The sequence below is a fragment of the Streptomyces sp. NPDC058274 genome, from assembly GCF_042881375.1.
Taxonomy (GTDB): Bacteria; Actinomycetota; Actinomycetes; order Streptomycetales; family Streptomycetaceae; genus Streptomyces.
Genome location: NZ_JBHVXW010000016.1, coordinates 55866 through 166763 on the forward strand (window position 1 = coordinate 55866; position 110898 = coordinate 166763).

Annotated in this window: 113 protein-coding genes, 1 tRNA gene and 1 riboswitch (2 of these 115 running past the window's edge); of the genes, 65 read left to right on the forward strand and 49 right to left on the reverse strand. The window is 71.1% G+C overall.

Features of this window, described 5'->3' with window-relative positions:
* Positions 1–360, reverse strand: the 5' end (the start) of a protein-coding gene (locus ACFVYF_RS26995) for a LacI family DNA-binding transcriptional regulator (protein ID WP_389459426.1). It extends 663 nt beyond the left edge of the window; the window shows 360 of its 1023 coding nt (coding positions 1–360); the start codon lies at positions 358–360; the stop codon falls past the left edge of the window.
* A gap of 23 nt (positions 361–383) precedes the next feature.
* Complete coding sequence (locus ACFVYF_RS27000; protein WP_389459427.1) at positions 384–1202, reverse strand: response regulator transcription factor; 819 nt, start codon at positions 1200–1202, stop codon at positions 384–386.
* A gap of 247 nt (positions 1203–1449) precedes the next feature.
* Here ACFVYF_RS27000 and ACFVYF_RS27005 point away from each other — a divergent pair, with 247 nt between their 5' ends.
* From ACFVYF_RS27005 to ACFVYF_RS27040, 8 genes are all read left to right on the forward strand, one after another.
* Positions 1450–2301, forward strand: coding sequence for an alpha/beta hydrolase (locus tag ACFVYF_RS27005; protein ID WP_389459429.1), 852 nt, complete (start codon positions 1450–1452; stop codon positions 2299–2301).
* Positions 2302–2340: 39 nt separating this feature from the next.
* A complete protein-coding gene (locus ACFVYF_RS27010) occupies positions 2341–2595 on the forward strand; it encodes a MoaD/ThiS family protein (protein ID WP_389459431.1) in 255 nt (84 codons plus the stop codon).
* Between the two features lie 9 nt (positions 2596–2604).
* The gene (locus tag ACFVYF_RS27015; protein WP_389459433.1) at positions 2605–3816 is read left to right on the forward strand and encodes a hypothetical protein; all 1212 of its coding nucleotides are present in this window, start codon (positions 2605–2607) and stop codon (positions 3814–3816) included.
* Between the two features lie 172 nt (positions 3817–3988).
* Complete coding sequence (locus tag ACFVYF_RS27020) at positions 3989–4750, forward strand: DUF2993 domain-containing protein (RefSeq protein WP_389459434.1); 762 nt, start codon at positions 3989–3991, stop codon at positions 4748–4750.
* Between the two features lie 231 nt (positions 4751–4981).
* Positions 4982–5062, forward strand: a complete 81-nt coding sequence (locus ACFVYF_RS27025; protein WP_350310325.1) for a putative leader peptide — start codon at positions 4982–4984, stop codon at positions 5060–5062.
* Between the two features lie 155 nt (positions 5063–5217).
* Positions 5218–6057 carry a sulfurtransferase gene (locus ACFVYF_RS27030; protein WP_383276719.1) on the forward strand — a complete coding sequence of 280 codons (840 nt, stop codon included), beginning with the start codon at positions 5218–5220 and terminating at the stop codon, positions 6055–6057.
* A gap of 43 nt (positions 6058–6100) precedes the next feature.
* Positions 6101–6388, forward strand: coding sequence for a DUF1416 domain-containing protein (locus ACFVYF_RS27035; RefSeq protein WP_054232391.1), 288 nt, complete (start codon positions 6101–6103; stop codon positions 6386–6388).
* Between the two features lie 156 nt (positions 6389–6544).
* Positions 6545–6802, forward strand: a complete 258-nt coding sequence (locus tag ACFVYF_RS27040) for a DUF3099 domain-containing protein (protein ID WP_383276723.1) — start codon at positions 6545–6547, stop codon at positions 6800–6802.
* A 44-nt stretch (positions 6803–6846) separates the two neighbouring features.
* Here ACFVYF_RS27040 and ACFVYF_RS27045 read toward each other — a convergent pair whose 3' ends face one another.
* Complete coding sequence (locus ACFVYF_RS27045) at positions 6847–7209, reverse strand: DsrE family protein (protein WP_389459436.1); 363 nt, start codon at positions 7207–7209, stop codon at positions 6847–6849.
* Positions 7210–7380: 171 nt separating this feature from the next.
* Here ACFVYF_RS27045 and ACFVYF_RS27050 point away from each other — a divergent pair, with 171 nt between their 5' ends.
* The 6 genes from ACFVYF_RS27050 (at position 7381) to ACFVYF_RS27075 (ending at position 12295) form a co-directional block, all read left to right on the forward strand.
* Complete coding sequence (locus ACFVYF_RS27050) at positions 7381–8148, forward strand: hypothetical protein (RefSeq protein ID WP_389459437.1); 768 nt, start codon at positions 7381–7383, stop codon at positions 8146–8148.
* An 86-nt stretch (positions 8149–8234) separates the two neighbouring features.
* The gene (locus ACFVYF_RS27055; RefSeq protein WP_389459439.1) at positions 8235–9080 is read left to right on the forward strand and encodes a hypothetical protein; all 846 of its coding nucleotides are present in this window, start codon (positions 8235–8237) and stop codon (positions 9078–9080) included.
* A complete protein-coding gene (locus ACFVYF_RS27060) occupies positions 9077–10009 on the forward strand; it encodes a hypothetical protein (RefSeq protein ID WP_389459440.1) in 933 nt (310 codons plus the stop codon). Before ACFVYF_RS27055 ends, ACFVYF_RS27060 begins: the two co-directional genes overlap by 4 nt.
* 262 nt (positions 10010–10271) lie before the next feature.
* The gene (locus tag ACFVYF_RS27065; RefSeq protein ID WP_389459442.1) at positions 10272–10847 is read left to right on the forward strand and encodes an FABP family protein; all 576 of its coding nucleotides are present in this window, start codon (positions 10272–10274) and stop codon (positions 10845–10847) included.
* Positions 10848–10863: 16 nt separating this feature from the next.
* A complete protein-coding gene (locus ACFVYF_RS27070) occupies positions 10864–11310 on the forward strand; it encodes a Fur family transcriptional regulator (protein WP_389459443.1) in 447 nt (148 codons plus the stop codon).
* Between the two features lie 10 nt (positions 11311–11320).
* Entirely contained in the window at positions 11321–12295 is a 975-nt protein-coding gene (locus ACFVYF_RS27075) for a YgfZ/GcvT domain-containing protein (protein WP_389459446.1), read from the forward strand.
* A gap of 19 nt (positions 12296–12314) precedes the next feature.
* On the opposite strand, the gene dtd is transcribed toward ACFVYF_RS27075, so the two are convergent.
* Positions 12315–12740 (reverse strand): D-aminoacyl-tRNA deacylase, encoded by a 426-nt coding sequence (gene dtd / locus ACFVYF_RS27080; protein ID WP_383276746.1) that lies wholly within the window; start codon positions 12738–12740, stop codon positions 12315–12317.
* 171 nt (positions 12741–12911) lie between these two features.
* Between dtd and ACFVYF_RS27085 the strand changes: the two genes are divergently transcribed.
* Both ACFVYF_RS27085 and ACFVYF_RS27090 read left to right on the forward strand, forming a co-directional pair.
* Positions 12912–13565 (forward strand): AmfC protein, encoded by a 654-nt coding sequence (locus ACFVYF_RS27085; RefSeq protein WP_389459447.1) that lies wholly within the window; start codon positions 12912–12914, stop codon positions 13563–13565.
* A 220-nt stretch (positions 13566–13785) separates the two neighbouring features.
* Positions 13786–15042: a GNAT family N-acetyltransferase gene (locus ACFVYF_RS27090; protein WP_389459449.1), complete on the forward strand. Its 1257-nt coding sequence runs from the start codon at positions 13786–13788 to the stop codon at positions 15040–15042.
* 228 nt (positions 15043–15270) lie between these two features.
* On the opposite strand, the gene ACFVYF_RS27095 is transcribed toward ACFVYF_RS27090, so the two are convergent.
* Complete coding sequence (locus tag ACFVYF_RS27095; RefSeq protein WP_388884309.1) at positions 15271–15456, reverse strand: hypothetical protein; 186 nt, start codon at positions 15454–15456, stop codon at positions 15271–15273.
* Between the two features lie 233 nt (positions 15457–15689).
* Between ACFVYF_RS27095 and ACFVYF_RS27100 the strand changes: the two genes are divergently transcribed.
* The gene (locus ACFVYF_RS27100; RefSeq protein ID WP_389459451.1) at positions 15690–16598 is read left to right on the forward strand and encodes a GntR family transcriptional regulator; all 909 of its coding nucleotides are present in this window, start codon (positions 15690–15692) and stop codon (positions 16596–16598) included.
* A 58-nt stretch (positions 16599–16656) separates the two neighbouring features.
* Here ACFVYF_RS27100 and ACFVYF_RS27105 read toward each other — a convergent pair whose 3' ends face one another.
* Complete coding sequence (locus ACFVYF_RS27105) at positions 16657–16845, reverse strand: hypothetical protein (protein WP_383276761.1); 189 nt, start codon at positions 16843–16845, stop codon at positions 16657–16659.
* Between the two features lie 211 nt (positions 16846–17056).
* On the opposite strand from ACFVYF_RS27105, the gene ACFVYF_RS27110 reads away from it, so the two are divergent.
* From ACFVYF_RS27110 to ACFVYF_RS27120, 3 genes are all read left to right on the forward strand, one after another.
* Positions 17057–17941, forward strand: a complete 885-nt coding sequence (locus ACFVYF_RS27110; protein WP_389459453.1) for a GntR family transcriptional regulator — start codon at positions 17057–17059, stop codon at positions 17939–17941.
* A 32-nt stretch (positions 17942–17973) separates the two neighbouring features.
* Positions 17974–18675, forward strand: coding sequence for an HAD family hydrolase (locus tag ACFVYF_RS27115; RefSeq protein ID WP_389459454.1), 702 nt, complete (start codon positions 17974–17976; stop codon positions 18673–18675).
* Between the two features lie 430 nt (positions 18676–19105).
* A complete protein-coding gene (locus ACFVYF_RS27120) occupies positions 19106–21367 on the forward strand; it encodes a phosphotransferase (RefSeq protein WP_389459456.1) in 2262 nt (753 codons plus the stop codon).
* A 144-nt stretch (positions 21368–21511) separates the two neighbouring features.
* Here ACFVYF_RS27120 and ACFVYF_RS27125 read toward each other — a convergent pair whose 3' ends face one another.
* Positions 21512–22483: a zinc-binding dehydrogenase gene (locus ACFVYF_RS27125; protein ID WP_389459458.1), complete on the reverse strand. Its 972-nt coding sequence runs from the start codon at positions 22481–22483 to the stop codon at positions 21512–21514.
* Positions 22484–22673: 190 nt separating this feature from the next.
* Between ACFVYF_RS27125 and ACFVYF_RS27130 the strand changes: the two genes are divergently transcribed.
* Positions 22674–23285, forward strand: coding sequence for a TetR family transcriptional regulator (locus ACFVYF_RS27130; RefSeq protein WP_389459459.1), 612 nt, complete (start codon positions 22674–22676; stop codon positions 23283–23285).
* A gap of 155 nt (positions 23286–23440) precedes the next feature.
* Positions 23441–25483, forward strand: coding sequence for a HelD family protein (locus tag ACFVYF_RS27135; RefSeq protein WP_389459461.1), 2043 nt, complete (start codon positions 23441–23443; stop codon positions 25481–25483).
* Positions 25484–25893: 410 nt separating this feature from the next.
* On the opposite strand, the gene ACFVYF_RS27140 is transcribed toward ACFVYF_RS27135, so the two are convergent.
* From ACFVYF_RS27140 to ACFVYF_RS27150, 3 genes are all read right to left on the reverse strand, one after another.
* Positions 25894–26754 (reverse strand): nitroreductase/quinone reductase family protein, encoded by an 861-nt coding sequence (locus tag ACFVYF_RS27140; protein WP_389459463.1) that lies wholly within the window; start codon positions 26752–26754, stop codon positions 25894–25896.
* Positions 26755–27244: 490 nt separating this feature from the next.
* Positions 27245–28225 carry a GNAT family N-acetyltransferase gene (locus ACFVYF_RS27145; RefSeq protein WP_389459464.1) on the reverse strand — a complete coding sequence of 327 codons (981 nt, stop codon included), beginning with the start codon at positions 28223–28225 and terminating at the stop codon, positions 27245–27247.
* A gap of 203 nt (positions 28226–28428) precedes the next feature.
* On the reverse strand, positions 28429–29121 hold the full coding sequence (locus ACFVYF_RS27150) for a TetR/AcrR family transcriptional regulator (protein ID WP_389459466.1): 693 nt from the start codon (positions 29119–29121) through the stop codon (positions 28429–28431).
* Between the two features lie 53 nt (positions 29122–29174).
* Between ACFVYF_RS27150 and ACFVYF_RS27155 the strand changes: the two genes are divergently transcribed.
* From ACFVYF_RS27155 to ACFVYF_RS27165, 3 genes are all read left to right on the forward strand, one after another.
* On the forward strand, positions 29175–30299 hold the full coding sequence (locus ACFVYF_RS27155) for an FAD-dependent oxidoreductase (RefSeq protein ID WP_389459468.1): 1125 nt from the start codon (positions 29175–29177) through the stop codon (positions 30297–30299).
* Between the two features lie 354 nt (positions 30300–30653).
* The gene (locus ACFVYF_RS27160; protein ID WP_389459471.1) at positions 30654–31511 is read left to right on the forward strand and encodes an acyl-CoA thioester hydrolase/BAAT C-terminal domain-containing protein; all 858 of its coding nucleotides are present in this window, start codon (positions 30654–30656) and stop codon (positions 31509–31511) included.
* A gap of 243 nt (positions 31512–31754) precedes the next feature.
* Complete coding sequence (locus ACFVYF_RS27165) at positions 31755–32186, forward strand: DUF4240 domain-containing protein (RefSeq protein ID WP_389459631.1); 432 nt, start codon at positions 31755–31757, stop codon at positions 32184–32186.
* Between the two features lie 115 nt (positions 32187–32301).
* Here the strand turns inward: ACFVYF_RS27165 and ACFVYF_RS27170 are convergent, their stop codons facing one another.
* Genes ACFVYF_RS27170 through ACFVYF_RS27190 form a run of 5 tightly spaced genes read right to left on the reverse strand, consistent with a single transcriptional unit; the run spans position 32302 to position 35152 of the window.
* Positions 32302–32835 (reverse strand): SMI1/KNR4 family protein, encoded by a 534-nt coding sequence (locus ACFVYF_RS27170; RefSeq protein WP_389459473.1) that lies wholly within the window; start codon positions 32833–32835, stop codon positions 32302–32304.
* Between the two features lie 25 nt (positions 32836–32860).
* Complete coding sequence (locus ACFVYF_RS27175; RefSeq protein WP_389459475.1) at positions 32861–33061, reverse strand: hypothetical protein; 201 nt, start codon at positions 33059–33061, stop codon at positions 32861–32863.
* Positions 33033–34448 (reverse strand): Mu transposase C-terminal domain-containing protein, encoded by a 1416-nt coding sequence (locus tag ACFVYF_RS27180; RefSeq protein ID WP_389459477.1) that lies wholly within the window; start codon positions 34446–34448, stop codon positions 33033–33035. The genes ACFVYF_RS27175 and ACFVYF_RS27180 overlap by 29 nt, the downstream gene beginning before the upstream one ends.
* Positions 34449–34592 carry a hypothetical protein gene (locus ACFVYF_RS27185; RefSeq protein ID WP_389459478.1) on the reverse strand — a complete coding sequence of 48 codons (144 nt, stop codon included), beginning with the start codon at positions 34590–34592 and terminating at the stop codon, positions 34449–34451.
* Positions 34589–35152 carry a hypothetical protein gene (locus ACFVYF_RS27190; RefSeq protein WP_389459480.1) on the reverse strand — a complete coding sequence of 188 codons (564 nt, stop codon included), beginning with the start codon at positions 35150–35152 and terminating at the stop codon, positions 34589–34591. Before ACFVYF_RS27190 ends, ACFVYF_RS27185 begins: the two co-directional genes overlap by 4 nt.
* A gap of 255 nt (positions 35153–35407) precedes the next feature.
* On the opposite strand from ACFVYF_RS27190, the gene ACFVYF_RS27195 reads away from it, so the two are divergent.
* The 3 genes from ACFVYF_RS27195 (at position 35408) to ACFVYF_RS27205 (ending at position 37173) form a co-directional block, all read left to right on the forward strand.
* Positions 35408–36022, forward strand: a complete 615-nt coding sequence (locus tag ACFVYF_RS27195; protein ID WP_389459482.1) for a helix-turn-helix domain-containing protein — start codon at positions 35408–35410, stop codon at positions 36020–36022.
* 75 nt (positions 36023–36097) lie between these two features.
* A complete protein-coding gene (locus ACFVYF_RS27200) occupies positions 36098–36694 on the forward strand; it encodes a hypothetical protein (RefSeq protein WP_389459483.1) in 597 nt (198 codons plus the stop codon).
* Positions 36695–36825: 131 nt separating this feature from the next.
* Positions 36826–37173, forward strand: coding sequence for a DUF2516 family protein (locus tag ACFVYF_RS27205; protein ID WP_389459632.1), 348 nt, complete (start codon positions 36826–36828; stop codon positions 37171–37173).
* Between the two features lie 229 nt (positions 37174–37402).
* On the opposite strand, the gene ACFVYF_RS27210 is transcribed toward ACFVYF_RS27205, so the two are convergent.
* From ACFVYF_RS27210 to ACFVYF_RS27220, 3 genes are all read right to left on the reverse strand, one after another.
* The gene (locus ACFVYF_RS27210) at positions 37403–38722 is read right to left on the reverse strand and encodes a PP2C family protein-serine/threonine phosphatase (RefSeq protein ID WP_389459485.1); all 1320 of its coding nucleotides are present in this window, start codon (positions 38720–38722) and stop codon (positions 37403–37405) included.
* Positions 38723–39222: 500 nt separating this feature from the next.
* A complete protein-coding gene (locus tag ACFVYF_RS27215; protein ID WP_389459486.1) occupies positions 39223–40305 on the reverse strand; it encodes an NlpC/P60 family protein in 1083 nt (360 codons plus the stop codon).
* Positions 40306–40542: 237 nt separating this feature from the next.
* Positions 40543–41328: a class I SAM-dependent methyltransferase gene (locus ACFVYF_RS27220; RefSeq protein ID WP_389459634.1), complete on the reverse strand. Its 786-nt coding sequence runs from the start codon at positions 41326–41328 to the stop codon at positions 40543–40545.
* A 308-nt stretch (positions 41329–41636) separates the two neighbouring features.
* Between ACFVYF_RS27220 and mshA the strand changes: the two genes are divergently transcribed.
* The 3 genes from mshA (at position 41637) to ACFVYF_RS27235 (ending at position 45560) form a co-directional block, all read left to right on the forward strand.
* The gene (gene mshA, locus ACFVYF_RS27225; protein WP_389459488.1) at positions 41637–42974 is read left to right on the forward strand and encodes a D-inositol-3-phosphate glycosyltransferase; all 1338 of its coding nucleotides are present in this window, start codon (positions 41637–41639) and stop codon (positions 42972–42974) included.
* Positions 42975–43222: 248 nt separating this feature from the next.
* Positions 43223–43714 (forward strand): YbjN domain-containing protein, encoded by a 492-nt coding sequence (locus tag ACFVYF_RS27230; protein WP_389459489.1) that lies wholly within the window; start codon positions 43223–43225, stop codon positions 43712–43714.
* A 118-nt stretch (positions 43715–43832) separates the two neighbouring features.
* Positions 43833–45560 carry a glycosyl hydrolase family 28-related protein gene (locus ACFVYF_RS27235; protein WP_389459491.1) on the forward strand — a complete coding sequence of 576 codons (1728 nt, stop codon included), beginning with the start codon at positions 43833–43835 and terminating at the stop codon, positions 45558–45560.
* Here the strand turns inward: ACFVYF_RS27235 and ACFVYF_RS27240 are convergent.
* A complete protein-coding gene (locus tag ACFVYF_RS27240) occupies positions 45539–46336 on the reverse strand; it encodes an AraC family transcriptional regulator (protein ID WP_389459493.1) in 798 nt (265 codons plus the stop codon). The genes ACFVYF_RS27235 and ACFVYF_RS27240 overlap by 22 nt on opposite strands.
* On the opposite strand from ACFVYF_RS27240, the gene ACFVYF_RS27245 reads away from it, so the two are divergent.
* Positions 46335–46874 (forward strand): DUF2000 family protein, encoded by a 540-nt coding sequence (locus ACFVYF_RS27245; protein WP_389459495.1) that lies wholly within the window; start codon positions 46335–46337, stop codon positions 46872–46874. The genes ACFVYF_RS27240 and ACFVYF_RS27245 overlap by 2 nt on opposite strands.
* 41 nt (positions 46875–46915) lie before the next feature.
* Here the strand turns inward: ACFVYF_RS27245 and ACFVYF_RS27250 are convergent, their stop codons facing one another.
* Positions 46916–48172: an MDR family MFS transporter gene (locus tag ACFVYF_RS27250; RefSeq protein WP_389459496.1), complete on the reverse strand. Its 1257-nt coding sequence runs from the start codon at positions 48170–48172 to the stop codon at positions 46916–46918.
* A 174-nt stretch (positions 48173–48346) separates the two neighbouring features.
* Between ACFVYF_RS27250 and ACFVYF_RS27255 the strand changes: the two genes are divergently transcribed.
* Positions 48347–49108 (forward strand): phosphoglyceromutase, encoded by a 762-nt coding sequence (locus ACFVYF_RS27255; RefSeq protein ID WP_389459498.1) that lies wholly within the window; start codon positions 48347–48349, stop codon positions 49106–49108.
* A 198-nt stretch (positions 49109–49306) separates the two neighbouring features.
* A complete protein-coding gene (locus ACFVYF_RS27260; RefSeq protein WP_389459500.1) occupies positions 49307–49579 on the forward strand; it encodes a hypothetical protein in 273 nt (90 codons plus the stop codon).
* 97 nt (positions 49580–49676) lie between these two features.
* On the opposite strand, the gene ACFVYF_RS27265 is transcribed toward ACFVYF_RS27260, so the two are convergent.
* Both ACFVYF_RS27265 and phoU read right to left on the reverse strand, forming a co-directional pair.
* The gene (locus tag ACFVYF_RS27265; protein ID WP_383276853.1) at positions 49677–49829 is read right to left on the reverse strand and encodes a hypothetical protein; all 153 of its coding nucleotides are present in this window, start codon (positions 49827–49829) and stop codon (positions 49677–49679) included.
* Between the two features lie 210 nt (positions 49830–50039).
* Positions 50040–50729: a phosphate signaling complex protein PhoU gene (gene phoU / locus ACFVYF_RS27270; protein WP_389459502.1), complete on the reverse strand. Its 690-nt coding sequence runs from the start codon at positions 50727–50729 to the stop codon at positions 50040–50042.
* 225 nt (positions 50730–50954) lie between these two features.
* On the opposite strand from phoU, the gene ACFVYF_RS27275 reads away from it, so the two are divergent.
* Positions 50955–52232, forward strand: a complete 1278-nt coding sequence (locus ACFVYF_RS27275; protein ID WP_389459504.1) for a sensor histidine kinase — start codon at positions 50955–50957, stop codon at positions 52230–52232.
* Positions 52229–52909, forward strand: a complete 681-nt coding sequence (locus ACFVYF_RS27280) for a response regulator (RefSeq protein WP_389459506.1) — start codon at positions 52229–52231, stop codon at positions 52907–52909. The genes ACFVYF_RS27275 and ACFVYF_RS27280 overlap by 4 nt, the downstream gene beginning before the upstream one ends.
* A gap of 108 nt (positions 52910–53017) precedes the next feature.
* Here ACFVYF_RS27280 and ACFVYF_RS27285 read toward each other — a convergent pair whose 3' ends face one another.
* Positions 53018–53695, reverse strand: coding sequence for a DUF461 domain-containing protein (locus ACFVYF_RS27285; RefSeq protein WP_389459508.1), 678 nt, complete (start codon positions 53693–53695; stop codon positions 53018–53020).
* Positions 53696–54336: 641 nt separating this feature from the next.
* Here ACFVYF_RS27285 and ACFVYF_RS27290 point away from each other — a divergent pair.
* The 6 genes from ACFVYF_RS27290 to ACFVYF_RS27315 all read left to right on the forward strand — a co-directional run bounded on the left by ACFVYF_RS27290 (position 54337) and on the right by ACFVYF_RS27315 (position 60896).
* A complete protein-coding gene (locus tag ACFVYF_RS27290; protein WP_003953493.1) occupies positions 54337–54819 on the forward strand; it encodes a CarD family transcriptional regulator in 483 nt (160 codons plus the stop codon).
* 360 nt (positions 54820–55179) lie between these two features.
* A complete protein-coding gene (gene ispD / locus ACFVYF_RS27295; RefSeq protein ID WP_389459509.1) occupies positions 55180–55968 on the forward strand; it encodes a 2-C-methyl-D-erythritol 4-phosphate cytidylyltransferase in 789 nt (262 codons plus the stop codon).
* Positions 55958–56512 carry a 2-C-methyl-D-erythritol 2,4-cyclodiphosphate synthase gene (gene ispF / locus ACFVYF_RS27300; RefSeq protein ID WP_389459511.1) on the forward strand — a complete coding sequence of 185 codons (555 nt, stop codon included), beginning with the start codon at positions 55958–55960 and terminating at the stop codon, positions 56510–56512. Before ispD ends, ispF begins: the two co-directional genes overlap by 11 nt.
* Positions 56513–56662: 150 nt before the next feature.
* Positions 56663–58063: a cysteine--tRNA ligase gene (cysS, locus tag ACFVYF_RS27305; RefSeq protein ID WP_389459513.1), complete on the forward strand. Its 1401-nt coding sequence runs from the start codon at positions 56663–56665 to the stop codon at positions 58061–58063.
* An 88-nt stretch (positions 58064–58151) separates the two neighbouring features.
* Positions 58152–59093, forward strand: coding sequence for a 23S rRNA (guanosine(2251)-2'-O)-methyltransferase RlmB (rlmB, locus tag ACFVYF_RS27310; protein ID WP_389459514.1), 942 nt, complete (start codon positions 58152–58154; stop codon positions 59091–59093).
* A gap of 132 nt (positions 59094–59225) precedes the next feature.
* Positions 59226–60896 (forward strand): DoxX family protein, encoded by a 1671-nt coding sequence (locus tag ACFVYF_RS27315; protein ID WP_389459635.1) that lies wholly within the window; start codon positions 59226–59228, stop codon positions 60894–60896.
* Positions 60897–61162: 266 nt separating this feature from the next.
* Here ACFVYF_RS27315 and ACFVYF_RS27320 read toward each other — a convergent pair whose 3' ends face one another.
* The 3 genes from ACFVYF_RS27320 to ACFVYF_RS27330 form a co-directional block, all read right to left on the reverse strand.
* Complete coding sequence (locus ACFVYF_RS27320; protein ID WP_389459516.1) at positions 61163–61894, reverse strand: NDP-sugar synthase; 732 nt, start codon at positions 61892–61894, stop codon at positions 61163–61165.
* 84 nt (positions 61895–61978) lie between these two features.
* The gene (locus ACFVYF_RS27325) at positions 61979–62440 is read right to left on the reverse strand and encodes a hypothetical protein (protein ID WP_389459517.1); all 462 of its coding nucleotides are present in this window, start codon (positions 62438–62440) and stop codon (positions 61979–61981) included.
* A gap of 224 nt (positions 62441–62664) precedes the next feature.
* Positions 62665–63801, reverse strand: coding sequence for an ABC transporter ATP-binding protein (locus tag ACFVYF_RS27330; protein ID WP_389459519.1), 1137 nt, complete (start codon positions 63799–63801; stop codon positions 62665–62667).
* 236 nt (positions 63802–64037) lie between these two features.
* On the opposite strand from ACFVYF_RS27330, the gene ACFVYF_RS27335 reads away from it, so the two are divergent.
* Positions 64038–64111, forward strand: a tRNA-Thr gene (locus ACFVYF_RS27335).
* Positions 64112–64185: 74 nt separating this feature from the next.
* On the opposite strand, the gene ACFVYF_RS27340 is transcribed toward ACFVYF_RS27335, so the two are convergent.
* From ACFVYF_RS27340 to ACFVYF_RS27350, 3 genes are all read right to left on the reverse strand, one after another.
* Positions 64186–67422, reverse strand: coding sequence for a Tat pathway signal protein (locus ACFVYF_RS27340; protein WP_389459521.1), 3237 nt, complete (start codon positions 67420–67422; stop codon positions 64186–64188).
* Between the two features lie 98 nt (positions 67423–67520).
* On the reverse strand, positions 67521–68936 hold the full coding sequence (locus tag ACFVYF_RS27345; RefSeq protein WP_389459523.1) for an NAD(P)/FAD-dependent oxidoreductase: 1416 nt from the start codon (positions 68934–68936) through the stop codon (positions 67521–67523).
* Positions 68937–68945: 9 nt separating this feature from the next.
* The gene (locus ACFVYF_RS27350) at positions 68946–69593 is read right to left on the reverse strand and encodes a rhomboid-like protein (RefSeq protein ID WP_389459525.1); all 648 of its coding nucleotides are present in this window, start codon (positions 69591–69593) and stop codon (positions 68946–68948) included.
* A gap of 3 nt (positions 69594–69596) precedes the next feature.
* Between ACFVYF_RS27350 and ACFVYF_RS27355 the strand changes: the two genes are divergently transcribed.
* Both ACFVYF_RS27355 and ACFVYF_RS27360 read left to right on the forward strand, forming a co-directional pair.
* Positions 69597–70442, forward strand: coding sequence for an aminoglycoside phosphotransferase family protein (locus ACFVYF_RS27355; RefSeq protein ID WP_389459527.1), 846 nt, complete (start codon positions 69597–69599; stop codon positions 70440–70442).
* A 102-nt stretch (positions 70443–70544) separates the two neighbouring features.
* Positions 70545–71021 (forward strand): GNAT family N-acetyltransferase, encoded by a 477-nt coding sequence (locus ACFVYF_RS27360; RefSeq protein ID WP_389459529.1) that lies wholly within the window; start codon positions 70545–70547, stop codon positions 71019–71021.
* Positions 71022–71043: 22 nt separating this feature from the next.
* Here the strand turns inward: ACFVYF_RS27360 and ACFVYF_RS27365 are convergent, their stop codons facing one another.
* From ACFVYF_RS27365 to ACFVYF_RS27375, 3 genes are all read right to left on the reverse strand, one after another.
* Positions 71044–72534 (reverse strand): MFS transporter, encoded by a 1491-nt coding sequence (locus ACFVYF_RS27365; protein ID WP_389459531.1) that lies wholly within the window; start codon positions 72532–72534, stop codon positions 71044–71046.
* Between the two features lie 286 nt (positions 72535–72820).
* Complete coding sequence (locus ACFVYF_RS27370; RefSeq protein ID WP_389459533.1) at positions 72821–73801, reverse strand: zinc-binding dehydrogenase; 981 nt, start codon at positions 73799–73801, stop codon at positions 72821–72823.
* 41 nt (positions 73802–73842) lie between these two features.
* On the reverse strand, positions 73843–75009 hold the full coding sequence (locus ACFVYF_RS27375) for an FAD-dependent oxidoreductase (protein WP_389459535.1): 1167 nt from the start codon (positions 75007–75009) through the stop codon (positions 73843–73845).
* 279 nt (positions 75010–75288) lie between these two features.
* On the opposite strand from ACFVYF_RS27375, the gene ACFVYF_RS27380 reads away from it, so the two are divergent.
* The gene (locus ACFVYF_RS27380) at positions 75289–76011 is read left to right on the forward strand and encodes a pentapeptide repeat-containing protein (RefSeq protein WP_389459536.1); all 723 of its coding nucleotides are present in this window, start codon (positions 75289–75291) and stop codon (positions 76009–76011) included.
* A 265-nt stretch (positions 76012–76276) separates the two neighbouring features.
* On the opposite strand, the gene ACFVYF_RS27385 is transcribed toward ACFVYF_RS27380, so the two are convergent.
* The gene (locus ACFVYF_RS27385) at positions 76277–76810 is read right to left on the reverse strand and encodes a hypothetical protein (RefSeq protein ID WP_389459537.1); all 534 of its coding nucleotides are present in this window, start codon (positions 76808–76810) and stop codon (positions 76277–76279) included.
* On the opposite strand from ACFVYF_RS27385, the gene ACFVYF_RS27390 reads away from it, so the two are divergent.
* Positions 76809–78218 carry a M1 family metallopeptidase gene (locus ACFVYF_RS27390; protein WP_389459539.1) on the forward strand — a complete coding sequence of 470 codons (1410 nt, stop codon included), beginning with the start codon at positions 76809–76811 and terminating at the stop codon, positions 78216–78218. The two genes, ACFVYF_RS27385 and ACFVYF_RS27390, sit on opposite strands and share 2 nt — an antisense overlap.
* 147 nt (positions 78219–78365) lie before the next feature.
* On the opposite strand, the gene ACFVYF_RS27395 is transcribed toward ACFVYF_RS27390, so the two are convergent.
* Complete coding sequence (locus ACFVYF_RS27395; protein ID WP_389459540.1) at positions 78366–78878, reverse strand: GNAT family N-acetyltransferase; 513 nt, start codon at positions 78876–78878, stop codon at positions 78366–78368.
* A gap of 241 nt (positions 78879–79119) precedes the next feature.
* On the opposite strand from ACFVYF_RS27395, the gene ACFVYF_RS27400 reads away from it, so the two are divergent.
* Entirely contained in the window at positions 79120–79260 is a 141-nt protein-coding gene (locus tag ACFVYF_RS27400) for a DUF397 domain-containing protein (protein ID WP_389459541.1), read from the forward strand.
* A 203-nt stretch (positions 79261–79463) separates the two neighbouring features.
* Here ACFVYF_RS27400 and ACFVYF_RS27405 read toward each other — a convergent pair whose 3' ends face one another.
* The gene (locus ACFVYF_RS27405) at positions 79464–80039 is read right to left on the reverse strand and encodes a TerD family protein (protein ID WP_389459542.1); all 576 of its coding nucleotides are present in this window, start codon (positions 80037–80039) and stop codon (positions 79464–79466) included.
* A gap of 176 nt (positions 80040–80215) precedes the next feature.
* Between ACFVYF_RS27405 and arfB the strand changes: the two genes are divergently transcribed.
* The 3 genes from arfB to ACFVYF_RS27420 all read left to right on the forward strand — a co-directional run bounded on the left by arfB (position 80216) and on the right by ACFVYF_RS27420 (position 82200).
* Entirely contained in the window at positions 80216–80644 is a 429-nt protein-coding gene (gene arfB / locus ACFVYF_RS27410) for an alternative ribosome rescue aminoacyl-tRNA hydrolase ArfB (protein WP_389459544.1), read from the forward strand.
* Between the two features lie 186 nt (positions 80645–80830).
* Positions 80831–81817 (forward strand): sigma-70 family RNA polymerase sigma factor, encoded by a 987-nt coding sequence (locus ACFVYF_RS27415; RefSeq protein WP_389459545.1) that lies wholly within the window; start codon positions 80831–80833, stop codon positions 81815–81817.
* A gap of 107 nt (positions 81818–81924) precedes the next feature.
* On the forward strand, positions 81925–82200 hold the full coding sequence (locus tag ACFVYF_RS27420; protein ID WP_383276941.1) for a DUF1876 domain-containing protein: 276 nt from the start codon (positions 81925–81927) through the stop codon (positions 82198–82200).
* A 39-nt stretch (positions 82201–82239) separates the two neighbouring features.
* Here the strand turns inward: ACFVYF_RS27420 and ACFVYF_RS27425 are convergent, their stop codons facing one another.
* Positions 82240–82797: a flavin reductase family protein gene (locus ACFVYF_RS27425; protein ID WP_389459637.1), complete on the reverse strand. Its 558-nt coding sequence runs from the start codon at positions 82795–82797 to the stop codon at positions 82240–82242.
* 493 nt (positions 82798–83290) lie between these two features.
* On the opposite strand from ACFVYF_RS27425, the gene cdgB reads away from it, so the two are divergent.
* Together cdgB and ACFVYF_RS27435 are read left to right on the forward strand one after the other, a co-directional pair.
* Positions 83291–84976, forward strand: a complete 1686-nt coding sequence (gene cdgB, locus ACFVYF_RS27430; RefSeq protein WP_389459546.1) for a diguanylate cyclase CdgB — start codon at positions 83291–83293, stop codon at positions 84974–84976.
* Between the two features lie 119 nt (positions 84977–85095).
* Positions 85096–86064, forward strand: a complete 969-nt coding sequence (locus ACFVYF_RS27435) for a carbohydrate-binding protein (RefSeq protein WP_389459548.1) — start codon at positions 85096–85098, stop codon at positions 86062–86064.
* A 62-nt stretch (positions 86065–86126) separates the two neighbouring features.
* Here ACFVYF_RS27435 and ACFVYF_RS27440 read toward each other — a convergent pair whose 3' ends face one another.
* The 4 genes from ACFVYF_RS27440 to ACFVYF_RS27455 all read right to left on the reverse strand — a co-directional run bounded on the left by ACFVYF_RS27440 (position 86127) and on the right by ACFVYF_RS27455 (position 89821).
* A complete protein-coding gene (locus ACFVYF_RS27440; protein ID WP_389459549.1) occupies positions 86127–86417 on the reverse strand; it encodes a hypothetical protein in 291 nt (96 codons plus the stop codon).
* Positions 86418–86650: 233 nt separating this feature from the next.
* Positions 86651–87580, reverse strand: a complete 930-nt coding sequence (locus ACFVYF_RS27445) for a 1-phosphofructokinase family hexose kinase (protein ID WP_389459551.1) — start codon at positions 87578–87580, stop codon at positions 86651–86653.
* Between the two features lie 145 nt (positions 87581–87725).
* A complete protein-coding gene (gene nagA / locus ACFVYF_RS27450; RefSeq protein WP_389459552.1) occupies positions 87726–88871 on the reverse strand; it encodes an N-acetylglucosamine-6-phosphate deacetylase in 1146 nt (381 codons plus the stop codon).
* On the reverse strand, positions 88871–89821 hold the full coding sequence (locus ACFVYF_RS27455; RefSeq protein ID WP_389459554.1) for an ROK family protein: 951 nt from the start codon (positions 89819–89821) through the stop codon (positions 88871–88873). Before ACFVYF_RS27455 ends, nagA begins: the two co-directional genes overlap by 1 nt.
* Before the next feature lie 197 nt (positions 89822–90018).
* Between ACFVYF_RS27455 and ACFVYF_RS27460 the strand changes: the two genes are divergently transcribed.
* The 3 genes from ACFVYF_RS27460 (at position 90019) to otsB (ending at position 92557) form a co-directional block, all read left to right on the forward strand.
* Positions 90019–91236, forward strand: a complete 1218-nt coding sequence (locus tag ACFVYF_RS27460; protein WP_389459639.1) for an ABC transporter substrate-binding protein — start codon at positions 90019–90021, stop codon at positions 91234–91236.
* A gap of 66 nt (positions 91237–91302) precedes the next feature.
* Positions 91303–91530 carry a DUF3263 domain-containing protein gene (locus tag ACFVYF_RS27465; RefSeq protein ID WP_383276962.1) on the forward strand — a complete coding sequence of 76 codons (228 nt, stop codon included), beginning with the start codon at positions 91303–91305 and terminating at the stop codon, positions 91528–91530.
* 172 nt (positions 91531–91702) lie between these two features.
* Positions 91703–92557, forward strand: coding sequence for a trehalose-phosphatase (gene otsB, locus ACFVYF_RS27470; RefSeq protein ID WP_389459555.1), 855 nt, complete (start codon positions 91703–91705; stop codon positions 92555–92557).
* Positions 92558–92863: 306 nt separating this feature from the next.
* On the opposite strand, the gene ACFVYF_RS27475 is transcribed toward otsB, so the two are convergent.
* Both ACFVYF_RS27475 and ACFVYF_RS27480 read right to left on the reverse strand, forming a co-directional pair.
* Complete coding sequence (locus ACFVYF_RS27475; protein ID WP_389459557.1) at positions 92864–94267, reverse strand: trehalose-6-phosphate synthase; 1404 nt, start codon at positions 94265–94267, stop codon at positions 92864–92866.
* A 106-nt stretch (positions 94268–94373) separates the two neighbouring features.
* On the reverse strand, positions 94374–95318 hold the full coding sequence (locus tag ACFVYF_RS27480; protein ID WP_389459558.1) for a glucosyl-3-phosphoglycerate synthase: 945 nt from the start codon (positions 95316–95318) through the stop codon (positions 94374–94376).
* 171 nt (positions 95319–95489) lie between these two features.
* A riboswitch (SAM riboswitch) is annotated at positions 95490–95649 on the forward strand.
* Positions 95650–95666: 17 nt separating this feature from the next.
* On the opposite strand from ACFVYF_RS27480, the gene thrC reads away from it, so the two are divergent.
* The 5 genes from thrC (at position 95667) to ACFVYF_RS27505 (ending at position 101485) form a co-directional block, all read left to right on the forward strand.
* Positions 95667–96968, forward strand: coding sequence for a threonine synthase (gene thrC, locus ACFVYF_RS27485; protein ID WP_389459559.1), 1302 nt, complete (start codon positions 95667–95669; stop codon positions 96966–96968).
* Positions 96969–97083: 115 nt separating this feature from the next.
* Positions 97084–97362, forward strand: coding sequence for a MoaD/ThiS family protein (locus ACFVYF_RS27490; protein WP_389459561.1), 279 nt, complete (start codon positions 97084–97086; stop codon positions 97360–97362).
* Between the two features lie 449 nt (positions 97363–97811).
* Complete coding sequence (locus ACFVYF_RS27495; protein ID WP_005315736.1) at positions 97812–98015, forward strand: cold-shock protein; 204 nt, start codon at positions 97812–97814, stop codon at positions 98013–98015.
* Positions 98016–98426: 411 nt separating this feature from the next.
* Positions 98427–100052, forward strand: coding sequence for a chaperonin GroEL (groL, locus tag ACFVYF_RS27500; protein WP_389459562.1), 1626 nt, complete (start codon positions 98427–98429; stop codon positions 100050–100052).
* 299 nt (positions 100053–100351) lie between these two features.
* Positions 100352–101485, forward strand: coding sequence for an NADH:flavin oxidoreductase (locus ACFVYF_RS27505; protein ID WP_389459564.1), 1134 nt, complete (start codon positions 100352–100354; stop codon positions 101483–101485).
* 3 nt (positions 101486–101488) lie between these two features.
* Here ACFVYF_RS27505 and ACFVYF_RS27510 read toward each other — a convergent pair whose 3' ends face one another.
* From ACFVYF_RS27510 to ACFVYF_RS27525, 4 genes are all read right to left on the reverse strand, one after another.
* Positions 101489–102076, reverse strand: a complete 588-nt coding sequence (locus ACFVYF_RS27510; protein ID WP_389459566.1) for a hypothetical protein — start codon at positions 102074–102076, stop codon at positions 101489–101491.
* Positions 102073–103524 carry a PTS transporter subunit EIIC gene (locus ACFVYF_RS27515; RefSeq protein ID WP_389459567.1) on the reverse strand — a complete coding sequence of 484 codons (1452 nt, stop codon included), beginning with the start codon at positions 103522–103524 and terminating at the stop codon, positions 102073–102075. The genes ACFVYF_RS27510 and ACFVYF_RS27515 overlap by 4 nt, the downstream gene beginning before the upstream one ends.
* A 15-nt stretch (positions 103525–103539) precedes the next feature.
* Complete coding sequence (gene murQ / locus ACFVYF_RS27520) at positions 103540–104535, reverse strand: N-acetylmuramic acid 6-phosphate etherase (protein ID WP_389459568.1); 996 nt, start codon at positions 104533–104535, stop codon at positions 103540–103542.
* Between the two features lie 97 nt (positions 104536–104632).
* Complete coding sequence (locus ACFVYF_RS27525) at positions 104633–105559, reverse strand: MurR/RpiR family transcriptional regulator (RefSeq protein ID WP_389459570.1); 927 nt, start codon at positions 105557–105559, stop codon at positions 104633–104635.
* A 55-nt stretch (positions 105560–105614) separates the two neighbouring features.
* On the opposite strand from ACFVYF_RS27525, the gene ACFVYF_RS27530 reads away from it, so the two are divergent.
* Both ACFVYF_RS27530 and ACFVYF_RS27535 read left to right on the forward strand, forming a co-directional pair.
* The gene (locus ACFVYF_RS27530; RefSeq protein ID WP_389459571.1) at positions 105615–105998 is read left to right on the forward strand and encodes a hypothetical protein; all 384 of its coding nucleotides are present in this window, start codon (positions 105615–105617) and stop codon (positions 105996–105998) included.
* The gene (locus ACFVYF_RS27535) at positions 105995–106267 is read left to right on the forward strand and encodes a DUF4031 domain-containing protein (protein WP_389459573.1); all 273 of its coding nucleotides are present in this window, start codon (positions 105995–105997) and stop codon (positions 106265–106267) included. Before ACFVYF_RS27530 ends, ACFVYF_RS27535 begins: the two co-directional genes overlap by 4 nt.
* 66 nt (positions 106268–106333) lie before the next feature.
* Here the strand turns inward: ACFVYF_RS27535 and ACFVYF_RS27540 are convergent, their stop codons facing one another.
* Positions 106334–107437 carry a GNAT family N-acetyltransferase gene (locus ACFVYF_RS27540; RefSeq protein WP_389459575.1) on the reverse strand — a complete coding sequence of 368 codons (1104 nt, stop codon included), beginning with the start codon at positions 107435–107437 and terminating at the stop codon, positions 106334–106336.
* A gap of 89 nt (positions 107438–107526) precedes the next feature.
* The gene (locus ACFVYF_RS27545; RefSeq protein ID WP_389459641.1) at positions 107527–108240 is read right to left on the reverse strand and encodes a hypothetical protein; all 714 of its coding nucleotides are present in this window, start codon (positions 108238–108240) and stop codon (positions 107527–107529) included.
* Positions 108241–108481: 241 nt separating this feature from the next.
* Between ACFVYF_RS27545 and ACFVYF_RS27550 the strand changes: the two genes are divergently transcribed.
* Both ACFVYF_RS27550 and ACFVYF_RS27555 read left to right on the forward strand, forming a co-directional pair.
* A complete protein-coding gene (locus ACFVYF_RS27550; RefSeq protein WP_389459577.1) occupies positions 108482–109165 on the forward strand; it encodes a maleylpyruvate isomerase family mycothiol-dependent enzyme in 684 nt (227 codons plus the stop codon).
* A 96-nt stretch (positions 109166–109261) separates the two neighbouring features.
* Positions 109262–109960: a copper homeostasis protein CutC gene (locus tag ACFVYF_RS27555; protein WP_389459579.1), complete on the forward strand. Its 699-nt coding sequence runs from the start codon at positions 109262–109264 to the stop codon at positions 109958–109960.
* Between the two features lie 156 nt (positions 109961–110116).
* Here the strand turns inward: ACFVYF_RS27555 and ACFVYF_RS27560 are convergent, their stop codons facing one another.
* Positions 110117–110898 carry the 3' portion of an MFS transporter gene (locus ACFVYF_RS27560; protein ID WP_389459581.1) on the reverse strand. It continues 397 nt past the right edge of the window, so 782 of the gene's 1179 nt are visible here — the last part of the coding sequence; the start codon falls outside the window, past its right edge; it ends in the stop codon at positions 110117–110119.

A 110898-nucleotide genomic window follows, 5' to 3' on the forward strand; every position in this document is an offset into this window, starting at 1 on the left:
GGAGACCCGCATGCCGAGGAAGGCCCGCAGATAGTGGACCTCGCGCTCCGCGACGTAGTCGGAGTTGCCGACCAGCACCATTTTCCCGCGCTCGGCGGCGGCCTGTTCGACCGCGTGCGCCATCTCCCCGAAGAAGGGCTGGCGTGCGTCCGGCACGATCAGGCCTATCAGCTCGGTCTTGCGCGAGGCCATGGCCTGGGCGACCCGGTCGGGCCGGTACCCCAGCTCCTTGATCGCGGCGAGAACGCGCTCGCGCGTGGCCGGGGCGACCGGCCTCGGTCCGTTGTTGATGACATAGCTGACGACGGCGGTGGACGTACCCGCCAGTCGCGCCACATCATCCCTAGTCACCTTGGCCACGCGCGGAGTCTACGCGGATGGACCTACCTCTGGGCAGGGCGTACGGCGGCTTCCTGGGCCTCCGCCGCGACCCCCGCGGTGTCGACCGCGTCCAGGTGCGCCGTCTCGTCCGCATCCTCCGGCTTTGGCTGGGCGGCCTGGGCCTTCGCGCCCTCCGCGCCGCGGTCCACCTTCTCCGGAGTAACGAATCGATAACCGACGTTCCGGACGGTGCCGATGAGCGACTCGTGCTCGGGTCCGAGCTTCGCGCGCAGCCGTCGTACGTGGACGTCGACCGTGCGCGTACCGCCGAAGTAGTCGTAGCCCCAGACCTCCTGGAGCAGCTGGGCGCGGGTGAAGACCCGGCCCGGGTGCTGTGCGAGGTACTTCAGGAGCTCGAACTCCTTGAAGGTCAGGTCGAGGACCCGGCCCTTGAGCTTGGCGCTGTAGGTCGCCTCGTCCACCGACAGATCGCCGTTGCGGATCTCCATGGGGGAGTCGTCGTTGACGATCTGCTGGCGGCCCATGGCGAGCCGGAGCCGGGCCTCGACCTCGGCGGGCCCCGCCGTGTCGAGGAGGACGTCGTCGATGCCCCAGTCGGCGGTGACGGCCGCGAGGCCGCCCTCGGTGACGACGAGGATCAGCGGACAGCCCGGTCCCGTGGAGCGGAGCAGCTGACAGAGACTGCGGACCTGCGGGAGGTCACGGCGCCCGTCGATGAGGATGACGTCGGCGCCGGGGGTGTCGACGAGTGCGGGTCCCTCCGCCGGGGCCACACGCACGTTGTGGAGCAGCAGGCCGAGGGCAGGAAGCACCTCCGTCGACGGCTGAAGGGCATTGGTCAGGAGCAGCAGAGAACTCATCGCGCCCCACCTGCCTGGGTCGTCACAAGGTCGTGCACGGTTCGCTTGCCCATAACGTCGGTTCCTCCTCGGTCCCTGCGAGGACGTTTGCGGCACTGCTTTCGTACTGCGTGCGGGTCCCGCGCCCTGGGAACCGCTGTGCCGGCTCCGAACCTTCGTATACCGGTTTCGTATACAACGCTCCGAGAAGCACAAAAGGACCCGGGGGCTACGCTGCCCGAGTCCTCTGCCCAGCAGAATAGCCCACATGAGCTCAGGTACGGCAGGTCATGTGACGCGATCTTCCATTCGTCCACTGGGTGAGACGGACGGGCGCACCCCGGTGCGGACGTTTCTGCGCACGGTCGACGGGATCACGATCGACGCGGAGTACATCCCCGGAACGGGTCGGTCCGGCGACCTGGTGACCGTCCTCGCGCACGGCTTCACCGGCGATCTGGACCGCCCGCACGTCCGCCGGGCGGCGGCCGTCTTCGCGCAGTACGGGGCCGTGGTGACGTTCTCCTTCCGGGGCCACGGCCGTTCCGGGGGCCGCTCCACGGTCGGCGACCGGGAGGTCCTCGACCTGGCGGCCGCGGTGGCCTGGGCGCGTGAACTCGGGCACACCCGGGTGGCCACCGTCGGCTTCTCGATGGGCGGTTCGGTGGTGCTGCGCCATGCCGCGCTGCCGGGGTCGCCGGGCGCGGAGCACGAGGGGCGCACGGAAGCGCGTCCGGACGCCGTGGTGGCCGTGAGCGCACCGGCTCGCTGGTACTACCGCGGTACGGCCCCTATGCGGCGGCTGCACTGGCTGGTAACCCGCCCGGTGGGGCGCGCCGTCGGCCGCTACGGCCTGCGCACCCGGATCCATCACCGCGAGTGGGACCCCGTTCCGGCGTCCCCGGTCGAGTCGGTCCCGCTGATCGCTCCCACCCCACTGCTGATCGTGCACGGCGACCGGGACGGCTACTTCCCGGTCGACCACCCGCGGATGCTGGCCGCGGCGGCCGGCGGCCACGGCGAACTGTGGCTGGAGCACGGCATGGGCCACGCGGAGAACGCGGCGGACGACGAACTGCTGGGCCGTATCGCGGACTGGGCCGCCTCGGCCGCGGGCTAGCCTGGCCGTGTTCACGCAGACCAATCATTGAGGAACGAGATGGCAAAGGGCACGGTGCGGTACTGGGCCGCCGCCAAGGCCGCGGCCGGTGTCGCCGAGGAGCCGTACGACGCGTCCACGCTCGCCGACGCGCTCGACGCGGCACGCGCGCGACACCCCGGCGAACTCGTCCGCGTCCTGCGGCGATGCTCGTTCCTCATCGACGGTGACCCCGTGGGGACCCGTGGACATGAGACGGTACGGCTTGCCGAGGGCGGCACGGTCGAGGTGCTCCCGCCGTTCGCAGGAGGGTGACCGGAGAGCATGAGCAACCAGCCCTACGAGCCGTACGAGCCTCCCTACGAGGGGTACGACCCGTATCAGCAGCAGCCTCAGCAGCAGCCCGAGTGGCAGCAGCAGTACACCCAGCAGTGGGAGGGGCAGACCTGGGAGACCCAGGCGCAGCAGCCCGTCTCCGCGGCGGACACGGCGTACCTGCCGCCCCAGGGATACAACGAGCCGCCCCAGGCGTACAACGAGCCGTCCCAGGCGTACGGCGAGGCACCCCAGGCGTACGGCGCGTCGGCCCCGTACGGCAACGCGGGCCGGCCGCTGCCGCCGGAGACGGCGGCGGCCGAGTGGAGCGCCGGGTACGAGCCCGCCGCCTACCCGGCACCCGGCGCCGACGGCTCTCAGGCCGCGGCCGTCCCCGCCGGCAGCGGCGGCAGTGACGAAGGCGCCGCCGGCTACGGCCCGCCGACCGTCACCGGCAACCCCCGTGTCAGCGACGCCCAGCGCGCCCGCGCGGAAGGCCGCTCCCCGATCATCGAGCCGGGGATGCAGCCGGCGGCGCTGACCGCCCTGCTCGGGCTGCTCCTCTCCGGGGCTGCGGCGATCGGCCCGTACGCACTCGTCGTACCCCTGGTGCTGCTGCAGGCCGTCACGGCGGCCGGCTGGTTCCGGCTGAACGGCATGTGGCCGGCCCGGCAGGGCATCGCGCTGGCCTTCGCGGGAGCCCTGGTCGCGGACGCGGCGCTGCTCGCCGCGGGCCGGGAGAACGCGCCCGCGGCGATCCTCGGCACCCTCGGGGTGTGGGTGCTGCTCACGCTGGTGCTCCAGCTGCGCAGCCACGCGGACCCGGACACCCGGATCTCCGGGCTGATGGCGACCGTCGCCTCGGCGGCCCTCGCGATCATCGCGACCGGGCACCTCGCGGCCGAGCCCGACGCCGTCACGGTCGGCGCCGCCGCGGTCGCCGTGGCGATCCTCGCGCGGGCGCTGCCGCTGCCCACCGCGGCGTCGGTGGTGGTGGCGCTGCTGGCCGCCGCGGGTGCCGGTATCGCGGTCGGCGGACTCACCGGCTACGGGAGCCAGGGCGCCTTCCTGGGCCTGGGCGCCGGGGTCTGCGCGCTGATCGGCCACCGGGTCGCCAGCTACGACTACCCCTCCCGCTTCGTCCACTTCACCGCGGGCGTCGCCCTGCCGCTGGCCGCCGCGGCCCCGGCCGTCTACCTCCTGGGCCGCGCCCTGAGCTGAACGCCGGACGGGGCTCGGGCCCCGTTCCGGCCGGGCTGCGGGGCGCCGGCTGATCGTCACAGCTGATCCACAACTCCGCTGGACCCCGGAATTCCGGGGTCCAGCGGGATTAGGCTCGCGCGCAACGGCCACTCAGGTCGTTGCACGGCCGCTGAGTGGGGGAACACCGAGCATGCGCGCACTGCGAATACTTCTGATCGTCGTCGTGATCCTGGGCGGCCTCTTCGTGATCGCGGACCGCGTGGCCGTCGGTTTCGCCGAGGACAAGGCGGCCGAGAAGATCAAGACCAGCGAGGGGCTGACCAACACCCCCGACGTCTCCATCGAGGGCTTCCCCTTCCTCACCCAGGTCGCCGGCGGCGAGCTGGACGACGTGAAGATCGGCATCAAGGACTACGAGGCGTCGACCGGCGGCACCGCCGCGGCCACCGACAAGATCCGCATCGACGATCTGAGCGCCGAGATGCACGGCGTCGTCTTCAGCGGCGACTACAGCTCCGCGACCGCCAACAGCGCCACCGGCACGGCGACCATCGCGTACGACGAGCTGCTGAAGACCGCCAAGTCCGAGCCCATCGACCTCGGACTCGGCGTCACCGCCGAGGTGACCGGCCTGTCGGACGGCGGCAACGGCAAGATCAAGGTCGCGGTCGAGATCAGCAGGGGCGGCACGAAGCTGCCGAAGCCTGTCTACGTGCTGAGCTCGGTCACGGTCGACGGGGACACCATCAACGTGCACGCCGACGAGATCCCCAAGAAGGTGGACGTCATGGGCATCTCGGTGCCGCTGCCCGAGTCGCTGGTCCGCAATGTCACCGACTTCCAGCAGAAGATCGACGAACTGCCCGGCGGCATCCAGCTCGACAAGGTCGAGGCGGCCAAGAACGGTGTGGAGATCTCCGTGAAGGGTTCGGACGTCAAGCTGGTCGGGTAGGAAGGGCCGGGTCGGGGCGCCGACGGGCGGGCCGGGGAACGGCGCCTGTCCGAGGAGCGAGACGACCCCGTCCGTACCGCAGATGGACGGAAGATCGTGACCCGCGACACGGGCGCCCGGAAACCCTGCGGGTAGGGCCCGTTGGGCATCTCGTCCCACATCGCGGACGATCGCATCTCATTATGCGACACGCCGGTGACATGTCCGGCTGTCTCTCCCTACGATCGAGGCATGAAGCGACAGGCGGATCTCACGAAGCGGCGGGCAGTCGACCTGTGCCGCGTCGCCGCCATGCTCTGTCGCACCTTCTGAGCGGAATCGTCGTTATTCCGCATTCCGGGCCCTCGGACTCTTCTGCCGGGGCCACCTGCGCCGTGTACGCCACCCGCAGCCGTCAGCGCCGGCCGCGTACCCGCACCTCTCTCTACCGCACATCCCCGCCGTAACTGCCCCGGAGGAGAACGAGCATGAGCCGCAGCGACGTCCTGGTAGACGCCGACTGGGTCCAGGCACACCTGGACGACCCGAGCGTGGCCATCGTCGAGGTCGACGAGGACACGTCCGCGTACGAGAAGAACCACATCAAGAACGCCATCCGGATCGACTGGACCAAGGACCTCCAGGACCCGGTCCGCCGTGACTTCATCGACCAGGAGGGCTTCGAGAAGCTCCTCTCGGCCAAGGGCATCGGCAACGACACGCTGGTCGTCCTCTACGGCGGCAACAACAACTGGTTCGCCTCGTACGCCTACTGGTACTTCAAGCTCTACGGCCACGAGAACGTGAAGCTTCTCGACGGCGGCCGCAAGAAGTGGGAGCTCGACTCCCGCGACCTGGTCGTCGAGGTGCCCGAGCGCGCCGCGACCGACTACAAGGCCAAGGCCCAGAACACCGCGATCCGCGCCTTCCGCGACGACGTCGTGGCGGCCATCGGCTCGCAGAACCTGGTCGACGTGCGCTCGCCCGACGAGTTCAGCGGCAAGCTGCTCGCGCCGGCCCACCTGCCGCAGGAGCAGTCGCAGCGCCCGGGCCACGTCCCGTCCGCCCGCAACATCCCGTGGTCGAAGAACGCCAACGACGACGGCACCTTCAAGTCGGACGACGAGCTCAAGGAGCTCTACGCCGAGGAGCAGGTCGACCTGGCCAAGGACACCATCGCGTACTGCCGCATCGGTGAGCGTTCCGCGCTCACCTGGTTCGTGCTGCACGAGCTGCTCGGTGTGGAGAACGTCAAGAACTACGACGGCTCCTGGACCGAGTACGGCTCCCTGGTCGGCGTGCCGATCGAGCTCGGCGCCAACAAGTAATCCGCGGCCTCCGCGACCCCTCATCACCCGAAGGACAGAACTTATGTGTGGAGCGAAGGCCGGCGGCCCCGACGCCTCGACGATCAAGCCCGGTGAGACCACCATCCAGGGCCAGGTGACCCGCGACGGCGAGCCCGTCACCGGGTACGTCCGCCTCCTGGACTCGACGGGCGAGTTCACCGCCGAGGTCCCGACCTCGGCGACCGGACAGTTCCGCTTCTACGCGGCGGAGGGCACCTGGACCGTCCGGGCCCTGGTGCCCGGCGGCACCGCGGACCGTACGGTCGTCGCGCAGACGGGCGGCCTCGCGGAGGTCGCGATCGCCGTCTGAGGCACCACATGAACGGCTGAAGGGCCGCACCCCCGGGGGTTGGACGCTTACCGGATCGGGGTGCGGCCCTTCTCTGCCGTGTACGGGCCTTCCTGCCGTGTACGGGCCTGCGCCGCCGCCGTGTCGTCCGGGGCCGCGGCGACCTACGCTGGAGGCATGTACGCGCGACGGCGCCACGTTTACTTCGCCATGATGGGGACGTGCATCGGCCTCTTCGTCCTGGCCTGGGGAGTCGTGCGGATCTGGTCGGTTCCCGTGGCCGTCGGGATGTGTGTGGTCGCCATGGTGATCCCCCCGGTGGCCGCGATGGTGGCCAACCGGCGCGGTCCCGACGACCGCTGGTGGGACGACCCGTCCGGTGACCCCAAGTCCGACGACTGGTGGGACGAGCTGGACGGCAAAAAGCGGCGATAGCCGCAGCCGTAGCCGTAGGTTGTAGCCGTCTCGCCGGGCAGCGGTCAGTACACGAGCGCCTGGGTCCCGTCGGCCGTCACTTCCTGCACGAACACCTGGGCTCCGGCGATGCGGACGCCGGTGAGGACATCGGCCTCGGTGATCTCACGGCGGGCCGCGCACTGGGTGCACAGGGTGATCCGGCCACCCGACAGGATCGAGTCGATCAGGTCGGGCAGCGGGGCGGCGTGCGGGAGCTCGAAGGCGGCGGCGCGGCCCGGAAGCGCGAACCACGAGGACTCGCCGGTCAGCCACAGGGAGACATCGACGCCGCTGGCCACGGCCACCGCCGCGACGGTGAACGCCTGCGAACAGCGTTCGGGGGCCTCGGCCCCCGCGGTCACCTTGATCACGAGCTTCTTCGCCATGCCCGAATGGTAGTCCGAATCGTGATCAACTCTCGTGCAACCCAAGGCGCCCACCACAGGTCTCCTGTGCGCGCGGATACGGAATCCGCGATTCACGTTCTGTGGGGGGACGTCTTGGAAGTATCGGAAGCGCCCGAAGTGGCCGAAGCGTCGGTTGTGCCGGAAGTGCCGGTGGCGCCGAACGGGCCCGGAGAGGATGCGCCGAGCGCGTCCGGGGAGCCCGCCGCGCGGGTGCGCCGGCGGGGGCGTACGACCCTGCTGATCGCCACGGCCGCCGTGCTGGGCCTGGTCGCCGGCACCTGCGCCGGCTATCTGGTCCAGGCCGACCGCGAGCCGACGAAGCTGCCGTCGCTCTCGCAGCCGGCCGTCGCGCAGGCGAAGGGCAAGGGGCCCGAGCCGCTGGCCGCCGCGCAGGACCGCCGGATCAGGACCGACGGCGATCTGCGCAAGCTGCTGCTGAAGCGGCCGAAGGGGGCGCAGGATGCCGCGTACTCCGAGGGCACGGACGGCTGGATGGACCTCGCCGAGTACGCCGACACCTACAACAAGCCCGCTGTCGCCTTCGACGAGCTCGCCGGCGAGGGTTTCCGGCGCGCGGCCGTCACCTCCTGGAGGGTGGGCAGCACGTACAGCGTGACGATCCGGCTCGTGCAGTATCACCAGGAGGAGAGCCTCGCCGCCTCCAGCGAGGCGAACGAGGAGCAGGTGTTCACCAGCACCGAGCCCGACACCGACAGCTGGACCGTCCCCGGCACGACCGACGGTTCGGCGTACGTGCACAACAGGCCCAAGCAGAAGGCCGGTTACCTCCCCGCGTACTCGGCGGCAGCGCATGCCTGGCGCGGTGACATCGCCGTACAGGTCTGGATCGACGACACCAAGCCGGTTCCCAAGGCGAAGATCATGGACCTGGCCAAGCGGCAGATGGAGCGGCTGTGAGCGAGCAACCCACGAATCAGTCGCCGTCGAGTCAGTCGCCGACGGATCACTCGCCGTCGAGTCAGCCGTCGCCGGATCAGCAGCCCGTGGACCAGCCGGCCGGGACCTCCGCACCGGAGACCGCACTCACCGGCACGGCCGAGTACGCCGGACCGGGGACCGCGGCGGAGCCCAGGCCGGAGGCCGCGCCGAGGAAGCCCGTCCGTCGTGGTCGTGTCGTCGCGATCGCCGGTTCCGTGCTGCTGGCCGCCGCCGTCATCGGCGGCGCCGGCTACACCGTCGTCACCGTCGACGGCGCGGACCGTGACGCGGGCGCGCCCGTGTGGCGTTTCCCGGAGGCCGCGAAGGACGACGGTGACAAGGCCGAATCCGCCTCGGGACTCAGCGGCGTACTCGTGCCGTATGACAAGGACGGCTGGACCCGGGGCCCGGACATCGCCGAGTTCGGTTCCGACGCCTCGCTCAGCGGCCGGCAGGCCACCGCGCTGCGCAAGGAGTCGCTGAGTGACCTGCCCCGCTCCCAGCGGCTGCAGCTGGAGAAGCAGATCGACAAGCAGCACATCAAGGGCATGGCGATGCGCAGCTACCTGACCACGTCGTACCGGGGCGACTCCTCCACGGTGAGCTTCGTGCTCTCCCAGATGGAGGACAAGGCGGCGGTCCGGGGCATGTCGTCGTTCCAGAACGAGTTCTTCGACGCCCTCAAGATCTTCCGCAAGGGTCCGAAGATCGAGGGCCACAAGAACGCCGAATGCTTCCTGCCGCCGAAGGACGCGGACGAGAAGCTCGACGCCATGGTCTGCTCCGCCTACGAGGGTGACGTGCTGGTCAGCGCGACCGCGTACGGGACGAAGCCACTGGACACCAAGAGGGTCGCGCAGCTGCTCCGTGAGCAGCTCGACCGCATCAGCGAGCCGGGTGAGGCGGTATGACCGAGCAGACCGAGCAGCAGGCGCCGGACAGCATCGAGCGGGCCGAGCAGCAGACGCCGGACAGCACGGCGCCCGCGCCCGCGCCGGTGCCTGCCGACGTGCAGTCCGCCCTGCCCGCCCCGCCGCCGATGCCCGAGGCGCCGCCCGCAGCGCCGCCAGTGAAGAAGGACCGCCGGGTGCTGCGGGCCGTACTGCGCTGGAGCGCCGCGGTCGTGGTCTTCGCGGCGGTCGGCACGTCGGCCGCGTACGGCATCACGCGGATGGAGCGCACCGACGTACCGGGTCTGCAGACGCAGGCGGACGGGCGCTGGGACTACCCGGAGATCGTCAGGCCGCCGCTGCCCGCCGGCCGCCCGGGTCCCTTCGCCGAGGGGAACGCGGCCGGGGCCCACTACGCCGACCTGCGCGAACTCGTCCTGCCCGCCCCCGAGGGCGCGCGGGCCGACAAGGGGCTGCGCGGCACGGACGGCTGGCTGGCGAAGAAGGACTTCCTGGCGGCGTACGGGGCCAGGAACGACCGGGAGACCCTCGGGCAGCTGCTGACCGACTACGGGCTGCGGCACATCGCGGCGCGCGGCTGGACCACGCAGGACGGCACGCACACCAGCGTCTACCTGCTCCAGTTCGACACCGCCGCCGTCGTCGACGAACTGGAAGCCGAGGAGATCGCGAGCTACGACTCCCCGGAGTACCCGCTGCGCGGCGCCGCCGAGGCCCATCTGGACGAGCACTTCCCCGCGGAGGCACAGCTCGACGACGTGCACCACACGGCGTACGACGAGGCCAGGCCGTACGGCGCCGCACAGGTCCGGCAGGCGTACGTGACCGCGGGGGACACCCTCGCGCTGATCGTGCAGTCCCGGAAGGGCAGCACGCAGGCGGTGCCGTTCCAGCAGACGGTGGTCCTGCAGAGCCAGCTGCTGGGCTGACGGTCCCGCAGGGCGCACCTCACGGAGAGAGCCGGGTCCCGGGCCACTAAGCTGGGACCCGGCTCTTTAGTACCGATCACCCGCTCAATCGAGGAGCACCCCGTGCTTGAAGGATTCTTCGAAGCCCTGCTCGTCCTGGTCTGCGTCGGCGTTCTCGCCTTCACCGCCCTGGCCGTGAAGAAGCTCTACCAGGGCCAGCGCTGACCTCACGACGTCCCTGACCCTTCCCGACGTCCCCCACGCCCCCGACGAAAAGCTGCTCATGATCGAGATCCCGTCCGACCTCCACAAGGACCTCGTCCCGCTCGCCTTCCTGCTCGGCACCTGGGCCGGCGCGGGCGTGCACGACTTCCCCGGCTCCGAGAAGTGCAACTTCGGGCAGGAGGTCACCTTCAGCCACGACGGCCGGGACTTCCTGGAGTACCACTCGCACACCTGGGTGCTCGACGCCGACGGGAACAAGGTCAGGCCGCTGGAGACCGAGTCCGGCTTCTGGCGCATCGACGGCACCCGCAAGGTCGAGGTCGTCATGACCCGCGACGACGGTGTCGTCGAGATCTGGTACGGCGACCTGGCCGACAAGAAGCCGCAGATCGACCTGGTCACGGACGCCGTGGCGCGTACCGCGGCCTCCGGTCCGTACACCGGCGGCAAGCGTCTGTACGGGTATGTGAAGAGCGATCTCATGTGGGTCGGCGAGAAGCAGACCCCCGAGGTCGAGCTGCGGCCCTACATGTCCGCGCACCTGAAGAAGGTCGTCACCCCGGAGGACGTGGAGCGCTGGGCCAAGGCCCTCCCGGACGACATGCCGGACGACGGGATCGCTTTCTTCAAGTAGTCCTAGACTTTCGGGTGTGGTGAGCACCGAAAGCACTGACTGGAAGAGCGACCTGCGGCAGCGCGGCTACCGGCTGACGCCGCAGCGGCAGCTTGTGCTCGAAGCCGTGGACACCCTTGAGCACGCGACCCCCGACGACATCCTCGTGGAAGTGAGGAAGACCGCGTCGGGGGTCAACATCTCCACGGTCTACCGGACGCTGGAGCTGCTGGAGGAACTGGGCCTGGTCAGCCACGCCCACCTCGGGCACGGCGCCCCGACCTACCACCTGGCCGACCGGCACCATCACATCCACCTGGTCTGCCGGGACTGCACGAACGTCATCGAGGCCGACATCGAGGTGGCCGCCGACTTCACCGCCAAGCTGCGCGAGACCTTCGGGTTCGACACGGACATGAAGCACTTCGCGATCTTCGGGCGCTGCAAGAGCTGCTCCCTCAAGACTTCAACTACCAAGTCGTAGGCTTAGGCGTATGAAGAGCCCCCTGCTGTCCCTGCCCGGCGCCGTCCCCGCCGAAGGGGTGGACGAAGGCGTCGCCGCCCACTACGGCGACCTGTTCCGTGAACAGCGCGCCCTCGCCGAGGGCACCGGATTCGTCGACCTCTCGCACCGCGGGGTCGTCGCCGTCCTTGGCCCGGACCGCCTCAGCTGGCTGCATCTGCTGCTCACCCAGCACGTCAGCGACCTGCCGGCCGGCCACGCCACCGAGGCGCTGATCCTCTCCGCCAACGGCCACATCGAGCACGCGCTGTACCTCGTCGACGACGGCGAGACGGTGTGGATGCACACCGAGCCGGACACCCAGGACGCGCTGATCGCGTACCTGGAGTCCATGAAGTTCTTCTACCGCGTCGAAGTCGCCGACCGCACCGGCGAGTTCGCGGTCGTGCACCTGCCGGCCGGGTCCATCGCCGAGATCCCCGCGGACGCCGTCGTCCGCGAGACGCCGTACGGGCGTGATCTCTTCCTGCCGCGCGCGGACCTGGAATCGTTCGCACAGGACACCGAGAAGCACGGCCCGGCCGTCGGCCTGCTCGGCTACGAGGCCCTGCGGGTCGAGCAGCACCGGCCCCGGCTCGGCTTCGAGACCGACCACCGCACCATCCCGCACGAGCTGGGCTGGATCGGCAGCGCGGTGCACCTCCAGAAGGGCTGCTACCGGGGCCAGGAGACGGTCGCCCGGGTGCAGAACCTGGGCAAGCCCCCGCGCCGGCTCGTCTTCCTGCACCTGGACGGCAGCGAGGTGCATCTGCCGCCGCACGGCACCGAGCTGCGCCTCGCGGCCGACGGCCCGGACGGCCGCAAGATCGGCTTCGTGACGACGGCCGTACGCCACCACGAGCTGGGGCCGATCGCCCTCGCCCTGGTGAAGCGGAACGTGCCGCTGGACGCGCCGCTCCTCGCCGACACGACGGCCGCGGCCCAGGAAGTCGTCGTAGAGCCGTAGGCCGGGTCCGGAGCGGGCGTCACATCTCCAGCAGGACCGTGAACGGGCCGTCGTTCGTCAGAGCGACGCGCATCTGCGCACCGAACCGGCCGGTGGCCACCGTGGCGCCCAGCGAGCGGAGTTGGGCGACCACCTCGTCGACGAGGGGCTCGGCGACCTCGCCGGGGGCCGCCGCGTTCCAGGTGGGGCGGCGGCCCTTGCGGGCATCGCCGTACAGCGTGAACTGGCTGATCACCAGCAGCGGTGCGTCGATGTCCGAGCAGGACCGCTCGTCGCTCAGCATGCGAACCGACCAGAGCTTGCGGGCGAGTTGGGCCGCCTTCTCCTTGGTGTCGTCATGGGTGACGCCCACCAGGACGCACAGCCCCTCGCCGCTGATCTCGCCGACCGTCTCGCCCGCCACGACGACGCTCGCGCCGTCCACTCTCTGCACCACCGCACGCATGGCGCCCATCATGCCGTGCGGTCCCTTCGCATGATTTCCGGGGTCCCGAACCCCCCATCTGGGGCCGATCGGGGGCACTCGGTCACATAGCGGGCCCTTGGGGTGGCACCATGCCTGTACCGCGAGGCTCAACGCGGTGGACCGCACCGGTCGAGGGGACGGTAGACGCACATGAGCACACCGAGTACCGGGCGACCGCCCGGGTCCGTGTCACTGACCCGGACGAGCCCGCGTGCGGGCGCCCGAGGCATGGGCGTCCCGCACCGGGCACCCGTGCAGCGCACCGACAGTCCGCTGGCCGTCGATCCGCCGGAGCCCGACCTGGCCGTGCTGGGGCTGCCCCAGCTGCGCACCCTGCGCCGGGACGCCCAGCGGGACGAGGCCGACCTCAGCTATCTGCGGCGGCTGCTCCAGGGGCGTATCGACATCCTGCGGGCCGAGCTCGCGCGCCGCAGGGGCGGTGGCCGGGGCTTCGCGGCGCCCGCCGGACTCCTCCCCGAGCCGTCGCTCGTCGACCGGCTCCCGGAGATCCTCACGGACGCGCCCGCCCGGCACCGCTCGTCCGCCCGGCATGTGACGGTGGGCACTCCGCACGGCGAGGAGTACCGGCGGCTGGCCACCGACATGCTCGCCGAGGTCGAGCTCTCCGACCTGGAAGCCCGTACGGACGAGGAGCTGAACGCCGGAATGGGCCGCCTCGTGCGCTACGAGCAGCAGGTTTCCCGGCGCCGCCAGCGGCTCCAGCACACCGCCGACGACTGCAGCGCGGAGATCGCCCGCAGGTACCGCGAGGGAGAAGCACAAGTCGACGACCTGCTCATGTGACAGGGGCGGCCGCCCCTGTCCGGACCGGAGGCCGGCATCCGGACCCCCGCTCCTCGAACGCCGGAGGGGCTGGGTTTCAGCCCGTCCGGCGTGTGAGGACGAGCGCGCAAGCGCGATGACGGGGGTCTGGGGGCGAAGCGCCCAGGTACCGGACGGGCAGGGGTGGCGGGGCGAGAAAAACCGCACGACACCCCCGCCGTCGTCCACCTAGCGTGGTCGCATGACCTCCCGCGATGCCATCGACGTACGACCGATCACCGAGACCGAGATCCCGGACTGGATCCGCGCGCTGAACACGGGGTTCCTGCGGTCACCGGCCGTGTCGGAGCGGGAGATCGCGGACCGGGGCTCGTACATCGTGCCGGACCGCACGCTCGGTGCCTTCGACGGCGACCGGTGTGTGGCGACCTTCCGGTCGTTCCCGCAGGAGCTCACCGCGGTCGGCGGCGCCCCCGTCCCCGCCGACGCCATCTCGAATGTGACCGTCACCGCCACCCACCGCCGCCGGGGCCTCCTCACCCGCATGATGGCCACCGACCTCGCGGCCGCGAAGGAGCGCGGGGACGTGGTGGCGACGCTGATCGCCGCCGAGTACCCGATCTACGGCCGGTACGGCTTCGGGCCCGCGACCACCGCCGTCGAGTGGACCGTCGAGGTGCCGAGGACGGGTCTGGACCGCCGCTGGTCGGGCCCGGCCGACGGCGGCCGTATCGACCTGGTGGAAGGCGAGGACGTACGCAAGGCCGGCCCCGGTCTGCACGAGCGGCTGCGCCGCGTCCAGCCCGGCGCCGTCAGCCGGGACGAGCGCTGGTGGCAGGCCAACACCGGCGCGCTGACCCTGGACCGCGCGCCGTGGACCGAGCCCTTCTACGCTGTGTACCGCTCGGCGGACGGCGAGATCGAGGGCCTGGTCTCGTACGAGTCGGACGACAACTGGGGTGCGGTGAAGCAGCCGCTCAACACGGCCACGGTGAACTGGCTGATCGCGGTGACGCCGGCCGCCGAGCGCGCCCTGTGGCAGTACCTCTGCTCGATCGACTGGATCGCCGGGGTCAAGACCGGCTGGCGGGCCCCGGACGACCTGATGCCGCACTTCCTGCCCGACCCCCGCGCCGCCCGTCTCACCACGCAGGCGGACTGGCTGTGGGTGCGGATCCTGGACGTCGTACGGGCTCTGGAGGCGCGTACGTACGGGGTGTCCGGGGCGTTGGTGCTCGAGGTCACCGACCGGGACGGGCTGTCCGCCGGGCGGTACCGGCTGGACGCGGGACCGGACGGCGCGTCCTGTGCGCCGACCGCTCAGGACGCCGAACTCACGCTGGACGTAGGTGAGTTGGCGTCCCTGTGGCTGGGCGACGAGTCGGCGGTGCGACGGGCCGCCCTCGGCCGGGTGCGGGAAGAACGAGCGGGCGCCGCCTCCGTTGCCGACGCCCTGCTGCGTACGTCCAGGCGACCGTGGTGCCCGGACATCTTCTGACCTCCCGGGTCTGGCCTTGTGGCTCCGACCTCCCGGGTCCGGCCTCCTGGGGCTGATGTCTCCTTTCGGGATCCGGAGTGGATGGCTGTCCTTGCGTATCCGTAGCGATTCAGTTGTTGTGCGTGCGCCCGCGCACGGGTGCGGTGGGCGCGGTGGTGCGACCGGCCGGGCTCCCGGCTCCCCTCCGGAGGAGAGCCCGGCCAGCCGGACTGCCGGACGGGCGTCCGATCAGCCGGACTGGGCGAGCAGCATCACGAGGATCACGGCCCCGATGCCGCTGATCACGGTGTTCTTGGCTTTGAGGCCGATGGACAGGGCGACGAACGCGATGATGCCCATCGGTCCGTACTTCCACTGGATGAGCTGCTCGAATCCGATGGCGAGTGCGGCGACGGCGAGGGCGATGAGCGGCATAACGGTCCCTCCTTCGGGACGTCTGTGGGACGCCTTCGGGATGGGGATGTGGATCCCCCCGATGAGGGCCGGTCACCCGGGTGCCGACGGAGCTGCCCGGGATGGCCAACCACTCTGAAGCTTGACCATGTTGCTCAAGTTGGTAACCAACTCCAACTGAGTTATCTCCGCTTGGATGCGTCTCATAACCACCTTCCTGGTAACTGCCCAAAGATGGCCCGAAGTTGTAGTGTTTGGTCGTGGACCCGGAACACGCCCCCGTCAATGGGCGGAAGAGGTTACAAGGGCCTCAGAGGTCGCATCGCGAGGTGGCCGAGGAGCTGCGCACCCGGATCAGGTCCGGGGTGCTGCGGCCGGGGCAGCGCATGCCGACCCAGGCCAAGCTGGCCGACGAGTTCGGCGTCGAGCGCGGGGCCGTCCGCCAGGCGCTGCGCATCCTGCAGTCGGAACACCTGCTCGCCAATGTGTCCAAGGGGAGCCCGGCGATCGTCGCCCCTGACCCGGGGCGTGTCCAGGCGGGCGCCGCGGCACCTCCGCAGCCCACGATGGTCGGGCTGGCACCCCGCATCACGGCCGCCTTCGCGACCCCCCACGTGGCGATCGACGCCCTGTGCCTGACCTCGGTGTCGCTCACGCTCGCCATGAGCGAGCCGTTGCGCCAGATCCACGCGGGGCGCATAAAACCGGCCAAGGTCGACGTCCGGGTGCTGCTGCCCGGCCGGGACATCGATCTCGCCTTTCCGTCCCGGGTGGACGACACGGGCGACGACCGGCTGCAGCGCCGCTGGCTGGCCCAGCGCAACGCCCAGGGGCAGGTGCTGAAGCACAACCTGCTGGCGCTGCGCTCCTCGCACGGCATCGACGTGCACGTCACGTTCCGGGCGCTGCCGTTCACCCCGCCCGTGAAGCTGTACCTGCTCAACGAGGCGGAGGCGCTCTTCGCGTACTACACGCTGACGAAGCGGAACGCGGAGATCGACCACGAGTATCTGGAGATGTACGACGCGGAGGGCACCCAGTCGATGCTCTTCGCGTTCGAGCAGGGCGCCGGGCTGCGGGACACGACGTTCGTGGAACAGTCGCATCTGTGGTTCAACGCGCTGTGGGAGACCATCAGTTCGGAACTGCGGTTCACGGACTGAGGTTCACGGACTGAGGTTCACGAACTGAGGTCTCGTTTCAGGGGCCGGGGGCCCGGACTCACAGGGCCGGCGCGGCGACCAACAGGGCCAGGACGACGGCCCCGATCGAGCTGCACATGGGGCTCTTCGCCTTGATGCCGATGGTGAGCAGCAGCAGTCCGACGATGCCCATGGGGCCGTACTGCCACTGGACGGTCTGCTCGAAGCCGACGACGAAGACGGTGGAGAGGAGGGCGAGGGCCGGCATGGTGGTTCCTCCTTCGGGGGCGGGTGTGCGCGGGGGCGGGCGAGGTGCTGTCTGCATGGGGCTACTACCTGCGGACGGTGTGCGAGAGGAAGCAAAACTTCCGCCAACTCGCTGAAGTTGGCGACCAACTATGCTTAAGTTGTCCCCACTTGGCAGCTACTCATAAACAACTTTCAAACAACTCCCCATAGATGGGCGAGAGTTGTAGCGTTTGGTTGTGACCCAGGAGAACGTTGCAGTGAACGGCGACAGAAAGCGCTCACCCCAGGAGATCGCCGACGCCCTGCGCGGCCGGATCAACGACGGCCGGCTCAAGGCCGGTGACCGGCTGCCCACCCAGGCGGAACTGGCCGAGGAGTTCGGCGTCGAGCGCGGCACCGTCCGCCAGGCGCTGCGCGCCCTCCAGGACGACGGTCTGCTGAGCAACGTCAGCAAGGGGAGCCCGCCGCGGATCGCCGAGGCGTCCCCGGGCCTGGAGGTCCCCCAGCCCACGATGGTGGGGCTCGCCCCCCGGCTGGCCGAGGCGTTCGCGGTCCCGAACGTCCGGGTGGACGCGGCCTGTCTGACCGCCGAGACCCTGATGCTCGCCCTCGGAGAACCGGTCCGGCTCATCCACGAGGGCCGTATCCGCCCGAAGTCCATCGACGTACGGATCCTGCTGCCGAGCCGGGAGATCAACCTCGCCTTCCCGGTGCCCGTCGAGAGCCGCGAGGAGGGCGGCCCGGATCCCGTCCACCGGCGCTGGCTGGACCAGCGCGACGCGCAGGTGCGGGTGCTGCGGCACAACCTCTGGGCGCTGCGCGCCTCGCACGGCATCGAGGTGCACGTGACCTTCCGCGCGCTGCCCTTCACCCCGCCGGTGAAGCTGTATCTCCTCAACGGCGTCGAGGCGCTGATCGCGTATTACATGGTCACCAAGCGCGAGGAGGAGGTGGGCAGCGGGAAGCTGGAGATGTACGACGCCCTCGGCGGCAAGTCCCTGCTCTTCTCCTTCGAACGGCGAGCGGGCCGGCGGGACGCCGCGTTCGTGGAGGAATCCCAGAAGTGGTTCGACGCCCTCTGGGAAACCATCACGACGGACCTGACACTCTCCTAGTGACTTCTGATGCGGCGAAGCAGACTGTTCGTGTGACGGAAGAGACCGAATCCCTCAGGGAGTTGATCGAGAGAGCACGATTCGTGCTGTTCGATTTCGACGGCCCGATCTGTGGGCTCTTCGCGGGCCACAAGGCGGAGCGGGTCGCGAGCGACCTGGTGCAGTGGCTCGAAGGGCGGGGACTGCGTGGCCTGTTGACGGAGAAGGAGCGGGAGTCGCTGGATCCGCACAAGGTCCTGCGCGCCGTCGACCGCCGGCACTCCGGCAGCGACCTGGTGGCGGAGCTGGAGGAACGGCTCACCCAGGAGGAACTGCGCGCCACCGGCTCGGCGATGCCCACGCCGTACGCGGATCCGCTGGTCCGCACCTGGACGGCGGTCGGTGCGCGGCTCGCCATCGCCACGAACAACTCCCCGCGGGTGGTCCGCACGTACCTCGCGACCCGCGGTCTCACTCCGTGCTTCGCCCCCCACATCTACGGCCGCACCCAGGACCTCCACCTGCTCAAGCCGAACCCCCACTGCCTGCACCGGGCCCTCAACGCGCTCGGCGCCGCCCCCAGCGCCGCCCTGATGATCGGCGACACCCCGTCGGACTTCCTGGCGGCTCGGGAGGCTGGGGTTCCGTTTCTGGGCTACGCGCGTAACGAGCGGAAGGAGAAGGCCCTGCGGGAAGCCGGGGCGGGGATGATGGTGGGGTCGCTGGAGCTTGTGCTGCAGACACTTCGGGGGTAGCCGAGGGCGGCTGGGGGGTGGCGGAGCCAGATCGACGGACTGGTCCGGGCCACGGCCTTGTTCCGTCCCCATCTGGAACCTGGGCACGGAGGAAGGCCAGGGCTCCTTCCGGAACCCGGAACCTCGGGCGCGGGAGGGCCAGGGCCTCCGTCCGGAACCTGGGCGTGGAGGAGGGCCAGGGCGCACAAGGGGCGCTCCAGGGGCGTGCTGTAGCATTCGCGCACCGCGTGAGCAACCGCACTCGTTCGTGCGTAAGAGAGGGCGGATCCGCCTGTATCTCGAACGGCCCGACACAGAAGAGTGGCCACCCGTTCATTCCCCTCGTGGTGGCCGGTGAACCCGGACTCTGGTCGTGCGAAGCACCGCCTCACGATTTACGTTTGCCTCACCTTCCTCACCTTCCACCTGCGCAAGTCTCCAGGAGCGGCCAGTGGGCCCACGTTCCGTTCCCCGTACGCCTCCCGGGGGACGCGCCTCCGTCGACCTGCCGACCGATCTGCTCGGCGACTTCGTGCGGCAGGCTGTGGCAGAAGGCGCGGCGAGCCGCGGGCACCACAACAAGAACTATGTGCTGCCGCTGACCGAACCCGTGGCGCGCCGTCTGGGCCGTGAGGCCGGTATGCCGTCCGTCGTGCGCATCCGGCAGACCGAAGCCCTGCCCGTGGTCATCCGGACCTGGCACGACGAGTCGGCGATCCTCCGCGCTCTCCGGGGGGCTCTGCCGCATGTGCCGGAGTGCCTTGTCTCCCGCAAGGAATTCGCCATCCACAGCTATGTGGAAGGCGTTCCGCTCGCCAGTGTCTGCGGGAACGGCAAACCGGTCGACGGAATGGTGATCAAGGCGCTGGCGGGGCTGCTGGCCCAGATGTCGCAGGTGCGCCGGGAGGCCTTACCCCCACTGCCCCGCAGTTGGCCGCACAACGGCAAGGACGGCCAGGGTTTCCTCCGGGCGCTGGCGTATCTCGGTGACCGTCAGATCCGGCAGTCCAATTGGAGGTCCTTCGGTGGGCTGTTCGCCGCGCTGGGCATCCCCGAGGACGCGCTGATCCGACTGGCCGAGCGGGTGCCTTCCATGGCGCGTCGCCCGTTCAGCCTCCTCCACGCGGATCTTCACCGCGACAACGTCATCATGACGTACCGCGGTGACCCGCCCCTGATCTGCGTCGACTGGGAGCTCGCGACGTACGGGGATCCCCTGCACGATCTCGCCACGCACCTGGTCCGGATGCAGTACCCGGACTTCCAGTGGGACGAGGTGATCGACGCGTGGGCGGAGGCCATGCAGGCCACCAGGCCCGCGGCAGTCAGCGGCCTCAGCAGCGACCTGCGGCACTACGTCGCCTTCGAACGGGCCCAGTCCGTGTTCCCGGACGTGATGCGAGCGGCCGAATCGCTGGAGAACTCGCTCGGGCAGAAGGCCTTGGACGCTGCCACGGCTTCGGTGCACAAGGCGCTGCAGACGGCGGCCGAACCACTCAGACTGCCCCATGTGCCGAGCGAGGCCGAGATCGAGCGGGTCCTCTTCCGGTGGCAGGCCTCCTGCTGGGAGCGGAGCACCCCTCCGCGGGCGGTCATCAACTGGGTGCCCGACAACCGAGTGAAAGAGCATCCCGATTTCCCCCATTCCGCGGTCCTCGAAGCCCTGATCTCCGAGGGGGCGGCACCCGCAGGGCGGGTTTTCAAGGGCACCGCGCATCTCAACTCGGTCGTCCGGGTGGCGGGCAGTGACCTTCCGGTCGTCGTGCGGCGCAAGGTGGCGTCGGTCTGTCGCCGTGAGCGTGGCTTTCTGAGTGAGCACGCGGTGCTGCAGGCCATCGAACAGTCGGATGTCCCGGTGACGGCGCCGAGGGTCCTCGCCCTGGGGCACAGCCACCACCTGGTCGCACCGGACGAGAGCAATCCGAAGGACCCCTTCGCCATCCATACCTACGTCGGCCCGGCCGACAGCGATCAGCCCCCGAACCACCCCGTACACGGACTGCTCCCGCACGAGGCGGACGGGCTCGTGGCACAGCTCGTGGCGTTGACGCAGGTCGACTACCGGCAACTCGATCCGGCGGCCGAGGAGTCGGACTTCTACGACTCGCTCAGCGACCGGCTGGTCTCGCTGGTGAGGGATCTGCCGAAGGAATCGCAGCAACTGGCCGGTGTGCTGGGTCTGCCCAACGCCGCCCGGCTCAAGGAGATCCTGTCCGCGCATCGGGTCACTCCCCGGTCGCTCAGTCTCCTGCACGGCGACCTGAATCCCTGGAACCTGGTGCGCCGTGACGACCACTTGGCGCTCACGATCATCGACTGGGAGATGGCGATGGTGGGCGATCCTCTCTACGACCTGGTCCGGCACATGCACCTCACGCCGACCCGGCCGGAGATCCGGGCGCGGATGTTCCGCCGCTGGGAGCGCGACCTTCCCAGCACGCACACCAAGAACTGGCAGCAGGACCGCCGGATCTACCGGTGGATCGAGGTCGTCCGTTCCGCCTATGTGGACCTCGACCGCCTGGTCACGGGCGCAAGCCTGGACGCCCCCAACGTGCGCAGGGCGGTGGACTCGTACGCGATGACGCTGCAGGCCGCCACCGCTTCGCTGGGCCTGCGCGTACGCGGGCAGGCGAACCCCTGTCTTGCCCGCGCGCTGCCGCACGGCGACCATGGCAGCAACACAGTGCTTCGGTTGCCAGTGGGCATGTGACGCACCGTCGGGCGGCGTCACCGCACGGGTCAGGGCGCCTGCCCGAGGAGGCGGCCGTCTCCACCTGGGCCAAGCACGTCGACGACCTGTGGAGCCTGGCCACGGTGCCTCATTGGCGCCGGACCGCCGGCACTTGACCCGCGCTCACACCTTCAGCACCACCTTTCCCACCAACTCCCGTCCCTCAATGGCCGTATGGGCGTCGGCCGCTCGGCCGAGGGGGAAGGCTTCGGCGATCACCGGGCGCAGGCGGCCCGCCGCTGCCTCGGTCAGGGCGGTGGACGCCAGGCGGGTGCGGTCCGGGTCGGGGAACTGGAGGTCGGCGATGCCGAGGAGGGTGATGGCGCGGCGGGCGGCCTCCGCGGGGTCGACGGGGGTGAAGCCGCCGGTCGGGGCGCCGTGGGCCGAGAAGCGGCCGCCGTCGGCGGTCAAGGGGAAGGCCGCGGCGCCCAGCGTGCCGCCCACGCCGTCCAGGACCACGTCGGCCGACGGGGTGTCGCCGCCGAGGGCCGTACGGGCGGCGGACGGCCAGTCGGGACGCGTGGCGTCGACCGCCGCGTCGGCCCCCAACTCCTGTACCAGAGAGAGCTTTTCGGGGCCGCGGGCCACCGCCACCACCCGGGCGTCCCGGGCGTGGGCCAGCTGGACGAGCAGGGTGCCCATGCCTCCGGAGGCGCCGAGGACGAGGACGCGGTCGGTGGGGCCGACGCCGGTCAGCTCGATCAGGCCCGCGGCCGTCACGCCGTCGTGGACCAGGGCGGCGGCGGTACGGAGGTCGAGGCCGTCGGGGACAGGGGTGAGGGCCGGCACCCGTGCCACCGCGCGCTCCGCGTACCCGCCCGTCACGAAGGCGGTCACCCGCCGGCCCAGCCAGCCCGACGGCACCCCCGGGCCCACGGAGCTCACGATCCCGGCCACGCCCCCGCCCGGCACGTACGGGAACGTCACCGGGAAGAACTCACGGCCCCAGCCCGACCTGATCTGGGACTCCACGAAGATCGTGTCCACGTACGCGACATCGATCACCACCTCGTCCGGGCCGGCGACCGGGTCCGGCAGTTCCACCGGCACCAGGACCTCCGGACCGCCGAACTCCGCCACCTGAACTGCAAGCATCGTGCTCTCCCCAAGGTCGGTACGTGAAAGTCGGTACGGGCACCCGATTCGGGCGTATGCCGTGCAGTCTTCGACCTCGAGTTCGGTTGAGGTCAAGGGACCACGGCGGAGGGGAGCCACGGCGGGGGAGCCCCGGCGGGGGAGCCACGGCGGGGAGGGGCGGGGCGCGCGTGGTGCGTACGCTCGGGGCATGGGTGAGATCGGGCTGCGCGAGCGCAAGAAGCAGCGGATGTACCAGGCAGTCTCCGACATCGCGATCGGGCTCTTCCTGGAGAAGGGCTTCGACGCGGTGTCCGTCGCCGAGGTGGCCGCCGCCGCCGAGATCTCCAAGCCGACCCTCTTCCGGTACTTCCCGGCCAAGGAGGATCTCGTCCTGCACCGGTTCGCCGATCACGAGACGGAGGCGGCGCGGCTGGTCGCCGGGCGGGTCGCGGGTCAGTCCGTGACCGGTGTCCTGCGCGAGCACTTCCTCGCGGGGCTGGAGCGGAGCGACCCCGTCACCGGGCTCAGCGACGTGCCCCAGGTGCTCGCCTTCCACCGGCTGCTGTACGGGACGCCCTCGCTGGCGGCGCGGCTGCATGAGTATCTGGAGCGGTCCGAGGCCGCGCTCGCCGAAGCGCTCGGCGGCGACCTCGACGCCCGGCTCGCGGCGGGGCAGATCATCGCCGTGCAGCGCGTCCTCGCCATGGAGAACTGGCGGCGGATGGCGGGCGGGGAGACGGTGGCCGCGGTGCGGGATGACGCCGTCGCCGCGGCAGAGCGGGCTTTTGAGCGGTTGAGGCGGGCGGGCGTGGACGGGTAGGGGGCCGGTGCGCCCACGTACGTACGGACGTAGGCACGGGTGCGCTGGCGGCGCGGGAGTCGCCCGGGGGAGCCGTCATCGATGCGCGGCGCCGACATCGTAGTAACCAAGTAAAAAATTTAACTCGGTTACGTTATTCCGTTACGCTCTCTGGAATGACGTCACCCGACCTCGCGTATGCCCTCGCCCACGAACGCGCCCATCACGACGCCTGCCGTGCCGCCCTCGCCGCCATGGTCGAAGGCGCTCAGGAGCAGGTCGTCACCGGCGAGGACGTCTCCGCCTCCGGTGCCGACGCCGAAGTCCTCGGCTACCGGCTGCGCAGCCACGCCAAGGAACTGCGCGAGCTCCCCGAGGGGCCGTTGTTCTTCGGACGGCTCGACTTCGACGAGTCCGGGGACGACCACGCCGGGCAGAGCTACCACATCGGCCGGCTGCGGATCACCGAGCGGCCCGCCGCCCCGCCCCTCGTCGTCGACTGGCGCGCACCCGTCTCGCGCGCCTTCTACCAGGCGAGCGCCCGCGCCCCGCAGGGCGTCGCCGTGCGCCGCCGCTTCGGCTGGGCGCCGGGCAGCCGCGGCGCCTCCGCCGACCTCACGGGCCTGGAGGACGAGCACCTCACGGACGACCCCCCGCCCCAGCACGCCGACGGCACCCCCGGCCGCATCCTCACCGGTGAGATCGAGCGCCCCCGCGTCGGCCCCATGCGCGACATCGCCGCGACCATCCAGCCCGAGCAGGACGATCTCGTACGAGGGGACCCGGCGGCCTCGGTCTGTGTGCAGGGCGCCCCCGGCACCGGCAAGACGGCGGTCGGACTGCACCGGGCCGCCTATCTCCTCTACACCTACCCGCAGCGCATCCAGCGCGCCGGCCTGCTGATCCTCGGGCCCAACCGCACCTTCCTGTCGTACATCTCGGAGGTGCTGCCCGCCCTCGGGGAGACCGGCGTACGGCAGTCGACCCTCGGTGACGAGATCGCCCGCCATCCCGTCACCGCCGAGGACGGCGAAGCGTCAGCGCGCGTCAAGCACGACGCCCGGATGGCGGACGTGCTGCGCCGCGCCCTGTACGCGCGGGTCACCACTGCAGGCGCCAACTCCCTTGCCGTACCGGACGGTTCGTACCAGTGGCGGATCCCGGCCGAGGCGCTCAAGCGGATCGTGGACGGCGTACGCGCCGAGGAGCCGCCGTACGCGACGGGGCGGGAGCGGGTGCGGACGCGGGCCGTGCGGTACATCCAGGCGCAGGCCGAGCGGCGCGCCGGGCCCCCGACGAACGCCTGGGTGCAGCGGATCTCCCGGGCCCGCGCGATCACCGCGTACGTCGATGCCGTCTGGCCCCGGGTGCGGGCGGAGGAGGTGCTGGCCGATCTGCTCGCCGGCCCGGACGCGCTGGCCGCGGCGGCGGACGGACTCCTCGACGCGGACGAGCAGAAGGCGGTCCTGTGGACGAAGCCGCCGCGCTCGTACAAGTCGGCACGGTGGTCGGCCGCCGATCTGGTCCTCCTCGACGAGGTCGCCGGACTCCTCGAACACCCGCAGGGATACGGTCACTTGGTCATCGACGAGGCGCAGGACCTGTCACCGATGGAGTGCCGGGCGATCGCTCGGCGCGCCTCCTTCGGGTCGCTGACCGTGCTCGGGGATCTGGCGCAGGGGACGACCCCGTGGGCCGCCCGCAGCTGGCCCGAACTCCTCGCGCACCTGGGGAAACCGGACGCCGTCGTCGTCCCGCTGATCACCGGATTCCGTGTCCCGGAGGCGGTGGTCGGACTCGCCAACCGGCTCCTGGACCGGCTCGCGGTGGACGTACCGCGCGCCCAATCCCTGCGCAGCGACGGGCAGTTGAGGATTCTGGAGGGCGATGACGTGCCGTCCCTCACCGTCCGCGCCGTGCGCGAGGCCCTGGCGCACGAGGGCTCCGTCGGAGTCATCGCGGCCGACACGGATGTCGTACGGGTCCGGGAGGCACTCGGCGCGGCCGGGATCCCGTACAGCGGTCCCGATGAACTCGGCGCGCGCGTCGCGGTGTTGGCCGCGAGCACGGCCAAGGGGCTCGAGTACGACCATGTCGTGGCCGTCGAGCCGGCGGCGATCGTGGAGGCGGAGGCGCGGGGAGCGCACCGGCTGTACGTGGTACTGACCCGGGCGGTCTCCCGGCTGGACGTGGTGCATGCGCGTCCGTTGCCGTGGTGATGGGGTGGGGGGCGCCGCGGGTCGGGTGGGGTGGTCGTGTGGTGGGGGCGCCGCGGGTCGGGTGGGGTGGTGGTGTGGTGGGGGCGCCGCGGGTCGGGTGGGGTGGTGGTGTGGTGGGGGCGTCGCGGGGCGGGTGGGGTGGTGGTGCGTTGGGGGCGCCGCGGGTCGGGTGCGGTGGGGCGCCGCGGGTCCGGTGCCGTGGTGTCGCGGGCGGCGAGTCGGCCGGTGTTCAGTCTCCGTGTCCGTAGGGCCGGTTCGCCGCCCGCCGTACCTTGTTTGCGGTCCGGGGCCCGCGGGGTGGTTGCGGTCGGGGGGCCGTGAGGGGTGGTTGCGGTCGGGGTCCGTGAGGGGCTGCCCGCCATGGCCGGGGGCGTCGGCTCCGTGGCCGGTCGGGGGGCCGCGCGAGGCGCTCAGGAAGCGGATGCCCCTTCCAGTACGGGGATCAGCACCTCCTCCTCGTACGTCAGATGCGCCTCCAGATCACCCGTGAGCCGCTCCACTTCGGGGAGTACGGCGGCGGGGTCCACGTCCTCGGCCGCGAGGACCCGGCGCAGCTCTTCGAGGAGCGCGGCGATCCGCTCGTGCTCGTGACGCAACCGGTCCAGGGCCGGGGCGAGTTCGGGGCTCCGGTCGGCTGCGAACGGGAACAGGGCCATGTCCTCGCCGGTGTGGTGCAGGGTGAGGCCCGTGCACAGGGTGAGGCAGTTGACGCGGAGCTGGGCTCCGAGCGCGGAGCCCGATGCCGCGAACTCCTTCCGGATCAGGGCGAGTTCGCGCCGGAAGGCGTCGTGGACCACCTTGACGGCCTCGCCCGGGGAACTCGCCGTGAAGTTCGGCGGGCCGCCCCTGGGAATCTCGCGGAGGGCCACGACGGGGATGACCCGCTCCGTCTTCGCCTGGTACTCCGCCCAGCCCGGGTCGGCCTCGACCGCCCGCGCGAACAGCTCGTCGCGCTGCGCGCCCGTGAGGACGACCGCTTCGGCCTCGTAGGTGAAGACGCCGTTCTCCACGGTGACGCGCGGGTCGGCGACCAGGTTGTGGAACCAGTCCGGGTGCTGGGGAGCGCCACCGGCCGAGGCGATGACGAGGACCTGGGCGCTGCCGTCGGGGTAGTAGGCGACCGGGGTCGTGTGCCGGGTGCCGGTGCGGGCGCCGGTGGTGGTCAGCAGGAGCAGACGTGCTCCCTCGAAATATCCGCCGACCCGGCCTCCATTGGCCCGGAACTCGTCAATGACCTGCTGATTGAAGGGGTTGGGCGTTGAGTTGGGCATTCTCTGCTTTCTTCCGTGATGTGGGTGTCTTCCGTTCCGCGTCCGTCATTTCGTGCCCTCCATTCGGCCCCCTTGCTCAGGCTGCTTTCCGCTGTGCTTTCTCCTGTTTTCAGGCAGGGGAAATCGCCGCGGGGCGGAGGCGTGTGTGTCCGCCCGCGGTGCGGTTGGTGCGGCTTGTGCTGCGCAGGGAAGGGCGTCCGACCGGGAGAAGGGTCGGAGGAGGGTCGGAGAAGGGTCGGAAAAAGAGCAGCCCAGGACATGCGGGGGAGGAGGGAAACGTGGAACAGGCGCGGGGTGCTCAGGGGAAGAAAAGAGGGGCGGGCTCCTGGCCCGCCCGGGCCTCACTCGGAGGCCGGGCACCCAACTCGCTCACGGCACAAGGCCGACCCGGCAGTCATGGGAGCAACGGTAATGCCGGACACGGCCTTTGGGCAATGCCGTATCGGCTCATCGTTCGCTTTTGCTTTCTCTCGGCCGCTTCAAGGGTGGTTCAGCAGCCGGTTTCCGGTGCGGCGCACGAGAAGTCGTAGACCGCCCATTCGGCGAGCGGGACGTATCCGATGCGCTGGTAGAGGGCGTTGCTGGTGGGGTTGGACAGGTCCGCGAACAGGACGACGTCCCGCGCGCCGGCGGCCAGCGCGGCCCGGCTCACCTCTGCCGCCACGGCGCCCGCGTAGCCGCGACCGCGCTGATGGGCCGGGGTGTAGACGATGTCGACCTGGATCTGGCCGCCGATCATCGGGTTCAGGCCCGCGATGGAGACGGGGGTGCCGTCCGGGGTCTCCCAGAGCGTGTAGCGCTTGTCGGCGAAGCGGGTGTCGGCCCACGTGTCGGCGTTGATGGAGACGTCTTCCCCAGCCGCCTTGGCGAACTCGCCGCACCAGAACATGACTTGATCGAGGTCCTGCTCGCCCAGCACGCGGCCTCGGCCGGCCGGCAGCGGCTCCGGTGGGGCGAGCGTGCCGAGGCGGTACAGACGGAGTCGCGTGTCGCGGAGTTCCGGCGTCGCGCCGGTGCGCCGCTGCCAGGCCTCGGCGAAAGCGGTGGCCGTGCCGTGGTCCGCGCTGACGGCGGGGAGGGAGTGCCCGAGGGCGGCCAGGCGGGCGGCGAGGGAGTCGGCCTGTTCAGGCGTGAGCGGGGAGAGGCCAAGACCACCGGGCGGGAGACGGTAGAAGGTGGCGTGGACCTCGCCGCCTCGCTCCAGTACGCCGAAGACGGGGGCTGCGGTGCCGAACGCCTCCGCCCCGCGCACTCGTACTCTCTCGGCCCAGGTCAGCTGCATGACATGCCGGCCGGGCCGAGAGCGCAGGAAGTCCCCGGCTCGGACGAGAAAGTCGTCGACGTCTTCGGTGAGGTGCCAGTAATCGTGTTCTGTGAGGTGCCGGTCATCGTCGTCGATGGGGTGCCGGTCATCGTGTTCTGTGGGGTGCCGGTCATCGTCGTCGGTGAGGTGCCAGTCATCGGGGCGCATGCTTCATGGTTCCCCGGGCTGCCGGTGCGCCCGCGGGTTTCCGCCCGGGGGAGGCGGCGGGACGTCCGCAGGACTGCTTGTCAGGACTGCTTGTCGCGGGCGGTGACGTCGCCCAGCAGGGCATGACGGCCAGGCCGATCCGAAGGTGGGAGCCATCGCCGATGCGCAGCGGGACGAAGGGCGGCGCCCGCTCTCGCTGAGCGTTACGCCGACGGCCGGGTGAGTTTGGCGGCCACGGCGTCGAGGACCCAGTCAAGGCCGGTCGCGAAGGATGTCTCGGCGTCCACGTCCGTGCCGTCGTACACGGCCTTGGTCAGCGCCGGGAAGCGGCCCGTGGCCAGCATGCTCGTCACATGCGGGCCGTGGGCGCGCTGCCAGTCGTGCTTGGACAGGCCCGTGGCGCGCTCGGCCCGCAGGTTCGCGATCTCGCGCCTGATCGCGCCGATGAAGTAGGCGCTGACCGTCTCCACGGCGCGCATGACGGTGTCGACATCGGTGAGGCCGTCGAGGGCGGCCAGCGTGGACTCGGTCACGGCGAGGCCGTTCGGGCCCAGGGCCGGGCGGCCGCCGAGCAGGTCGGCCAGCCATTCGTGACGGAGAGCGGCCTGCCTGGTGCGGTGGGCGAGGAGGCGCAGCGCCTCCCGCCACTCACCGGGCTGCTCCTCGGGGAGGATCTCGGCCTGGACCTCGTCCACCATGAGGTCGAAGAGCTCCTCCTTGGTGGAGATGTATCTGTACAGCCGCATCGGACCGGCGTTCAGGCGGGCCGCGACCTTGCGCAACGACACCGCCTCCAGGCCGCCCTCGTTGGCCAGCGCGATGGCAGCGGTGACGATCCGCTCCCGGTCGAGCGCCACGGGGCGAGTCGGCGGCTCCGGCCGGTCCCACACAGTCATCCTCACACCGTACCGTTGCGATGCACTGCATCAGAGCAATACAGTGTATCGACATGAGACACCGCATCGCAGTAGTCGGGAGCGGTCCTGCCGGCCTTTCCTTCGCCCGCGTCCTGCACCGCCATGACCACCCCGTCACGGTCCTCGAACGCGATCCCGCGCCCGACGCCCGCCCCCCGGGCGGCACGCTGGACCTGCATGAAGGGCTGGGCCAGCTCGCGCTGGACAAGGCGGGGCTGCTGGCGGACTTCCAGGCGCTGTCTCGTCCCGAGGGGCAAGCCATGCGCATCCTGGACACGGACGGGACCGTCCTGCGTGACGTGCGACCCCGTCCGGATGACCGGGCCAATCCCGAGATCGACCGCGGGCAACTCCGTGACCTGCTGCTCGGCCCTCTCGACGTCCAGTGGGGCCGGGGCGTGACGCAGGTGGTGCCGGGGACCCGGGACGGCGTACGGGTCCATTTCGCGGACGGACGAGAAGAGACGTTCGACCTTGTGGTCGGCGCGGACGGAGCCTGGTCCCGGGTCCGCCCGGCAGTCTCGTCGGTGGCGCCGCACTACACCGGCGTCACCTCGATCGAGACCTCCCTCGACGACGTCGACACCCGCCACCCCGACCTCGCCCGGCTGATCGGCGACGGTTCCCTGGCTGTGTACGGCGTGAACCGAAGCCTCGTCGCCCAGCGCAACAGCGGCGGCCACGTGAAGGTGTACACCAAATTCCGCGCGCCGCTGGACTGGCACGCGAACCTGGACCTGGCCGACGTCGAGGCCGTGCGATCGAGCCTGCTGGCTCTGTTCGACGGCTGGGCCGCACCCGTCCTCAGCCTCCTCCGCCACGGCACCGCTTTCGTCCACCGCCCCTTTTACGTCCTGCCCGTGTCCCACAGCTGGGCCCACGTCTTCGGGGTGACGCTGCTGGGCGACGCCGCCCATCTGATGCCCCCACTGGGGGTGGGCGCGAACCTCGCGATGCTGGAAGGCGCCGAACTCGCCGAGTCCATCGCCGCCGCCCTCCTTCATGGAGATCTGGACGACGCTGTCCGCGCCTTCGAGGAACAGATGTGGGCGCGGGCCGGCAAATGGGCGAAGATCACGACGGCCGGCCTGGAACGCCTCGTGAGCCCGGACCCCGCCGAAGCCCTCGCCCTCTTCGACCAAGTCCAGCCTTCCTGACTGCCAAGCACGAGAGGTGCTTTAGCTGTCCTTCCGGACGAGCGCCCGGCTGTCCATCTCGCTCCAGAAGCGTGCGCAGAGCGCGTAACACAGGCCAGGGGCCGGCCTCTGCCCGCCACGACAACCGGAACGGCTGCGGGGACATCGCCGCCATCGAGGGCTCGGTGTCTGTCCGGTCTCGCTGAAGGTGAGGCAGCGTGAGTGCCCGACCTCGGGTGCCTAGTTTGAGCGAGACGGGGGCGGGTCGATTGTCTCGCTCAAACTGAGGCAGTCTGGGCTGGCTTGGCGGCGATCAGCAGTGCTCTGCGGCGCATTAGGTGCGCTGACAGGTTGAGGCGGACCGGTGGGGGCCATGTGGATGTCACTGAGCGCGAGCTGATCGATCCCTGGGAGGGTGTGCTGGTCGCTCCCGTCTGCGGTAGTGACATCGGTGTCCTGGTCGTGGCGGGATCAAGCGGGCGTGTCGAACGAGAGAGAGCACGCATCCTTGCCCAGCAGGGCATGACGGCCATCTCGATCCGCTGGTTCGGTGGACCGGGGCAGTCTCCGGGGATCTGCGAGATCCCACTGGAAACCTTCACCGCCGCCGTCGATCTCCTCCGGTTGAACGGGGCACGACGCATCGGCATCGTGGGCACTTCCAAGGGGGCTGAGGCAGCTCTGCTCACGGCAGTGCACGATCCACGCGTGGACGTCGTCATCGCGATGTCACCCACGTCTCGGGTCTGGTGCAACGTCGGACCAGGCCGCTACGGAGCACGACACCCCTATCGATCGTCCTGGACATGGCGAGAACGGGCGCTGCCCTTCGTCCCACTGGACGATTCCTGGACTTCTGCAGGACCGGACGATGGGCCGGTCGCCATCCGCGGATGGTACGAACTGAGCGAGCGGACGTTTGCTGATCTGCTCCCTCCAACGGAGATCCCTGTGGAAAATGCGCGGGCCGATCTGCTGCTTGTCGCAGGCGGCGACGATGCGATGTGGCCGTCTCTGCCCTTCGCCGAACAACTGGCGCAACGCCGACGCTCAGTCGGGGCCACGGTGCGTCTGATCGCCCGCCACGATGCGGGCCACCGCCCACGTTTTCCCGGCGAGAGCCCGGCGTCGGCATCCCCACGCTTCCAGTACGGAGGCACGCCCGAAGCTGACGCACTCTTGGGGACAGCTGCCTGGCCACATGTCCTCGACGCGCTTCAGGGCAAGGACTGATCTTCAGCCCGCACACCGGCATCAGGTGGCTCAGCTCCACCCACGACTCGTAACCCACCAAATCCGCGCTGGTCGCAGCCCAGTACCAACCCGGGAAATTGCGCTGCCCCCGGTACGACGGGAAAGCATGCACCTGCCCAGCCGACTCGAACCGGACCGGCCACATCACCTCAAGCGGCCCACCACACAGTTCACCCCTGGCATCCTCATCTCCGAGAGCTGTTTCATGCGTCTCTCCTTGGCCTGCGTGGTCAGGAGCCGCTAGCGGCCGACCGGATCTTCGGTGGTTGGTGTTCGGACGATGGATTCTGCTACTTCGGTCTGTGGATGGTGGGGCTCGGCAGAGGGGCCTTCTGCCGGGCTGTGGCGAATCCCGACTCCCTGGCTGACACCCCCGAGGTCCAGTGTCTGGTGGACCGTCCGCGGGAGATGTGGGACGACGACTGGCCCGAGTGGGAGTCTCTCGACTATGTCGCCATGGAGGCGTACGGGCTTCTGACAAGTGCCGACGATGAGTGCGGCGATGCGTTCTATGCAGCTGTCGAAGCGGAGCAAGGCGGTAGGGAGCGTGGTTCGGGACCTCGTGGTGAGCGGTGGGATGTGCGCTGTGAGGACGAAGCAGCGCACAAGTTGCCGAAGCTGAGCACGATGTTTCTCCTGCGTTCGCTCACCTAGAACTGGCCTCACCGGGGCAGTCTGGCTCGCCATCTCCTCGATCTGTCCCAGCTCGGTCACGCTGTGAACGTGCCCCGATCTGGTCCGACTCGCTTCTGGCTTCAGGTGACCGGATTCAGCGGCAGAGTTCCATGATGGTGTCGTCAAAGTCGGGAAACTCTTGTGTGGCCTGCTCGATGATGGTTACTGCCGGTGCGCGGTGGTCCGGTGCGAACTGTTCGGCGATAGCCCCCAGCTCATGATTGGGGCGGGGCATCCAGTCGGGTTCGGGGTCGTGTGCGGTGGACGCTTCCCATGGGCCGAAGCCGTCCGCCAGCAGCCAGAGGAAGGCGGCGAGATTCCGGGCGACGACGCCGGTCTCTCCTTCGGAGCCGAGGAAGACGATGGGCTGCTCGACCAGCGGCTGACCTGGGCGGATCAGCCAGAATGCGACGTTTCCACCGGTGCCGTCCTGGCCGAACACGCGGAAGCCGTCGCCGTTCAGCTCGCCATTGCAGGTCCATGCCCGGAACCAGTCGGTTGTCTCGTCAGCGGTGAGGAAGGCTTCGAAGGGCTCGAAGTCGACTCCGTCCTCTCCGATGCAGTCGAGTCGGACCGCCATGGCAGCGGCCAGGGCCACGGGGAAACGGCAGTCCTCGTTCGATGTCATGCGAACAGATTAGCGAGGCAACTAGTCACGATGCCTTCCGCTCACCCGAGGCATGGACGTACTTGGCCGTGGCTTCGACGAGCGAGTTGAACTTGCTGCGGATCCACGGGCCTGTGGTGGTGCGGGGCGTGTAGTCCAGATGGAAAGACTCTTCGAAGGCGGCGAAGGTGCCGCCGGTGATCTGTTCGGCTTTGCGGTCAAGTTCTGGTTGCAGTGCCAGTGCCAACGAGCTGGATGAGCAGGGCGATGCGGGGGTAGGCCGCGGCTCTCCGGAATCGTTGGACGGGGCCGAATCTGTTCGGGAGGTCATCCGGGTTCGGACGGTAGATTCGCTCGAAGGTGCTTTCGCTGTCCTTTCGGACGAGCGCAATTCGGCCGCGGCCTGGGCGACCTCCTGCTCCCGGGGGCTTGCGCTGTGCGCGTTCGCTCAGCACCTGATAGGCCCGGTCGAAGACCAACTCGCCCATCGGGACCGGGGACGTGCGCAGATGGCGCCAGGTCGCGGTGATCCAGCCAGTTCCTCGGTGATCCCGTACCCGGACACGGGAGATGTCGTAAGGGTCGTAGTGGACCTCCCAGAGCCGTCCGTCCGGCCCCGCCCCAGAGGGCTGGCGCCGGTAGGGGCCGAAAGCGCGGGAGTCGTAGATGCGGCTGTTGATCCTCACACCGCTGGAACCGATGACCCGCCACTTCCGGGGCAGCAATTGGCCGTACTCCTCGGCGTTGAACGCGACCGGCACGTATCCGGCCGCCGACACCAGCGCGGCGTACTTCTCGTTCGGACTCAATGGCCGTCCGGGCATCAGCGGGTCCCGCAGCCCGTCATGGGGCCTGGTCTGCCAGACGGCGACGACCCATTCCTGAAGAAGCTCCTGGAGTTCATGGAGGGACCAGGCCGCCTGGGCTTCCGGGTCCTTGCCCCGCATCTCGGCGCTGCGGCCCTTGTAGCCGGCGACGTACTGGGCGAACAGGGTCGCCACCGATCCCAGGGTCCGCTCGATGTGCGGTTTGTCGGTCGGGGTGTCCGGGTGTGCGGGCTGGAACGAGATCCCCAAGTGGCGGCAGGCATTGCGGAAGTTGTCGGAGACGAATGCCATCCCGCGGTCGCTGACCACCATCTCCGGAACGATCACCGGGATGGCCGCGGCCTTGGCCAGCCGCTCGTCCGGCGGCAGCAGCGAGGCGTAGGGCAACACCGACCGCGACAGGCGCAAGGCATCTGGCCAGCCCGGCCGCATCATCTCAGGCGTCATCGCCCGGGCCAGCAGCAACGCGGCATCCACTGCCTTCGTCGAGGGCCGCAGCACCACCGCCGCCAGCGTCCTGGTGGCCAGGTCCACCAGCCCGGTCAACTCGCAGGTGTCCACCACTCCGTCGTCGTGGACGACGAGGACGTCCAGCGGAGTCGAGTCGATCTCCATGACCTCGCCCGGCCGCCCCGTCCTCAGCTGCCCGAACATCCTCTTCGGCTGTTTCCCCAGTGAACGGCGGGTGCGGGCTGACCCGAACAGATGGCGCCCCGTGGAAACTGCCTCCAGCAGGCGGTAGAACCCGGCCCGGGACAGCATCTTCACCACTCCGGCGCCGTGCTCGGCGGCCAGGAGCCGTTCCACCTACCGCCGCAGCACCTGTGCGGAGACCGTCGCCTCCTCCACGCGGCTGTCCGTCACCTTTTCGATCGCGGCCACCACCCTGGGATCGGCCCGGCTCGTGCCGGTGGCGGGCTTGCGTATCCGGCCGTCCACCAGACCTGTCACCCCCTCGTTCTCAAAACGGGTGCGAAGCCTCGGAGGGTGCTCAAGCCCACGTCCTCGCCGGCCTCCTGCAGCTCGGCCAGCTTAGTCAGCTCCCGCTGCCGCAGCGAGTGCACCGCCGGGTCGTACTCGGCCCGGACCTGAGCATGCGGATCACCGTCTGGGCGGCCCGTGAGCAGCTCGGTCAAGTGCCGCTGCCACCACCAGGCCCGCGTCACTGCCTCCTCGGGCAGGCCCCCCAGCACCCCTTCCTCCGGAAGCGACGGACGGCCCGGACCGACGCTGCTGACCACCGTGAAGCCCTCGGAGGCCAGCAGATGCCCCAGCGGAACGAAGTCCAGCCGCATCAAGTGGCTCAGCTCGACCCACGACTCGTAACCGACGTCCGTGGCACCGGTCGCCGCCCAGTACCAGCCGGAAAAGCTCCGCAGCCCCCGGCACGACGGGAAAGCCCGCACAGGCCCGGCCACCTCGAAACGGGCCGGCCACATCGCCTCAAGCGGCCCCTTTCGCAACTCGCCCCGGGAATCGACGTACTCCAGCTGGAAATCCTCGGCATCCACCCGCCACTCCCACTCGGCGCTGACCCGGTACGGCGACCGTAGGCGCCAGGAGTGTCCGGTACCTCAGATTGACTGAGACACAGCAGCAGGTGCCCGAGATTGAGCGAGACGTACGACCCGATGCCTCACATAGACCGAGACTGCCTCGGCCTCAGCGAGACAGGACAGTCCAGCCGCATCAAGGGGTACGTGGCGTGGCGCACTTTTGCAAGCGGCTGCTTGCAATTGTTAGCGAGGGTGGGGCAAGGTAGAGGCATGGCATCGCTCAACGTCGGCAATCTCGGTGAGTATCTGCGTGAGCAGCGGCGCAACGCGCAGCTGTCGCTGCGGCAGCTCGCCGACGCCGCCGGGGTGTCCAATCCGTATCTGAGTCAGATCGAGCGCGGGCTGCGCAAGCCGAGCGCGGAGGTGTTGCAGCAGGTCGCCAAGGCCCTGCGGATCTCCGCCGAGACGCTGTACGTGCGGGCCGGCATCCTCGACGCCGAGCGGGACCGGGACGAGGTCGAGACGCGCGCCGTCATCCTCGCCGATCCCACGCTGAACGAGCGGCAGAAGCAGGTGCTGCTCCAGATCTACGAGTCCTTCCGCAAGGAGAACGGATTCGAGATCGCGACGGCCCCCGAGGATGCCCGGAACGACGACGGGCAGTCGGTCCAGGACGCGCGGCACACGCACGACCCGCATGACCCGCATGACCCGCATGACACGCACGACCCGCATGACGTACACGACCCGCATGACGTACACGATGTGCGCGGCGTGCAAGGCATACAGAACGTGCAGGACATACAGAACGAGCAGGACATCGACCACCGCGGCCCCCGCACGGCCGACGGCAGCGATGCCGGCCCGCAGCAGACGGCCAGTTGAGCACGTCAGACAGGCACTTCTCGCCGCGGACCGCCAACACCCTCAGCTGAACGCCAATCCGGGAGGACCCTCGTCATGGCCATCACCGACGACATCCGCAAGGCCGCCACCGACCCGACGCCGCTCTACTTCCTGGCCGGCACCGCCGACCTGGCCGTCCAGCAGGCCAAGAAGGTGCCCGGCATCGTCGAGCAGATCCGCGCCGAGGCGCCGGCGCGCTTCGAGACCGTCCGCAACATCGACCCGAACGCCGTGCAGGAGAAGGCCGGCGCCCGCGCCAAGGAGGCGCAGGAGACCCTTCAGGCCAAGGTCACCGGCCTCATCGGCTCGCTCGACACCGACCTGAAGAAGATCGGTGAGTCCGCCCAGGACCTCGCCCTGCGCGGTGTCGGCGTCGCCGCCGAGTACGCCGTAAAGGCCCGTGAGGCGTACGAGAAGGTCGCCGAGCACGGCGAGCAGACCGTGAAGACCTGGCGCGGCGAGGCCGCCGAGGAGATCGAGGAGCTGGCCATCGCGGTCGAGCCGAAGGCCGAGCCGGGCGAGGGCGAGATCAAGGTCGAGGAGAAGCCCGCCGCGGCCGCCGCCGACACCTCCGCCAAGAAGCCTGTCGCGAAGAAGGCTCCGGCGGCCAAGAAGACCACCGCCAAGAAGACGACCCCGCCGGCCAAGTAGGGCGGACGTCCGGTCCGCCGGTCCGGTGGACCGACTGGGCAGTGTGCGGGCCGGGCACCCTTGGGGTGTCCGGCCCGTTCTCCGGGTACGGTGACCGCGTAGATATCGGGTAGGAACGGGCGGTGGGCAGCATGCTGATGTTGGGCTTCGCGGGGTTGTTGGGACTGCTGAAGATCGTCCTGATGGCCCTTGCCGCCTTCGGGCTGTTCGACGCGGTCTTCCGGCGCGAGGACGCGTTCCGCGCCGCGGACAAGCAGACCAAGCCGTTCTGGCTGATTATCCTGGCGCTCGCCCTCGTGGTGAGCTACATCTTCTCGATCTTCTCGTTCCTGCCGATCATCGGCGTCATCGCCAGCATCGTCTACATCGTGGATGTCCGGCCCGCGGTCAGGACCGCCTCCGGCGGCGGTGGCGGCCGGGGCCGCCGCGGCGGCTCCAGCAGCGACGGCCCCTACGGCCCGTACAACGGCGGCCGCTGACCCCCGACGGCAGGACAACGAAAGCCGTACGTCCACGTCCGGTATGGCCTGCAAGGCCGCGACGGCTCGTACGGCGGTCACGGCAACAGCCGGTACGGCCCGTAAAACGGCGACGGTTCGTACGTACGGCGGTCGCGTCCCCCTGAGCGGCGACCGCAAAGACACATGCCGTACGGCGGCCACAGCCCCGTACGGCAGCGGGCGTCAACTCCGCGCGCGACGACCCCGCCTACCGCCCCCGGTCCAGCAGCAGCACCGCCACGTCATCCGTGAGCTCGCCCCCATTGAGGTCCCTGACCTCGCTCACCGTCGCCTGCAGGAGCTCCTCGCCCTCCAGGCCCTCGGCGAGCCGGCGGCGGACCAGTTCCACCATGCCGTCCTGGCCGAGTCGCTCCTTGCCGGCGCCGATGCGGCCCTCGATCAGGCCGTCGGTGTAGAGCATCAGACTCCATACGGGGCCCAGCTCCACCTGCATGCGCGGCCAGCGGGCCTGCGGCAGCAGGCCGAGCGCGGGGCCGTTGTACTGGTACGGCAGGAGCTGGGCGGGACGCCCCGGGCGGGCGATCAGCGGCGCGGGGTGGCCGGCCAGGCACAGCCCGGCCCGGCGGCCGTCCGGCGCGATGTCCACCGTGCAGAGCGTCGCGAAGATCTCGTCGTTGTCGCGCTCGTGCTCCAGCACCTGCTGAAGCGTCGAGAGCAGCTCGTCCCCGCACAGGCCCGCGAGGGTCAGCGCGCGCCAGGCGATCCGCAGCTCCACCCCGAGCGCCGCCTCGTCCGGGCCGTGTCCGCAGACGTCGCCGATCATGGCGTGCACGGTGCCGTCGGGCGTGCGCACGGTGTCGTAGAAGTCGCCGCCGAGCAGCGCGCGGGAGCGGCCGGGGCGGTAGCGGGCCGCGAAGCGCAGCGAGGAGCCCTGGAGCAGGGGTGTGGGCAGCAGTCCGCGTTCGAGGCGGGCGTTCTCCTGGGCGCGCATCCGGGACTCGGTCAGCCGGCGCTCGGCCGTGTCGGAACGTTTCCGCTCGACCGCGTACCGGATCGCGCGGCTCAGCAGCCGTCCGTCCAGTTCCTCGCGCAGGAGATAGTCCTGGGCGCCGACGCGGACCGCTTCCGCGCCGCGCTCGGCGTCCCCGGAGCCGGTGAGCGCGAGGACGGCGTGCCGGGGTGCGAGCCGCAGCACGTGCTTGAGCGTGCCCAGCTCGTCGTCCCCGTCGGCCGCCCGGCCCGGAGCCGGCAGCGTGAGGTCGAGAAGAATGCAGTGGACGTCGTCGGTGAGCAGCCGCTCGGCCTCGGTGAGGTTGCGCGCGGTACGGATGCGGATCGGCTTGCCCGCGGCGTCCAGCATTTCGGGCACAGGGAGCGAACCGGCCGGGTCGTCCTCGATGACCAGCAGGGTGAGATGAGTGGTGGCGTTGTCGGCAGGGGCCGTGGCGCCCGGGGCCGATCCGCCTGAAGACAGGACGCCGGACAGGGCGCCGGGTGAGGACGCGGCTCGAGCCTGACCACTTTCCACGGCCGGGATCGCTCTCTGCCGCGGTACGGGTACGGGCATCGTCTTGGGTTCCTTCCCTCCCCCCGAGGGCGTGGTGGGGCGAAGGTCCTCGACCCACCGACGGGGACCATAGCGGTAGCCGGCGCCGCAATGGAATGGTGCGCGGCAGACGGCCACCGTCATATGCCGCATCCCCTACCGCAATTGGGCATGGCGTCGTCCCGACCAGGATGACGAAGGTCACGTCCCGGAGGTTGCCCGCCCGCACGGACGTGACTCATCCCACGTGCGGTCCGTCACGTCGTACTGCGGCCGGGACCGATTCCGTGCGGGTATGCGTCACTTGTCGGGTTGCAGGATCCCAGGCCGTCACGCCGTACGGCGGTCAGGACCGATTGCGTGCGGGTATGCGTCACTTGTCGGGTCGTACGCCGCCCAGGCCGTCACGTCGTACGGCGGCCAGGACCGATTGCGTGCGGTGATGCGTCACTTGTCGGGTCGTACGACGCCCAGGCCGTCACGTCGTACGGCGGCCAGGACCGATTGCGTGCGGGTATGCGTCACTTGTCGGGTCGTACGACGCCCAGGATCGGCATGGAGCCGGCGCCCGTGATCGTCACTGTGCGGCCCGGGCGGGGGGCGTGGACGATGGCGCCGTCGCCGATGTACATCCCGACGTGGCTGGCGTCGGCGAAGTAGATGACGAGGTCGCCGGGGCGCATGTCCTTGATGTCCACGCGCTCGAGCTGCTGCCACTGCTGCTGCGAGGTGCGCGGAATCGGGTGCCCCGCGGAGGCCCAGGCCTGGGACGTCAGCCCCGAGCAGTCGAACGACTTCGGGCCCTCGGCGCCCCATACGTACGGCAGGCCGACCTGCGCCGTCGCGTACTCCACGGCCTTCTTGCCCTGGGCGGATGCCTTGCTGTTGATCTCCTTGAGGACGCCGGAGCTCAGCCAGGCCGTCTGTGCCTGGTACGCGGCGTCCTCCTCCAGCTTCGCCAGCCGCTTCTTCTCGTCCTTCTCCAGCTGCGATTCCAGCTTCTCGGCGGCGGCGATCCGCTGCTTGATCTTCTTCTTGGCGGCGGCCCTGGTCTTGCGGTTGGCCTCCAGCCGCTCCCACTGCGCGGAGGCGTCCTTCGTGTACTGCGCCAGGTCCTGCTGGGTGCGCTTCATCTCGGCGAGCAGGCCCTTGGTGCCGTGCTCGCCCTGACGGACCCGGCCCGCGCCGTCGAGATACTCCTGCGGGCTGTCGCTCAGCCACAGCTGGGCCTCGGGGGGCAGGCCGCCGCCGCGGTACTGCGCGCGGGCCGCGGCGCCCGCGCGGTCCTGCAGGCTGTCCAGCTTCGCCTGGCCCTTGACGATCGCCTTGGCCAGCTCGACGATCTGCGTCGACTGCTTTCCGGTCTTCTCCTCGGCCGCGTTGTACGCGTCCGTGGCGACCGCGGCGTCGTGGTAGAGCTTGTCCAGCTTCTCGCGGACGGCTTCAAGGTCCTTGCCGGACTTGGTGGTTGGGGCGGCGGGCGGTGTCGGGGTGGGCGTGGGATTCGCGGGGGCCGCAGACGCCATGCCCGGTGCGCCCAGCACGGTGATCGCGCAGACCAGGGCCACAGCCGCCATGGTCAGGCTCCGCTTACCGCATCCCATTACTTCGCCCCCGACCTGATTTACCGTCAGTAACTTGTGAACGCCTGGGGGATCGTGCCATGTCGGCGCGCAATGCGACAGAGGCGGGCAAGAAGTCCCCTCCTCCGGCCCACGGCCCGCCGTCGCGTTCCCCTTCCCCACTTCGAACCGCCCCCATGACGATCTCCCCGCCTGTGTGACGAACAACTCACGGAGATCGTTCCCCGCAGGTCACGCGTCCCCCTTCACCCGGTTCGGTCAGACCCGCGGCGCCAACGCCTCCCAGCGCAGCGTCACTTCGCCCTGCCGCCAGCGCGACGGCCCGTCCGTCACCGGCCAGTCGGACGCCAGGGCGCGGACCGTCCGTATCCAGCGCTGCCGGGCGCCGTACGAGGCATAGGGCGCGGCGGCCGCCCACGCGCGGTCGAAGTCCCGCAGGAAGGCGTGCACCGGTTCACCCGGGACGTTGCGGTGGATCAGGGCCTTCGGCAGCCGCTCGGCGAGGTCGGACGGGCGGTCCAGGGAGCCGAGCCGGGTGGCGAAGGTGACCGAGCGCGGTCCTTCGGGGCCGAGGGCGACCCAGACATGACGGCGGCCGATCTCATCGCACGTGCCCTCGACGAGCAGGCCTCCGGACGACCGGGCGGTGACCGGCGCGAGGCGCGCGCACAGCCGCTGCCAGACGGCGGCGACCTGCTCCTCGTCGTACTGCCGCAGCACGTTGGCCGCCCGGATGAGCGACGGCCTGCCGGCCACGGGCACCTCGAAGCCGCCGTGCCGGAAGACCAGTCCCTCGCGCTCGTACGGGCGGGCCGCCGCGACGCGGGCCGGGTCGATCTCCACACCGACCACGCGCGTGTGCGGAGCGACGGTCCGCAGCCGCTCCAGCAGTTCGACCGGGGTCCAGGGCGCGGCCCCGTAACCGAGGTCCACCGCCATCGGGTCGGTGGCGCGGCGCAGTTCCGCGCCGTGCACCGCCGCGATCCAGCGGTCCATGCGGCGCAGGCGGTTGGGGTTCGTGGTCCCGCGCGTCACCGATCCCACGACGAGGGACCCCCCGGCCGAGCGAGGCCGGGAGCTGGGGAGGGCCGCTGCGCGCGCTGTCATGACTACGAGGGTATGCGGCGGGGACGGCCGCCAGGCTGGGCTGTGGACAACGACCGCGTACGCACGGTGGCGGCGACGCGCGGCTGTGGACAACGGCCGCGTACGCACCCAGTCGTCGAACGGTTGAGCGATCGACGGCAATGATTCGGCAAAGAGGAAATGGAGCAGACCGCTCCTGCGTTCCCCCTCTTGGAGGGCGTCACGCACCCTCCTGACGGCATGTCCGCAGCAAGGAGGAACGCCACGTGAGCCAGTACGTCAGCAGGCTCGGGCGTCGCTCTCCGGCGGCACCCTCAAGGCTCAGGCTGCACCGCAGGCCCCGTCGCGTCGCGATGCTCTCGGTGCACACATCGCCGCTGCACCAGCCCGGCACGGGCGACGCCGGCGGCATGAACGTCTACATCGTGGAGCTCGCCCAGCGCCTCGCCGCGATCAACATCGAGGTCGAGATCTTCACGCGCGCGACGACCGGTGCCCTGCCGCCCACCGTCGAACTCGCCCCGGGCGTGCTCGTACGGCACGTCGACGCCGGCCCCTACGAAGGCCTCGCCAAGGAAGACCTGCCCGCCCAGCTGTGCGCCTTCACGCACGGTGTCATGCAGGCCTGGGCCGGCCACCGGCCCGGCTACTACGACCTCGTGCACTCCCACTACTGGCTCTCCGGCCACGTCGGCTGGCTCGCCGCCGAGCGCTGGGGCACGCCCCTGGTGCACGCGATGCACACCATGGCCAAGGTCAAGAACGCGGCGCTGGCCGACGACGACACCCCCGAGCCCGCCGCCCGTGTCATCGGCGAGACCCAGATCGTGCGCGCCGCCGACCGCCTCATCGCCAACACCGCCGAAGAGGCCGACGAGCTCGTCCGCCACTACGAGGCCGAGGCCCGCAAGGTCGCCGTCGTCCACCCGGGCGTCAACCTGGACCGCTTCCGCCCCGCCGACGGCCGCGCCGCCGCCCGCGCCCGCCTCGGCCTCCCGCAGGACGCCCTGATCCCGCTCTTCGCGGGCCGCATACAGCCGCTCAAGGCCCCTGACGTCCTGCTGCGTTCGGTGGCCGTCCTCCTGGACGAGCGGCCCGAGCTGCGTTCGAAGATCCTCGTCCCGGTGGTGGGCGGCCCCAGCGGCAGCGGCCTCGCCAAGCCCGAGGGGCTGCAGAAGCTCGCGGCCCGGCTCGGCATCGCCGACGTCGTACGCTTCCGGCCGCCCGTCGGCCAGGAGCAGCTCGCCGACTGGTTCCGGGCCGCGTCCGTGCTGGTCATGCCGTCGTACAGCGAGTCCTTCGGGCTGGTGGCCATCGAGGCGCAGGCGGCCGGTACGCCGGTGCTCGCGGCCTCGGTCGGCGGCCTCCCGGTGGCCGTACGCGACGGGGAGACCGGCTTCCTGGTGCAGGGGCACGATCCCGCCGCCTACGCGCGCGTGCTCCGTGATTTCGCGGACGACGCGGAGCTGTCCGCCCGGATGGGCGCGGCCGCGGCTCGGCACGCGCAGTGCTTCGGCTGGGACACGGCGGCCGCCGCCACGGCGGACGTGTACACCGCGGCGATGCACGACCACCGCCGGCAGGTGCGCGCCCACCACGGCTGACGGCGCCCTCCGCGCGCCCCGGCCGAGCGCGCCCGGGCGCGGCGCGGGTACGTCTCCCGCCGGCACAGGCGCGGCTCCTGCCGGCACCGGCACGCCTCCGGTCCGCACCCGCACGCCTCCCGGCCGGACAAGGCCCCCTCCCGCCGGCACCGGCGCGGCTCCTGCCGGCGCCGGCACGCCTCCGGTCGGCACCCGCACGCCTCCCGGCCGGACAAGGCCCCCCTCCCGCCCTGACGTACGCTCGCTCCATGGCTGACGCAGTGTCGATCATCGAGCAGGTTCTCACCGAGGCCGAGCTGGAGTGGGAGAGTCCCGAGACGGGCTCGTACGTCGTGAAGCTGCCCGGCACCCGCAAGCTGTCCACGACCGTCTCGCTGATCGTCGGCAAGCACTCGCTCTCGCTGAACGCCTTCGTGATCAGGCACCCCGACGAGAACGCGGAGGCGGTGCACCGCTGGCTCCTGGAGCGCAACCTCAAGCTCTACGGCGTCGGTTACGCGGTCGACCGGCTCGGGGACATCTACCTCGTCGGCAAGCTGCCGCTGGCGGCGGTCACGCCCGACGAGATCGACCGCCTGCTCGGCTCGGTCCTGGAAGCCGCCGACGGCTCGTTCAACACCCTGCTGGAGCTCGGTTTCGCGTCCGCGATCCGCAAGGAGTACGCATGGCGGGTGTCCCGCGGTGAGTCGACCCGCAATCTGGACGCGTTCAGCCATCTGACCCAGCGTCCCGCCAACTGACCCTCCCCGCTTACCTGTCAGTTGCTGCTCGACCTCTTCCCCGGCCGGGATCTCCGTGGCATGCTCGCAGCCGACGCACATATGAACGTCGTTCACATCCTTGGAAAGTGGGGCGGGTATGGGCAACGGGTACGCCGATATCGGCGGGCACACGGGCATCACCCGGCGCGGGCTGCTCGGCAGTGCCATCGCGGTGGCGGCCGTGGCCGCGACCGGTGGAACGGCGACGGCGGCCGACGGCCCGACGCCCGCCACGGCGGCCGCCACGGCGGGCGACCGCGCGGGCCAAGTCCCCGCCATCTGGCGGGAGTTCACCCGTGACCCCTTCACCCACCCGCAGATCCCGTACATCGGCAGGTCCGGCTACCGCGCCGGGGCGGCGCACCTCCCCCGCCGCCCCGTCGTGGCCGATGTCCGCGCCTACGGAGCCAAGGCCGACGGCACGACGGACTGCGCACCCGCGATCAACCGTGCCATCGCTGCCGCCGGAAGGGCCGGCGGTGGCACGGTGCTCATCCCGCCCGGCACCTTCCGCATCGACGACCTGATCCACATCGGGTACGACAACGTCGTGCTGCGCGGCGCCGGCAGCGGCCGTACCAAGCTGTACGCGACCAGGAACCTCACCGAGCTGATCGGCGTCTACGGCTCCCGCTACGGCGGGGACAAGTCGTCCTGGTCCTGGGCCGGCGGCCTCATCTGGCTGGCGCCGACGGCCCGTTGGGACTCCCTGGTCACCGCCATCAAGGCCAGGGCGTGGCCCTTCGAGGGCTGGACCGGCAACAAGCGGGACGAGTGGGAGACGCTGACGACCGTCGCGCCCGCGACCCGCGGCTCCTGGTCGGTGACGGTCGCCGACGCCTCGGAACTGAGGGCCGGCCGGCTCGTCCTGCTCCGCCTCGCCGACGACGCGGACCACACGCTGCTGGAGCACATGTCGGGCGGCGGCCCGGGCCCCGAGGCCTACTCCTGGGACGACAAGACCAAGCTGACCAGCTACGTCCCCTACGAGTGGCCGGTGCGCATCGCGCGCGTGCGGGGCAGCAAGGTGACCTTCGAGCGCCCGCTCCCGCTCGACGTACGCCCCGAATGGGACCCGCGCCTGACCACCCACGTCGAGGCGCTGACCGGCTCGGGCGTCGAGGGCCTCACCCTGGAAGCGGTCGAGACCCCGCAGTCCCTGCACCTCCTCGACAAGGGCTACAACGGCGTCACGTTCCAGTGCGCGTACGACTGCTGGGCCGACGACATCGTCGTGCGGCACGTGGACAACGGCTTCGGCCTCGTCGCCGCCTCCGCCTGCACCCTGCGCCGTACGACGGTCGCGGGGCGCGGCTCCCACCACCCGTACTTCTGCCGCGAGGGCTCGCACGACAACCTCATCGAGGACTTCACGATCGAGCAGCGCACCGTCCCGGCCCCCGCCGGAACCCAGCTCCACGGCATCAACGTGGAGGGCCTCTCCTCCTACAACGTCTGGTCGCGCGGCGAGATGGCGATGGGCACGTTCGACTCCCACCGGGGCCTGCCCTTCGCGAACGTCCGCACTGACATCACCGTCCACAACGACGGCCGCCACGGCGGGGACGCCATCGCGGGACCCCTCTTCGGCGCCCGCTTCACCCACTGGAACATCCGCGTCACCAACGGCCGCGCGGGCCTGATGAAGATCGACGGCCTCGCGCCCTACAGCGCCACGGTCGGCGTCAACGAAGTCACCGAGTTCGACCAGATCGACGTACCCGACTTCACCGGACCCCTGAACTCCCGCCTGGAGCTGTACGGCACCACGGACGTCGTACGGCCGCGGAATCTGTACGACGCTCAGCGCGAGCTGGAGCGGTAGCGGCCGGGAGAGACCCCCACCAACCGCTTGAAGTGGCGGGTGAGATGGGACTGGTCGTAGAAGCCGGTCACCGTCGCCACCTCGGCCGGCTTCGCGCCGTCGAGCAGGAGCCGGCGGGCGCGGTCGACTCGGCGCGACATCAGGTACTGGTGCGGCGCGATGCCGAAGGCTCCGCTGAACGCCCGTACCAGATGGGCGGGATGGGCGTGCACGAGCCGCGCCGCCTCGTCCAGGGCCACGCCCTCGACGAGGCGCTCGTCGAGGAGTTCGCGCAGCCGGTGCGCGAGCGGGCGGTCGGCGCGCGGGGGCCCGCCGGCCGGCCCGGGGCCGAGATGCTCGCGCAGCCGCTCGCCGACCAGCGTCAGCCTGCTCTCCGCCTCCAGCTCGTCGCCCGGGTGCGCGAGGGCGGTGTGCAGCTGTCCGACGCGCCGGCGCAGTACGGGGTCGGTCAGGTCGGGTGTGTCCACCGCGGCCCCGATGAGGCTCTCGTCGAGGCGGCTCAGGTCGAGGTACAGGACGCGCTTGCGGAAACCGTCCGCGCCGACCGGTGAACCGTTGTGCGGGACGTGCGGCGGGAGCAGGGAGACCGTGTCGTGCGGGGTGCCGTGCTCGTGCCGGTCGAGGTCGTACCGCACGGCGCCGGCGTCGACGATCAGCAGCGTCCACGCGTCGTGCACGTGCATGGGATACGCGTACTCGGTGTAGTGCGCGTGGAACACCTCCACGACGCCCGGGATCCGCGGGCGCCACGCGGAGATCTCGCGCTGGGCCACCATGCAAGAAACGTACAAGACCGGGTCGTACGACGGTCGGCAGTCTCAAGGCATGAGCACCGACAGCCAACAGGGCCCTGAGCGCCCGGACAGCCCCGAGACCCCGGACGGTCCCGTCGGCACCGCGCCCGTCCGCTTCGACAGCAAGATCGCCGTGCTGCTCCGCGACGACCTGGAGCCGTGGCAGCGCCTCAACGTGACCGCGTTCCTCGTCAGCGGCCTCGGGACGGTGGTCCCCGAGGTGATCGGGCAGCCGTACGCCGACGCGGACGACACCGCGTACCTGCCGATGTTCCGCCAGCCGGTGCTGGTCTTCGAGGGCTCGAAGGAGACCCTGACCGCCGCGCACACCCGCGCCCTCGGCCGGGCGCTGCCGCGAGCCGTCTTCACCTCCGACCTGTTCGCCACGGGCAACGACCGCGACAACCGGGCCGCCGTACGGGCCGTCCCGACCGCGGAGCTCGACCTGGTCGGACTCGCGGTGTACGGGCCGCGCAACGGGGTGGACAAGGTGATGAAGGGGGCGCGGATGCACCGGTGACCCCGCCCAGGCACCGCACCGCACCCCCGCGACGGGCGGGGTCAGACCGCCCCGACCTCCTGGCGGGCCGCGCCGGACGGCGCGGCGACGGGCGGTTCGTCCGCCGGGAGGCGCCGCATCAGTGCCCCGTACCCGACGGCCGCCGCCGTGCCCACCACCGCGCACAGCCCCCACAGCCACTCCGCGCCGAACCGGTCGATCACGAAACCGGACATCAGGGGAGCGACGAGGGAGGCGACGGCCCAGGACATCGTGTACATGCCCTGGTAGCGGCCGCGGCCGTGGACGGGCGAGAGGCGGACGACCAGCCCGGTCTGCGTGGGCGCGTTGACGATCTCGGCCAGCGTCCACACGCACACCGTGAGGGCGAACATGCCGACCGAACCGGCGAACGCGGTGAGCCCGAAGCCGTATCCCGCGAGCAGGGACGAGATCACGAGCAGGCGCCGCGGGTCCCGGTGCTCGATGTAACGGGTCACCGGGATCTGCAGGACGACGATGAGCACACCGTTGACCGCGATCGCCATGCCGTAGTCCGCCGGCGTGAAGCCGGCCGCGCCCATCGCCACCGGGAGTCCCACCGAGCCCTGCTGGAAGACGAGGGCCACGAGGAAGGACAGCCCGACGACGCTCATGAAGCGGCCGTCGCGCAGCACCGCGCCGAGGCCGGCGGCCGGTTCGGCGGCGGTCTTGGCCGTGGGCACCGGCCGGGACTCCGGCAGCTTGGCGAAGACGACGAGGGCGCAGACGAGGGTCATGCCCGCCTCGATGAGGAAGCCGGCGAGGTAGCTGAACTCGGCGATGAAGCCGGCGCCCGCCGAGGAGACCGCGAAGCCCAGGTTGATGGCCCAGTAGTTGAGGGAGAAGGCCCGGACCCGGTCCTCGGGCCGGACGATGTCGGCCATCATCGCCTGCACGGCGGGCCGGGAGGCGTTCGACGCCATGCCGACCAGGAAGGCGACCCCGGCGATCGCCACGGGATCGTGCATGAAGCCGAGCAGGGCGACCGAGGCGGCCGTCGACGTCTGCGCGATGAGCAGGGTGGGCCGTCGGCCGAGCCGGTCCGTCATCACGCCCGCGCCGAGCGAGGAGATCACCCCGCCGAGGCCGTGCAGGGAGGCGACGAGACCCGCGTACGAGGCGGAGTAGCCGCGGTCCAGCGTCAGATAGAGCGCCATGAACGTGGCGACGAAGGCGCCGAGGCGGTTGACGAGGGTGCTGGTCCACAGCCACCAGAACTCGCGGGGGAGTCCCGAGACGGTCTCTCGGGCAGCGCGTCTCATGACGGCGAGCGGCATCGGTGTTCCCCCACGGTGTAAGCGGCTCAGACGGTGATCACAACTTACGAGGGGCGGGTCCCGGGCGGCCAGTCAATTAACAGAAGCCGTCAACCGACCGACGCCGTGGGGTTCGTGTGTCCGCCTGCCGACCAGGCGCGCGAGGGCTCCGCCCGTTCCATTACGCTCGAAGGCATGGCCGACGCACCGTACAAGCTGATCCTCCTCCGCCACGGCGAGAGCGAATGGAACGCGAAGAACCTGTTCACCGGCTGGGTGGACGTCAATCTCAACGAGAAGGGCGAGAAGGAGGCAGTCCGCGGCGGTGAGCTGCTCAAGGACGCCGGCCTGCTGCCCGACGTGGTCCACACCTCGCTCCAGAAGCGCGCGATCCGCACGGCCCAGCTCTCGCTGGAGGCCGCCGACCGCCACTGGATCCCGGTCCACCGCTCCTGGCGCCTGAACGAGCGGCACTACGGCGCGCTCCAAGGCAAGGACAAGGCGCAGACGCTCGCCGAGTTCGGCGAGGAGCAGTTCATGCTCTGGCGCCGCTCGTACGACACTCCGCCGCCGCCCCTCGCCGACGGCACGGAGTTCTCCCAGTCCGACGACCCGCGCTACGCGACCATCCCGCCGGAGTTGCGTCCCCGCACGGAGTGCCTCAAGGACGTCGTCACCCGCATGCTCCCGTACTGGTACGACGGCATCGTCCCCGACCTCCTCACCGGCCGCACGGTCCTCGTCGCCGCCCACGGCAACAGCCTCCGCGCCCTCGTCAAGCACCTCGACGGCATCTCGGACGCCGACATCGCCGGCCTGAACATCCCCACGGGCATCCCCCTCTCCTACGAACTCGACGCCGACTTCAAGCCGCTCAACCCCGGCGGCACCTACCTCGACCCGGACGCCGCGGCGGCGGCCATCGAGGCTGTCAAGAACCAGGGCAAGAAGAAGTAAGCCGAGCTGATTGAGCCCCCTGCGTGGTTTTCCGCCGCAGGGGGCTCTTTGCTGCGTTTTCCGGCTTGGGATCGGGCCGGGCAGGGCACCGGAGACCGTTGCGCTGGATGGGTGTGGGCAGGTTTGCGTGGGACGTGCTTGGTCCATGGCTGTTGACGACCCCTTCAACGCCCAAGCAAAGGAAGTCTCTTCATGCGTATGCGCACGATTGTCACCGCGGTTATCCTCTCGGCCGGCTGTGTCCTCGGCAGCTCCGGCGCGGCGCTGGCCAACGGCTGGGGCGGGCACGACGACGACTCGGCCTGCGGGATCATCGCCGGCGCGGGTGGCGGCCACGCCTACTACGCCGAGGGCTGTAAGGGCGACGACGACGGCGACGACGAGGGTCGTGAGGACAGCCGCGAGAACAGTCACGAGGACGGCCAGGAGGGCATGTCCGCTCCGCTGGACTTCGGCGGCTTCCACCACTGACCGGGCCGGCACGGAAAGGGCCCCGCTTCTCGAAGCGGGGCCCTTTCGCCGTCGTACGGGGTGTCGTACGACGTGCCGTATGCGGTGTCTTACGCGGTCAGCCGCACTGGCAGGGATTGCCCGACTGGCAGCCGCAACCGCAGCCGGAACCGCAGCCGCATGCTCCGAACAGCGGGAGGCTTTTGATCTCGGCGGGCTGCTGGGTGTCGCGGTCCACCGTGGGATCGGGCGTGCTGGGGGATTCGGCCATGGGTCCCTCCTTCGGACACGAAGGTGTACGAGACCGTGCCGGGCACACGGCGCGTCGCACATTTCCTGTTTGCCCATTGCATGCCCACTTCGGTGGGCGCATCAACGGCGCATGGAGGCTTGCGCGCGCCCCGCGGCTCCGTGAGCACGGCGGAGGATCCGGTTCCGCGCCGAGCCCCGGGGCAGGCCCGAAGCCCGGCCCCCGCCGGGTTCAGGCCCCCTCCGCCCCCGTGACCGGCTGGATGTCCGCCTGGAGCTCGTCCGCGTGCTCGCCCGTCACCAGGTACACGACGCGCTTGGCGACCGACACCGCGTGGTCGGCGAAGCGCTCGTAGTAGCGGCCGAGGAGGGTGACGTCCACGGCGGTCTCGATGCCGTGCTTCCAGCGGTCGTCCATCAGGTGCTGGAAGAGGGTGCGGTGCAGCAGGTCCATGTCGTCGTCGTCCTGCTCCAGCTGGAGGGCGAGGTCGACGTCCTTGGTGATGATGACCTCGGCCGCCTTGGCCATCAGGCGCTGGGCGAGCTGGCCCATCTCCAGGATCGTGGCGTGCAGGTCGTGGGGGATCGCCCGCTCGGGAAAGCGCAGACGGGCGAGCTTGGCGACGTGCTGCGCCAGGTCACCCGAACGCTCCAGGTCGGCCGACATGCGCAGTGACGTCACGACGATCCGCAGATCCGTCGCGACCGGCTGCTGGCGGGCCAGCAGTGCTATCGCCCGGGCCTCCAGCTCGTGCTGCAGATCGTCGACCTTGTCGTCGGCCGCGATCACGCTCTCGGCCAGCTTCAGGTCGGAGTCGAGGATGGCCGTCGTGGCGCGCCCGATCGCCGACCCGACGAGCCGGGCCATCTCGACCAGGCCCTCGCCGATCGAGTCCAGTTCCTCGTGGTACGCGTCCCGCATCAGGGTGTCCCTCTCTTACGTCAGCTTCGGGGGTCCGGGGGGCTGGGCCCTGATCGCCGGACAGGCCCTGTGAACCCCACGCTCCCACGTTCCGGCCCGTACGCGTCCGTTTCCGGCACCCCAAATGAACCATCGCTAGCTCCCAGGTGAACTCTGGGCGACGAGTGTTCGAGGTCGCACCCGGATGGCTGTGGCCTGGAGTGACGACATGCCTAACCTGGAGGCATGGACGTGAACGCGGCGGTCGCCGCAGCGGCAGCGATCGCCGGAGTGCTCACCGGTGTCATCGCCATGCTGGCGTTCCGCTGGAGCGAGCGCGACCAGAAACGACCCACCCGCACCTCGCTGCACACGGACGCGGTGCTTCCGCCGGGTGTCGACACAGTGCTGTCGGTGCTCCGGTCCTCCGCCGTCGTACTCGACGAGGCGGACGCCGTGGTCAAGGCCAGCTCCGCGGCGTACGCCCTCGGGCTGGTGCGGGGCGGCAAGCTGGCCGTCGAGCCGATGCTCCTGATGGCGCGGGACACCCGCCGCGACGGGGAGATACGCCAGGTGGAGCTGGACCTGCCCCGGCGCGGGACCGGACGGGGCGAGGCCCTCGCCGTCTCCGCGCGCGTGGCCCCCCTCGGCTCCCGGCTCGTGCTGCTGCTCGTCGAGGACCTCACCGAGGCGCGCCGCATCGAGGCCGTACGACGCGACTTCGTCGCGAATGTGAGCCATGAGCTCAAGACCCCCGTCGGCGCGCTCAGCCTGCTCTCCGAGGCTGTCATGGGCGCCTCCGACGACCCCGAGGCGGTGGAGCGCTTCGCCGGGCGGATGCAGATCGAGGCCACCCGGCTCACCAACCTGGTGCAGGAGCTCATCGACCTGTCGCGGGTGCAGAACGACGACCCCCTCGAGGACGCCGAGCCCGTCCGCGTCGACGAACTGGTCGCCGAGGCGATCGACCGCTGCCGCCACCAGGCCGGCGCCAAACAGATCACCATGGCCGCCGGCGGCACCGCCGAACTGCACGTCTGGGGCAACCGCGGCCAGCTGGCCGCCGCCCTCGGCAACCTCGTGGAGAACGGCGTCAACTACTCCCCGTCCCGCACCCGGGTCGGCATAGCCGCGCGCCGGGTGAGCGCGCCCGGCGGAGACCTCATCGAGATCGCCGTGACCGACCAGGGCATCGGCATCTCCGAGAAGGACCGGGAGCGCGTCTTCGAGCGCTTCTATCGCGTGGACCCGGCCCGTTCCCGTGCCACTGGTGGCACCGGCCTGGGACTCGCGATCGTCAAACACGTGGCCGCCTCGCACGGCGGGGAGGTCACGGTGTGGAGCTCGGAGGGACAGGGCTCCACGTTCACTCTCAGGCTGCCGGAGGCGGGTGCGGCCCGCGACCGCGTGACCGATCACCACATGCCCGGCCTCGACGAAGACGACGAGTCCGGCCAGCCCGACGGGACGACCACCGTCACATCCCCGTACGAACCGCTTCCTGCCCCGGAGGTCCTTCCGTGACCCGTGTGCTCGTCGTCGAGGACGAGGAGTCCTTCTCCGACGCCCTGTCGTACATGCTCCGCAAAGAGGGCTTCGAGGTCGCCATCGCGACCACCGGGCCCGACGGACTCGACGAGTTCGAGCGCAACGGCGCCGACCTCGTGCTCCTCGACCTGATGCTGCCGGGCCTGCCCGGTACGGAGGTGTGCCGTCAGCTGCGCGGCCGCTCCAACGTTCCGGTGATCATGGTCACCGCCAAGGACAGCGAGATCGACAAGGTCGTCGGGCTGGAGATAGGAGCCGACGACTACGTCACCAAGCCCTTCTCCTCGCGTGAGCTGGTCGCCCGCATCCGGGCCGTCCTGCGCCGACGCGGGGAGCCCGAGGAGGTCTCCCCGGCCGCCCTGGAGGCCGGCCCGGTCCGGATGGACGTCGACCGCCACGTGGTCACCGTCTCCGGCTCCAAGATCGACCTTCCCCTGAAGGAGTTCGACCTGCTGGAGATGCTCCTGCGCAACGCGGGCCGCGTGCTGACCCGGATGCAGCTCATCGACCGGGTGTGGGGCGCCGACTACGTGGGCGACACCAAGACCCTCGACGTCCACGTGAAGCGCCTGCGCGCCAAGGTCGAGCCGGACCCGGGCGCGCCGCGGTACCTGGTGACGGTCCGCGGGCTCGGCTACAAGTTCGAGCCGTAAACCGGCCCAGGCCGGGACCCGGCAGCGGACCGGCAACGACGAAGAGCGGGACCCCCACGTGGGGTCCCGCCCTTCGTGCGTACGACGAGGATCCGGGCGTACGGCCCGTCAGTGACCGGCAGCCGAGTCCGAGGCCGACTCGGTGGCCGTGGCGCTGGCCGACGCCGCGTCCGACGGAACGCCGGAGGAGGACTCGGACGGCGAGCTCGACGCGCCGGCCGACCCGGACGGCTTGGTGCTCGCGGACGCGGACGCGGAGGCCCCCGGCGCCGCCGGGACGTCGCTCGGGCCCCACTTGGAGAAGTAGCTCTCGGCGGGCACGACGAACGCCTTCAGGCTCACGTCACCGGTCTGGCTGAAGCTGAAGGTGACCTTCTGCGCGTTGCCGTCCTGGACCGCCTCACGGCTGCTGGCCAGGACCGCGGAGGCGTTGCCCTTGCCGCCGAGGATGAGCTGGCCGCCGGCCGGGACGGTCAGCTTGCCGGAGCCCTTGGCGGGCTTGAGCGCGGCGGACTTGCCGGCGACGGTGACGGTGTCCAGCGTCTGCGCTGTGGGGCCGTTGTTGAAGAGGGTCGCGGAGATCACCGCCGGGCCGGTCGACCGGAGGTCGGGCTGGGTGATGACCAGAGCGTTCTGGATCTTGATGTTCCCGACGGCGGTCGCCGCGTTGTCCGGCTTGACCTCCAGCGTCTGGGCGTTGTTGCCTGCGGCGCATGCGGCGAGCGAGGCGATCGAGAACGCGATGGCGGCGGCGGCGAGTGCGCCGCGTCGAAGGCTGCTGCTCACGGCGGCGGCAACTCCTAGAACGTGGGCGGTACGTGGGGCGGGCGGCCGTACGGCTGTAAAGCCGCCCCAGGGGTCTGTCAGCGGGCTTAGGTTACCGAGCCGTTCCCGCGCTGCCGCACCCGACCCGCCTCTACGCACCCACGGGCTCCTCCGCGCCGCCCGCGCGCCCCGTCCGGCACGGATTCCCCGTGGGCCACATCCGCCCCTTTGGCCGGCATCTCGTCCGCCATTCACATAAGTACCGCCCGCATCGGCTTGCGGATTTTCTCGTAAGGATCGGTAAGGGTCCGTAAGGAATGCATGGCGGTCCTGGAAATTGATCATCGACCGTCGTGATCAATTCCGGATTGGTGTCGCACCCGACTGCGTTCACCGAACGGAGTAGCGGAAGTCGTCCTCTTGGAGTCGGACAAAATAGGACGTTCGGACGGTGGAGGGCACCTTGGGGTGTGTGTAACGTGCGCGTTTCACTTGGCCTGAAGAGCCGCTCCGACCTGCGAATACCCTCTTCCGCTCGGCCTCCGAAGCACGTTCCTGTTGTTGTTGTCAAGCCCCGAGATATGCCCTGACCTGCGAAAACGCCATTCAGAAGAGGCGGTTCTCGTGTTAGGATGGATAGCCACGGAAGGGGTACCTGTCACATGACGTTCAAGGTTGGCGACACCGTGGTCTATCCCCATCACGGGGCCGCGCTGATCGAGGCCATCGAAACTCGCCAGATCAAAGGCGTGGACAAGACCTACTTGGTGCTGAAGGTCGCCCAGGGCGACCTGACGGTGCGTGTGCCAGCGGACAATGCGGAGTTCGTCGGCGTACGTGATGTGGTCGGTCAGGACGGGCTGGACCGGGTCTTCGAGGTGCTGCGCGCGCCGTACGCCGAGGAGCCCACGAACTGGTCGCGTCGCTACAAGGCAAATCTGGAGAAGCTCGCCTCGGGCGATGTCATCAAGGTCGCGGAAGTCGTACGTGACCTGTGGCGTCGTGAGCGTGAGCGCGGACTCTCCGCAGGTGAGAAGCGCATGCTCGCCAAGGCACGGCAGATCCTGGTGAGCGAGCTGGCCCTCGCGGAGAACACGAACGAGGACAAGGCCGAGGCCCTGCTCGACGAGGTCCTCGCGTCCTGATGCAGGCGGTCGTCAAGACGCTGGTCGCCTTGACGCGGACACAAGCCCGCTGAGCGCAATGAAATGCCGCGGTGCCCGATGACGCAATTGCTGTCGCCGGGCGCTGCGGCATGTTCGTACCCGGATGCCATGCTCGTATCCGGACGCCGGGCCCTGATGTGCTGCCTCGGGGCTCCGCCTGACCGGCTGGTCCGGCCGGCCCCGATACTTGGTGTGCCGGGCCCGGGCTGCTGACTCGACCGGCTGTCACGGAAGGGTCCCCGGTCAAGGAGTCGCGCCCGGCACTCCCCCAACCCTTCGGCCGGGGGTACGCCCAGGCCATACCCACCTCGGCCGAGCACACAAACCTGACGGGAACCGATGTCTGACGATTCGCGCCCTTCGCCTTCGGGAGGCCTCCCCGACGCCCGGCTCCGGCCGGCCGGAGGGCGGGTCACGGCGGCCGTGATCCCGGCCGCCGGCCGGGGCGTGCGCCTCGGTCCGGGCGCCCCCAAAGCGCTCCGCGCGCTGAACGGCACGCCCATGCTCATCCACGCCGTGCGCGCGATGGCCGCGTCCCGCGCGGTCTCCCTCGTCGTCGTCGTGGCCCCGCCCGACGGAGCCGCCGAGGTCAAGACGCTGCTCGACGCGCACGCACTGCCCGAGCGCACCGACTTCCTGGTCGTCCCCGGCGGCGACAGCCGCCAGGAGTCCGTGAAGTACGGCCTCGACGCCCTGCCGCCCGGCATCGACATCGTGCTCGTGCACGACGCGGCCCGTCCGCTCGTGCCCGTCGACACGGTCGACGCGGTGATCGAGGCGGTCCGCGACGGTGCGCCGGCCGTCGTACCGGCGCTGCCCCTCGCCGACACGGTCAAGCAGGTCGAGCCCGCGGGAACCCCCGGTGCACCCGAGCCGGTCGTCGCCACCCCCGACCGGTCCCTGCTGCGCGCCGTGCAGACCCCGCAGGGCTTCGACCGCGCCACCCTCGTCCGGGCCCACGAGACGGTCACCGACGACGTGACCGACGACGCGAGCATGGTCGAGCAGCTCGGGCTGCGGGTCGTGGTGGTGCCCGGGCACGAGGAGGCGTTCAAGGTGACGCGCCCGCTGGATCTCGTACTGGCCGAGGCGGTTCTCGCGCGCAGGAGGCTGAACGATGGCTTCTGAGATCCCCGGCGCGACACCCGGCGAGACCCGCGACGAGGCGTCCCCGAGCTTGCCGCAGGGGCTGCCCGTGCTGCCCCAGGTCGGCATCGGCACCGACATCCACGCCTTCGAGGAGGGCCGCGAGCTGTGGTGCGCGGGGCTGCTCTGGGAGGGCGAGGGACCCGGGCTCGCCGGGCACTCCGACGCGGACGTCGTCGCGCACGCCGCGTGCAACGCGCTGTTCTCGGCGGCCGGCCTCGGTGACCTCGGCGCCCACTTCGGCACCGGGCGTCCCGAATGGTCCGGCGCCTCCGGCGTCACGCTCCTGACGGAGGCCGCCCGGATCGTCCGCGCGGCGGGCTTCGTCATCGGCAATGTCGCCGTGCAGGTCGTCGGCCCCCGGCCGAAGATCGGCAGGCGGCGCGACGAGGCGCAGAAGCTGCTCTCCGAGGCGGCGGGGGCGCCGGTCTCGGTGTCCGGCGCCACCACGGACGGTCTCGGGTTCCCGGGCCGGGGCGAGGGGCTGATGGCGGTCGCCACGGCGCTGGTCGTGCGAGCGGGGTGACGAAAGGCGGGCGCGAGGGGGTGTTTTCGCCCCCTCCGGGCCCGCCCTCTCCCAGGACGGGCCGAATCTCCGCCCCCCGTTGTCACGAATACGTGTGCCTTGAGGCGTAAGGGGCTCTGGGCACTAGCCAGGGCCCACTACCCTGGAGTGGTGACCATTCGCCTGTACGACACCAGCGCCCGGCAGATCCGTGACTTCGCCCCGCTCCTGCCGGGTTGTGTCTCGATCTACCTCTGTGGCGCCACCGTGCAGGCCGCACCGCACATCGGGCACATCCGGTCGGGCCTCAACTTCGACATCATGCGCCGCTGGTTCGAGTACCGCGGCTACGGCGTCACCTTCATCCGGAACGTGACGGACATCGACGACAAGATCATCACCAAGTCGGCCGAGCAGGGCAGGCCTTGGTGGTCGATCGGGTACGAGAACGAGCGCGCCTTCAACGACGGTTACGACGTGCTCGGCTGCCTGCCGCCCACCTACGAGCCGCGGGCCACCGGGCACATCACCGAGATGGTCGAGATGATGCGCGGCCTCATCGAGCGCGGTCACGCGTACGAGGCCGACGGCAACGTCTACTTCGACGTGCGCTCCTTCCCGGGCTATCTGGAGCTGTCCAACCAGGAGCTGGACAACCTGCTCCAGCCGTCGGGCGAGGGCGAGACCGGCAAGCGGGACCCGCGCGACTTCGCGATGTGGAAGGCCGTCAAGCCCGGTGAGCCGTCCTGGGAGACCCCGTGGGGCCGCGGCCGGCCCGGCTGGCACCTGGAGTGCAGCGCCATGGCCCACAAGTACCTGGGCACCGTCTTCGACATCCACGGCGGCGGCATCGACCTGATCTTCCCGCACCACGAGAACGAGATCGCGCAGGCCAAGGCCTTCGGCGACGAGTTCGCGAAGTACTGGGTGCACAACGCCTGGGTCACCATGAGCGGCGAGAAGATGTCGAAGTCCCTCGGGAACTCGGTCCTCGTCAGCGAGATGGTCAAGCAGTGGCGCCCGATCGTGCTGCGCTACTACCTGGGCACCCCGCACTACCGCTCGATGATCGAGTACAGCGAAGAGGCCCTGCGCGAGGCCGAGTCGGCGTTCGCCCGTATCGAGGGCTTCGTGCAGCGCGTCATCGAGAAGGCCGGGGGAGCCGTCGAGCCCGCCGCCGAGGTGCCGCCCGCCTTCGCCGAGGCGATGGACGACGACCTGGGCGTGCCGCAGGCGCTCGCCATCGTGCACACCACGGTCCGCCAGGGGAACTCCGCCCTCGCCGCCGACGACAAGGAAGCCGCCGTCGCCCGCCTCGCCGAGGTCCGTGCGATGCTCGGCGTCCTCGGCCTCGACCCGCTCGACCCGCAGTGGGCCGGAGAGGGCGACCGCGGCGAGGATCTGCACGGCGTGGTCGACACCCTCGTACGTCTGGTGCTCCAGCAGCGGGAGGCGGCGCGCGGCCGTAAGGACTGGGCCACCGCGGACGCCATCCGTGACCAGCTCAACCAGTCGGGCCTCGTCATCGAGGACGGCCCGCAGGGACCCCGCTGGACGCTCGGTCCGCGCTGAGCATTCCTTGATCGATTGTGCCGCCCGGCTCTCCGGGCGGCACACTGCATATACGTACACACGCACGCTTCGCACAGACAGGTAGGTCATGGCCGCTAACAACCGCCGCATGTCCGGCAAGAAGGGCGCGCAGGTCGGCAGTGGCGGCCAGCGACGCCGGGGTCTCGAAGGCAAGGGCCCCACCCCGCCCGCCGAGGCGCGCAAGGGGCACAAGAAGAACCGCATCGCCAACGTCAAGGCGAAGCAGGCCGCCCGCCGGCCCGCCCCGCGCGGCCGGGGCGGCAAGGGCACGTCGGAGATGGTCGTCGGACGCAACCCGGTCGTCGAGGCGCTGCGCGAGGGCGTGCCCGCCGTCACGCTCTACATCCAGCAGTTCATCGACAACGACGAGCGGGTGCGCGAGGCGCTCCAGCTGGTCGCGGACCGCGGTGGCGTCCACCTCATGGAGGCCCCCCGCCCCGAGCTGGACCGCATGACCAACGGACTCAACCACCAGGGCCTGGTCCTCCAGGTCCCGCCGTACGAGTACGCGCACCCCGAGGACCTCGCGGCCGCCGCGTACGACGAGGGCCAGGACCCGCTGATCGTCGCCCTCGACGGAGTGACCGACCCCCGGAACCTGGGCGCGGTCGTCCGTTCCGTCTCCGCCTTCGGCGGTCACGGCGTCGTGGTGCCCGAGCGGCGCGCGGCCGGCATGACCGCCGGTGCCTGGAAGACGTCGGCCGGTGCCGCCGCCCGTACGCCCGTCGCCCGCGCCGCCAACCTGACGCGCGCCCTGGAGTCGTACAAGAAGGCCGGACTCGTCGTGGTCGGGCTCGCCGCGGACGGCGAGGTCGAGGTCGGTGAACTGGAGGCCCTCGGCGGGCCCGTCGTCATCGTCGTCGGCAGCGAGGGCAAGGGCCTGTCCCGACTCGTGGGCGAGACCTGCGACTTCCGGGTGCGGATCCCGATGCCGGGTGGCACGGAGTCGCTGAACGCCGGTGTGGCAGCGGGAGTTGTGCTCTACGAGGCCTCGCGGCGCCGGGTCTGAGGCACCTGAACAGATGTGCGCGTAGTCACCCCCGTGGGGCAATCCGGACGAGCGTGATGACCTTGACGCGGTCCGGACAGATCGGCGCGGTCAAAGCAGTGTCCTAAACACACGTCACTCGGTTAGATGAGTGTGGACACCAGAACACCCCGCACACCCACGGGGGACCGCTCGTCGGGATTCGACGACGCTCCCGCGCTGAGCATGGTGAAGGTGCCGAGCGATCCGGCGCAGATCATCGTCAATCATGCGAGCTTCCGCGTGCAGCTAGGAGCCTCCACGCGGACTCAATCCCCGCGTGTCGCACGGCACTTGAGCTCCCCGGATGACACCGCGCGCATCCCCGTCGTCGGCACCGCAGGCAGGGCCGGCGGGGGCGCCGGTGATCCGGCCGCCGCCGCGCGTCGGCGCGCGCCCGTCGTCTGGAGCGGGAAGTCCGCGCCCGACGACACCGGCGCGCACCGGCTGCTGCAGGCCGTGCGGAGCACGAGCGTGCGCCACGGTGCCGCGGATCCCGGGGGCGACGCCGGCGCGACGCAGGTCATCCCGCGCATCGACCTCGGCGAACCGGGCGGCTACGACGGCGAGATGACCGTGGACACGGTCGAGACGCCCCTCGTCGGCAGCCAGCGCACCCACGCTCCCGGTGAGACCCGGCTGCTGCCGCACATGCGCAGTGTGGGCAGCACGTACGACGAACCCGGTTATGCGGACGAGGAGTTCGCCGGCGAGGACTTCGAGCAGGACGCGGACGACGAGGGCGAGTCCCCGGCCAAGCGGCACGGCGCCGATCCGGTCCGGCACGCGTACTACCCCGGCCGCCGGATGAACCTCGGCGTGGTGCTCCTCCCGCTGCGCGTCTTCCTCGGCTTCATCTCGATCTACGCCGGCATGGGCAAGCTCTGCGACCCCGTCTACTTCGACGGCGGCAAGCGCGGCTCCATGGTCAAGTGGCTGAACTCGCTGCACCCCTGGGAACTGGCCGAGCCGCTGCGCCAGTTCGCGCTCCAGCACCCGGTCGGTGCCGGGCTCGTCATCGCCTTCCTCCAGGTCATCGTGGGCGTGCTCACGGTGCTGGGGCTGTGGCAGCGGGTCGCCGCGGTGGTCGGCGCCGGGCTGTCGGCGGCGCTCATCCTCACCGTCAGCTGGAAGACGGTGCCCGCCTACGACGCACCGGACATCATCTACCTGGCCGCCTGGTCGCCGCTGGTCATCGCGGGCGCCCCGGTCTACTCCGTCGACGGTCGGCTCGCCGGCGAGGCCTGGCGCAGGCTCGGGCCGCGCGCCGAGCTCTGGGAGCTGCGGCGGCGCGTGCTGCGCCGCGGCGCGCTGGTCACGACCGTCGTGGTCGGGCTCACGCTGCTCATCGGCTCGCTCCTCGGCGGCGCCGTCCGCGACGCCGACCGGGTCGTCGTCCCCGGGCCCGGCGAGGCCCCGCGCAACGAACTGCCCGGCTCCCCGCTCCCCGAGGAACCCGGCAAGCGCCACCACCGCGCCAGCCCGTCCGCCTCCGAGGCGCCGACCCAGGGCAGCTCCTCGTCCCCGTCGGGCGCGGCCACGACGCCGGGCGCGGCCCGCGAGTCGGGCACCGCGGGCAGCAGCCCCAGCCAGACCCAGGGCACGGGACAGGCACCGCCCCAGCAGTCCTCCCCGGCCGGGCAGGCGCCGAGCACCAGCTCCGGCCCGTCCTCGGGCGGCAGCGCGGGCGGTACGGGGTCGGGCGGCACGTCCGGCGGCAGTTCGGGCGGCGGGGGCAGCAGCTCCGGCGGCTCCGACCGGCTCGTCGGCGGCCTCCTGGGGTGACCCGGGCAGTTGTGTACGACGGTGGGGCCCCGCACATCAGGTGTGCGGGGCCCCACCGTCGTGTCCGAGGCGCTGTGGTCCGTGCTGTGGCCCTTTCGCCGGGCTGTGCGGCGGAGGCCGGCCGGCTGGCACCCGGAGCGTTCCTGCGGGCCGCTGAGAGCTGCTGAGCACTCGGAGGCGCCTGGCGCTGAGCACTCGGAGGCGTCCGGCGCTGAGCACTGGGAGATGTCCGGCGCGGAGCACTCGGAGGTGTGCGCCGCGGGCGGTCAACGCCCCAGGGCCGCCAGCTCCTTCGCCGCCTCCGTCAGGTCCTTCGCCGTGTCGATGGCGCGCCAGTAGGCGCCCTGCGGGAGCGAGAAGCCGGCCAGCCGGCGTTCGCGGGCCAGCCGCGGGAACGTGGTGCGCTCGTGGTCGCCGCGCTCGGGGAGCAGACCGGCGAACTCGGCGGAGAAGACGTAGACGCCCGCGTTGATCTCGTACTGGGTCGGCGGGGACTCGATGAAGTCCGTGATGCGGCCGAAGCCGTCCGTCTTGACGGCGCCCCACGGGATGCGCGGCCGGGCCAGCGCGACGGTCGCGACGGCGTCGCGCTCGGTGTGGAAGTCCGCCATGTCGCGCAGCGAGAAGCGGGTCCAGATGTCGCCGTTCGTCGCGAACCACGGCTTGTCCGGGTGGGGGAGACGCGCGGCGGCGTACTTGAGACCGCCGCCGCGGCCGAGCGGTTCCGTCTCGACGACCGTCGTGACGTTGACCGGGAGGTCGGCCGAGTCCAGCCACTTCTGCAGGACGTCGGCCAGGTGGCCGCAGCTGACCACCACGTCCGTCACGCCCTCTTCGGCGAGCCAGACGAGCTGATGGCCGATGATCGGGGTCCCGGTGCCGGGGATCTCGACCATCGGCTTCGGCCGGTCGTCGGTGTAGGGGCGCAGCCGGGAGCCCTGACCTCCGGCCAGGACGACGGCTTGAACGGGACGCGACGCGGCGTTCGGATCGGTCATGACCGAACTGTACGTGGCGTCCCGCTCGCGGCTTTGATCAGCAACCGTTCCGTAACCAGCTGTACTTGAACGGTTGCCGGGAGCTCAGCCGCGCTGGGCCGCAAGACCCGTCGCGACCCCCGATGCGAAGGCGGTGTCACAGGCGGGCCGCGCGTACGACTGGGCGCGCGTCGGTCCGTACACGCGGACGGCTGCCCGGCCGAGTGCGCGGGCGATCGAGGCGCAGTGCTTCGCCAGCGAGGGGCGGCCGTTCACCGCCTGCTGGAGATGCGTCAGCGCGACGCCCGGATTCTTCTCCTGGAGCTCCAGCAGGAGTCTGTCGCGCAGGACGTCCTGCGGGGCGCGGGAGGACGCACGTGTGGACACGTTCGTCGAGGAGGCGGTGAGCACCGAGTCCGAGGAGTTCCCCGACCAGTTGACTCGGGTGACCGCGAGGGTCCCGGAGAGAACCAGGACGACAGGCAGAACGAGGGCGAGGGTGCGGCCGATCCGGCGGGCGGGGCCACGGCCACGCCGGGTCCGTTGGTTAGTGGTGGAGTGCTTCACGCGAGTGAGGGTAGCGCGGGGTAATGATTTGGCGACATTTAGTCACCGGTTCGGGGGACGGAAAAGCGTCGAATTCGCGGTACGAGGTTGACGTACACGTATCGAAATGACCGGTCTGCCGGGGTATTTGTCGACAACGTCAAGAGCCCCGCAGCAGGCTGCGGGGCTCTTGACGTCAACTTGCGGGAATTCACCCTTTAGCGGGGGTGCGGAGCCCCCGCTTCTCAGTCGGTGAGGCGCTCGCCGGTGGAGCTCGAGAACACGTGGGTCTCGCCCGGGCGCGGCACGACGTGCAGCGTGGCGCCCTTCTCCGGGACCGCGCGGCCGCTGACGCGGACGACCAGGTCCGTGAGGTTGTCGTCGACCTTGGCGCTGCCGTAGACGTAACCGTCGGCGCCGAGCTCCTCGACGACGTTCACGGTGACGGCGAGGCCCGCCGGGGCGTCCTCGGTGTCCTTGGTGAGGGACTTCGCGGCGGCGCCGCCGTGCTCGACGATGTCGAAGTGCTCCGGACGGACGCCGACGGTGACCGTGCGGTCACCCTTGTCCGAGGCGGCCTTGAGCGCGTCGCGGTTGACCGGCACGACCGAGTTGCCGAACTTCACGCCGCCGTCGGTGATCGGGACCTCGACCAGGTTCATGGCGGGCGAGCCGATGAAGCCGGCGACGAACAGGTTCGCCGGGCGGTCGTACATGTTGCGCGGCGAGTCGACCTGCTGGAGCAGACCGTCCTTGAGGACTGCCACACGGTCACCCATGGTCATGGCCTCGACCTGGTCGTGGGTGACGTACACGGTGGTGATGCCGAGACGGCGCTGGAGGCTCGCGATCTGCGTACGCGTCGAGACGCGGAGCTTGGCGTCCAGGTTGGACAGCGGCTCGTCCATGAGGAACACCTGGGGCTCACGCACGATGGCGCGGCCCATGGCGACGCGCTGGCGCTGACCGCCGGAGAGCGCCTTCGGCTTGCGGCCGAGGTACTCGGTGAGGTCGAGGATCTTCGCCGCGTCCTCGACCTTCTGGCGGATCTCGGCCTTGTTGATGCCGGCGATCTTGAGCGCGAAGCCCATGTTGTCGGCGACCGTCATGTGCGGGTAGAGCGCGTAGTTCTGGAACACCATGGCGATGTCCCGGTCCTTGGGCGGCAGGTGCGTGACGTCGCGGTCACCGATGTGGATCGAGCCGCCGTTGACGTCCTCCAGGCCCGCGAGCATGCGCAGGGAGGTGGACTTTCCGCAGCCGGAGGGACCGACGAGGACGAGGAACTCGCCGTCCGCGACGTCGAGCTCGAGCTGGTCGACGGCGGGCTTGTCGCCACCCGGGTAGATGCGGGTCGCCTTGTTGAACGAGACAGTGGCCATGGTGAGGGCCCCCTTCACCGGCAGGAACGTGCCGGACGATCCGTTGTAAAGGTGGTGTCCACTACGGAAGTCCATAGTGGTGTAGTCCACATGAGTGAACTGGGTCAGGACGCTACCTGGCGTTCACCACCCCTGTCAGTACTCCGGAGCCGGTGAAGTTCGCCGATATTTTCGACAGGGACCCGCTGTGACGTGGGTACACTGCACGGGCACGCGCGCGCCACGCACCCGTGCAGGCCTCCTTAGCTCAGCTGGTCAGAGCGCCGCTCTTGTAAAGCGAAGGTCGTCGGTTCGAATCCGACAGGGGGCTCCGCAGAAGGCCCGGGTCGGGGGAATCCGACCCGGGCCTTCGGGTTCTCGCCGGGTGTCACCGGACAGCTGGTGTCAGCGGGTGACCTTCTTGGTGGCCCCGCTCACTGCCGACCCGTCGTGGTGACCGGTGCGACGGGCGGTCACCTTGACGGTGATCTTCTTGGTCAGCTGCGCCGACTTCAGGGTCAGCGAGGACTTCGTGGCCCCCGTGATCGCCTTGCCGCCCGCGTACCACTGGTACGCGTACGAAGTGGCGGCCGGGCTCCAGGTCCCCTTGCTCGTCTTCAGGGTGGCGCCGACCTTCGCCGTGCCGGTGATCGCCGGTGCCTTCGTCGCCTTGGGTGCGGTGCCCTTGGCGACGGTCACCGCCGCCGAGGTCGCCTCCCCGCTCTGCCAGCCGCTCTTGGCGGCCGTGACGGTCACCGTGAGCTTCTTGCCCAGCAGCGACGCCGGGATCTGGAACGTCGAGGCCGTGGCTCCCGGGATCACCGTGCCGTCGGCCTTCCACTGATAGCCGTACGACGACGGAGTGGCCGACCAACTGCCGGGTGCCGCGGTGGCCTTGGCGCCGACGGCGACCGTGCCCGTCACCTTGGGCGCGCTGGTGTTCTTCAGCTCGGGCGTGGTGACGGTGAAGGTGCCGCGCTGGAACTCCCAGCCGCCGGCCAGGACGCTGACGTTCCACGTACCAGCGGAGGCGCCGGTCAGGTCGAGGGTCGCCGTGAGCGTCTTGTTGTCGGCGGAGACCGAAACGGTCTTGCCGGTGAGGGTCGTGCCGCTCCGGGACAGCCGGACCGTGGCGTCCGGGGGGAGAGCGGTGCCGGTGACCGTGAGCGTGGGCTTCGTGCCGCTCGCCCCGGTGGTGGGGCCGACCGCGGTGACGGCGAGCTTTTCGGTGCCGCACAGGGCCGAGGAGCACTTCAGCCGTGCGCTGTAGGAGGTGGCGGACGCTTTCTCCGGCAGGCCGAGCACGAACACGGTGGGGGCGGCGGCCGAGGAGGAGCCGCCCACGGAGCACTGGTAGCCGGTCGGCAGGGCCAGCGTGCAGCCGTTGGCCCAGGAGCCGTTGTACAGCGCGGGCACCGCCGTGGCCGCGGCGCCGGACGTGTCGGTGATCTCCGCGTCGAAGTGGTCGAAACCGCCGGTGGGCAGCACCGCGCAGACGGCTGAGTGCGACTCGTCGAGCGTGCCGGTGACCGGTCCGTATCCGTAGGCGACCGAGGGGACCTTGGCGCACTCGGGTGCGGGACCGTCGGCACCCGCGATCCGCAGGGCGTCCAGGTGGTACTTCGGTGCCGCCTGGAGGTTGGCCGGGACCTGGACGAGGACCTGGTGGGTGGTGGATCCGGTGGCCGCGCAGGGGCGGTTGCGGAAGGAGCACTCGACGGTGCCGTCGCCCTTCACGACCGCGATGTTGGCGGTGCCGAGCGCGTCGCGCACGTCGACGTGGACGACGTCCGTGCCGGCGCCGGTGGTGACCTGGTGGCAGCGCAGGGTGCCCGGGGCGCCGTACGTGCCGGACACGGAGGGGCCGCCGACCTTGGCGGCGGCGGTCTTCGTGCAGCCCGCGGAGTCGGCGGTCGCGGTCATGTCACGCCGGCTGAGGGTGTACGTCGCGGCCTGGTCCCGGCCGGTGACGAGCACCGTGTGGGCCTTGCCGGGGGTGAGAGGGCAGATCGACCAGCCGTCGGTGGTGGCAGCGCGGTCGCAGACGCGCTTGCCGGACGAGTCGAGAACGGAGAACTTCGCGGCGACCGCGCCGGAGGTGGCGGCGAGCTGGATGACCTCCGCGCTCGTGTGGTCGTCGGCGGGGATGCTCAGGCAGTGCGAGAAGACGCCGTCACCGGTGGCCGGGGTGGCCTTGGCACCGCCGTCGGCGAAGCTTCCGGCGGGCAGGACGGGGCAGTCGCCCGCGCCGTCCGTGCGATGCAGGGCGACCGCGTACGGGCCGGTGTGGCTTTCACCGTCGTCGGCGTGGACGAGCGCGCGGTAGGGGGCGGTCCCGGTCAGGGCGCAGTCGCCGAGGACGAGCTTGTCCGCACTGCACTGTGCGGTGCCGTCGCGGTCGAGGACCTCCACCGCCGCGTCGACCCCGGAGGAGCCGAGCGGGGTGAGGGCCGCGATCGTGGCGCCCTTCGGGACGGTCAGCTCAAGGCAGTCGTACTGCCCCGCCGTGCTCAACTCGCCCTGGTGGAACCCTGTCCCGGTCTTCACGCAGCCGGCGTCGGAGGCGCGGTCGAGGACGATCAGGCCGCTGGGGGCGCCGGGGAAGGGGTAGGAGCCGTCGAGGACGGCGGTGTACGTGCCGGCGGCGGGAAGACGGCAGGGGCCGTCCTCACGGCAGATGGTCAGGCCGGCCGCGTCGTACACGCGGACCGGGCCGGTGGACCCGCTGTCGGCGACGGAGCGGACGAGGTACAGGCCCGCCTTGTCGGCGGTGAAGGTGAAGCAGGGGTTGGTGCCCAACTCCTGCTGCTCCAGAGGGCCGTAGGAGCGGACGCTGGAGGTGCGGCAGCCCTGCGGGCCGTCGAGACGGCGGACCTTGACGGCGTACTCGGCGGGGAAACCGTGCTCCCCGTACGAGACGTGGGACACCACGCGGTAGGGGCCGTGGCCCGGCAGGACGCAGCTGTCCTCGCCGTCCTCGGGGGACTGGGGGCAGATCCGGGCACCGCTCGCGTCGGTGATCCAGGCGAGGGACTCGCCATAGGACTTGGTGCCGTACGTCAGGCGGATGCGCTCACCGGGCTCGGCGTCGAACGGCTGGCAGTCGACCTCCACGGGGCTGACAGCGGTCCGGCCCACGGTCGGCAGGTTCCAGCCGGTGCCCGTCGTGTCGGCGCAGCCCCGCGTGGAGCCGAGGGGGACGACGGTGACCGCCGTGGTCTCGTCCTGCCAGCCGCTGTTGGTCACCTTGACGGTGTAGGTGCCCGCCGCGGGCAGGTCGCACATGCCCCGCGTGGAGTGGTCGGCGCCGCTGCAGTCCACAGCGGCGCCGTCGGCGTCCAGAACCTCGGCGTTCGCCTCGTTGTTGCTGTCGTCGAGCTCCACCAGGTGCAGACCGCGTTCGGCCGTGACGGTGAAGCAGGCGCTGCCGTCCGGCGGGACGGTGGCCTTGCCGACGGCGTCGCCCGGGTCGCCGAACGGCGCGAGGGCGAGGGGCGTGCACGTGGGGTCCGCGACCGATGGCGCGGCGTGGGCGGTTCCGCCCGACGCCGACAGCGAAGTGAGCAGAGAGACGAGAACGGTGAGCGCGAGCAGCAGTGCGGCGGGCGGCGTGCGTCTCGTGGACGCACAGGGTGCGGGCATCAAATCCCCCCGGATCAATGGTCAGTTACGCGATGTTCGCACAGAGGTATGACATCGCACGCCTGGCCACCGGTGGGACGGCAGTTGTCGGTGTGCCGTCAGTGGCGGCCCGCCACTCGGTCGGCCAGTTGGGCCAGGCGGGAGGAGTCTGCGCTGTGGGTGGTGAGTTCGCGGGTGTCGGCGGTGCGGTAGGTGGCGTACATGCCGTGGACGCCGAGCCAGCGGAAGGGTTCGGGTTCCCATTTGCGGACCTTGTGGCCGACCCAGGGGAGGGCGGTGAGGTCGGTGGGGCCGGCCTGGCCGGAGTCCTGCCGGACGAGATCGCGCAGGGTGCGGGCCGCGAGGTTGGTGGTGGCGACGCCTGAACCGACGTAGCCGCCCGCCCAGCCGAGGCCCGTGGCGCGGTCCAGGGTGACCGTGGCGCACCAGTCGCGCGGTACGCCGAGGACGCCGGACCAGGCGTGGGCGACCCGGACGCCGGTCAGGGACGGGAAGAAGCGGGTGAGGATCTCGTACAGGGCCTCGATGGTCGCCTGTTGGGTGCGGCCGTCGTTGTCGGTGCGGGAGCCGAAGCGGTACGGGACGCCACGGCCGCCGAGGGCGATCCGGCCGTCCGCCGTGCGCTGCGCGTACATGTACGCGTGCGCCATGTCGCCGAGGGTCTCGCGGCCCTCCCAGCCGATGGACTCCCATTGGGACGGGGTGAGGGGATCCGTCGCGATCATCGACGAGTTCATGGGGAGCCAGGTGCGCCGCTGGCCCTTGAGGGACGCCGTGAAGCCCTCGGTGCAGCGCAGGATGTAGGGGGCGCGGACCGTGCCGTACGGGGTGACGGCGTGTTTGGGGCGGATCTCCGTGACCGGGGTCTGCTCGTGGATTGTGACGCCGAGGGCCTCGACCGCCGCCGCCAGGCCCTTGACGAGCTTCACCGGGTGCAGCCGCGCCCCGTGCGGGGTCCAGGTGGAGCCGACGGCGTCCGCGACCCGGACCCGCTCGGCGGTCTCCCGGGCGCCGTACAGCTCACGGTCCTTCTCGCCGTACGACAGCTCGGTGGCGTGGAAGGCCTTCAATCGGGCCAACTGGGCCGGGGTGTAGGCCACTTCGAGGACGCCGCCCTGGTGGATGTCCGCCTCGACGCCTTCCTCGGCGGCGACCCGGACGACCTCGCCGACGGTCTCGTTCATGGCCCGCTGCAGGCGTACGGCCGCCTCGTGGCCGTGGAGCTTCGCGTACCGGTCGCGGCCCGCGATGCCGTTGTAGAGCCAGCCGCCGTTGCGCCCGGAGGCGCCGTACCCGCAGAACTTCTGTTCCAGGACGGTGATCCGGAGGAAGGGGGCCGCCTTCTTGAGGTAGTACGCCGTCCACAGGCCCGTGTAGCCGCCGCCGACGATGACGACGTCGGCGGACGCGTCGCCGGGCAGGGGCTCGCGCGGGGCGGGCAGGCCGTCCTGCGCGTACCAGAACGAGATACCGCCGTTCACCGGGCCGGGGGTGTGCGAGGTGGCGCTGCTCATGAGCGGACGCTAACCCCTGGAGGTGGGCAGTGTCTCCTTCGGATTTCGTGGTTTTCCGCGGCTCCGGACGAGCGGATGGCACGCCAGACCGATCAGGACGGAGGTGAAGTGTCCGAGGTCGGTGAAGGTGCGCCCGGTGACCAGCGGGACGCCGTAGACGGCGAGGACGACCACCAGATATCCGTACCGCCACGGCGGCGGGATGCGGTAGGTGAGGACGGCGACGACCCCGGCCAGCGCGTAACTCACCCCCACGTCCAGGGTGTTGACCGCCGAGTGCGGTGCCATGTCGTGCTGGATCGCCCACAGCAGCGCGCCCTCGCTCGCCAGGGTGGCCAGCACGTGCGCGGCGGCGCACACGGCGAGCCAGCGCGCGGTGCCGAGCCAGTGTTCGGCCGGCGCGTGGAAGACGGTGTAGAGCGCCACGTACGGAAGCCAGCGGCCGCCGTCGATCCACATCGCGCTGGCGATCAGCACCCGCACCGGATTGCTGGACAGCTCGTGGATGTTGGTCGAGCGCTGCCGCAGGAACTGCTCCTCGAACTCGGGTGACATGTGATGCAGTGCCACCGTGGTGAGGAAGAGGATCGTCAGCCAGATGTACGTTCCCGGGGCGCGGGCGATGTACGACCTGACGGCGCGCAGAGCTCGACTCATGGGGTGATTGTGGTGGTGTGGGACGTCCGGCTGCTGGAGCGGGGGGCGGAGTTTCTGCGGCGATGGGGACTGCGGCAGGAGGGGGAGCCGATGAGCGGCCGGGCCTCGGTCGTGCTGCCGGTGGTGCGCGGCGACGGGACGCGGGCCGCGCTGAAGCTCCAGGACCTCGACGACGAGACGGCCGGTGAGGCGCTCGCGCTGCGCACCTGGGACGGCGACGGTGTCGTACGACTGCTGGACGACGACCCGGCGACCGGCACGCTGCTCCTGGAGCGCCTCGACGAGAACCGGCCGCTGGCCGCCGTACCGGATGTGCTGGAGGCGACCGGGATCCTCGCGGAGCTCCTCGCACGGCTCACCTCCGTACCGGCGCCGGCGGGGCTGCGGCACCTCGGCGATCTGGCGGCGGACATGGCCGGGCGGGTGCCCGGGGCGCTGGCGGCGCTGTCGGAGGAGAGCGACCGGCGGCTGCTGCGGGACTGTGCGGCGGCGGTGCGCGAGGTCGCGGGGGAGCCGGGGGACCGGCTGCTGCACTGGGATCTGCACTTCGAGAACGTGCTGGCCGCCGACCGCGAGCCCTGGCTGGTCATCGACCCGAAGCCGCTCGCCGGCGACCCCTGCTTCGACCTGCTGCCCGCCCTGTGGAACCGCTTCGACGACGGGCAGCTGCTCCGGCGGTTCGACCTGCTGACGGAGGCGCTGGGCCTGGACCGGGACCGGGCGCGCGCCTGGACCCTGGGCCGGGTGCTGGAGAACTCGCTGTGGCGGATCGAGGACGGGGAGGGGCCGGACCCCCAGCAGGCCGCGATCGCGCGGCTGCTGCTCACGCGGACGGGACGCGGCGGCTGAGCGGAAGGGGGTGCGCGACCCGTGGCCGGGCCGAGAGCGCGCGGCTGCTCCTGGCAGGGACGGGGCGCGGCTGACACGGGAGCCGGCGCGTAACCTGCCCGCATGATTCGCACCGCGACCCCCGCTGACGTCCCTGTCATCCGCTCGATGATCCGTGAACTGGCCGAGTACGAGAAGGTCGTGCACGAGGCCCGCGCGAGTGAGGAGCAGTTGCGCGAGGCGCTGTTCGGGGACCGGCCGGCCGCGTTCGCGCACATCGCCGAGGAGGCGGGCGAGCCTGTCGGCTTCGCGCTGTGGTTCCTCAACTTCTCCACCTGGCGCGGGGTGCACGGGATCTATCTGGAGGACCTGTACGTACGTCCGCAGGCGCGCGGCGGCGGCCACGGCAAGGCGCTGCTCACCGAACTGGCGAAGATCTGCGTCGAGCGCGGTTACGAGCGCCTGGAGTGGGCGGTGCTGAACTGGAATCGGCCCTCCATCGACTTCTACGAGGCGCTGGGCGCCCGGCCGCAGGACGAGTGGACGGTCTACCGGCTGACGGACGACGCGCTCGCGAAGATCGGCTCACCGGGCGTGTAGTCCGCGCTCCCGGACGCCTGGCTCACGGGACCGACTCGGGCACAGGTGCCCCGGCGGGCTCGTGCTTGGGCGCCCGCGCCGTGACCATCAGGCCCGCGACCACGCCCGCGAGCAGCATGATGCCGGCGGCCCACCAGATGGCCACCGTGTAGCCGTGCACGATGCCCTCCCGGACGATCAGCGCCTTCTGCGCCGGGTCGCGGAGGTGGGCGGCGACGAAGGCCGTACTGCTGGTGGTGGCGATGGTGTTGAGCAGCGCCGTACCGATCGAACCGCCCACCTGCTGGGCGGTGTTGACGGTCGCGGAGGTGACGCCCGAGTCCTGCGGGGCGACCCCGGAGGTCGCGGTGGCGAAGACCGGCATGAAGGTCAGACCCATGCCGAGGCCGATCAGCAGCAGCGCGGGCAGCAGTTCGGTGGCGTACTCGGAGTGGACCGTGAGCTGGGTGAGGATCACCATGCCGCCCGAGGCGAGCAGCATGCCCGGGACCATCAGCATGCGGGGCGCGGCGTGCTGCAGCAGCCGGGCCGAGATCTGCGTCGAGCCGACGATGATCGCGGCGGTCAGGGGCAGGAAGGCCATGCCGGTCTTCACGGGCGAGTAGCCGAGGATGACCTGGAGGTAGTAGGTCATGAACAGGAACATGCCGAACATGCCGATGACGGCGAGCCCCATGGTCAGGAAGCAGCCGGCGCGGTTGCGGTCCTTGACGATGTGCAGCGGGAGCAGCGGCTGGGGAGCCCGCGTCTGCCACCACACGAACGTGGCCAGCAGCACGACGCCCGCGGCGAAGAGCCCGAGGACCAGCGGATCCGTCCAGCCGCGTGACTCGGCCTCGCTGAAGCCGTAGACGATCGCGACCAGTCCGCCGCAGCCCAGTACCGCGCCCGGTACGTCGAGCCGGGCGCCCGCCTGGCCGGGGCGGTCGTGGAGCAGGGCGAGCCCGCCGAAGACGGCGACCGCCGCGATGGGGATGTTGACGTACAGGCACCAGCGCCAGTTCAGGTACTCGGTCAGCAGTCCGCCCGCGACGAAGCCGATCGCGGAGCCGCCGCCCGCCAGTGCGCCGTAGATCCCGAAGGCCTTTCCGCGCTCCTTCGGGTCGGTGAAGGTGGTGGTGAGGAGCGACAGCGCGGAGGGGGCCAGTACGGCGGCGAAGGCGCCCTGGAGCGCGCGGGCGCCGAAGAGCATGCCGGACGTGGTGGCCGCGCCGCCGATCGCGGAGGCGACGGCGAAGCCGACCAGGCCGACGATGAACGTGCGTTTGCGGCCGACGAGGTCGGCGATCCGGCCGCCCAGCAGCAGCAGCCCGCCGAAGGCCAGCGTGTACGCCGTGATGACCCACTGACGGTTGCCGTCGGACATGTGCAGCGCGTTCTGCGCGGACGGGAGCGCGATGTTCACGATCGTCGCGTCCAGGACCACCATCAACTGGGCAAGGGCGATGATCACCAGGCCCCACCAGCGGTGCGGGTCGGCGCCTACGGGTTCACCTGTTCGGGTGACACTCACCCGCCCAGAAGACCATGGAACGGGAGGAGTCGCATCTCCGGGCGACTCCTGTTCCGGACCGGTGGATCCGGCCGGGTCGCGGCGTGTTCCCGGCACGGCGGGCCTGTTCCGGACCGGTGGATCCGGACCGGTCACGGCCTGTTCCCGGCACGGCCGGCCTGTTCCGGACCGGTGGATCCGGCCGGGTCGCGGCGTGTTCCCGGCACCGTGGAGGCGTGCGCCGGTCTGCCGGTCTCCTCGGGCCTGGCCGGGCCTCGCACTTCCCGCGGCCACCGCCCGCGCCCGGTCACGGCTCCAGCACCACCTTGCCGGTCGTGCCCCGCGTTTCCAGGGCGCGGTGCGCGGCGGCTGCCTCCGCGAGCGGGAAGCGCTGCACCGTGGGGGTGAGACGGCCGGCCGCCGCCTCGGCGAGGGCGCGCAGCTCCAGGGTGCGTACGGGATGGGGGCCGCCCGCCTTGCCCAGCATCACGGAACCGAGGACCTGCTCGGACACCCCGTCGACGAGATACGGGACACCGGTCTGCAGGCCCTCGCCGGACCAGCCGAAGACGAGGTGCCGGCCGCCGGGGCCGAGGAGGTCGACGGCGGCCCGGGCGACCGCGCCGCCGACCCCGTCGAAGACGACGGTGGCCGTCCGGGCGCCCAGGTATTCACGGACACGCGCCGGCCAGTCCCCGTCCTTGTAGTCGACGGCCAGGTCGGCGCCGTTCGCCCGGACCAGGGCCACCTTCTCCGGGCCGCCCGCGAGGCCGATCACCGTGGCGCCCGCGTGCTTCGCGTACTGCACGAGGAGCGTGCCGATACCGCCGGCGGCCGCGGGGACCACGGCCACGGAGTCCGGCCCGAGATCGGCGAACTGCAGGATTCCCAGCGCCGTACGGCCTGTTCCGATCATGGCGACGGCCTGGGCGAAGTCCAGGTTCTCCGGCACCTCGTGGAGGCGGTCGGCGTCGGTGACGGCCAGTTGGGCGTAACCGCCCGGGGCGAAGCCGAGGTGGGCGACGACGCGCTTGCCGAGCCAGTCCCCGGTGACGCCCTCGCCGAGGGAGTCGACGGTGCCGGCGACCTCGCGGCCCGGGATAGTGGGCAGCGCGGTGGGCCGCGGGGCCGGCCCCTGCGCCCCCTCGCGCAGGGCAGCGTCCAGGAGGTGGACGCCGGCCGCGACCACGGCGATCCGGACCTGGCCCGGGCCCGGCTCGGGGTCCTCGGTCTTCTCCAGAGTCAGGTTCTCGGCGGGACCGAAGGCGTGCAGACGGATGGCGTGCATGACGGGCTCCTCACGGGACGACGTGCACTCAGCCTTCAACCTCAAGCTTCCTTGAGGTCAAGGCGTTCGCGGATCCTGAGGGCCAAGGTCACCGCTTCCAGGGCGCTGTTGAAGGACACCTCCGAGAGGACGCCCGGGGCAGCGACCTGGTCGCCGGCGAGATAGACCCCGTCGCCGCGGTCGATGGCGGGGCGGTCGCGCCAGCTGGTGCCGGGCAGGTCGACCGCGCCCGTACGGCCCTGCGCGGTGGCCTCCCGACGCCAGGTCACGCGCTCGCGCCAGCCCGGGAACCCGAGGTCGAGCAACTGCTCGGCGCGCGCGACACCGTCGGCCCGGGACTCGTGCGGCCCGATCGGGATCTGGCCCTGGACGAGCTGCTGCCCGGCGGGTGCGAGGGTGCGGTCCTGGGCCGTGAAGCGTTCGATCCAGCCGGGTGCGTCCAGGTCGGAGACGGCGAACGCGTCACCGCGGCGGGTGCGCACGGCCAGGTCGACGAGGGCCGTACGGCCGCCCGTCCAGACCAGGGAGTCGTCCCGAAGGAGCCGGCGGGCCGCGTCGAGGGAGGTGGCGACGACGACCGGGCCCTGGTTCTCGGGGAGCGCGTCGACGCGGGCGAGGGTCTCCATCCGCACCCCGAGGTTCCAGGCGCGGGCCGCCATCCGGTCGATGACGCTCGCCCAGCCGCCGCGCGGGTAGTGCGCCTCCGGTGGCAGCTTGGTGGCCCGGCGCAGCCGCTCCTGCACGAACGCGGCGGACAGTGCGCCGGGGTCGTGGTGGAAGAGGGCGACGGCGGAGTAGTTCGCGGCTGCCCTGGCGCCCTCCTCGCCCGCCCGTGCGGTCGCCCACGTCATGAAGTCGGTTTCCACGGGCGCCTGTTGGGCCGTGTGACGCAGCAGCTTGAGCATCGCGAAGGGCGGGGTACGGCGCAGCACGCCCTGGTGGCGCAGCCGCAGCCGGGCCGCCTCCAGGGGCGGGAGCGGGGCGAGCGGGCCGAGCAGGTCGCGCTGCTTGAGCCAGGTCCAGTGCGGGCCGCCGCTGTAGAGGGCGTGCGGGCCCTCGTTCGTCCGGTACGGGCCCTCGGCGGTGCGGGCCCGGCCGCCGAGGGTGTGGTGGGCTTCGTGGACGGTGACCTTGGCGCCGGCCTCGGCGGCGGTGATGGCGGCGGTGAGTCCGGCGAAGCCGCCGCCGATGACGGTGATGCGGTGCATGACTGGGTCTCCCTCTGGTCCGGTGGATCCGGTGGATCCGGTCCTGTGATCCGGTCCTGTGATCCGGTCGTACCGACCCGGGTCTCGTCGGTCGGGCTGTGGCTGCGGCTGCGGCTGGGCGTCTGCGCGAAGGACTGTCTGTCTTCGAGAAGGGCTGGGTGTCTGTGAGAAGGGCTGCGGGTCTGTGAGTAAGGACTGTTCGAGGGCACCGGAATGTGACATCGGGGGTGAACTGGCAGGTCAGGGGCGGTTGTCAGCGGTGGGGTGCAGCATGGGGGCATGGTGCGGAAGACGGCGGGCGCAGCGGGCAGGGCGGGCAGAGCGGGTCGGGGCGAGAAGCTGGTGAAGGGGGCGCGGCGGCCCGGGGTGCGCCTGCCGCCGCTCGACCCCTTCACGGGCGGCGAGCTGGAGCCGGACGGGGACTACGACGGTCTGGAGTTCCGGGAGACGGACTTCGCCGGGCAGGACGGAGGGGGAGCGCGCTTCATGGACTGCGCGCTCACGGGATGCGCGCTGGACGAGACGCGGCTGCACCACGTGCGCCTGCTGGACTCCGTCCTGACGGGGACCCGGGGGGTGGGCACGGATCTCGCGGAGGCGACCCTGCGGGACGTCGAGCTGGTCGACGCCCGGCTGGGCGGGGTGCAGTTGCACGGTTCCGTGCTGGAGCGGGTGCTGGTGCGCGGCGGCAAGATCGACTATCTGAACCTGCGCAAGGCGCGGCTGAAGGACGTGGTCTTCGAGAGCTGCGTGCTCGTGGAGCCGGACTTCGGGGGCGCCCGGCTGGAGCGCGTGGAGTTCGTGGACTGCGTCCTGAAGGGCGCGGACTTCAGCGCGGCGACCCTGACGGACGTGGACCTGCGGGCCGCGGCCGAGCTGGACATCGCACGGGGCGTCGACCGGCTCGCCGGTGCGGTGATCAGCCCGAGCCAACTGATGGATCTGGCACCGGTGCTGGCGGCGGAGATGGGGGTGCGGGTGGTGGGGATCGGGGAGGAGTGAGGGCGCCGGATTGGCCCGCGGGGCGGGGTGGGGCGGGGCGCGTGTGCGGGGGTTCTGTCGTGCGTCGGCCGTTTGTGCGCGGGTTCAGCCCACCCGGGGGCGGCGGGCGGGTCCGGTCCAGAGGGAGGGGCGGCTGTAGGGGTGGGTCCTGCCGTGCTCCGGCCAGCCGTGCGCGGGTTCAGCCCGCCCGGGGATGGTGGGCGGGACGGGTCGAGGGGGGCGCGTACGCAGAGAGCAGCCGTGCGCCGAACCGCTGTGCGCCGGTTCAGCCCACCCGGGGATGGCGGGCCTGGAGGGTCCAGATCGCCGGGTTGTCGCCCAGGCCCTCGTGCAGGTCGATGAGGTCGGCGAGCAGGTCGTGCAGGAAGTCGCGGGCCTCGCGGCGCAGTTCGGAGTGGGAGAAGGTCAACGGCTCCTCGTCGCGCCGCATCCAGTCGGCCTCGATGTCCACCCAGCCGAAGCGCCGCTCGAAGAGCATGCGGTCGGACGACTCGGTGAAGTCGAGCTCCGCGTGCTGCGGGCGGGAGGCCCGGCTGCCGCGCGGGTCCTGGTCGAGCAGCTCGACGATGTCGCACAGCGCCCACGCGAAGTCCAGTACCGGCACCCATCCCCAGGCTGTGGACAGCTCCCGGTCCGCCTTGGTGTCGGCGAGGTAGACGTCACCGCAGAACAGGTCGTGACGCAGCGCGCGGACGTCCGCGCGCCGGTAGTCGGTCTGCGGGGGATCCGGGAAGCGGTTGGAGAGGGCGTAGCCGATGTCGAGCACGTACGTGATGGTGTCACGGCCTCGTAGGATCATGGACGTGCCCCGATCTTCCGCCTCCGTACCCTTTGCCCTGGCCGCGGCCCTGGTGCTCACCGCCTGCAGCGGAGGTGTGCACGGCACCCCGGGCGCCGCCGGCGTACGCGACCCGTACTTCCCGAAGGCGGGCAACGGCGGCTATGACGTGACGCACTACGGCCTGACCCTCTCCTACGACCCCGACGGCCGGGACCTCACCGGCAGCGCCGAGATCACGGCCCGCGCGACGAAGAACCTCAGCGCGTTCCATCTCGACCTGAAGGGCCTGGACGTCAAGAGCGTCACCGTCGAGGGCCGGGAGGCGAGCTGGAACCGCGCGGGCCAGGAGCTGACGGTGCGCCCGCACGACGACCTCGACCGTGGTGAAACGTTCCGCGCGACGGTCCGCTACTCGGGCAGCCCGGAGACGATCACCGACCCGGACGGCTCCAAGGAGGGCTGGCTGCACACGGCCGACGGCGCCCTGGCGCTCGGTGAACCCACCGGCTCGATGGCCTGGTTCCCCGGCAATCACCACCCCAGCGACAAGGCGTCGTACGACATCGCCGTCACGGTCCCCGAGGGCCTGCGGGCGGTCTCCAACGGGGAGTTGCGCAGCGAGACGACCCGGCAGGGGCGCAGCACGTTCCGCTGGCACACGGCGGAACCGATGGCGAGCTACGTGGCGATGGTCGCGATCGGCGCGTTCGACATCCGGCGCTCGACGACCAAGAGCGGCCTGCCGGTGTACGTCGCCGTCGACCCCGGCCAGGCGAAGGCGAGCGCCGAGGTGCTGGCGAAGCTGCCCGGGATCATGGAGTGGGAGGCGTACAACTTCGGGCCGTACCCCTTCGCCTCGACCGGCGCGGTGGTCGACCAGGGCGACGACGTGGGCTACGCACTGGAGACCCAGAACCGCCCGGTCTTCCCCGGCGCCCCCGACACCGCGACCCTCGTCCACGAGCTGGCCCACCAGTGGTACGGCGACTCCGTCACCCCCAAGTCGTGGCGGGACATGTGGCTCAACGAAGGCTTCGCGACCTACGCCGAGTGGCTCTACGAGGAGGACCACGACGGCGACACCGCCCAGGAGACCTTCGACGCGCTCTACCGGGGCGACTACTACGACGACGCGTCCGCCGGCGAGGCGGTCTGGGCCTTCCCGCCCGCGAAGCCCACGAGCGCCGCGCACATCTCCGACAGCCCGGTCTACGAGCGCGGCGCGATGGTCCTCCACAAGATCCGCCGGACCGTCGGTGACGACACCTTCTACGACATCATCCAGGGCTGGGCCGCCACCCACCGGCACGGCAACGCGGACACCGCCGACTTCACCGCGTACGTCGAGAAGAAGGCGCCGGACAAGGACTTCAGCGAAATCTGGAAGGACTGGCTCTACGGCGACGGAAAGCCGGCCCGCCCCTGACGCACCCGGCCGTGGGTCACAGCGGTTTGTGCAGTACGGCTGCCGTGGAGCACAGGGGGTTGCGCAGTACGGCGGCTGCCGGTCACAGGGGTTTGCGCAGTACGGCTGCCGTGGAGCACAGGGGGTGCGCAGTACGGCGGCTGCCGGTCACAGCGGTTTGCGCAGTACGGCGCAGGCGCGCCCCCGCTGAAGATCCTTGCGGTCGCCGATCACCTCGTAGCCCAGCGCGGTCCAGAAGGCGAGGCCGCCGGGGTTGTTGTGGAGGACGGCGAGGCGTACGGCGGCGCGGCCCGCGGAGCGGAACCGGCCCTCGACGAGGGACGCGATCTGCCGTCCGTGGCCCTTGCCCTGTTCACCCGCGTCCACCAGGAGCAGCCCGATCCAGGGATCGGGGTCGGCCGGGTCGGGATGGTGCGCGAGGGTGATCGCCACCCCGACGAGCCGCCCGGCACTGCGGGCCAGGAGCACCTCCGCGTCCGGATGGGCCAGCTCGTCGGCGAGCGACTTCGCCACCTGCTCGGGCCGGATGTCGTCCGGGTCCGGGAAGTCCCCGCTGAGCGCGTAGAAGTCACGGTTGGAGACGTGCAGCGCGGTCAGCTCGGTCAGCAGCGGGGCCGGGATGTCGTGGTCGGGGGTGAGACGGAGGGGTTCGAGGATCATGCGCGGCACCCTACAAAGGGCCGCCGGCCGCCGGCCCCGGTCAGGTAAGTCGCCGCCCCGTCTTCGCCGACTGCCGGTTGTGTCCCTTCGTGTCCCACCACTCTTCCGGCCTCCAGCAGACAGCAGCACCAGCGACGGCCGGCTGATTGACCGTGCAGGCCGTCAGAAGGAGGATGAGGCGGTACTCCGGCGCAGGGTTGGCGGCCCGCACGCGATGGCCGAACAGCGGAGGAACATGAACATGGTCAGCGGTAACCGCACCATTCCCGACGCGTCCGCCCTGACCGGGTGGCGTAAGTCCAGTTACAGCGGAGGCGGTAACGGCGACTGCCTCGAAGTGATCGTCGGGCAGGGCGCCGTCCGCGGCAAGTTTCCCGTCTGAGCCCGGGGCGCACCCCGAGCGAGTGGCCTCTGTCGTATGTGACAGGGGCCGCTGTCACATCAGGCGCCCTGCGGCTGTGTGCCGTGCGGACGACTGGCAGTCGCCGGATGGTCAGCAAAGGCGGTGCGGATCAGGGGGGTTGGGCAGGGCTGAGCCCCCGGTGGGTACCAGGGGCTCAGCAACTCGTGCCAGACGGGCGGAACTCAGACGTTCACGCCGAAGTCCTGGGCGATGCCCGTCAGGCCCGACGCGTAGCCCTGGCCGACGGCGCGGAACTTCCACTCGGCGCCGTTGCGGTAGAGCTCGCCGAAGACCATGGCCGTCTCCGTCGCCGCGTCCTCGGAGAGGTCGTAGCGGGCGATCTCGGTGCCGCCGGCCTGGTTGATGATGCGGATGTACGCGTTGCGGACCTGGCCGAAGTTCTGCGAGCGGGTCTCGGCGTCGTAGATCGAGACGGGGAAGACGATCTTGTCCACGTCGGCCGGGAGGCCGGCCAGGTTCACGTTGATCGCCTCGTCGTCGCCCGCGCCCTCGCCCGTGCGGTTGTCGCCGGTGTGGACGATGGTCTGGTCCGGGGTCTGCTTGTTGTTGAAGAAGACGAAGTGGGCGTCCGAGTAGACCTTGCCCTCGGGGTTGACCGCGATGGCCGAGGCGTCCAGGTCGAAGTCGGTACCCGTGGTGCTGCGGACGTCCCAGCCGAGGCCCACGGTGACGGCGGTCAGGCCCGGAGCCTCCTTGGTGAGCGAGACGTTGCCACCCTTGGACAGGCTTACAGCCATTGTTGGGAGTCCCTTCCCTCGTTATGTACGAACGGGCTTCGCACTGAGGACGAAGCTACCGTCACCCCTATGAACGCCGAGGGGGGTCCCCGAGGTTCCGCCTGCCTTTACTTTCTTTACCCGACCGCAGCGAAAACCGGGTGACGTGGACCGGACACGCACGCGACCATGGACCCATGTCCGGTCCCTACGTCATCCGCGGCTCCGTCTCCCTTCCCGAGGCCGAGCTCCTGTGGCGTTTCTCGCGGTCCTCGGGCCCTGGCGGACAGCACGTCAACACCAGCGACTCCCAGGTCGAGCTGCGGTTCGACCTCGCGAAGACCGAGGCGCTGCCGCCGGTGTGGAAGGAGCGCGCCCTCGACAGACTCGCCGGCCGGCTGGTCGACGGGGTCATCAGCGTGCGCGCCTCGGAGCACCGCTCGCAGTGGCGGAACCGCGAGACCGCGGCCGTACGGCTCGCCTCCCTGCTCGCCGAGGCGAGCGCGCCGCCGCCCAAGCCGCGCCGGGCCACCCGTATCCCGCGCGGGATCAACGAGCGCCGGCTGCGCGAGAAGAAGCAGCGGTCGGACACCAAGCGCGGGCGTTCCGGCCGCGGCTGGGGTTAGGACCTCAGGGCCTGCCTCGCGGAAGGCCGCCTCGCGGAAGGCCGCCTCGCGGAAGGCCGCCTCGCGAACCGCGTCACATCGACACCGCTGTCTGTCACATCGGCGGCCCGTCATCCGTCAAGCCACTGACGGATCAAGCCCTGACGGATCAAGCCACTGACGGACCGTGACCAGGAGATGTGAGCGATGAGCGAGAGCGAATTCCGGAAGGCGGCCCTGCCGGATCCGGATGGCCGGACCGTGCGGAGCCCTGCCTCCAAGGCACCCGTCTTCGAGGCGCCTGCCTCCAACGCACCCGTCTCCAAAGCGGAGGAGACCGAGTTCCTCGCCGCGCGCTTCGAATCCCACCGCGCACATCTGCGTTCCGTCGCGTACCGCATGCTCGGCTCGCTCACCGAGGCGGACGACGCCGTCCAGGAGGCCTGGCTCAGGCTCAGCCGCTCCGACACCACGCAGGTCGGCAATCTCGGCGGCTGGCTGACCACCGTCGTCGGCCGGGTCTGCCTCGACATGCTCCGCTCCCGCAAGAGCCGCGGCGAGGAGCCCCTGGAGGAGCCGGGCCTGCGGATGCCGGAGCCGGTGCTCAGCCCCGTGACCGGTGTCGACCCCGAGCAGCAGGCGCTGCTCGCCGACTCGGTGGGCCTCGCGCTGCTCGTCGTCCTGGAGAACCTGGCCCCGGCCGAGCGGCTCGCCTTCGTGCTGCACGACCTCTTCGCGGTGCCCTTCGACGAGATCGGCCCCATCGTGGGCCGTACGCCGGCGGCGGCACGGCAGCTCGCCAGCCGGGCCCGGCGCCGGGTCCAGGGCGGGGCTCCGGCGCCCGACGCCGGCCCGGCGCAGCAGCGGGAGGTCGTCGACGCCTTCCTGGCCGCCGCCCGGGACGGCGACTTCGACGCGCTCGTCGCCGTCCTCGCGCCGGACGTGGTCGCCCGCTCCGGGGCCGGTGTGACGACCGGCGCGGCGGCCGTGGCGGCGGGCGCGAGCGGCTTCGCGCACCTGGCCCGTGTCGCGCTTCCCGCCCTGGTCAACGGCGTCGCCGGCCTTGTGGCCGTCGTCGACGGGCGCCCCGTGAGCGTGCTGGCCTTCACCGTCGTACGCGGGAAGATCGCCGTCATCGACATCCTGCGGGACCCGGAGCGCCTGGCCGCGCTCGACGTGACGGTCCTCGGCTAGGCCTTTCCCGGTGCGTATCCGGTCGTACCCCGTGCGGTCGCGGGCCCGCGGGCTCATCCTGGAAGGAGCGGGAAGCCCCGGTCCCAGGGGCCCCGGAGGTGATCGTGATGGCACAGACAGCTGTCGGATGGCATGTCGAGCTGGAATTCGCGGAGGACGACCACCGCACCCGTGCCGCCGCCCTCGTACGACTCCCCGACGGGAGCGAGGTGCGGGCGCACGGTTACTCCAGCCGCCACCCCTCCGACTCGAACCAGCCACGGGTGGGCGAGGAGGTGGCCGGCGCCAGGGCGCTCAACGAACTGGCGATGCGGCTGCTGACCAAGGCGCACGACGAGATCGACGAGGAGTCGGGCCGCACGTCCCACCCGCTGACGGCGTGACACCCCGGACGGCCGCCGAGGCGCGCAACGGCCGCCGGGCTAACCGAGCTGCTGGTACCGCCCCTTGAAGTACAGCAGCGGTCCCCCGTCGGCGCTGGGCACGGACGCGGTCAGGACGCGGCCGATGACGAGCGTGTGGTCGCCCGCGGGCACGCGTTGCTCCGTGCGGCACTCCAGGGTGGCCAGCGCGCCCCTCACCAGCAGGGCGCCGGACTCCGCGCCGCGTACGTACGGGATGTCCTCGAAGAGGAGCCGGTCGCTGATGCGGCCCTTCATGGCGAACCGGCCCGCGATGTGGCGCTGGCTCTCGGAGAGCACCGAGACCGCCCAGCCGGGCTGCTCGTCGAGCAGGTCGTCCATCCGGGAGCCGTTCCGCAGGCTGATCAGGACCAGGGGCGGGTCGAGCGAGACGGACATGAAGGCTGTCGCCGTCATGCCGATGTCGTCGCCGCCGGGCCCGTCCGGATCAAGGGCGGGCTCGTGCGCGGTCACCAGGACCACGCCCGCGGCCAGCCGGGACATGGCGGCGCGGAACTCTTCGTTGCTCACCCCCTCAGCATGCCCGTCGGCGGGAGACGCGTGAGCCGCGTGGGGCACAGCGGACCCGGTGGGGGCGGGGCCCTCGGCGGCACGGGCGGCAGGGGGAGTCTTCAGCACCCGGAAAACGCTAGTCTCCGGTGCCGGGCCGGCACATCGGGCCAGGGCCCGAGCCGGGTCCTAGGACCAGGGACCGACCCCGGAGAGAACCCGCTCCCGCGCGTGATGAACACAACTGCTCACAGGCTCCGCACAGTCCCCCAATTTGCGGTCGGTAAACACACAGCGAAAATGCAGAAACTCCACTCAATTGCTCATGTTCTGCTGTGACTTGAGTCACAGGAGCCATATTTTGTTGACCCTGTGTACCGAGTGAGCAGCGCGCTGTGATTCAGTGGCTGGGACGCTGCGAGCAGCTGGCCGTGAAGCTACCAAGCAGTACGGAACAGGCGGTTCGAAGCAGCACGAAGCAGTACGAAGCAGTACGCAGAAGAGCACCCAAGTACGCCGAAGAGAACCCTGGAGTTGCTGCGAGGTCTCGGGGGGAGGGCGAATGGAGACCGAGTCGGAGCCGTACGTCCGCCTGACGACCCTGCGGCAACTGCATCAGGTCATGGCGGACATGAACACCGCGCGCAGCCTGGCGGACACGCTGCAGACGGTCGCCGACGGCGTGGTCAACGGCCTCGGCTACGAGCTGGCGTGTGTCAATCTCGTACGCCCCGACGGTGATCTCGTCGTCGCCGCGCTCGCCGGGAACTCCGCCGCCGAGGCCCTCATCACCGGCCGGGTCGGATCCCGCACCTCCTGGGACCGCCGGCTGAACATGGGCGAGGCCTGGGGCGACCTGCGCTTCATACCGCACACCGAGGGCTGGGTCCTCGACGAGGACGACGTACCGCAGTGGTACACCGACGGGCCCGCGCCCCGCTTCGAGGACGAGTGGCACCCCTCCGACCGCCTCTTCGCGCCGATGCACACCCCCGGCGCCCAGGGCGGCGGCTCCGGTGAGCTGATCGGCGTCCTGTCCGTCGACCGCCCGCGCAACGGCCGCAGGCCCGGCGCCTGGGGCCGCGAGGCGCTCCAGATGTACGCGTTCCAGGCGGCCATCGCGATCAGCAACGCCCGGCTGCGCGCCAACATGCAGCGCGCGCTGGTGCGCCTCGAGCGTGAGCAGCAGGCCCTGCGCGCCAGCGAGGAAAGCTTCCGGCAGGCCTTCGAGTACGCCCCCTCCGGCATGGCCATCGCCGAGATGGGCGGCGACCAGCACGGCCGGATCCTGCGGACCAACGACGCCCTGTGCCGGCTGCTCGGCCGGCCCGCCTCCGCGATGCGCCGCTACTCCTTCTCCGACCTCGTCCACCCCGAGGACATCGGCACGCTGCTGCGGACCTCCGCCGAGGGCGGCCGGGCCGAGCTGCGTCTCGGCCGTCGCGACGGCACCTATGTCTGGGTCAGCCTGCGCAACTCCGTGGTCGCGGACGCCGCCGACGGGCCCCGTTTTCTGCTCACCCACGTCGAGGACATCGAGGAGCGCAAGCGCCGCGAGCTGCAGCTCGCCCACCGCGCCTCGCACGACTCGCTCACCGGCCTGCCGAACTCGGCGGAGCTGCGCTCCCGGCTCGGCGCCCGCCTCTGCCAGCGCCCGCAGTCGCTGCTGCCCGGCGCCGTCGCCTCGCTGGACGCGGCGTACGGGCACGCCCCGCTCACACCGGAGCTTCCCGCCACGTACGACGGGGACAGTGGGCACGCCTTCGACTTCCGGCCGGGCCCCGGTCCGTTCGACGCCTTCGACCACCATGTCCACACCATCGCGCCCGAGGGCGAGACCGACGACGGCGCCAAGGGCCTCGCGGTGCTCTTCTGCGACCTCGACGGCTTCAAGTCGATCAACGACCGCTTCGGGCACAACGCGGGCGACGCGGTGCTCGTCGAGGTCGCGCGACGGCTGACCAACGTCGTCCGGGACGGTGACACGGTCGCCCGGCTCGGCGGCGACGAGTTCGTGGTCCTCGCCGACGGACTCGGCCGGGCCGACGCGCAGGACCTCGCCGTACGGCTGCGGAACGCGATCATTCCGCCCATCCGGGTCGACGGACGGGCCGTCCGGGTGGGGGCGAGTTTCGGCATCGGATGGGCACACTGCGGCATGACGGCGGACGAGGTGTTGAAATCCGCTGACGAGCGGATGTACGTAGAGAAACGGTCTCGTCCCAAACAGCATCGGCGTGCTGGATAACACCCTGGTCAGTGGATGGGTGAGGTCTGAGTCACCCGTTTGGGCCCGCCGGAGCGGGTAGGCTCGCCATTCATCCATGTACCGCATCGCACCCGCACCCGTTAGAGGAGTACCTAGGGATGACGCCCGGCAACAACGGCGCGAGCACGCCCGAGGACGACGACCCGTTCGGCTATCTGTACGCCGACGGGCAGGCCGCCGGAGCCCAGCCGCCGAGTGGTGGCGGTGGCTACGGCTACCCCGGCTCGGTGAACCGGGTGCGCGCGGTCGGTGAACGACAGTACGGCCAGGGCCAGACCGCGCAGTACGGTCAGGCCCAGACGGCGCAGTACGGCCAGGTCCCGCAGCAGCAGTACGGCCAGCAGCAGTCCTACGGGCAGCCGGGCGCGCACTACGCGGCGCCCGAGACCGCCCCCGGGGGAGCGCCCACCACCCGGCAGTCGCCCGACGGCGGCGGGCGGGGCCGCGGTCCCAACACCAGGGGCCTGCTGATCGGTGCGATCGCCGTGGTGGCCGCCGTCGTGATCGGCATCGGCATCGCGATGCTCGGCGGCGACTCCGACGACGACAAGGGCGGCAGCGCGTCGGGTTCGACCCCGACGGCCTCCGACAGCGCCGAGCCCAGCCAGTCCGCCACCCAGCAGTCCGGCGACGAGGGTGCCCTGCCCACGATCGACGCCAAGGCCCTGAAGCTGGACGGCGGCGCCACCACGGCGTCCGACGTCAAGGGCGCGAAGGCGGCCGGCGGCGTCTATGTGACGAACTTCAACCAGGCCGGCGCCGCGGTCACCTGGACGGTGAACGACATCCCGAAGAGCGGGAAGTACACCGTCTACACCGGTTACAGCGTGCCCGGCGTGGACGCCAACGCCACCCTCACGATCAACGGCAAGCCGCAGACCACTCCGCTCGACCTGAAGAACTGGACGGGCGCGAGCCAGGGCGACTACGAGAAGGGCTGGACGAAGACCTACAACTACATCCAGCTCAACAAGGGCACGAACACGATCAAGGTCTCCTGCGAGCAGGGGAACCAGTGCGACGCCTATCTCGACCAGCTGTGGCTGGTGAAGGGCTGGAAGGGCTAGGGCCTGTCCGGTCGATCACGGCTAAGACGCGGGGTCGGGCGGGTGCGAGGCGGCCGCTGTCCCTACTCTTCGGCGCGCTTCCAGTCGACGACCCTGCCGCAGCGCCGGCAGCGGTAGAGCAGGATGTTCCGCTCGCGCACCGGGTGCCGTCGGCCCGTCTCCCTTATCTCCTTGATCCGGGTGTGGGCGCACCGGGTGCCGGCCGCTTCGGCTTCGGCACGGTACCCGCGGTACCACCACGAGCCGTCCGGCCCGAAGGTGAACTGTTTTCCCGACTCCTCGTCACGTGCCGCCGACCAGCACCGCAGCAGGCCACCGAGTCGGACCCACAGGGTCCATTCGTTGCCGCACACCGGGCAGCACCAGCCGCTCCCGGTTTCGTATCTGGCCAGCGAGTGGCTCCAGCCGGGCTCTCGCCGGTATGCGGACAGGCCGGAATACTGTTCCCGCCAAGGGTGCAGGCTGTAGGCCCTGGGCCGGCCGTAGTGCTGACACGCATGGCCCCACACAGGCCTGTTGCTCATGCTCCCCAACTCCAGCCGGTATCCCTGTTGTTGCGGGCGCGCCAGGCAGCGAGCGCGCGCGTCTAGGCCGCCGTGGCCCCTTCCGTGACCGATACCCGGTCCAGCAGCTCCTCGTACGCGGAGTGGTCGAACTCGCCTGCCGCCGGGGCGAGTACGGTCGCCGCCGAGAGTGCCACCGCCCGGGCCAGGCGCTCCGGCCACGGCAGGCGCTCCACCAGCCCCGACAGCAGGCCCGCGACCGCCGAGTCGCCGGCACCGGTCGGGTTGCCGCGCACCCGGCGCGGCGGGGCCGCCCGCCAGCGGCCCTCGGCGTTGACCGCGAGAAGTCCCTGCGCGCCCAGTGAGGCCACGACCGTGTGCGCGCCCCGTCTGCGGGCGTCCCGGGTGGCCTGCAACGGGTCGTGGGAGCCGGTGAGTTCGGCCAGTTCGTCGGCGTTCGGCTTGACGATGTCCGGGCGGGCGGCGATGCCCCGGCGCAGCGGCTCCCCACTGGTGTCCAGGAGCACCGGGACCCCCGCCGCGCGGGCCGCCCGGACGAGCCCCGCGTACGCGCCGACCGGCACCCCGGGCGGCAGGCTGCCGCACAGGGCGATGGCCGAAGCGGAGCGCAGCAGGTCCTCGTAGACCTCGTGGAAGGCGGCCCACTCGGCCGAAGTGATCGTCGGCCCCGGCTCGTTGAGCTGGGTCGTGTCGCCCGTCGCCGTGTCCGCCACGGCTATCGTGCGGCGGGTCGGCCCCGCCACCGGAAGCAGCGCGTCGACCACTCCGGCGCAGTGCGCCAGCCGGTCCCGCACGGCGGCTCCGGTCGCACCGCCGGCGAAGCCCGTGGCCGTCACCTCGTGGCCGAGGGCGGCGAGCACCCGGGCCACGTTCAGGCCCTTGCCGCCGGGGCGTTCGGTCACCTCGGTCACCCGGTGCGAGGTGTGCGGGGTCAGGGACCGGACGCGATAGGTGATGTCGAGAGCGGTGTTCAGCGTGACCGTGAGGATCATCTGGGCCGACCTCCCCCGAAGTTGAAGCTGCGTACGCGCTCGCCGGCTGTTGCGGAGGTTCCGATCATGCCAAAGACAACGGCGGTCGGCCCAGTCCTCCGGGCCAACCGCCGTACGTCCGGGTGCGCTCCAACCAGCGGACGGATCATCCCAGTTGGGGATCGACCACCCATGCGCCGCGGCGCATCACGCCCTTGAGGTCGAACTCCGCGTCCAGCACCACCAGATCGGCGTCCTTGCCCGGCTCCAGGGAGCCCACTCGGTCGTACATACCGAGGAGGCGGGCCGGGTTGGCGGACAGGGCTGTGACGATGTCCTCGACCGGCAGCCGGTCGATGGTGACCGCCCGCTTGAAGGCGCGGTCGAGGGTGAGGGTGGAGCCCGCGATCGAGCCGCCCTCCACCAGGCGGGCGACGCCGTCGCTGACCTCGACCCCCAGCGGGCCGAGCATGTAGAGGCCGTCGCCGAAGCCCGCCGCGTCCATCGCGTCCGTGATGAACGCGACCCGGTGCGCGCCCGCGTGGTGGAAGGCGAGCTCCAGGGAGGCGGGGTGCAGATGCGTGCCGTCGTTGATCAGCTCGACCGTGACGCGCTCGTCCTCCAGGAGCGCCGCGATCGGGCCGGGGGAGCGGTGACCGAGCGGGGGCATCGCGTTGAACAGGTGCGTCGCCACGGTCGCGCCGGCGTCGATGGCGGCCTGCGTCTGCTCGTACGTCGCGTCCGTATGCCCGATCGCCGCGATCACCCCGTGCTCGACGAGCAGCCGTACGGAGTCGAGGCCGCCGGGCAGTTCGGTGGCGAGGGTGACCATCTTGGCGTGCCCGCGGGCGGCGTCGATCAGCTTGCGGACGTCCGCCGGGTCGGGGTCGCGCAGCAGCTCCTCGGAGTGCGCGCCCTTGCGGCAGGGCGAGATGAACGGGCCCTCGAAGTGGACGCCCGCGAGGTCGCCCTGCTCGGCGAGTTCGGAGAGCAGCCCGGCGCGCTGGGCGAGGCCGTCCAGGTCACCGGTGACGGTGGAGGCGACGACCGTGGTCGTGCCGTGCAGCCGGTGGGTGTGGATGCCCTTGAGGACGTCCTCGACCGTTCCGGAGGTGAAGGACGCGCCCCCGCCGCCGTGGTTGTGCAGGTCCACGAAGCCCGGGACGAGCCAGTGGCCGGAGAGATCGAGGGTCTCCGCGTCCGCGGGAGCGCTCCCGGCGATGCGCGTGCCGTCGACGATCACGCGGCCGCCGTTCACGGTCCCGGTGGGCAGAACCACCCGGGCACCGGCGAGAACCTTGCTAGGGGCCATCAGGTGGTTACCTCCGAGCGGTCGGTGATGTCGGTTTCGAGTAGATCCCAGGCCAGGAGTCCGGCGCCCAGACATCCGGCCGTGTCTCCGAGGTCGGCGGGGACGACGGTGGGCAGTTTCTGGAAGGTGACGCGCCGCTCGACGGCCGCCCGCAGTGGTGTGAACAAGGTTTCCCCGGCCTCGGCGAGACCGCCACCGATGATCAGGGTGCGCGGGTCCAGCAGGGTGAGCGCGGTGACCAGCCCGTCGGCGAGCGCGTCGACGGCGTCCTGCCAGACGCGTACGGCCCGTGCGTCGCCGGACTCCACGGCCTTGGCGCAGTCGGCCGCGTCCGCGCCCGGGTCACCGGACGCCTCCGCCCAGGCCTGGCTGACGGCCGCCGCGGAGGCGTACCGCTCCAGACAGCCGCGCTGGCCGCAGGGACAGGCGGTTCCGCCGGGCCGTACGACGATGTGGCCGATCTCGCCCGCGAAGCCGTGCGCGCCCGCCTCGACCTTGCCGTCGATGCCGATCGCGCCCGCGATCCCGGTCCCCAGCGGGACGAACAGGAAGCGGTCGGCTCCCTGCCCCGCGCCGATCCGGCCCTCCGCGAGGCCGCCGGTGCGCACGTCGTGGCCGAGCGCGACCGGGACGCCGTGCAGCCGCTCGCTGAGCAGCCGGCGCAGCGGCACGTCCCGCCAGCCGAGGTTCGCCGAATACACCGCGAGGCCGAGGCCGGCGTCGACGATGCCGGGGACGGCCACGCCGGCGGCCGCGGCGGGCTCGCCGAGGTGCCGCTCGCCGTGGGCGCGCAGGTCGGCCGCGAAGCCGAGGATCGTCTCGATCACGGCGTCGGGCCCGCGCTCCCGGCCGGTCGCCCGGCGGGCCTGGTGGAGCAGCTCGCCCTCGGCGCCGACCAGGGCGGCCTTCATCCCGGTGCCGCCCACATCGAGGGCGATGACATGTCTCACGGGGACAGTGTCGCCCCTTACCCCAGGAGAGGTCTAGTCCACTTACGTGGTGTAGACCTTGTCTTCATACTTCGAGACAACTGTCGGGACAGTGACGTCCGGACGAAGCGCCCGACAACGGGCACTGAAGGCAGGGTTGGGGACGGGCTGTGCAGCGGCGTAGGACAGGACTGATCGCGGTGGGGTCCGCGCTGGGCATGACGGCGACCTTCGCGGGCTGCGGCGGTTCGGCGGGCTCCGGGGACGTGACCCTGCGGCTGGTGGCCGCGGACTACGGCGACTCCTCGGCGAACAGCTCGAAGAAGTACTGGGACGAGCTGGTCAAGGCGTTCGAGGCCGAGCACTCCGGGATCAAGGTCGAGGTCAGCGTCTACTCCTGGAACGACGTCGACCGCAAGGTCCGCGAGATGGTCGACGCCGGCAAGGCGCCCGACATGGCGCAGATCGGCGCGTACGCCGACTACGCCGCCACGGGCAAGCTCTACGAGGCCGACGACGTGCTCTCCATACCCACCCAGGCCGACTTCGTCCCCCAGCTCAGTGAGGCGGGGCAGATGAACCGGGTGCAGTACGGCATGCCGTTCGCCTCCTCCACGCGGCTGCTCTTCTTCAACAAGACGCTGTTCTCCGAGGCCGGCATCACCCCGCCGCAGAGCTGGAGCCAGCTCGCCGCCGACGCCAAGGTGCTGAAGTCCAAGGGCGTGAAATACCCGTACGCGCTGCCGCTGGGCCCCGAGGAGGCGCAGGCGGAGACCATGCAGTGGCTGCTGAGCGGTGGCGGCGGCTACACCCAGGACGTCGGCACGTACGCGCTGGACTCGCCGGAGAACGTCAAGACGTTCGCCTGGCTCAAGAACGACCTGGTCGGCAAGGGGCTCACCGGTCCGACGGCGCCGGCGAAGCTCAACCGCGCCGACGCCTTCGCCGCGTTCGCGCGCGGCGAGGTCGGCATGCTCAACGGGCATCCCACGCTGATGAAGATGGCCGCCAAGAAGGGCGTGAAGTTCGGCATGGTGCCGATGCCCGGCGTCAACGGCAAGGCCAAGGCCACGATGGGTGTCGCCGACTGGATGATGGCCTTCAAGCAGAACGGCCACCGTGACCAGGTCGGCGAGTTCCTCGACTTCGCCTACAGCGAGAAGAACGTGCTCGCCTTCTCCCACGAGTACGACCTGCTGCCGGTGACCACGTCCGCGTCCGAGGCCATGGCCGCCGACCAGGACGACAAGGACCTCGCCTCCTTCCTCAAGGAACTCCCCTCCTCGCAGCTCTACCCGGTCGGCAAGACCTCCTGGGCCGGCGTCAGCGCCGACATCAAGAGCCAGATCGGCAAGGCCGTGAGCCCGAGCGGCAGCGCGTCGTCCGTCCTGGGCGAACTGCAGCGCAAGGCGTCGATGGCGGAGAACGCGGAGTAGCGGGCCGGACGCCGTCCCGGGCCGCGGCCGCCTGTCTTGTCGGTGCCGGGGGCTACGGTGGCGGCCATGGAAGAGCTCACCCCCCGGGAGCGGGCCGTCCTCGCCATGGAGCGCCGGGGCTGGCCGGGACCGGGCGCCAAGGAGCGGGCGATCCGCGAGCAGCTGGGCCTGGTGCCGGTCAGGTACTACCAGCTGCTCAACGCCCTGCTCGACGATCCGAGGGCCCTCGCCCACGACCCGGTGACCGTGAACCGGCTGCGCCGGGTCCGCGACGCCCGCCGGGCGGAGCGCTGAGCCGGGGAGCACCGCCGGTCCCTCCCTCCTCCGCCGGTCCCTCCCTCCTCCGCCGATCCCTCCCTCCTCCGCCGATCCCTCCCTCCTCCGCCGGTCACTCCCTGAGCCGCCGGCCGTCCCATGGCTCGATGCGCCATGGGTGCGCCCGGCCCCGCCCGGATAGGGTCGGGGCATGGGCAGCCACACGGACTCCAGGGACCCCTTGCCGACGCCCGCGACTCCGGCCGGACGCGAGGGTCTCGACGCCATCCTCGCGCGGCCCGGCCGCGCCGTGATCGCGCTCGACTTCGACGGGACGCTCGCACCGATCGTCGCCGACCCCGAGCAGGCCCGCGCCCACCCCGGCGCGGTCCCCGCCCTGGCGGCGCTCGCCCCGAAGGTCGCGTCCGTGGCGGTCGTCACCGGCCGGCCGGCCGGCGTCGCGGTCCGCCACGGAGGCTTCGCCGGGGTACCCGGCCTGGAACACCTCGTCGTCCTCGGGCACTACGGCGCCGAGCGCTGGGACGCGGTCAGCGGCACGGTCAACGCCCCCGCCCCGCACCCCGGCGTCGCCGCCGTCCGGGCCGAACTGCCCGGATTCCTCGACGAGATCGGCGCCTGGCGGGGCACCTGGATCGAGGAGAAGGGCCGCGCGGTCGCGGTCCACACCCGCCGTGCGGCCGACCCTCAGGCCGCCTTCGAGGCGCTGCGCGAACCGCTCGCAGGACTCGCCGGCCGCCACGGCCTGATCGTCGAGCCGGGCCGGATGGTCCTGGAGCTGCGGCCCCCCGGCATGGACAAGGGCGTCGCCCTCCTGGAGTACGTCCGCGAGACCGGCGCGGAAGCCGTCCTCTACGCCGGCGACGACCTGGGCGACCTGCCCGCCTTCGCCGCCGTCGACAAGCTCCGCTCCGACGGCGTCCCGGGCCTGCTGGTGTGCAGCGGCAGCGTGGAGGTGGCCGAACTGGCCGACCGCGCCGACCTGGTGGTGGACGGCCCGCCCGGAGTCGTGAAGCTGCTCACGTCACTGGCGGCCCACCTCGGCTGACTGCCGTGGGACGCGCTCGGCGCCGTGAAGCCGCTCACGTCACCGCCGGCCCGCCCCGGCCCGGTCCGCGACCGTACGCCCGCACCCGGCGTCGCAGAGCTGCCGGCGTCAGGGCGGCCCGCGACGGTAGGTGGCCCGCACCCGGCGTCGTAGAGCTGCCGGCGTCAGGGCGGCCCGCGACGGTAGGTGGCCCGCGCCCGGCGTCGTAGAGCTACCGGCGTCAGGGTCGCCCCGCGACGGTAGGTCCGCACTCGGCGTCGTAGCGCTGCCGGCGTCAGGGCGCCCCGCGACGTCGGGCGCTCGTGGTCAGGCCTCCAGGGCGTGCAGCTGGTCCAGGAACCACTGGGCGGGCGGCAGCGCTGTCGCCGCGGCGGCCAGGCGCTTGGTGCGCCGGGCGCGTTCGTCGGCCGGCATCGTCAGCGCCTCGTGCAGCGCGCGGGCGGTGCCGATCACGTCGTACGGGTTCACCGTGACCGCGTCCTCGCCCAGCTCCTCGTACGCCCCCGCCTCCCGGGACAGCACCAGCACGCATCCCTCGTCGGAGACGACCGGCACCTCCTTGGCGACCAGGTTCATGCCGTCCCGGATGGGGTTGACGAGCGCCACGTCCGCGAGCCGGTAGGCGGCCAGGGAGCGGGCGAAGTCGTCCTTGACGTGCAGCACGACCGGGGTCCAGTCCGGCGTCCCGTACCGGGAGTTGATCTCGTCCGCGACGCGCTGCACCTCGGCCGTGTAGTCCCGGTACACCGCCAGGTCCTGGCGGGAGGGGTAGGCGAAGGCGACGTGCACCACCCGCTCGCGCCACGACGGCTGGTCCTCGAGGAGCTGCCGGTAGGCCAGCATCCCGCGCACGATGTTCTTCGACAGCTCGGTCCGGTCGACCCGTACGACCGTCCTGCGCGGGGCCCCGTCGGAGTCCGTGCCGATCTGCTCCCGCAGCGCCGCCATCCGTTCGTCGACGTCCGCCTCGTGCGAACGCTTGCGGAGGAAGTCCGCGTCCGCGCCCAGGCCGTGCACACCGATCCGGGTGTCCCCGACACCGCCGGCGAGTGCGTCGCAGCAGGCCGTGAAGGCGTTCGCCCAGCGGTGGGTGAGGAAGCCGAGGCGGTCCGCGCCCAGCATCCCGCGCAGCACCTGCCCGGCGATGTCGTCGGGCAGCATCCGGAAGTAGTCGACCGGCGCCCACGGGGTGTGCGAGAAGTGCCCGATACGCAGATCGGGCCGCAGCTCGCGGAGCATCCCGGGCACCAGGGTCAGGTGGTAGTCCTGGACGAGGACGGAGGCACCGGACGCCGCCTCGTCGGCCAAGGCCTCGGCGAAGGCGCGGTTGTAGGTCTCGTACGAGGCCCACTGGCGCCGGAACTCCGCGTCGAAGACCGGCTCCAGCGGAGTCTGGTACAGCATGTGGTGGACGAACCACAGCACCGAGTTCGCGATGCCGTTGTACGCGTCCGCGTGCACCTCGGCGTCGATGTCCAGCATCCGCACGCCGTCCTCGCCGACCCCGCGCCGCACCGCCTCGCGGTCCCCGTCGCCGAGCGCGGCGCACACCCACAGCGCGCCCGCGTCGGGTCCGATCGCGGACAGACCCGAGACCAGCCCGCCCCCGCCGCGCTTGGCGTGGAGCGAGCCGTCCTCGCGTACGTCGTAGGAGACAGGGCCGCGGTTGGAGGCGACGAGGATCTGGTGGGCGCCGTGCGTGGAAGCCATAAGCCTCAACCTAGCCCGGCTCGGAAACGCTCAAACGTACGGGCCGAGTAAGGCGAGACCGTATACAACCGGCGGATTTCGTCACGGAGCGTGCCCGGCGCTCCGGTCAGGCCACTCTGCGTGTCTGGTACTCCCTGATGTCCACCATCGGCGGCCGTTCCTCCGTGTCCACGGAGTAGGTGCGGGGCTCGAAGCCGTCCTCGCCCCGCTCGAACTGGGTGAGGGCGGGGCGGATCAGATGCCCGCGGGCCAGCCGCAGCTGCGCGGTCCGGTAGATCGCGGCGGCCATCCGGCCCAGCGCCTGCCCGTCCTGGTGTCGGTGCTTGCGGACGCCGACGTCGACCTGGGCGAGCGAGTCGAGGCCCACCAGGTGCAGGGCGTCGACGAGCATGCCCAGCTCCACGCCGTACCCGACCGGGAACGGGAGCTGTTCCAGCAGGGAGCGGCGGGCGGCGTACTCCCCGCCGAGCGGCTGGACGAACCCCGCCAGCTGCGGCCAGTGCATGTTCAGCAGCGGGCGCGCCATGAGCTCGGTGACCCGTCCGCCCTGGCCGGCCGCCGAGCCCAGCGGCCGGTCGTACATGGCCTTGACGAGGTCCACGCCTGGGTCGGTGAGCAGCGGCCCCACGATTCCGGAGACGAAGTCCGACGAGAACTCCTTGAGGTCCGCGTCGATGAAGCAGACGATGTCCCCGCTCGTCACCAGCAGCGACCGCCACAGGACCTCGCCCTTGCCGGGCACGGCCGCCAGTCGCGGCAGGATCTCGTCCCGGTGGACCACGCGGGCGCCCGCCGCGGCGGCCACCTCCGAGGTGCGGTCCGTCGAACCCGAGTCGACCACGACGATCTCGTCGACGAGCGGGATCTGCTGCATCAGATCGTGGCGGATGACGGCGACGATCTCGCCGACGGTCTCCTCCTCGTTGAGCGCGGGCAGCACTACGCTGACCGTCGAGCCCGAGGTGCGTTTGGCGGCGATGAGCTTGTGGAGCGGGCGGTCGGTCATGGCCCAGGAGCGGGTGCTCAGCCAGCGCTCGACTTCTTCCAGCACAGTCTGCGGCTCCTCACTGTTCGATCACATGGTCCTTCAGGTATGTGATCCATCTCGCGGTTCGGACGACTATCTCAACTGTCCTGGCCTTCGGTTACAGTCTTGAACAACGCGGATGACCATCGCATGTCCTGGCTCGTCCCCGTGCACTACCGAACAACAACCGAATACCGCTCATCCAGAGGGGCAGAGGGATACGGCCCGTTGAAGCCCCGGCAACCCTCCAGTCGGTTCTCGTCACTGATCGCTGCTGATCAGTTCCGCGAGGCTCCCGACTAGGGAAGGTGCCAAATCCGTCTCACGGCGAAGTGCGCCGTGAGGAAGATGAGGAGAAAGGGCCTCGCCTCCATGGCTGCGCAGACAGTTGCAAGCACCACGAACTCCGCCACCGCCGCGAACTCCGTCGATCTCGGTCCCGCCGCGGCTCTCTCGTGCCGTGAATGCGGACACCGTGTGCCGCTCGGCCCGGTCTTCGCCTGCGAGGAGTGTTTCGGCCCGCTGGAGATCGCGTACGACTTCTCGGGCCACGACACCGAGGAACTCCGCAAGCGCATCGAAGCGGGCCCCGCGAACATCTGGCGCTACGCGCCGCTGCTGCCCGTCCCCGCGGACGTCGCCGAGAAGCCGAACATCAACCCGGGCTGGACCAAGCTCGTCCAGGCCGACAACCTGGCGCGCGAGCTGGGTGTCGACTCCGGCAAGCTCTTCGTCAAGGACGACTCCGGCAACCCGACGCACTCCTTCAAGGACCGCGTCGTGGCCCAGGCGATCGAGGCCGCCCGCGCCTTCGGCTTCACCACCCTCTCCTGCTCCTCCACGGGCAACCTGGCCGGCGCCGTCGGTGCCGCCGCCGCCCGCGCGGGCTTCCGCTCCTGCGTGTTCATCCCGCACGACCTGGAGCAGGGCAAGGTCGTCATGGCCGCGATCTACGGCGGCGAGCTCGTCGGCATCGAGGGCAACTACGACGACGTGAACCGCTTCTGCTCCGAGCTGATCGGCGACCCGGCCGGCGAGGGCTGGGGCTTTGTCAACGTCAACCTCCGGCCGTACTACGCGGAGGGCTCCAAGACCCTCGCGTACGAGATCTGTGAGCAGCTCGGCTGGCGGCTGCCCGACCAGCTGGTCGTCCCGATCGCCTCCGGCTCCCAGCTCACGAAGATCGACAAGGGGCTGAAGGAGCTGATCGAGCTCGGTCTCGTCGAGGACAAGCCGTACAAGATCTTCGGCGCCCAGGCCGAGGGCTGCTCGCCGGTGTCCGTCGCCTACAAGGCCGGGCACGACGTCGTACGGCCGCAGAAGCCGAACACCATCGCCAAGTCGCTCGCCATCGGCAACCCGGCCGACGGGCCTTACGTGCTCGACATCGCGCGGCGCACGGGCGGTGCGGTGGAGGACGTCAACGACGAGCAGGTCGTCGACGCGATCAAGCTCCTCGCGCGCACGGAGGGCATCTTCGCCGAGACGGCGGGCGGCGTGACCGTGGGTGTCGCGAAGAAGCTGATCGAGAACGGGCTGCTGGACCCGACGCTGACCACCGTCGTCCTGAACACGGGTGATGGTCTGAAGACGCTGGACGCGGTGGCCGGCACGGGGCTGACCGCGACGATCCGCCCGAACCTCGACTCCTTCAGGGAAGCTGGGCTCGCGTAACGGCCGTTGTCCGTCTGCGGCCGGTGGGGGCCGGCCGCGCCCGCGCGGCGGAGCCGCATGTTCAACGCAGTCCCGCGCCCTTGGAGGGGCGCCATCCGACCGGAGGTCACAAGGCATGAGCGTCAACGTCCGCATCCCCACCATCCTGCGCACCTACACCGGTGGCAAGGCCGAGGTCCCCGCCGAGGGTGGGACCCTCGGTGAGGTCATCGCGGACCTGGAGAAGAACCACACGGGCATCGCCGCGCGCGTCCTGGACGACCAGGGCAAGCTGCGCCGCTTCGTCAACGTGTACGTGAACGACGACGACGTCCGCTTCGAGCAGGGCCTGGAGACGGCTACGCCGGACGGTGCGGGCGTCTCGATCATTCCGGCCGTGGCCGGCGGCTGCTGACGGGCTGAAGGCCGGACAAACGGCCGCGGCGCCGGTCCGACCACTAAGAGTTCACCGAATTGCCCTCTCCGTGAGAGAAACGGAGGGGGCAATTCTGCATGGTTGAGCGCGGTACAGTTGGGGAAGCCGCTTCTCCTTTCATGCCGGGCGCATATGAGCCTTCGCTCGGTGCCCGACAAGAAGTCGCCAATATGCCCGGTATTTTTGCGCCGATTACGGCATTTATGGGGCCCGACTTGCCCTGAATATGTGCAAATTCTCCACATATTCCCGATCGGGCTTGCCCAGAATTCTCGTCCGATTGACCTGTTGCAGACGGCAGTTGGACAGATACATTCAGCCGCGGTCGACGCGTTCCGGCGCACACCCCCAACCGTTTGGGGGGTGAGGTCTGACCCGGATCCACGAAGTGTGGATCTGTGCAAGGGCCAGTAATAGGGGAGTTAGGCATGGCTCAGGGCACCGTCAAGTGGTTCAACGCGGAGAAGGGGTACGGCTTCATCGCGGTCGACGGTGGTGCGGACGTCTTCGTGCACTACAGCGCGATTCAGATGGACGGCTACCGCACCCTTGAAGAGGGTCAGCGAGTGGAGTTCGAGATCTCGCAGGGCCAGAAGGGTCCGCAGGCGGACATGGTCAAACTCGCCGTCTGATCTCGGCGCGATCGACCACCGACGCACGCACTCACGTCGAAGGGCTCCCATCCCCCCAGGGTTGGGAGCCCTTCGGGCGTTCCCGGGCAGCCTGTCAGGTCCTGTTCGGGTGTTCCCGGCGCGGCGTCGGGCGCCCCGCCCGCCCCGAGGGTTCCCGACAGGCGCTTGCGCCCACCCGTCGCCCGACCACCACCCCTCAACGAGCTCGCTGCGCGAGCGCACCTTGCACTCGGAGGGGTCGAGTGCTAATCATTGGCGTTAGCACTCTGAAGGTGAGAGTGACAACTATGGACCGGGTCGGTGAGGCCCGCAGGCCAAGTGGGGCAAGGAACCACGAGGCACGCAGGCCGTCCGTCGCGGGCGCCAACACGGTCCGGAGCAATCCACCCCAGTCCGGGAGGACCACTTCACATGGCCAAGATCATCGCGTTCGACGAGGAGGCACGGCGCGGTCTCGAGCGCGGGATGAACCAGCTCGCCGACGCCGTCAAGGTCACCCTTGGTCCCAAGGGTCGCAACGTCGTCCTCGAGAAGAAGTGGGGCGCCCCCACGATCACCAACGATGGTGTTTCCATCGCCAAGGAGATCGAGCTCGAGGACCCGTACGAGAAGATCGGCGCTGAGCTGGTCAAGGAAGTCGCCAAGAAGACGGACGACGTCGCCGGCGACGGTACGACCACCGCGACCGTTCTGGCGCAGGCGCTGGTCCGCGAGGGCCTTCGCAACGTCGCCGCGGGTGCCAACCCGATGGCCCTCAAGCGCGGTATCGAGAAGGCCGTCGAGGCCGTCTCCGGTGCCCTGCTCGAGCAGGCCAAGGATGTCGAGACCAAGGAGCAGATCGCCTCCACGGCCTCCATCTCCGCCGCCGACACCCAGATCGGCGAGCTCATCGCCGAGGCGATGGACAAGGTCGGCAAGGAAGGCGTCATCACCGTCGAGGAGTCCCAGACCTTCGGTCTGGAGCTGGAGCTCACCGAGGGTATGCGCTTCGACAAGGGCTACATCTCGGCGTACTTCGCCACCGACATGGAGCGTATGGAGGCCGTCCTCGACGACCCGTACATCCTGATCGCCAACTCGAAGATCGCCAACGTCAAGGACCTGCTCCCGCTCCTCGAGAAGGTCATGCAGGGCGGCAAGCCGCTGCTGATCATCGCCGAGGACGTCGAGGGCGAGGCCCTGTCGACCCTGGTGGTCAACAAGATCCGTGGCACCTTCAAGTCCGTCGCTGTCAAGGCCCCGGGCTTCGGTGACCGCCGCAAGGCCATGCTCGGCGACATCGCCATCCTCACGGGCGGCGAGGTCATCTCCGAGGAGGTCGGCCTCAAGCTGGAGAACGCGGGCATCGACCTGCTCGGCCGTGCCCGCAAGGTCGTCATCACCAAGGACGAGACCACGATCGTCGACGGCGCCGGCTCCGCCGACCAGGTCGCCGGCCGGGTCAACCAGATCCGCGCCGAGATCGAGAACTCCGACTCGGACTACGACCGCGAGAAGCTCCAGGAGCGTCTGGCGAAGCTGGCCGGCGGCGTGGCCGTCATCAAGGCCGGTGCCGCCACCGAGGTCGAGCTCAAGGAGCGCAAGCACCGCATCGAGGACGCCGTTCGCAACGCGAAGGCGGCCGTCGAGGAGGGCATCGTCGCCGGTGGTGGCGTGGCCCTCATCCAGGCCTCCTCGGTCTTCGAGAAGCTGGAGCTGACGGGTGACGAGGCGACCGGCGCCAACGCCGTGCGGCTCGCCCTGGAGGCCCCGCTCAAGCAGATCGCCGTCAACGGCGGTCTCGAGGGTGGCGTCATCGTCGAGAAGGTGCGCAACCTGCCCGTCGGTCACGGCCTGAACGCCGCGACCGGTGAGTACGTCGACATGATCGCCGAAGGCATCATCGACCCGGCGAAGGTCACGCGCTCTGCCCTGCAGAACGCCGCGTCCATCGCCGCGCTGTTCCTCACCACCGAGGCCGTCATCGCCGACAAGCCGGAGAAGGCCGCTGCCGGCGGCGCTCCGGGCGGCATGCCGGGCGGTGACATGGACTTCTGATCCTTCCGGATCAGGCTCGTCCTTTCCGAGGGCGGCACCCCTTCTCGCAGGGGGTGCCGCCCTCGGGTGTTTTCCGGTGCCGCCGCCGGTGTTCCCGGTGTGCCCCTTCCCGGTGTTCCCGGGGTGCTCCGTGCGGCCGGTGCGGCCGGTGCGCCCTGGCGTGGCCGGGATCACAGGCGGGGGCGGTGGGGCGGCGGAATGACCTGGCGGATGGGCCGGTTGACGGGGGAGGGCTGGTAAATGCATGTGCACATACCAGCTGGAATGTCCGACTTCCCGCACTTTGAGGAGCCTCCCACGTGACTGTCACCGCCTCCCCCTCCGCCTCGGCCACCCGTGCGGCCCGGATCCTGTCCCGGCCGGTCTCGCTGAACGGCCTGACCGTGCCCAACCGGATCGTGATGGCGCCGATGACCCGGCAGTTCTCCCCGGGTGGCATTCCCGGTGAGGACGTGGCGTCGTACTACGCGCGCCGCGCCGCCGCGGGCGTGGGCCTGATCGTCACCGAGGGCACGTACGTGGGCCACGAGTCGGCCGGGCAGAGCGACCGCGTCCCGCGGTTCCACGGCGAGGAGCAGCTGGCCGGCTGGACGAAGGTCGCCGACGCCGTGCACGCGGCGGGCGGCCGGATCGTGCCGCAGCTGTGGCACATCGGCACGGTGCGCAACGCGGGTGACCCGCCGTTCGCCGACGCCCCGTCCGTCGGCCCCTCCGGTCTGCGCCTCGACGGCACCGAGGGCGGCAAGGCGATGACGCAGGCCGATCTGGACGACGTCATCGCGGCGTTCGCCGAGGCCGCGGCCGCCGCCGAGCGCATCGGCTTCGACGGGGTCGAACTGCACGGCGCGCACGGCTACCTGATCGACCAGTTCCTGTGGGAGGGCACCAACCGCCGCACCGACGCGTACGGCGGCGACCCGGTGGCCCGTACGCGATTCGCGGCCGAGATCGTCGCCGCGGTGCGCGCGTCGGTCTCCCCGTCCTTCCCCGTCATCTTCCGCTACTCGCAGTGGAAGCAGGAGGCGTACAAGGCCCGGCTCGCGGAGACCCCGGCCGAGCTCGACGCCCTGCTGACCCCGCTCGCCGAGGCCGGCGTGGACGCCTTCCACGCCTCCACGCGCCGCTACTGGCAGCCCGAGTTCGACGGCTCCGACCTGAACCTGGCCGGCTGGACCAGGAAGCTCACCGGCAGGCCGGCCATCACCGTCGGCTCGGTCGGCCTGGACGGCGACTTCCTCAGGGCCTTCCAGGGCCAGGGCTCCGGGGTCAAGACGATCGACGACCTGCTGGACCGCCTGGAGCGCGACGAGTTCGACCTGGTCGCCGTCGGCCGTGCGCTGCTCCAGGACCCGCTGTGGGCGGCGAAGGTCCTCGACGGCCGCAGCGGCGAGCTGGGCGCCTACGACCCGGCCGCCCTGGGCAGCCTCGCCTGAGCCCTACACGTTCCCCATCGGCTCGATGTCGGTCTTGACCGGGGTGCCCCAGATGCGCAGGACCTCGTAGTCCGTGAACTCGTGGACCAGGCGGTAGGCCATGCCGGGTCGCGGGGTCCTGCGCTCGGCGGCGAGATAGCGCTCGGCCTCGAGGCGGTCGCGCCGCGGGGTGCCGCAGAGCTGCCACGCCTGGCCGCTCCACACCTCCGGGAGCCAGCGCTGCTGGGGCTGGGGGCGGTCCTCGCGGACGCCGTAGCGGGACTTGGTGCGGTCGGGGGAGTCGTCGGGGCCGGTGGGGCGGCCGTGCCCGTAGGCGCCGTTGACCTGGGAGCGGCGGGCGGCCCGGCGGCGGGTCTCGCAGAGCAGGCAGAGGTCGGAGGCGCCCTCGTCGACCGGGCCGTTCGGATGCTCGGCGCAGCGGGTGGTGGGGACCGCGGTGGTGACGGTGTCGTCGAGCAGGTCCAGGGCCCGCTTCAGGTCGGCCTTCACCTCGTGCAGCTTCGCGTCGGCGGTGTCGGCGCCCAGCGCGTCACCGTGCTCACCGAGCAGCCGCAGGGCGCGGCCTAGAGCGGTCAGCTGTGCGTGGTTCACGGTGTTGGGTTCCCTCCCCGGGCGGTGCTCTGTCCTACCGCAGAATCGCACACGCCGCGGACCGTCCCGCCGAAGCCGAAGAAGTAGGTGGCCGCGAAGCCGGTGAGATAGCCGGTCAGCAGGCCGCCCGCGTAGATCGCGGCCGTGATGGCCAGGGACCGGTTCCCGGACAGCAGGGGGAACAGGGCCCAGCCCGAGGGGCCGATCGCCGTCGAGCCGACCCGGTCGCCGAGCATCGAGAAGAACCCGACGAAGGCACCGCCGGCGGCGCCGCCCGCGCAGGCCGTGACGAACGGCCGGCCGAGCGGCAGCGAGACCCCGTAGATCAGCGGTTCACCCACGCCCAGCAGACCCGCCGGGAGCGCCGACCTGATCGTCGTCCGCAGCGACTGGTCGTGGCGCAGCCGGACGTAGACGGCGAGTGCCGCACCCACCTGGCCCGCGCCCGCCATCGCCAGCAGGGGCAGCAGGACGGTGTAGCCCTGCTGCTCGATGAGGGTGGTGTGGATGGGGATCAGCGCCTGGTGCAGGCCGAGCATCACCAGGGGCAGGAAGAGACCGCCCAGGACCAGACCGGCGAAGGCGCCCGTGGTGGACAGCAGCCAGTTCGCCGCCGTACCGATGGCGGCCGAGACCTCGCCGGCCACGTACATCAGGCCGTAGAGCGTCACCAGGCCGGCCACGAGCACGGTGACGGTCGGGGTGAGCAGGACGTCGAGGGTGCCCGGTACGCGGCCGCGGCAGGCCTTCTCGACGTACGTCGCCAGGAGCGCGGCGGCCAGGGCGCCCAGGACGCCGCCCTGGCCGGGGGAGAGCGTCATGCCGAAGGCCGTCACCTTCGCGACCCCCGCGTACACGACGATCGCCGCGACGGCGCCGCCGAGGATGGGGGTGCCGCCGAACTCCTTCGCGGTGTTGTGGCCCACGAAGACGGCGATCAGGGCCATGAAGCCGGAGGCGATGGCGGTGAGCGCCGGGGTGAGGGACGGCAGCAGGTGGAGGTTGACCAGCAGGCCGTTCAGGCCCGCGATGATGCCGCAGCCGATCAGGGCGGGGATCAGCGGGACGAAGATGTTCGCGACGCGGCGCAGCAGTAGCTTGACCGGTGTCGCGTTGCGCTGCCGCTGGGCCGCCTTCAACTCGGCGCCCCTGCCGGCCAGTTCATCGGCCGTGGGGGCGGGCGCGGCCACCAGCGCCTCGAACTCCCCGGCCACCCGCGCGACCGCACCGGGGCCCAGGACGATCTGGTACGTGTCGTCGTCGACGACGCCGAGTACGGCGGGCAGGGCCCGCAGGGCGTCCTCCCGGACCAGGGCCCGGTCCCGCAGACCCAGCCGGAGGCGGGTCATGCAGTGGGCCACGGAGACGACGTTCCCGGCGCCGCCGACGAGCGGGAGCAGCGCGGCGGCGGTGGCGGTGTGGGCGGCGGGGCCGTTCGTTGTGGGCACCCCCCGAGGGTGCGGTCAGCCGCGGGCCGCCGCCAGCGCGGCGCGCAGGTGGCCCGCGCTGTCCTCCAGAAGGCGGGCGGCCGTCGGCCCGTCCACCCCGCCCAGGATCGTCAGGATCGCGTTCTTGACCTCGCCGTCCGTGGCGGCGAGGGCGGACTCGATCTCCTCGTCCGAGGCGCCGGTGGCCAGCGACACGATGCGCCGGGAGCGGGCGCGGAGCTTCTCGTTCGACGCGCGGACGTCGACCATCAGGTTCCCGTACGTCTTGCCCAGCCGGATCATCGTGATCGTCGAGAGCATGTTGAGGACCAGCTTCTGGGCCGTGCCCGCCTTCAGCCGGGTGGAGCCGGTCAGCAGCTCGGGACCCACGACGACCTCGATGCCGTACTCCGCGGCGGCCGCGAGGGCGCTGTCCGCGTTGCAGGACAGGCCGACCGTCAACGCGCCCCGGGCGCGGGCGTGTTCGACCGCGCCGATGGCGTACGGGGTGCGGCCGGAGGCGGAGACGCCGACCACCGTGTCGTCGGCCGTCAGCGAGAGGGCCGTCAGATCGGCCGCGGCCAGCTCCTTGGAGTCCTCCGCGCCCTCGATCGAGGTGATCATGGCGCTCGGGCCGCCCGCGATCAGGCCGACGACCTCGGAGGGGTCCGTGTTGAACGTGGGCGGGCACTCGGACGCGTCCAGGACGCCGAGCCGGCCCGCGGTGCCCGCACCCGCGTAGATCAGTCGCCCGCCGCGGGACATCCGCTCGGCGATGGCGTCGATGGCGGCGGCGATGAGCGGGAGCCGCGCGGCGACCGCGGCCGGGACGGTCGTGTCCTCGCCGTTCATCAGCCGGGCGATCTCGACCGTGGGCAGCCGGTCGATCTCGGAGAGTTCGGGGCGGAACGCCTCGGTGGTCAGCGTCTCCAGCTCGGCCCGCAGATCGCGGTAGCGGTCGTCCGGGAGAGCGTGCTGGCTCTCGCCCCGGGCATCGCGGTGGTTGGAGGAGGCGTCGGCGGTGGAGGTCATGGGGAACGGCTCTTTCCGTGCTTCCGTACGCACGGCGATGGGTGGCGTACGGTCCGTGGATGCGTCGTCGGATCTACGGCGGCAGACGGGGCAGGCGCTAGCGGCGCGGGCCGCCGCGCGGGCTGTGGCGGTGGGCCAGTGCCTCGTACGAGGCGGACAGGGCGGGTGCCGCGGTCTCGTAGGTCCGCTGGGCGACCCCCACGAACAGACAGTCCACGACGAGCAGCTGACTCGTACGGGACGACATCGCCGCCGGCCGCAGCTCGCTCTCCCGGGCCGTCGACGTCGTGAGGATGTGGTCCGCGTACTGGGTCACGGGCCCGTCGGGGCGGCCGGTGACGGCGACCGTCGTCGCACCTCGTTCGAAGGCGACCCGGAGGGGCTCGATGACGTCGCCCGTCGATCCCGAGTGGGTGATGGCGATCGCCACGTCCTTGGCGCGCAGCTGCACCGCGTTGGTGACGGCGAGGTGCGGGTCGCTGTGCGCGTGGGCTATCAGACCGATGCGCAGCAGCTTCTGGGCGAGGTCCTGGCCGACCAGGCCGGACGCCCCGACGCCGTAGATGTCGACGCGGCGGGCGGCGGCGAGCGCGGTGACGGCCGCGCCGAGCTGGACCGTGTCGAGCCCGGCCGCCGTGTCGGCGAGCGTCTGCTGCTCGTCGTAGGCGAGTTTGGCGACGACGTCCGCGATCGGGTCGTCGACCGCGATGTCCGCGGTGACGGCGGGCGCCCGGCCCGACTGCTGCTGGGCGGCGAGGCCGGCCAGGGCCAGGCGCAGGTCACGGTAGCCGGGGTAGCCGAGGAGGCGGGCGGTGCGGACCACCGTCGCCTCGCTGGTGCCGGTGAGCTCGGCGAGGCCGGTGACCGTGAGGGCCGCGCAGCCGGCCGGGTCGCCGGCGACGGCCTCGGCGACGCGCTGCATGGAGCGGGTCATCGACGGAGCAAGCGTGCGCACCTTGGCCGCGAGGGCGGCGGGGGCGGGCGGCGCCTCCCCGGCGAAAATTTCCTTCACGTCATGGGTCACCACTGAAAGATATTTTCCGTTGGGGCATACGGTCAAGGGTGCGCACAATGGGTGCATGGACCCCATCAGCCCCCTGGAGCAGGCGTTGCACGCGGCGCGCGCGCTCGTGCTCGCCGATCTCGTCGCGGGCCAGGTCGCCGAGGCCGACGTCGTCTCCCTGGTCGAGGAGTCGGTGGCGCAGCGGCGCTGGTGGGTCGAGCAATGGCCGGAGGGCACGGCGTACGTGGCGGGGCTGGTCGCCCAGGACGTGCAGGACGCGCTCCTCGAGCGGTACGGGCGGTGGCCGCTGTGCCCCGTCTGCGGCTCGGGCGACCCGCACGCCCTCGACGTGGAGCCCGAGTTGGGGCCCGACCCGCACTGGGTCTGCCACCAGGCGGGAGTGAAGGTCGCGTCGGTGGGCTCACTCGGACCGGCCCTGGGCGGGACGCCCTCGTCGTGACGCTCTACATAGATCCGCCCACCTGGCCGGGGCACGGGCGGATGTGGTCGCACCTGGTCAGCGATGTGTCGTACGACGAACTGCACCGGTTCGCCGAGGGGTTGGGCGTGCCGCGGCGCGCGTTCGAGCGGGACCACTACGACATTCCGTCCCACCGGTACGCGGAGGTCGTGCGGGCGGGCGCGGTGGAGGTCAGCAGCCGCGAGGTGGTGCGGCTGCTGCACGGCTCCGGACTGCGCAGGGCCAAGCGGTGGACGGGCCCCCGCTGATCCGTCGGCAGCGGGCGCCCCGCTGACCCCTCGCCCCGCGTCGACCGCGGCAGGCCCGCGCGTGGCTCAGCCTTCGCGTGCGTACAGCTGCAACGACCGGTCCAGCCCGTGCAGTTCGTACGCGTCCTCCTCCACGTCGGCGTCCACCCGGGCGAACCCGGCGCGCGCGGCGACGTTCTGCGAAGGCGTGTTGGCGCGCTCGACGGCCGCGAAGAGGAGCTTCACGTCGTCGCGGGCCAGGGCCCACTCGGACAGCGCGCGCAGGGCCTCGGTGGCGTAGCCGTTGCCGCGGGCCGACTCGACCAGGTCGTAGCCGACCTCGGCGCGGTCCTCCTCGTCCGGGACGCCGTGGAAGCCGATCCCGCCGACCGCGCGCCCGTCCTCCCGCCGTACCAGCACGAACATGCCCCACTCCGGGCGGTGCGTGCCGGCCGCGTATGCCTTGGCGACCATGCCGGCGGCCGAGACCGTGCCCTCGAAGGGGCCGCCCTCGATCCACTCGAAGCCGCCGGTGCCGCCGGCGGTGAGATCGGCGGCGGCCGCGGGCGTGACGCCCTGCAGGGTGAGGCGCTCGGCGGGGATGACCAGGTTGTTGTTCCAGCGCCACTCGGTGAGCGGCGCGCGGTCCGGCAGCTCACCGCGGCCGGTCGCCCACAGCAGGGTGCGCCAGTGATCGGGGCCGGGCCGGACGTGCGGGAAGATCCGCGTGAGGACGTCCTGGCAGAGCTCGGCCGGGGGCTCGTACGACAGGCCGAGCCCTGCGGCGATGTCATGCGTGTGCAGCAGGACTTCGGCGACGCCCATCGCGGCGAAGCCCTCGCGGTTCGCGCCGCCGAAGGGGTACGGGTGGAAGGCGCGTGTCTCGCGGGGTGTGGTGCGCACGGTGGCGGCGAGCAGGGCACCGGTCGTCTCGATCACCTCGATGAGGCCCGCGTTGTCGGTGCCGTCCTCGACCACGATCTCGAACGGGACGTACGCCGTGGTCGCCCGCCCCGCCAACTGGCCCGCGTACGCGATGAGATCCTCCGCGATGTGGATCGCGGTCGTACGGCAACTCCACTCCAGGCGGCCCGCCCTGACGCCTTCCCAGTCCCGTCCGGCCACCGTCCGCAGCAGTGCCGCGGCCCCCGCGACGGCTTCCTCGATCTGATCCCCGCCCATGTCTCGCATGCGGCGAGAATAGGGGCTTCATACCTCCGTGCGAACCGGATTCTTGGCCGGGGCCGTGTCGGCCGGCCAGGGGCAGGCCGGCTGCACCCCTAGGCGAGCCGGGTCAGTTCCGCGCGGAGGTTGTCCCGCGCGGGTGCCTCCCACTCCCGCTGCCCGTACGGCGTCCGGAACAGCCTGGGCAGGTCCAGGAGTTGACGCAGCACCGCCGCCCGGCCCGCGCGGAAGGCGTCCGGCGGGACGAACGCGTACTCCTCGCGGACGGCGGCCGTGTAGGCGGCGTACGCCCCCGGGGGAGCGGCCAGGATCCCGAGGTCGGCGTCGCAGAGGACGGCGCCGTCGGCATCTTGGGGCCGCGGGTCGTGGGTGACGGTGAGGCGGACCAGGCGGGCGACCTCGGCCGTGCGGGACGCGTCGACGCCCAGCTCGGGCAGGGCCCGCTCGGCGAGCCGAGCGGAGCGCTCCTCGTTCGTCGACCGGTCGGGGAGGTACACCGCGTCGTGGAACCACGCGGCGAGCCGCACCACGGCCGGGTCGTCCGCGTACTCCTCCAGCACGTCGACCCGGTCCAGCACCGCGACGAGGTGATCGACGGTGTGATAGCGCCGCTGGGGCTCGGCCCAACGGGCGAGGAGATTCTCGGCGTAGGGGAGGGCCGGTGTCTTCCAGGCCTCCGGGTCCGGGGTCTGCGGGGTCTGCGGGTCCGGGGTCCCCGGGGCCGGTGTCTGCGTCGGCGCGGTGGTGCCGGGGTTGCCGGGGTCCGTGCCGCGGGCCGCCGTGACCGTCGCCGCCCAGCGCTCCGTCAGGGCCGCGTACGCGGGATGCCGTGCCGCTGCCCCGGTCGCGCCGCCCGCTGGGTGGCCGCCTGCCGTCGCGCCGCCCGCCGTCCGGCCGCTCGCACTGGCGCCGCCCGTTGAGCCGACACCCGTCGCCGAGCCGCCCTCCGCGCCGTCCCCCGCCCCCGCCGCTTCTTCCTCCGCCATCTCTGCCATGGCGTTCATTGTCCTCTCCGCCCCCAGAGGTATCCCCGTCGCCTAGCGTGGGGGCATGACTTCTACGGACGTGACAGACGTGTCGGACGTACGGGACCCGGAACTCCCCGGGCGGTTGCTGCGCACCGAGCGGGACGCGCTGATACCGCTGCTGCGGGCGCGCCCGGACGGGGACTTCGCGGCGCGGACCGCGTGTCCCGGGTGGACCGTGCGGGATGTGCTCGCGCACTGCGGGGCAGCGTTGACGCGGGTCGTGGAGAGCCGGTTCGAGAAGGGGGTGTTCCGACCGGAGGCGAACGACCGGGACATCGCCGAGCGGGACGACTGGCCGACGGAGCGGGTCGTCGACGAGCTGGAGCGCGGGATGACCGAGGCCGGCCCGGTGATCGCCAAGGCCGGCGGAATCCTCGACATGGTCGCGCTCGGGGAGTGGGTGCACGCCGGCGACGTACGCGAGGCGTTCGGGGAGCCGGGCGCCTACGCCGGTGAGGGCCTGCCGCACGCCCTCGCGCTGCTCGCGCGGATCACCCGTGAGAAGGGCCACGTCCCGCTGCACGCCGACCTCGACGACCTGGACGAACCGCTGCGGCTCGGCGCGGTCTCGGGGACCCGGCCGCCGGCCCGGTACATCGGCGACGCACCCACTCTCGTACGGCTGTACGCGGGACGCCCCCTCGTCGGCACCCGGTACGAACTGGTGGGGGCAAGGGAGGCCGAGCTGAACATCTTCGGCGGCTGAGCGGCGCGCTTCTCCTGATCTTCTCGCGGGCGCGGGCCCGACCGGCGTAGTCTTGGATTGGACTAGACCTGTAGCCGCCCCTAGGGAAGAGGTCCTATGAGCAAGCGTGCGGTCCTGGAGGTGATCGCCCTCGATGCCGAGGACGCCGTCGCCGCCCAGGCTGGAGGCGCGGACCGCCTCGAACTCGTCGCGGACATGGCCGCCGACGGGCTCACCCCGGCGGTGGAGACGTTCGCCGGGATCCGCGCCGCCGTCGACATCTCGCTGCGCGTGATGCTCCGGCTGGCCGACGGGTTCGCGGCGGGCGACGCCGCCGGGGTCGACGCGCTCGTCCGGACCGCACAGCGGATGCGGGCCGCCGGTGCCGAGGAGTTCGTGCTCGGGTTCCTCGACGAGCACGGCGGCCCCGACCTCGCCGTCGTGGAGCGGCTGGTGGCGGAGCTGGACGGGTGCCGGTGGACGTTCCACCGCGCGATCGACCGGGCCGCCGACCGGGACGCCCTGCGCAAGCAGCTCGCGGACCTGCCGGGACTCGACGCCTATCTGACGGCGGGTTCCGCCGCGGGCGTCGACGACGGCCTGCCCACCCTCCTCGCGGAGATCGCGCGCCGCGGCGAACCCGGCTACGAGCCGCAGCTCCTCGTCGGCGGCGGCCTCCGCCTCGACCACCTCCCCGGGCTGCGCGCGGCCGGCCTCGACGCCTTCCACATCGGCGGCGCGGCCCGGCCCGGCGGCTGGACCGCACCGGTCGCCGCCGAGGCGGTACGGGAGTGGCGCGAGGCCCTGGACGCCTAGGGCTCGTCCGGCAGCCGGAGTACGGGCCGCGCTCCTCAGACGCGTACCGGATCCGTAGTGCGGGTATCCGGCAGCCGGGGGTACGGGCCGCGCTCCTCAGGCGCGTACCGGATCCGTAGTGCGGGTGTCCGGCAGCCGGAGTACGTCCCGCGCTCCTCAGACGCGTACCGGATCCGGCAGCGCGGGTGTCCGGGGCGCCGGTGCCGGCCGGGTCGTGAACACCGAGACCCCCACCGCCAGTGCCATGAGCGCCGTCCCCGCCAGCAGGAACCAGCGGTCGCCGAGCAGGGCCATGGCGAGGCTGCCGGTGCCGCCGGCCGCGGCGATCCCCAGGTACAGCGCGCTGCTGTTGAGGGAGATGAGCAGCGGCGCGTTGGCGGGGTCGAGCGAGGCGAGACGGGTGATGAGGGCGACGGTGACCGCCCAGCCGGCGACCGGGGTGAGCGCGGAGGTCACCAGGGCACTGGGCATGGACTGCAGGGTCCAGGGGGACGCGGCCGACAGCACCGTCGCCGCCGCACCCGCGAAGAGGATCACCCAACGCGGGCCCAGCCGGTCCACCAGGCGTCCGCCCACCGCGCTGCCGCCGACCGAGGCGATCCCGGACACCAGCAGGAGCAGCGTCAGCCGGTCCTGGTCGCCGCCGGTCGCCGGGTGGGCGGCCACCGTGTAGTAGATGAAGGTCGTCTGGAAGGCGAGGAAGACCAGGAAGGTCGTGAGGGCGGCGCCGAGGACGCGGGAGTTCGCGAGCGGCGCGAGACGCTCCCGAAGGCCCAGCACCGTTGCCGGCTGCGGGAGTTCGCGCAGCATCAGCGCGAGCCCCGCGAACGCGGCCACGCCCAGCGCCGTCACCAGCCACATCGTCAGCCGCCAGTCGGTGCGGCCGATCCAGGTGCCGAGCGGCACGCCGAGGGCGGTGGCGGCCGTGAGGCCGCCCA

Coding starts and splice junctions, on each gene's coding strand:
- ACFVYF_RS27000 (WP_389459427.1), bottom strand. CDS start 1,202: ATGAGTTCTCTGCTGCTCCTGACCAATGCCCTTCAGCCGTCGACGGAG.
- ACFVYF_RS27005 (WP_389459429.1), top strand. CDS start 1,450: ATGAGCTCAGGTACGGCAGGTCATGTGACGCGATCTTCCATTCGTCCA.
- ACFVYF_RS27010 (WP_389459431.1), top strand. CDS start 2,341: ATGGCAAAGGGCACGGTGCGGTACTGGGCCGCCGCCAAGGCCGCGGCC.
- ACFVYF_RS27015 (WP_389459433.1), top strand. CDS start 2,605: ATGAGCAACCAGCCCTACGAGCCGTACGAGCCTCCCTACGAGGGGTAC.
- ACFVYF_RS27020 (WP_389459434.1), top strand. CDS start 3,989: ATGCGCGCACTGCGAATACTTCTGATCGTCGTCGTGATCCTGGGCGGC.
- ACFVYF_RS27025 (WP_350310325.1), top strand. CDS start 4,982: ATGAAGCGACAGGCGGATCTCACGAAGCGGCGGGCAGTCGACCTGTGC.
- ACFVYF_RS27030 (WP_383276719.1), top strand. CDS start 5,218: ATGAGCCGCAGCGACGTCCTGGTAGACGCCGACTGGGTCCAGGCACAC.
- ACFVYF_RS27035 (WP_054232391.1), top strand. CDS start 6,101: ATGTGTGGAGCGAAGGCCGGCGGCCCCGACGCCTCGACGATCAAGCCC.
- ACFVYF_RS27040 (WP_383276723.1), top strand. CDS start 6,545: ATGTACGCGCGACGGCGCCACGTTTACTTCGCCATGATGGGGACGTGC.
- ACFVYF_RS27045 (WP_389459436.1), bottom strand. CDS start 7,209: ATGGCGAAGAAGCTCGTGATCAAGGTGACCGCGGGGGCCGAGGCCCCC.
- ACFVYF_RS27060 (WP_389459440.1), top strand. CDS start 9,077: ATGACCGAGCAGACCGAGCAGCAGGCGCCGGACAGCATCGAGCGGGCC.
- ACFVYF_RS27065 (WP_389459442.1), top strand. CDS start 10,272: ATGATCGAGATCCCGTCCGACCTCCACAAGGACCTCGTCCCGCTCGCC.
- ACFVYF_RS27075 (WP_389459446.1), top strand. CDS start 11,321: ATGAAGAGCCCCCTGCTGTCCCTGCCCGGCGCCGTCCCCGCCGAAGGG.
- dtd (WP_383276746.1), bottom strand. CDS start 12,740: ATGCGTGCGGTGGTGCAGAGAGTGGACGGCGCGAGCGTCGTCGTGGCG.
- ACFVYF_RS27085 (WP_389459447.1), top strand. CDS start 12,912: ATGAGCACACCGAGTACCGGGCGACCGCCCGGGTCCGTGTCACTGACC.
- ACFVYF_RS27090 (WP_389459449.1), top strand. CDS start 13,786: ATGACCTCCCGCGATGCCATCGACGTACGACCGATCACCGAGACCGAG.
- ACFVYF_RS27095 (WP_388884309.1), bottom strand. CDS start 15,456: ATGCCGCTCATCGCCCTCGCCGTCGCCGCACTCGCCATCGGATTCGAG.
- ACFVYF_RS27105 (WP_383276761.1), bottom strand. CDS start 16,845: ATGCCGGCCCTCGCCCTCCTCTCCACCGTCTTCGTCGTCGGCTTCGAG.
- ACFVYF_RS27125 (WP_389459458.1), bottom strand. CDS start 22,483: ATGCTTGCAGTTCAGGTGGCGGAGTTCGGCGGTCCGGAGGTCCTGGTG.
- ACFVYF_RS27130 (WP_389459459.1), top strand. CDS start 22,674: ATGGGTGAGATCGGGCTGCGCGAGCGCAAGAAGCAGCGGATGTACCAG.
- ACFVYF_RS27135 (WP_389459461.1), top strand. CDS start 23,441: ATGACGTCACCCGACCTCGCGTATGCCCTCGCCCACGAACGCGCCCAT.
- ACFVYF_RS27140 (WP_389459463.1), bottom strand. CDS start 26,754: ATGCCCAACTCAACGCCCAACCCCTTCAATCAGCAGGTCATTGACGAG.
- ACFVYF_RS27145 (WP_389459464.1), bottom strand. CDS start 28,225: ATGCGCCCCGATGACTGGCACCTCACCGACGACGATGACCGGCACCCC.
- ACFVYF_RS27150 (WP_389459466.1), bottom strand. CDS start 29,121: ATGACTGTGTGGGACCGGCCGGAGCCGCCGACTCGCCCCGTGGCGCTC.
- ACFVYF_RS27155 (WP_389459468.1), top strand. CDS start 29,175: ATGAGACACCGCATCGCAGTAGTCGGGAGCGGTCCTGCCGGCCTTTCC.
- ACFVYF_RS27170 (WP_389459473.1), bottom strand. CDS start 32,835: ATGACATCGAACGAGGACTGCCGTTTCCCCGTGGCCCTGGCCGCTGCC.
- ACFVYF_RS27195 (WP_389459482.1), top strand. CDS start 35,408: ATGGCATCGCTCAACGTCGGCAATCTCGGTGAGTATCTGCGTGAGCAG.
- ACFVYF_RS27200 (WP_389459483.1), top strand. CDS start 36,098: ATGGCCATCACCGACGACATCCGCAAGGCCGCCACCGACCCGACGCCG.
- ACFVYF_RS27205 (WP_389459632.1), top strand. CDS start 36,826: ATGCTGATGTTGGGCTTCGCGGGGTTGTTGGGACTGCTGAAGATCGTC.
- ACFVYF_RS27210 (WP_389459485.1), bottom strand. CDS start 38,722: ATGCCCGTACCCGTACCGCGGCAGAGAGCGATCCCGGCCGTGGAAAGT.
- ACFVYF_RS27215 (WP_389459486.1), bottom strand. CDS start 40,305: ATGGGATGCGGTAAGCGGAGCCTGACCATGGCGGCTGTGGCCCTGGTC.
- ACFVYF_RS27230 (WP_389459489.1), top strand. CDS start 43,223: ATGGCTGACGCAGTGTCGATCATCGAGCAGGTTCTCACCGAGGCCGAG.
- ACFVYF_RS27235 (WP_389459491.1), top strand. CDS start 43,833: ATGGGCAACGGGTACGCCGATATCGGCGGGCACACGGGCATCACCCGG.
- ACFVYF_RS27245 (WP_389459495.1), top strand. CDS start 46,335: ATGCAAGAAACGTACAAGACCGGGTCGTACGACGGTCGGCAGTCTCAA.
- ACFVYF_RS27240 (WP_389459493.1), bottom strand. CDS start 46,336: ATGGTGGCCCAGCGCGAGATCTCCGCGTGGCGCCCGCGGATCCCGGGC.
- ACFVYF_RS27250 (WP_389459496.1), bottom strand. CDS start 48,172: ATGCCGCTCGCCGTCATGAGACGCGCTGCCCGAGAGACCGTCTCGGGA.
- ACFVYF_RS27255 (WP_389459498.1), top strand. CDS start 48,347: ATGGCCGACGCACCGTACAAGCTGATCCTCCTCCGCCACGGCGAGAGC.
- ACFVYF_RS27260 (WP_389459500.1), top strand. CDS start 49,307: ATGCGCACGATTGTCACCGCGGTTATCCTCTCGGCCGGCTGTGTCCTC.
- ACFVYF_RS27265 (WP_383276853.1), bottom strand. CDS start 49,829: ATGGCCGAATCCCCCAGCACGCCCGATCCCACGGTGGACCGCGACACC.
- phoU (WP_389459502.1), bottom strand. CDS start 50,729: ATGCGGGACGCGTACCACGAGGAACTGGACTCGATCGGCGAGGGCCTG.
- ACFVYF_RS27275 (WP_389459504.1), top strand. CDS start 50,955: ATGGACGTGAACGCGGCGGTCGCCGCAGCGGCAGCGATCGCCGGAGTG.
- ACFVYF_RS27290 (WP_003953493.1), top strand. CDS start 54,337: ATGACGTTCAAGGTTGGCGACACCGTGGTCTATCCCCATCACGGGGCC.
- ispD (WP_389459509.1), top strand. CDS start 55,180: ATGTCTGACGATTCGCGCCCTTCGCCTTCGGGAGGCCTCCCCGACGCC.
- ispF (WP_389459511.1), top strand. CDS start 55,958: ATGGCTTCTGAGATCCCCGGCGCGACACCCGGCGAGACCCGCGACGAG.
- rlmB (WP_389459514.1), top strand. CDS start 58,152: ATGGCCGCTAACAACCGCCGCATGTCCGGCAAGAAGGGCGCGCAGGTC.
- ACFVYF_RS27320 (WP_389459516.1), bottom strand. CDS start 61,894: ATGACCGATCCGAACGCCGCGTCGCGTCCCGTTCAAGCCGTCGTCCTG.
- ACFVYF_RS27330 (WP_389459519.1), bottom strand. CDS start 63,801: ATGGCCACTGTCTCGTTCAACAAGGCGACCCGCATCTACCCGGGTGGC.
- ACFVYF_RS27340 (WP_389459521.1), bottom strand. CDS start 67,422: ATGCCCGCACCCTGTGCGTCCACGAGACGCACGCCGCCCGCCGCACTG.
- ACFVYF_RS27345 (WP_389459523.1), bottom strand. CDS start 68,936: ATGAGCAGCGCCACCTCGCACACCCCCGGCCCGGTGAACGGCGGTATC.
- ACFVYF_RS27350 (WP_389459525.1), bottom strand. CDS start 69,593: ATGAGTCGAGCTCTGCGCGCCGTCAGGTCGTACATCGCCCGCGCCCCG.
- ACFVYF_RS27360 (WP_389459529.1), top strand. CDS start 70,545: ATGATTCGCACCGCGACCCCCGCTGACGTCCCTGTCATCCGCTCGATG.
- ACFVYF_RS27370 (WP_389459533.1), bottom strand. CDS start 73,801: ATGCACGCCATCCGTCTGCACGCCTTCGGTCCCGCCGAGAACCTGACT.
- ACFVYF_RS27375 (WP_389459535.1), bottom strand. CDS start 75,009: ATGCACCGCATCACCGTCATCGGCGGCGGCTTCGCCGGACTCACCGCC.
- ACFVYF_RS27380 (WP_389459536.1), top strand. CDS start 75,289: ATGGTGCGGAAGACGGCGGGCGCAGCGGGCAGGGCGGGCAGAGCGGGT.
- ACFVYF_RS27390 (WP_389459539.1), top strand. CDS start 76,809: ATGGACGTGCCCCGATCTTCCGCCTCCGTACCCTTTGCCCTGGCCGCG.
- ACFVYF_RS27385 (WP_389459537.1), bottom strand. CDS start 76,810: ATGATCCTACGAGGCCGTGACACCATCACGTACGTGCTCGACATCGGC.
- ACFVYF_RS27395 (WP_389459540.1), bottom strand. CDS start 78,878: ATGATCCTCGAACCCCTCCGTCTCACCCCCGACCACGACATCCCGGCC.
- ACFVYF_RS27400 (WP_389459541.1), top strand. CDS start 79,120: ATGGTCAGCGGTAACCGCACCATTCCCGACGCGTCCGCCCTGACCGGG.
- ACFVYF_RS27405 (WP_389459542.1), bottom strand. CDS start 80,039: ATGGCTGTAAGCCTGTCCAAGGGTGGCAACGTCTCGCTCACCAAGGAG.
- arfB (WP_389459544.1), top strand. CDS start 80,216: ATGTCCGGTCCCTACGTCATCCGCGGCTCCGTCTCCCTTCCCGAGGCC.
- ACFVYF_RS27415 (WP_389459545.1), top strand. CDS start 80,831: ATGAGCGAGAGCGAATTCCGGAAGGCGGCCCTGCCGGATCCGGATGGC.
- ACFVYF_RS27420 (WP_383276941.1), top strand. CDS start 81,925: ATGGCACAGACAGCTGTCGGATGGCATGTCGAGCTGGAATTCGCGGAG.
- cdgB (WP_389459546.1), top strand. CDS start 83,291: ATGGAGACCGAGTCGGAGCCGTACGTCCGCCTGACGACCCTGCGGCAA.
- ACFVYF_RS27435 (WP_389459548.1), top strand. CDS start 85,096: ATGACGCCCGGCAACAACGGCGCGAGCACGCCCGAGGACGACGACCCG.
- ACFVYF_RS27445 (WP_389459551.1), bottom strand. CDS start 87,580: ATGATCCTCACGGTCACGCTGAACACCGCTCTCGACATCACCTATCGC.
- nagA (WP_389459552.1), bottom strand. CDS start 88,871: ATGGCCCCTAGCAAGGTTCTCGCCGGTGCCCGGGTGGTTCTGCCCACC.
- ACFVYF_RS27460 (WP_389459639.1), top strand. CDS start 90,019: ATGACGGCGACCTTCGCGGGCTGCGGCGGTTCGGCGGGCTCCGGGGAC.
- ACFVYF_RS27465 (WP_383276962.1), top strand. CDS start 91,303: ATGGAAGAGCTCACCCCCCGGGAGCGGGCCGTCCTCGCCATGGAGCGC.
- otsB (WP_389459555.1), top strand. CDS start 91,703: ATGGGCAGCCACACGGACTCCAGGGACCCCTTGCCGACGCCCGCGACT.
- ACFVYF_RS27475 (WP_389459557.1), bottom strand. CDS start 94,267: ATGGCTTCCACGCACGGCGCCCACCAGATCCTCGTCGCCTCCAACCGC.
- thrC (WP_389459559.1), top strand. CDS start 95,667: ATGGCTGCGCAGACAGTTGCAAGCACCACGAACTCCGCCACCGCCGCG.
- ACFVYF_RS27490 (WP_389459561.1), top strand. CDS start 97,084: ATGAGCGTCAACGTCCGCATCCCCACCATCCTGCGCACCTACACCGGT.
- ACFVYF_RS27495 (WP_005315736.1), top strand. CDS start 97,812: ATGGCTCAGGGCACCGTCAAGTGGTTCAACGCGGAGAAGGGGTACGGC.
- groL (WP_389459562.1), top strand. CDS start 98,427: ATGGCCAAGATCATCGCGTTCGACGAGGAGGCACGGCGCGGTCTCGAG.
- murQ (WP_389459568.1), bottom strand. CDS start 104,535: ATGACCTCCACCGCCGACGCCTCCTCCAACCACCGCGATGCCCGGGGC.
- ACFVYF_RS27530 (WP_389459571.1), top strand. CDS start 105,615: ATGGACCCCATCAGCCCCCTGGAGCAGGCGTTGCACGCGGCGCGCGCG.
- ACFVYF_RS27540 (WP_389459575.1), bottom strand. CDS start 107,437: ATGCGAGACATGGGCGGGGATCAGATCGAGGAAGCCGTCGCGGGGGCC.
- ACFVYF_RS27550 (WP_389459577.1), top strand. CDS start 108,482: ATGACTTCTACGGACGTGACAGACGTGTCGGACGTACGGGACCCGGAA.
- ACFVYF_RS27555 (WP_389459579.1), top strand. CDS start 109,262: ATGAGCAAGCGTGCGGTCCTGGAGGTGATCGCCCTCGATGCCGAGGAC.